This is a genomic window from Suttonella sp. R2A3 (assembly GCF_021513215.1).
GTDB lineage: Bacteria > Pseudomonadota > Gammaproteobacteria > Cardiobacteriales > Cardiobacteriaceae > JAHUUI01.
The window spans coordinates 1,036,983-1,152,325 of sequence record NZ_CP090975.1 but is presented as its reverse complement, the minus strand read 5'-3'; the positions used below and the strand labels follow the sequence as shown (position 1 = coordinate 1,152,325).

Genomic DNA, 115,343 nt, shown 5'->3' with positions numbered 1-115,343 from the left:
CCGCTTTCTTGGGCGGTGTGTGCGCTACTTGCCTCACTTAAGGGATAAGTTTCGGCAATATGCACATGCAACTGCTTGTTCGCGAGTAGCTGAACCAGCGCGTCAAGATCATCAGCGTTTGGTTTAACCATGAATCCTTCAACCTGCAAGCCACGCGCAGCGCCGGCTTCTTGGAGTAGGGGTACATGGATACTTGGCAGGCAGATTACCCGGGCATTGGCTTTTAGGGTATCTAACGCTTGAACCGCCGCGTCTCCACCAACGAGATCGAGCAATAGATCGGCTTCTAAGGCTGGAAAGGTGTCTTGTGCGTGGTAATCGATCCAGTCAACGTCGCTGGGATCACCCAATAATGCCCGTTTTTCAGCTGAGGCAATCAAGGTGAGGCGAATGTTTTTGTCGCGCAATAATTGCAAGGCAAGATGACCAACGCCACCAGCGGGCGCGCTCATCACTACATGCTCACCACCTTGTAAATTGGCTTGTTTAATCAGTTGGTAGGCGGTTGTGCCAGCACAAGGCAATGCGCCTGCTTCACGCAAGTCAACAGACTCTGGTACGCGCGCTAACAAATCGCCATCAACAGCGACATGTTGGGCGTATGTGCCACCGGCAAAACTGAGCGCGCATACGCGATCGCCTGTTTGAAAACGGTCATCACGGCTTTCAACAACCACACCTGCGCAGTCAAAACCAATCACGGCAGGCAATAGCGGCTCAAAATACTTTGCGCCCCAACCCAATCCTGCGCGGGTTTTGCAATCTACAGGGTTAACACCGGCAAAATGATTTTCGATCAACACTTGCCCATCGCTAATCTCCAGCACACTGGCAGAAGTATTAAACGTTAATACAGAAGGTGCGCCAAATTCGGCAATCGTTACATTTTGTGTGGTTGTGATACGCATCAGTCGCTCCGATTTCATTTTGGCCCATTATGACATGAGCTATGACGATTGACGATGACGAAGCCGATAGACGATAACAACGCCGATGAGGACAATAATCACCGGCAATAACCAATAGTGCTGTTCGATAATCCACGGCACAATTCGTTCATGCGCGTTGATGCCATGGGCGAGTAACCAGCCGATGAGGATAAATTGCGTGCTCGCACACATAACCCCTGCGCCGCTGGCGCATAAAAAAGGTCGCCAGCGCATATTCAGCGCACCGGCAAGAAAAGGGGTGATTTTCGAGATAGGACCAAGCAGGCGGGCAAAAAACACCGTTCTCGCGCCCTTATTGCGCAACATTCGGATAGCGCGTTGCACATTTAAGCGCCACTTTGCGCGGCGGTGGGTAATGCGGCGAATCCCGCGCACCCCAACATGACGGCCAAACGCAAAACTGCTGACATCCCCCATAAATGCACCTAACCAGACGATGCCAAGAAGCCAATAATTGTGTGTTTGTGCGCTAACATAGCCAGAAGCGATAAAAAACAGTTCACCAAAAACCAACACGCTGGTGAATAAAAATGCGTCGCCAAAAGCGCCAGCAAACAACAACAAGGGTAGCCATGGTGTGTTTAACCAACTGGCGAGCCAATCAGGCATTAAGGGGTCTGCCGCGATTTTTGTTCGTTTGATTTATCGTCTTGCTGGTAGTGGGCAAAAGGATAGTGGATTTCGTTTTCGGTGAGTTCGCCGCGAAAAAAGCGCATCACATTGGCTTTGAAGTACGTCCAGCCTAAGCGAAAAATCCCATCTTGATCGAGACGTCGCGGGTGGAATTCAAAAAACACCGGCAGCATGCGAAAACGAAACGTTTGGCTTGCGCGCTTCACATAATCGCAATCCTCACATAGGGTAATGCGTTCATCAAAACCACCGATAAACTCATGCACCGTTTTGCTGCTAACGATACACGCGCCAGTGCAGGTCGGGAAATGCCATTGGGTAAGCCACATGCCTAAGTCAAATAAACGAATACCCAGACGATTCAGCCAACGGGTGTCGCTTGAGGTCATCCGTCCAGCGCCAACCAATAGCCGACGTTTATTTAACACTGCGTGTAATTGCGCGATAAAATCTGCGCGCAGACGCACATCAGCATCTAAAAACAGTAGGCGTTCGTGGCGTGCGTGTGCAGCGCCAGTATTGCGCCCAAGGCTGGTGCCGCGTTGTTGCATGACTACCGTGCGTAAGTCCAGGCGATCAGCATACGCTTCAGCAATCGCGACCGTATCATCGTCGCTATTGCTATCACAAACAACCACTTCGAAATTCGTAAGACTTTGTGCGCATAAATCATCCAAGATATGGCCAATATTGCTGGATTCGTTTAGGGTGATGATCACGATGCTAAGCGGTATAGTGTCCATAAACAGCCTGTAAAGCGCAAAATAACCCCTGTAGTATAGCAATAGTTTTTAAGGAATATGCCATGAATATAACGATCTACGGAATCTCTAGCTGTGATTCGGTGCGTAAAACACGACAATGGCTCGATAAAGCGCACATCAGCTACACCTTTAGCGATGTGCGCGAGGATCTGCCCACTCAAACGCAATATACGCGCTGGTATCAAAGCTTTGGTGATGCGTTAATCAATAAACGCTCGACGACCTATCGCAACCATAAAGCGCAGATTAATGACGCTTTATCAGAAGGTGAGGACGGGGTGGTGCGGGTATTGGCTGAGTACCCAACGCTGATGAAACGGCCACTCATTGAGATCGACGGTGAGCCGACCATATTGGGTTGGCAACAAGCAGCGCTGGCTCAATACATCGGTTAATGAGCCAGCGCTGCATAGGGTAGATTACAGGTTGCGTGCGAGTAGGGTGCAGTCATCGATTTCGCCGATTTCGGCTTCAACAACCCAGCCGCTCCCTTTGGCGGCGTTTACTGCCTCGCCATTTTTTGCTAACCACAGTCCATCAAGGGTGATCTCACGGTTGCCTTTAGGGCTGATCACTTCCAAACGGTCACCGACCGCAAAATGGTTTTTCGCTTCAATCGTCGCGCGACCGGTTGCGGCGTCATAAGCGGTGATTTCGCCAACGAATTGCTGGGTAGCCGCATTTGATGAACCGGTTTCGTAGTTTTGTTGCGCTTTGATTTGTCGACGAACAAAAAAGCCATCGGTATAGCCACGGTTGGCCAATCCTTCCAATTTGCTATTTAGCTGCGGGTTAAAGTCGCGTCCGGCTAGCGCATCATCAATCGCCTGGCGGTAGAGCTGTGCAGTACGCGCTGCGTAATAATGCGATTTCGTCCGGCCTTCGATCTTCAAGCAATCCACGCCAATTTTGACCAGTTCGCCGACGTGTTCAATCGCGCGCAGATCGCGTGAGTTCATGATGTAGGTGCCATGATCGTCTTCAGTGATTTCCATGTATTCACCCGGACGCTCTTTTTCTTCGAGGAAGTACACGCCGTCAGCGGCAGGGTGGCGCTCGCGGCTATCGGTAATTCCTTGCAGCGCGTCGGGTGAGAAAATTTGATCGGCGGAGGGAATAAACGCACCTTCGCTGTTTTCTTCACTGCCGTGGGTATTGTATTGCCAGCGGCAGGCGTTGGTGCAAGTACCTTGGTTGGGATCGCGGTTATTGAAATAGCCAGAGAGCAGACAACGACCAGAATAAGCAATACACAGCGCGCCATGCACGAATACTTCGAGCTCCATATCCGGGCAACGTTGGCGAATTTCTTCGATTTCTTTGAGTGAGAGTTCGCGCGATAAAATAACCCGCGAAATCCCGGCTGACTGCCAGAATTTGACGGTTGCCCAGTTGACGGTGTTCGCCTGGACAGACAAATGAATCGGCATGTCAGGGAACGCTTCTTTAACCAGCATAATCAAGCCGGGATCGGACATAATCACCGCATCAGGATTGGCCGAAAGGGCGGGCGTTAAATCACGAATCGCCGTTTGTAGTTTATAGTTATGCGGCATCGTGTTGACGGTTAAGAAAAATTGCTTACCCAGTGCGTGGGCTTCATCAATCCCGGTTTTTAAGTTTTCGTCGTTAAATTCGTTGCCACGCATACGCAGGCTATAGCGCGCGGCACCCGCGTATACCGCGTCTGCGCCATAGGCAAAGGCGTAGCGCATGGTTTTTAATGAGCCAGCAGGGGCCAAAAGTTCAATATTTGCTTTCATGATTAATTAATATAAAAAGTTTGTGCCATAAACGGCTGCGCATTGTAGCGTATTTGTCTGTAACTACCTATGATTTGACCGCGTAAAGGATTAAGGCTTATTAAAAAATAGGCTTATCTAAGGGATTCTTAGCGTAAAACGTAACCAATTTTAACGTTTTCTCACGCGTTAAGTTCGTACAATAGCGCTTATGAATATCATAAAAGGATCGCTTGTGTTTCAAGCTGGAATCAGTAAAAAAAGTATGCTTGTGGTGTTGTTTATTGTCGCAGTGCTGGGGTTGGGTTGGTGGTATTACAGCGAGCAGCGCGCAGCAAAAGAGGTCACGCCTTATCTGACCGAAAAAGTCACACGCGGCGATATCGCGGCGAAAGTTTCGGCCACCGGCTCTTTAGAAGCGCTCAAACAGGTTGATGTTGGCGCGCAGGTTTCTGGGGAAATCAGTGCACTGTATGTTGAAATCGGCGACGAGGTCAAGGCGGGGGATCGTATTGCTGAAATCGACGCCAGTACGCAAATCAACAGCCAAAATACTGCGCGAGCGCAGTTGCAAAGTCGTGAAGCAGAATTGCTCACCGCGCAGGCAAATTTGCGTCAGGCTCAGCAAAACTACGATCGACAAAAAGCGTTATTAGCCCGTGGTGCGGTGGCTAAAGAAGTACTCGAGCAGGCAAACACCGCGTTACAAAGCGCCACCTCAGCTGTAGAACAAGCAAAAGCCGGTATTCAACAAAGCCAGATTGATGTGAATACCGCCGGATTAAACCTTGGTTATACCAGTGTCAATGCGCCGATTGATGGCACAGTGATCGCGGTGGTGGTTGAAAAAGGGCAAACAGTGAATGCGGTGCAAAATGTGCCAACGCTGGTGAAAATCGCGCAGACCGATCATATGCGGGTTAAAGCGGAGATTTCAGAGGCCGATGTGAGTCGGGTGAGTACTGGCATGCCGGCGTACTTTACTTTGCTCGGCGATAGCAAACGTTTTAATGGCACGCTGGCAAGCATCGATCCTGCGCCGCTACATGTGAGCAATAACACGTCGGCGAGTGAAACAGCGGTGTATTACTACGGCAAAATGGATGTTGCTAATCCGGAGCAACTGCTGCGTATTGGCATGACAGCGAATGTGCACATCATCACCAATCAGGCTAAAAATGTGCTGCTGATTCCGCTAACTGCAGTGCGTGAGGGTGATGAAGGCGCATCATCAGTGCAAGTTATGGTTGATGGAAAGCCGCAAGCGCAGGCAATCACCACCGGGATTGACGATGGGATTCGGGTGCAAGTTATCGACGGTTTGCAGGAAGGCGATGAAGTGGTAGTCAGCGAAGGTGGTGGTGAAGCGTTCGATTTAGGTCGCGGTGGGCCTTTTTAATGGCTGATGCGATGATTGAGGTGCGTGGTCTGTATCGCCGTTTTGGTGAGGGCGAGCAGGCAGTCACGGTTCTGAACAATATTGACCTACAAATTGCTGCTGGGGAGATGGTGGCGATTATCGGTGCGTCAGGGTCGGGCAAATCGACGTTGATGAATATTCTCGGCTGCTTGGACCGACCCTCAGCCGGGGAATATTGGCTTGATGGCGATAATACTGCCAATTTAAGCTCAGAGGCGCGTGCACGCCTTCGCCGTGAACATATTGGCTTTATTTTTCAACGCTACCATTTACTCGCAGATTTAAGCGCGCGTGAAAATGTCGCGATCCCGTCGGTGTATGCCGGGGTGAGCAGCGAGCAAGGACTAAAACGCGCCGATGAATTATTATCGCGGCTCGGTCTTGCCTCGCACACACACCATAAACCGAGCCAGCTTTCCGGTGGTCAACAGCAGCGGGTCTCGATTGCGCGCGCGTTGATGAACGGCGGCAAGATTATTTTTGCTGATGAGCCGACCGGTGCGCTCGATAGTCAGAGTGGTGAGGAGGTTATGGCTATTTTGCGTGAGCTGCACCAAGCAGGGCATACCATCATCTTGGTCACCCATGATCCGCATATCGCAGCCAGCGCTGATCGCACGATTGAAATTAAAGACGGTGAAATTATCGCCGATAGTGCGGCAAAAGTTGGTGTTAAGGCGAGCGAGCCGGAAGCGCCACTGCGCGCAGCACGCCTAGGGCTGTCACGCTATTTTGCCGCTTTTTCTATGGCGTGGCGCGCGATTATTGGCCATAAACTGCGCGCATTTTTAACCATGCTTGGGATTGTAATCGGTATTGCCTCGGTGGTGAGTGTGGTCGCGTTAGGGCAAGGTGCGCAACAGCAAGTGCTCTCACAAATCAGCGATTTAGGGAGTAACACCATCCATATTTATCCGGGAAAATTTGGCGATCGTCGCGCCTGGCGTATCCGCACGTTAACCGCTGAAGACGCGGATGTGCTTGCTGAGCAAAGCTTTATCGACAGTGCGACGCCGAATGTGTCACGCAGCACCAATTCACGCTATAACAACCTCGATTTGAGTGCGCGCGTTGAAGGCGTTGGCGCGCAATATTTTCAAGTACAAAACCGAAAAATCGTTCGTGGGCGTTCGTTTAACTCTCGTGACATTGAGCGCTACGCAGCGGTAGCAGTGATTGATCAAACCGGCGCGAAGCGTTTGTTCAGAGAGAAAGATCCGCTAGGTGAAGTGATTTTGCTGAAAAATATGGCAGCCACAGTGGTCGGGGTGGTTGAAGACGATAAAAGCCAATTTTCGGCGAATTCGTTGAACGTTTATGCGCCTTATACCTCGGTGATGAACCGATTATTAGGACAAAATCATGTGAATACCATCACTTTGCGCATCGCTGATGGCGTGGCAAGTGGGATGGCAGAAGATGCGATTAAACGCATTTTGATTCGCCGCCATGGTGCAGAAGATTTCAGCCTGTTAAACGCCGATAGCTTGAGAGAGGCGATTACTAACACCACGCGTACGCTATCGCTGCTTATTTCTGCGATTGCGTTAATCTCGTTGATTGTTGGCGGGATTGGGGTGATGAATATTATGCTCGTTTCGGTAACCGAACGCACCCAAGAAATCGGTATTCGTATGGCGGTTGGTGCGCGCCAAAGCGATATTCTGCGCCAATTTTTGATTGAAGCGGTGTTGTTATGCCTGATCGGTGGCGTACTCGGTATTGCGCTCGCTTTTGGCTTAGGCCAGCTGCTGAGTGTGACCGGCGCTGACTTTGAGATGATTTATTCAACTGCTTCAATCGTTGCCGCATTTGTTTGCGCCACCGGTATTGGGATTTTATTTGGCTTCCTGCCTGCGCGTAATGCGGCGCGCCTTGATCCGGTTGATGCTTTGGCGCGAGAATAAGGATAGATTATGACACCACTATTTCTTCATCTACCGATCAAGATCACGGTCGCACTGTTGCTAGCCGGTTGTGCGTCGCTTGACATGCGTTCATCACAAGAGGATGTCGCAAGCATAGCGGTGCCACAAGATTGGCTATTTGCCGTTGCCGAACAGCAGGCCACCGCAGAGCAACAATGGTGGCAAGCTTATGAGAGTGCCGCGCTTGATCAACTCATTCAACGCGCTTTAGCGCACAATCAAGATCTGCGCAGCGCAGCCCTAAATTGGCAAAAGGCGCAGTTGGCGGTCACCCAAAGTACGCGCAGCCAAGAGCCGCAATTTAATGGCAGCTTGGGCGCTTCGGCCAATCGTAACTTTGACAATCGTTCAAATAATCAATCCTTTAGCAGTGGATTGAGCGCCAGTTACCAAGTCGATTTATGGCAAAAACTCAGTGTGAGCGAAGATATGGCGCAGTGGAGCGCTGAGGCGAGCAGTGAAGATTTGCTCGCTGCGCGCCTGAGTGTCACAGCGGATGTGGTGCGCGCTTATATAAATCTTGCCTGGATCGACGAACAGTTGTGCTTTTATGAACGTAATCTTGCCTATAGCCGCGATAGCCTTGAGCGGATGCGAGCGCGCTACGAACTCGGTAATGTCGCGCACATGGAAGTCACGCGCAGTGAGCAAAGCCTGGCGCAGTTAGCGATCAATAAAGAAGGGTTAGAGAAAGCGCGCAGCGAACAGCTGATGCAGCTTAGCCTGCTTTTAGGCGAAGCGCCGCAGCGTTTGGCGGTTAACCCTGCGTCGCTCGAAGATATTACGCTGCCCTCACGCTACCTACCACTACCAGCAACACTGTTGCGACAGCGTCCGGATTTACGCGCTGCGCAATACCGATTGCAACAGCAGCTTGGCGAAGTGGTGATTGCCGAGCGTGCGTTTTATCCAGAGATCAACCTCAATGGTGGACTTTCTGCTGGTGGGGTCAACCTTGGTGAAATACTCAGCAATCCGATCGGCAATCTTGGCCTAAATATCAGTTTGCCATTTTTAAACAGTCGGCAGCTCGTGCTTGCCAAAAAACAGCAGGAGTTAAGCTACCAGCAGGCGCTAACCAATTTTGAAAAAAGCCTCTACAGCGCGATGAAAGACGTTAATAGCGCGCTGCTCAATCAGCAGCACTACGTTAGTGAAGAAGCGCTGTTAAGCGAACAGCTTGCTCGCGCCAAACGCTTAACTTCGCAAGTACGCGCGCGTTATGAATTAGGCGCTGACAGCATGCAAACCTTACTCGATGCTGAACAAAGCGCACGAGATGCTGAATTAGCACTACTCGCTAATCGACATAACCAACTGAGCACCAGCGTTGATCTCGCGCTTGCCCTTGGTGGTAGTACACAGATAGAGTGAACAATAAACTGCGTTGATCATAAAAAAAGGGGCTATCGATGATAGCCCCTTATGTTTGTGTGGCTAGTTAAGACGAACTTATTCGCTGATCCACACTTGTTGTGCGTTAACGAACATCTTAATCCCATGCGGACCGAGTTCACGGCCATAGCCAGAACGCTTAATTCCACCTGATGGCAAGCGAGGATCGGTTTTAACAATCCCGTTAATCGAGACTTGCCCGGCTTCGATTTTCGCAGCCATCGCTTCAGCGGTATCTCGATCGCCCCACACGCTGGCAGCCAGACCGTAGGGTGTGTCGTTAGCAATACGCAGCGCCTCATCAGCGTCTGCAACTGGCATCACTACCATCACCGGACCAAAGGTTTCTTCGCAGGCTGCGGTCATCTCTGGGCTGACATCCGCGAGTAGGGTAGCAGGGTAGAAAAAGCCATCACCTTCCGGCAGTTCCCCACCAAGGATTAGCTTGGCGCCCGCTTCAACGCTTTTTTGTACCTGACGGTGCAAGTTGTCGCGTAAATCCGCGCGCGCAATCGGCCCAATGCGGGTATCTTCTTCACGTGGATCGCCCATTTTCAGCGCGGCTAAACGGGTTTTGAGTTTATCAAGCAGCTCAGGATAGACCGCTTTATCAACCAAGATCCGCTTAGCGGCAATGCACGATTGCCCTGCGTTGATGATGCGCGAGAGTGTAATTACATCGGCGGCTTTTTCTAAGTTGGCGTCTTTTAAGGCAATACAAGGATCCGAACCACCGAGCTCTAAGACGGCTGGTTTGATCGCTTCAGCGGCCATAGAGGCAACTTTACTACCGGCTGCTGAAGAGCCTGTAAACGAAACCGCTTGCACGCGATCATCAGCGATCACGCCGGCAACAGCCGCATTTTCTAAAGGCAGATCGAGCAGTAAATCGGCAGGTGCGCCACATTCACGGCTGGCTTGAACAAATAGCTCAGCAATCGCCACACTACAGGCGGGGGTGTGCGGGTCATGCTTCATCACGCAGGTGTTGCCTGCCATTAGCGCAGGTGCTGAAAAGCGGAGTGCCAACCAAAACGGCGCGTTCCACGGCAGGATGCCTAAAACCACGCCAATTGGCAGATACTGCACGTAGCTGAGCGCGGCATCAGAGGCGATGGTTTCGCGCGCTAAATAGTCTTCAGCGTGATCAGCGTAATGTTCGGCGCACCACGCGGCTTTATCGACTTCGCCACGCGCTTCGTTAATTGGTTTACCCATTTCATCGGTCATCAACAGCGCCAAACGCTCGCGGTCTTCGCGCATCAGCTTGGCGACGTGTTTGAGCAATGCGCCACGTTCGGCAAAGCTGGTTTGTTTCCATTGCTGATACGCGCTGTGCGCGCGACTGATGCGTTCTTCGATGGTGGCATCATCTAAAGTGGGGTATTCGTGGAGTAATTGCCCGTTGCTGGGGTTGATCACGCGTAAACTCATGATGCCTCCTTCGCGCTTGCAACTGGTTTGACATGGAAATCTTCTGAGAAATTAAAGAACGATTCGCAGCCAGTTTCTGTGATGTATACCGTATCTGATATGCCACAGGTTTTATCGCCATCAACGCCCCACATCCACGGGATTAGGTGGAAGGTCATGCCCGGTTTCAATACGCGGCTATCACCCTGTCCAAGACTGATGATATAGCCTTCATCCCAGCTGGGTGGGAAAGCGATGCCGATTGAGTAGCCAGAGCGGGTAATCAAGCGTGCGCCAACTTGGTTGTCAGTGATGATGTCGCGAGCAATTTTATCCGCTGCGGAAACGGTTAGCCCCGGACGCAGATTGTGGCGTAGTTCGCGCAACGCCAATTTCATCGTTTCCTGCGCCTGATACATACTGTCAGATAACTCACCGAGAATCACAGTACGCATCATCGCTGTGTGGTAACGACGCACACAGCCGCCGAGCTCTAAAAAGACATGCTCGCCGGCTTGCAATTCACGACCTTCCCAAGTGGCATGGCCAATCATGGTGCGTGGTCCGGAGGTGATATATGGCATCACAGCAGGAAACTCTCCACCAGCTTGAAACATCGCGCGCGAAACCTCGCCAGCAACATCATTTTCGGTAACCCCAGGCATACACGCTTCATAACCCGCACGCATACCGGCAATGGTTGCCGTCGCGGCACGGTGCATCAGCTCAATTTCCACCGCAGATTTACATGCTCGACCCTCTTCAACGATGCCGAAGCAATCGAGCAAATAGCCATCAGGGAGCGCGGTGTGCATGCGGTCTTGCTGGTAAGCGGGGAAAAAATAGCTGTTACGTTCATACCCCACACGCTTATCTGCGAGGCCAAATTCGCGTAGGCCATCAACTAAAGATTGAATGGCATCGCCGCTGTCTTGGAAGGGGCGTGAGATTTCCACCCAAGTGCGCGCCACTACATTACTGTCTTCGAGATAACGGGTGACCATAAACGGCTCTTTCTCTAAAGGTACAACAAGCGCCTGAAAGAAAGAATACCCGGTGGTTTGATAATCAGTGAGGTAAAAGAGGTTTTCCGGATCAGAAATGATCACCGCATCAAGTAGTCGATCCGCCATACGTTGGCGGAGTTCGCCGATTCGCCGCTCGTATTCGGCGAACGGAAACGTCATATCATCGCGTGCGCGCATATTCAGCTTCTCCTCTGTGATTAACTAGCGATAGCCGCATCAACGGCTTGACGGAATAGCGCGATCCCTTCATCAAGAACGCTATCTTCGATCGTCAGTGGTGGAATCAGCTTGACCACCCTGCCGCCTGTGCCACAAGGACAGATAATCAGGCGATGCTTAAAGCATTGGTCAGCAATTTTCTTCACCAATGCACCATCGCCAAAATCGATGCCGAGAATCATCCCACGACCACGTACCGCAGCGACTTGCTCTGGATAGGCTTTAGCGATGTCTTCTAAGGCAGCACGAAGTTTGTTGCCTTTACGCAGGGTTTCATTGTTAAACTCGTCGTTTTCGTAGAAGCTAAAGGACGCTTTGCCGGCGACAAACGATAAGTCCTGACCGCGGAATGTCCCGGTGTGCTCGCCGGGGAGCCAATGTTTGTCGTGTTCTGGTTTGTTAAGGTTCATTGCCAACGCTGTACCGTAGCCACCAATCCCTTTCGCTAAGGTGATGATGTCTGGATCAAGATCAAATGCTTCAAAGCTAAAGAAGCTGCCGGTGCGTCCGCAGCCAGCCTGGATGTCATCTAAGATAAACAACGCCTCGGTTTCCTTGGCCAAAGCTTGCACCGCGTGCAACCATTCTTTGCTTGCAACATTCACGCCACCCTCAGCCTGAATCGGCTCAACCAAGAACGCGGCTGGTTTTTCCAAGCCTGAAGAGGTGTCGTGTAATTGCTTGCCGTAGGCTTTGATTTGTTCGATACCACCGCCTGGTGCGGTTTCAAATGGTAAATGAACCACGTTTTCGAGTGGCACGCCAGCGGCTTGACGGAAATGGTTATTACCGGTGGCAGCGAGTGCGCCTAAGGACATGCCGTGGAAAGCGTTGGTAAAGGCAACTACTTGCCGACGACCAGTGACTTTACGCGCGAGTTTGAGCGCTGCTTCAATCGCATTCGTGCCGGTTGGGCTCATGAACTGGAGTTTGTAATCCATGTTGCGTGGTTTCAAGATTGTGTTAACAAACGTCTCGATAAATTCACGTTTGGCTTTGGTGAAGAGGTCTAAGCTGTGGGTAATGCCATTGCGCTGGATGTACTCAAGCATTGCGGCTTTGAGTTTTGGGTTGTTGTGTCCATAGTTGAGCACGCCTGCGCAGGCAAAGAAATCAATAAAGCGGTTGCCGTCTTCATCAAACATCTCTGCATTTTCTGCGCGATCGAATACGACAGGGTTGGCGCGACAGTAGCCACGAATTTCAGATTCATACCGGGTAAAGATATCCATCATTAACTCCTTATTTATCAATAAAGTATTGCAATAAAAGTTGGCGAATATAAATCTACGGTACCAGTTTAATCCACATGCGGCAAATCACTAAGATAAACAAAGGCGCTATTAAGCGCTTTATTTTGTGCTGATTGGCAGCCCTGCAAGGCGGCAATAAAGCTTTGTGACAACCGGGATAAGGTCATCATTAAAATCATAGATTGGACTATGGCACGCCGGATCATTATCGCCTATTCCAGCGCCAATCAAGGCAAAGGCAGCAGGGATTTCTCGGCCGTAATAGCTAAAGTCTTCTGAGGCCATAATCGGCAGTAGTTGTGGGCTTTGCCAGCTATCACCTAGTTCTAGTGCAATTGCCTCACGCATGTGTTTAGCGGTGTTAGCTTCATTAACGGTTGCTTGGTAGCGGTTGTGATGGATGACTTCTGCTTGCACACCATAACTTAAAGCGGTTTGCGCAACAATTTCGCTGATGAGCGCGTTAATCTGCGCGCGTTGTGTGGTGTCAGCTAGGCGAATACAACCATTGAGTTTGGCGGTTTCAGGGATTACGGTATCGGCGCTTGGTGCGTCAAATCCGGTGACGCTAACTACAACTTTATGCTGGGGCGCGATTCGTCGTGCAACAATCTGCTGTAAGTTAAGCACAATAGCAGAAGCGGCAAGCACTGGGTCGGCGCATTGCTCAGGCTGGCTGGCGTGACCGCCTTTGCCCTGAATTGTGATGTTAAACGTACCATTACCCGCCATCACCGCGCCATCTGGGCAGACCGCTTGGCCAAAAGGAATCGCTGGCCAATTATGCCAGCCATAAATCCGTGACACATCTTTGAGTGCGCCAGCTTCAATCATCGCTTTAGCGCCATGTCCGCCTTCTTCGGCCGGTTGGAACACCAAGCGAACTGGCTGTGGCAGCTGATCTTCGTGTTGTTTGAGCCAGATTGCGGTGGCGATTAAGGTGGCGCTGTGGCCATCATGGCCACAGGCATGCATAGTATCGGTAGTCTGTGAACGCCAAGGCAGGTTATTTTGTTCGCTAATCGGCAGGCCGTCGATATCAGCACGTAAGGCAATCATCTCTCCTGGCGCATTTGGTGCCAGGGTGGCAATGGTGCCGGTTTCGGCTAGCGCCTGCCATTCAATACCGTGTTCGCTGAGTACCTCGCGAATATAAGCGGCGGTGTTGTGTTCCTGCCAGCCCAGTTCAGGTTGCTGGTGCAGGCGGTGGCGTATGGCTTGGGTAAAGGTGATAAGCTCTTCAAATGATGGCACAAAACCTCCGAATCGTTGTGTTGCTTTATGGAGTGATGCCTATGCAGTGTAGCGCAATTGTCGAGACATTGGTGATGGTAATGTTTTTTCTTTGCTTTTTATTAATATATCGCTTTTTAGTTTATTATTGGTTGAAAATTAAGCGTAAAAAACCTAAATTATAGGTAATGTTTGCGATCAATAAGCCGCTTTTAGCTTAGGGTTCGGTTTATATTGCTAAGTGGCTATGTTAAGTTGTTTTAGTCTTAGTTAAAACACCTTAAAGGAGTGCTTATGAACAAGATTTTACTGACAACGGCTATTGCTGCATTAACCAGTGCCAGTGCTATGGGTGATACATGGAAATACGCGATTGAGGAGTCCATGGATGACGTGCAGGGCGTTTTCGCACAATCATTTAAAAATTATGTGGAAGAAAACTCTGATCACGACATCAAGATTTACCCATACGGTACACTCGGCGAGTCTGATGATGCGCTTGAGCAAGCACAAGCCGGTATTATCGAATTCGTTGATCAGTCTCCAGGCTTTACTGGTTCGTTGATCCCTGAAGCGCAAATCTTCTTTGTCCCTTATTTGCAGCCGACAGAGCACGATAAGTTGGTAAAATTCTTCCGTGAGTCGAAAGTGATTAACGACGAGTTCCCAGCCATTTATGCCGAGCAAGGCTTAACCTTGTTGAAGATGTTTCCAGAAGGTGAATTGGTGATTACCACGAAAGAACCGTTTACCTCACCGGAAGAATTTGAAGGGATGAAAATCCGCGTGATGACCAACCCATTAGTGGTTGAAACCTATAAAGCGTTTGGTGCGACACCAACCCCTTTGCCATGGGGTGAAGTGTATGGTGCGCTACAAACCAACATCGTCCAAGGCCAGGAAAACCCACTGTTCTGGGTAGATTCAGCGAAGCTGTATGAAGTGACTGACGTAATCACCTTTACTGGTCATAACAACTTCACCACCGCTGTGATGGCAAACCAGGATTTCTATCAAGGGCTTTCAGAAGAAGACCAGCAGTTGATTGCTGATGGGATGAGCGCTGCTTTTGACGAAATCGTTGACTATCAGAAAGGTCTCGGCGAGAAATCGTTGGCTAATATTCAAGAGAAAAAGCCTGAGATTGAAGTCGTAGAGCTGACAGACGAACAACGTCAAGCCTTTATCGATACCCGTGAAGACGTTGAAGCGATTTATATTGAACAAGCTGGTGAGCGTGGTAAAAAGTTACTCGAAGCATTTAAAGCTGATTTGGATGCCGTACAGTAATTATCGATTGCCCACTTAGGGTCTTAAAGCCCGGTGTGACAGGTTGTCGCATCGGGCTTTTGTGTTTTATAGAGCCAGCACGAAGGGAAGAGGTTGAAACGTGATGTGTATAGCCTATTCGGTTGCCCCATGCTCAAACCTTATTAAGGTTGGGCAAAGCCATAAGGAGAGAAAACTTGGCCAGTAAGAATAGAATTAAAAATATCATGTACGCCATTGACGATAAGATTGCCTTGCTTGAAGGCGTTGTCTTGGTGATTGGGATTTTCGCGATGGCGATTAACTCAGTAGCCAATGCCATAGGACGCTCACTTTTTGATCATGGTTTGTTCTTTGCTGAAGAAGTCAATGCGATGTTGATTGTCCTGGTCACATTCGCTGGCATTAGCTACGCCAAACGTGAGGGGCGACATATTCGTATGACGGCATTTTACGATATGGTGCCAGATGGGCCGCGAAACATATTGATGATTGTGATTTCCTTTACCACGGCAGCATTTTTATTTTTGCTGACCTGGTATGCAGGCGTTTATTTAATCGATCAAATGAATAGCCCAAGAAGACTGCCGGCGCTGGGGATACGAGAATTCTGGATGTATATCTGGATGCCGGTAGGGCTGTTTTTGTGTGCGGTACAGTATTTTCTCACAGGGTTGGTCAATATCATTAAAGATGATGATGTGTATCTGTCGATCAAACATAACGACAGCTACAGTGATACCGATGAATATACGGAAATGCTCGACGAAGATGTTGAGGCGGAAAACAGCGTCGTGGAAGAGCTAAATAACCAAGAGGAGCAACCATCATGATTACTTGGATGCTTATCGCTATGATCGTGTTGCTGCTACTCGGCTTCCCGATGATGATTCCACTGATTGTTGCGGCATTTATTGGTTTTATGGGGCTGTTTGATGGCGATTTTAGTCGTCTGACCTTTATGATTCAGCAGATGGTTGCAGGGATTAAACCAACCTCGTTAATCGCGGTACCGATGTTTATTCTCGCCGCCGATATCATGACGCGGGGGCAAAGCGCCGGTCGTTTGATTGATATGGTGATGACGTTTATCGGCCATATTCGCGGCGGCTTGGCGGTGAGTACTGCGGTAACCTGTACGTTGTTTGGCGCGGTTTCTGGTTCAACACAGGCCACGGTGGTCGCGGTAGGTTCACCACTGCGCCCACGGATGTTACAAGCCGGCTATAAAGATTCGTTTGTGCTCGCGCTGATTGTGAACGCCAGTGACATTGCCTTTTTGATCCCGCCTTCAATCGGGATGATTATTTACGGGGTGGTCGCAAAAACCTCGATCGCTGATTTGTTCTTAGCCGGTGTTGGCCCAGGGTTGGTAATCCTCGTCTTGTTCAGTATTTACTGTGTGATCTACGCCAAAATCAAAGACGTGCCCACGCAAGAAAAATACAGCTGGGCGCAACGTGGTGAGGCGGTTGTTCGTGCGCTATGGCCGTTAGGCTTCCCGGTGATTATCGTTGGCGGGATCTATACCGGCTTCTTTAGCCCGACCGAAGCGGCGTCGTTCTGTGTGCTCTATGCGATTTTCTTGGAATTCATCGTCTTTCGCTCGCTGACTTGGCGTGATCTTGGCGATATCGCACGCGCTACCGGCTTGATTACCTCAGTTGTCTTTATATTAGTCGCAGCGGGTAATGCGTTTTCGTGGGTCATTTCCTTTGCCGATATCCCGGCCACCTTAATTAGCGCGGTTGGTTTAGAAAGTGCCGGACCTACGGGTGTGTTAATTGCGATCTCTATCGCCTTCTTTATCGGCTGTATGTTTGTTGACCCAATCGTGGTGATCTTGGTGTTGGTGCCGATTTTTATGCCGCTAATTGAAGCGACTGACTTGAATAAAGTGTTGGTTGGTACCATTATTACCTTGCAGGTGGCTATTGGTTCAGCGACACCGCCATTTGGTTGTGATATCTTTACAGCGATTGCGGTATTTAAACGTCCGTATTGGGAAGTGGTTAAGGGAACACCGCCATTTATTTTAATATTATTGTCGGTTGCAGCGTTGCTGATTATGTTCCCAGAGATTGCTCTGTTCTTACCCGAATTGGCACTAGATAAATAAGGAATATTGATGAAAAAATTAGGTATCGTCGGCTGGCGAGGTATGGTTGGCTCAGTCTTAATTGGGCGAATGCATGAAGAGAACGATTTCGTCGGTGTTGACACAACATTATTTTCCACCTCACAAGCCGGACAGGCGGCACCAGAGTACGCGAGTAACGCCAAGCTGCAAAACGCGCATGACCTTGATGCGCTCGCGGCGATGGATATCATCATCACCTGCCAAGGTGGCGATTATACGAAAGCTATCCATCAGCCGTTGCGTGATAAGGGTTGGCAGGGCTATTGGATTGATGCGGCTTCAGCGTTGCGCATGGATCCAGAGAGTGTGGTGGTGTTAGATCCGGTTAATCGGGATGTTATTGATCAGGCGCTTGCCGCAGGCAAAAAAGATTTTGTCGGCGGGAACTGCACCGTTTCGTTGATGATGTTAGCCATCGGTGGTCTACTTGCCAAAGACTGGGTTGAATGGATTACGCCAATGACCTATCAAGCGGCTTCTGGCGGTGGCGCGAAACATATGCGCGAGTTGGTCACGCAGATGGGGGTGATTGAGCGCGGGGTGCATGACCTATTGGAAGATCCTGCCAGCGATATTTTGCAAATCGATCGCCAAGTGACAGAAACTTTGCGCAGCGGTCTTGATACTACACAGTTTGGCGCACCATTGGCGGGCAGTTTGATTCCGTGGATTGATAGTGAGCTCGAGTGTGGGCAAAGTCGTGAGGAATGGAAGGCACAGGCTGAGGCCAATAAGATTATGGGTCGACAAGACAATCCGGTATTGATTGATGGTTTGTGTGTGCGTATTGGTGCGATGCGTTCACATGCCCAGGCGCTTACCATTAAGCTCAAACGCGACATTCCACTCGATGAGATTAAAGTCGCGCTCGCTGAGCATAACGATTGGGTGCGTGTGGTTGAGAATAATAAGGCTGATAGCAGCAATGAACTCACGCCGGCGGCGGTCTCTGGAACGCTCAATGTGCCGATAGGGCGTCTGCGCAAACTGGTGATGGGTGGTGAGTATTTATCAGCGTTCACCGTTGGTGATCAGCTTCTGTGGGGTGCGGCTGAGCCGTTGCGGCGTATGTTAAATATCGTGCTGGGCAAAATTTAAAGCGATTTTTCACCATTCAGGGGTATGTGAGGGGCGCTACAAACCCTGCAGTGGTGCGGTTGCTGACCAATAATGGTAATGTTTTTTTATTGTTACGCAGAAAAGTGCTAAAAATGATTGACATTGGCGCTTTTACTGGTAAGATGCGTCCCTCTTACCGGAGGGGTACCCAAGCGGTCAACGGGAGCAGACTGTAAATCTGCCGGCTCAGCCTTCGTAGGTTCGAATCCTACCCCCTCCACCATTAACTTGCGGGTGTAGTTCAATGGTAGAACCTCAGCCTTCCAAGCTGATGGTGTGGGTTCGATTCCCATCACCCGCTCCAAAATCAAGTCCAGTCCATATAGCTCAGTCGGTAGAGCACTTCCTTGGTAAGGAAGAGGTCACCGGTTCAAATCCGGTTATGGGCTCCAGCTTCTTTATTTAATCACGACGGGGTGTCTACGATGTCTAAGGAAAAATTTGAACGCACCAAGCCGCACGTTAACGTCGGCACAATTGGTCACGTTGACCACGGTAAAACCACATTAACAGCAGCATTAACCAAGATTGGTGCGGATCGTTTTGGTGGCTCATTCTCAGCATACGACCAGATTGACGGTGCACCAGAAGAACGTGCTCGTGGGATTACCATTTCAACTGCCCACGTTGAATATGAATCAGAAGCTCGTCACTACGCACACGTAGACTGCCCAGGACACGCTGACTATGTTAAAAACATGATCACTGGTGCGGCGCAGATGGACGGCGCTATCCTGGTTTGTTCAGCCGCTGATGGCCCAATGCCACAGACTCGTGAACACATCCTGTTATCACGTCAGGTAGGCGTGCCTAACATCGTTGTTTACTTAAACAAAGCCGACATGGTAGACGACGCAGAACTCTTAGAACTCGTTGAAATGGAAGTTCGTGACCTGTTAAACGAATACGACTTCCCAGGTGATGACACACCAATCATCATTGGTTCAGCATTAAAAGCACTCGAAGGCGACACCTCAGACATTGGTGTTCCATCAATTGAGAAACTCGTTGATGCTTTAGACTCATACATCCCAGAGCCAGAGCGTGACATCGACAAGCCATTCTTGATGCCAATCGAAGACGTCTTCTCAATCTCAGGCCGTGGTACTGTTGTAACTGGTCGTATTGAGCGCGGTGTGGTTAAAGTCGGTGAAGAAATCGAAATCGTCGGTATCCGCCCAACCACCAAAACCACCTGTACCGGTGTTGAAATGTTCCGTAAATTGCTCGACCAAGGTCAAGCAGGGGACAACGTAGGCGTTCTGTTACGTGGTACCAAGCGTGAAGACGTTGAACGTGGTCAAGTCTTGGCTAAGCCAGGCACCATTACCCCACACACCAAGTTTGAAGCAGAAGTCTACATTCTGTCTAAAGACGAAGGTGGCCGTCACACCCCATTCTTCAAAGGCTACCGCCCACAGTTTTACTTCCGTACCACGGACGTAACTGGCGAATGTATCCTTCCAGAAGGCGTTGAAATGGTTATGCCAGGCGATAACATCAAAATGGAAGTTAACCTGATCAACCCAATCGCGATGGACGAAGGCTTACGCTTTGCGATTCGTGAAGGTGGTCGTACCGTTGGCGCCGGCGTTGTTGCCAGCATTATCGAGTAAGTTTATTTAGCACTTGCAAATACAGGCGGCGGTGGTATAATCCACCGCCCTTGTGACGTTGACGTCAAAATATTTTAATAGGCGAATAGCTCAATTGGTAGAGTTGCGGTTTCCAAAACCGTCGGTTGGGGGTTCGAGTCCCTCTTCGCCTGCCATTATTAGAGAGTCTCATGCAGCAATCACCTCTACAGGTTAAAAAGAAACCCTTAGATGGACTGTTCACGGCATTGGCTGTGCTGTTCTTTTTGGGCGGGTTTTATTTAATCGATTCTATGTTTTTAGCCGCTGAAGCGTGGTATGTGCGCTTTGGCGTTGTTTTGGTTGCGTTGCTGTTGGCTGCAGGTTGCTTGTGGTTGACTGGCTATCGCTCGAAGATCCTGTCTTTGTTTAAAGGGGCGCGAATCGAGTGGCGTAAGTTGCATTGGCCAACCAAAGATGAGGCTGTTAAAGCCACACTGATGGTGCTGGCGATTGTCGCAGTTTTTGCGATCTTCCTCAGTATTATTGATTGGTTCTTGGCGCTGATTATTCGTGGGATTATGTAATGGCTAAAGCATGGTATGTATTACAAACGTATTCGCAATTTGAGCAGCATGTTAAACGTGCACTAATCGAGCGAATCGAACGAGAAGGCTTGCAGGAAAGCTTTGGTGAGATTCTCATTCCATCAGAAGAAGTGGTGGAGATGAAGGAAGGCAAAAAACGCAGCTCACAGCGTAAGTTCTTTCCTGGCTATGTGTTGTTAGAAATGGACATGAACGAGACCACTTGGCATGTCGTACGTAGCATCAGCAAAGTTTCCGGGTTTGTGGGCGGTACGGCAGAAAAGCCGGCGCCGATTGCCCAGCATGAAGTCGACGCGATCATGCGTCGTATTGAAGAGGGTGTGGAGAAACCACGTCCGAAAACCTTATTTGAGGTTGGCGAAGAAGTACGCATTATTGATGGGCCGTTTGCTGAATTTATCGGCACGGTTGAAGAAGTGCACTACGAAAAAAGCCGCCTGAAAGTGTCGGTGCTCATCTTTGGGCGTCCGACACCTGTCGATTTGGAATTCCACCAAGTCGAGAAAGATGTGTAACAGGGGAGCCGAAAGGCGCTTGCACCCATTAAGGAGAAAACATGGCTAAGAAAATTACAGGCTATATCAAACTGCAGATCCCTGCAGGCAAAGCGAATCCATCACCACCGGTTGGTCCTGCTCTGGGTCAGCATGGTGTGAATATCATGGAATTTTGTAAAGCATTTAACGCGGAAACCCAGCAATTAGAAGCGGGTATGCCGATTCCGGTTGTGATCACCGTTTATAGTGATCGTAGCTTTACCTTCATCAGTAAAACCCCACCAGCTGCTTATTTGTTGAAAAAAGCTGCAGGCATCAAGTCGGGTAGTGGTCGTCCAAATACCGAAAAAGTCGGTACAGTGACCCGCGCACAACTCGAAGAAATTGTTGAACTGAAAAAACCTGACCTGACTGCAGCCGATATGGATGCAGCCGTTCGTACTATCGCTGGTAGTGCGCGCGCGATGGGCTTGAATGTAGAGGGTTAATCCATGGCAAAATTGAGCAAACGCGTAAAAAACTACCGCGAAAAAGTAGAAGCTGGCAAAGTTTATGGTGTGAATGAAGCGCTTAGCCTGCTTAAAGAAATCTCTAGCGTCAAATTTGTTGAATCTGTTGATGTAAGCATTAACTTAGGCATCGACCCACGTAAATCAGACCAAGTGGTTCGTGGTGCTGCCGTATTACCAAACGGCACGGGTAAAACCGTTCGTGTGGCTGTATTCGCGCAAAACGACAACGCTGAAGCGGCTAAAGCTGCTGGTGCGGACATCGTTGGTATGGACGAATTGGCCGATGAAATCAAAGGCGGTCGTAGCGACTTTGACGTAGTGATTGCTGAACCAGCAGCGATGCGTGTGGTTGGTCAGTTAGGGCAAATCTTAGGGCCTAAAGGCTTAATGCCTAACCCTAAAGTTGGCACCGTAACCCCTGATGTGGGCACTGCAGTGACCAATGCTAAAGCCGGTCAAGTACGTTTCCGTGCGGATAAAGGTGGGGTTGTACACGCCATTATCGGTAAAGCAGATTTTGATGAAGCCAAACTGGCTGAGAACCTCAGAGCGTTGGTAGCAGAGGTTAATAAACTGCGTCCAGCTGCTGCAAAAGGGGTTTATTTGAAGAAAGCGTCTCTGTCAACCACGATGGGCCCTGGGGTCAGCATCGATACTTCAGAGTTAGACGCTTAATGAATTTTGTGCTGAGACACCTCAGCACACAACCGATCTTTGGATGGCTGCAGCCGCAGCTATCGTCAAAGACTGCAGGTGCTTAACCGCTTAATTTCCTGCATAGATGGTAGGTCAGCTTCAGTTATCTGAAACATGGCTATACCAAGGGCTGTATAACTTAGGTTATGCAGATAAGGGTAACCCGATCTCACCTTAAGGAGTGTGGAATGGGATTAAATTTAACCAGCAAAAAAGCCGTTGTTAGCGAAGTTAATGACATTGCTTCTAACGCTCATGCTTTAGTTGCCACTGAATACCACGGTCTGTCCGTGCTTCAGATGACCGACTTACATGCGCGTGCTCGCGAAACCGGCGTTTATCTGCGTGTGGTTAAAAATACCCTGGCTAAGCGCGCTTTGGCCGACACTGAATTCAGCGTTGTTGCTGATCAGTTAGTTGGTCCTTTGGTGCTGGCGTTTTCGCAAGAAGACCCTGGCTCTGCTGCGCGTTTGTGGCGCGATTTCCTCAAGGAAAACGACAAGGTTGACAAGGCAATTGTTAAATTCTTGAGTGTTTCCGGGGAAGTGATGCCGGGTTCTGAACTTGATCGTTTGGCGAAGCTGCCGACCAAAGACGAAGCGATTGCTCTTCTTATGGCTTGTATGCGTGCGCCGCTTGATAAGTTCGCTCGCACCCTCAACGAGGTGCCAGGTAAATTGGTACGCACAGTTGAGGCGGTTCGCCAAAGTAAGGAAGCGGCGTAAGCGTCGTTGGGTATTTTTAACAGTTTAAACATTTTTATTTGGAGTAATTGATATGGCGATTGCAAAAGAAGACATCTTGAATGCCATTTCTGAGATGACTGTAATGGACGTTGTTGATTTGATTTCAGCAATGGAAGAGAAGTTTGGCGTTACTGCGGCTGCGGCTGTTGCAGCGGCTCCTGCTGCTGCTGGCGACGCTGGCGCAGCTGCTGCTGAGCAAACTGAGTTTGACGTAATCTTGGCTGATGCCGGCGCTAATAAAGTAGCCGTTATCAAAGCGGTTCGTGCAATCACTGGCTTGGGCTTGAAAGAAGCTAAAGCAGCAGTTGATGACGCACCTTCAACCCTGAAAGAAGGCGTTGAAAAAGAAGAAGCTGACAAGATTAAAGCACAACTTGAAGAAGCAGGTGCTAAAGCCGAACTTAAGTGATCGGCCGTCATCTGACGCACAAAGTGTTACGCGCTAAGCGTTAATACTTAACGGGTTCTCGCTCTTTCGCCCTCGTGGCTTTGAGCGAGCGCCCTTTTCGCGTCTTTGCGGTGCTTATGCCAATCCACATTAGCTTTATTTATGTTGATTGGCATGCGTATCAACGCTCACCTTCATTGTATTAACCCCGCGCCCACTGGCGCTCAGACGCTCGAGGTAATTGTCACATGACTTATTCGTTTACCGATAAGAAACGCATCCGTAAAAATTTTAGTAAGCGTCCTACCGTATTGGAAACACCGTATTTGCTTTCCATGCAGCTCGACTCTTATCACGGTTTTTTGCAGCAGAACAAAACCGCACAAACCCGTGATGAAATTGGTTTGGAAGAAGCCTTTCGCTCGATCTTCCCAATCATCAGCCACAATAGCATGGTTGAGCTCCGCTACAGTGGGTATGATCTCGGTAAACCAGAGTTTGAAGCGCGCGAATGTCAGTTGCGCGGCGTAACTTTTGCTTCGCCTTTGCGTGTGCGTATGCAGTTGGCGATCTACGATAAAAACTCCACCAAGAAAAAACTCAAGCAAGTGATCGAGTCGGATTCTGTCTATATGGGTGAAATCCCATTGATGACCGACAACGGTACCTTCATCATCAACGGTACTGAGCGCGTGATCGTGTCTCAGTTGCACCGCTCACCAGGGGTGTTCTTTGACCATGATAAAGGCACCAGCCACAGCTCAGGTAAATTACTATTCAACGCACGTGTAATTCCTTACCGTGGTTCATGGTTGGATTTTGAGTTTGACGCTAAAGACTTACTGCATTGTCGTATTGACCGCCGCCGTAAGTTGCCGGTGACTATTTTGCTGCGTGCATTAGGCTACAGCAGCGAAGAAATCCTCACCCAATTCTTTGACGCACAGCAATTCAAAATCAGCAAGACGGGTAAATTTGAAATGGCGTTTGAGCCAGAGCATTTCAAAGGCGAAGTGGCAGCGTTTGATATTGTAGCCGGTAAAGATGTGCTGGTTGAGGCTGGTAAACGCATAACCTCACGTCACGTACGCAAGCTTGAAGAAGCAGGCGTCACTAAGCAGATCGTGCCAACCTCGTTCTTAGAAGGCAAGGTGCTTGCGAGTGACTTGGTCGATAAAGAAACTGGTGAGCTGATTTTAGCGGCGAATACCGAGTTGACCGAAGAATTCCTTGAGCGCTTTATTGAATTGGGCGTGAAAAGCTTCAAAACCCTGTATGTCAATGATTTGGACCGTGGTGCGTATATTGCCGATACCCTGCGCAGCGATGAAACCAGCAGCGAGCTCGAAGCACGCGCGGAAATTTATCGCATGATGCGCCCAGGCGAGCCACCAACCAAAGATGCGGCCGATACCTTATTCGATAATCTCTTCTTTAACGAAGAACGCTACGATCTTTCACGTGTGGGTCGTATGAAGTTCAACCGTCGCTTAGACCTGCCTTCAGATGAAGGTAGCGGTACATTGAGCAAAGAAGACATCGTTAATGTGATCAAAACCTTGATCGCGATTAAAGACGGTGCAGGCTCAGTCGATGATATTGACCACTTAGGCAACCGCCGTATCCGTTGTGTCGGCGAGATGGCTGAAAACGCGTTCCGTATCGGTTTGGTTCGTCTTGAGCGCAGTGTTAAAGACCGCTTAACTCAGGCTGAAACTGAAGGTTGGACGCCGAAAGATCTGGTCAATGCTAAGCCGGTGGCCGCAGCGATTAAAGAATTCTTTGGTTCATCACAGCTCTCGCAGTTTATGGACCAAAACAACCCACTCTCAGAAGTCACTCATAAGCGCCGTATTTCAGCATTAGGCCCAGGTGGTTTGACGCGTGAGCGAGCAGGCTTTGAGGTGCGTGACGTGCACCCAACGCACTACGGTCGCCTGTGTCCGATTGAAACGCCAGAAGGGCCAAACATCGGTTTGATTAACTCACTCGCTGTTTATGCGAAAACCAACGATTATGGGTTCTTGGAAACCCCATATCGCAAAGTGGTTGATGGCAAGGTAACTAACGAGATTGAGTACCTCTCAGCGATTGATGAATCAAAATATGTGATCGCTCAGGCGAATGCGCATTTGGACGCCAAAGGCGCGTTTGTTGATGAGTTGATCTCAACCCGTGTGGAAAACGAATTTACCTTATCAACGCCAGATCGTATCCAGTATATGGACGTCTCACCGAAGCAGATCGTTTCGGTAGCGGCTTCATTGATTCCATTCTTGGAGCACGACGATGCGAACCGTGCTTTGATGGGCTCGAACATGCAGCGTCAGGCTGTGCCAACGTTACGTGCGGACAAACCTTTGGTTGGTACCGGTATGGAACGTGTGGTGGCGAGTGATTCGGGCGTATTGGTGCGCGCTGAACGTGGTGGGGTCATCGATTCTGTCGATTCTTCACGGATTGTGGTTAAAGCCAATGATGATGAAGTGCAAGCTGGTGGTTTAGGGGTTGATATTTATAACCTTACTAAGTACACCCGCTCGAACCAGAACACCTGTATTAACCAAAAACCATTGGTTAATCCGGGCGATGTGGTTGCGCGTGGCGATGTGCTCGCGGATGGTCCTTCGACCGATATCGGTGAGTTGGCGCTTGGGCAAAACATGCTGGTGGCATTCATGCCGTGGAATGGTTACAACTTCGAAGACTCAATTTTGATTTCCGAGCGTGTGGTGACTGAAGATCGCTTCACTACCATTCATATTGAAGAATTAACCTGTGTGGCGCGCGATACTAAGCTTGGGCCTGAAGAAATTTCTGCCGATATTCCAAACGTTAAAGAAAGCGCGTTAGCAAAACTGGATGGTACAGGGATCGTTCATATTGGTGCGGAAGTACGTGCTGGCGATATCCTGGTTGGTAAAGTGACCCCGAAAGGTGAGCGCTCACAATCACCAGAAGAAAAATTGCTGCGCGCGATTTTTGGTGAGAAAGCCTCTGATGTGAAAGATACCTCGCTACGTGTGTCTACCGGCATGGACGGTACCGTGGTTGATGTACGCGTCTACACCCGTGATGGGGTGGAAAAAGACCAGCGTGCGCAAGACATCGAAGATATGGAAATCGAGGCAATCGCTAAGGATATTAAAGACCGCCTGCGTGTATTTGAACAAGATATTCAAGACCGTGCGGCGCGTTTGTTGCTCGATCAGAAAGTCAAGAAAGCACCGAAGCGTAAATCTGGCGATGTGGTTGATCAGGCGTTGCTTGATGAAGTGGCTCCAGAGCAGTGGTTCGATATCCGTTTGCAAGACAACGAGATCAACGAACAGCTTGATGGCATGCATCAGTTGCTGGTCGAAAAACGGAAAGAGCTGCAAGACTACTACGAAGAGAAGAAAAACAAGTTTGCCCAAGGCGATGATTTGGCGCCAGGCGTGTTGAAGATGGTTAAAGTCTATCTCGCGGTTAAGCGTCGCTTACAACCAGGCGATAAAATGGCCGGTCGCCACGGGAACAAAGGTGTGGTCTCAATGATTGTACCGGTGGAAGATATGCCATATATGGATGATGGTACACCGGTAGATATTGTACTTAACCCATTGGGCGTTCCTTCGCGAATGAACATTGGTCAGGTGCTGGAAACCCACCTTGGCTGGGCAGCGCGCGGCATTGGTCAGCAGATTGGTAAGATGCTCGATGAAAAGGCGAGCAATAAAGACCTGCGCGGCTATTTAGATCAGGTGTATAACCACGATACCCAGCGCGAAAATTTAAAATCATTGAAAAACGATGAATTTAATGCGTTGTGTGAAAACTTACGCGCCGGTGTGCCGATGGCGACGCCGGTGTTTGACGGTGCGCAGGAAGCAGAAGTGCAGCGTATGCTTGAGTTGGCCGGGCTGCCGATTAGTGGGCAAACCAAGCTCTATGATGGTCGCACTGGTGAAGCGTTTGAGCGTGATGTCACTGTAGGCTATATGTATATGCTCAAGCTCAACCACTTGGTTGATGATAAGATGCACGCCCGTTCAACGGGACCTTATTCACTGGTCACCCAGCAGCCACTTGGTGGTCGTGCACAATTCGGTGGTCAGCGCTTCGGGGAAATGGAAGTGTGGGCGCTGGAAGCTTATGGCGCGTCGTACACCTTGCAGGAAATGCTCACAGTGAAATCTGATGATGTGGAAGGTCGTACCAAGATGTATAAGAACATTGTTGACGGCAACCTGAAAATTGAACCGGGTATGCCGGAATCGTTCAATGTATTAACCAAGGAAATCAAAGCCTTGGGGATCAACATTGAACTTGAACAAGAATAACCGATAGGTAGGTGAAATCATGATGAAAGATTTGGTTAGCTTTTTTAAACCGCAAGACGACGCTGATGATTTTGACCGTATCCGCATCGGTTTAGCCTCACCAGATATGATCCGTTCGTGGTCATATGGTGAAGTGAAGAAGCCGGAAACGATCAATTACCGCACGTTCAAACCAGAACGCGACGGTTTGTTCTGCGCGAAAATTTTTGGCCCGATGAAAGACTACGAGTGTTTGTGTGGTAAATACAAGCGCTTGAAGCATCGTGGTGTGGTGTGTGAGAAATGTGGCGTTGAAGTCACAAAATCGAGCGTACGTCGTGAGCGTATGGGTCATATCGACTTAGCTACTCCGGTTGCACACATTTGGTTCTTAAAATCATTGCCATCACGCATTGGTTTGTTGCTCGATTTGACCTTACGTGAAATCGAACGTGTGCTTTATTTCGAGTCGTTTATCGTGCTCGATCCGGGTATGACGCCATTAGAGAAAAATCAGTTACTCACTGAAGAGGCTTACATTCAGGCGCTCGAAGAGTACGGTCACGAATTTAAAGCGATGATGGGCGCCGAAGCGATCCAATATATTCTCAAGAATATGGAGTTGGAAACCGAAATCGCTGATTTGCGTGAAGCGCTCGCGGAAACCAATTCAGAAACCAAGAGCAAGCGTATTGTTAAGCGCTTGAAGTTGATGGAAGCGTTGCACGCTTCCGGCAATAAGCCAGAATGGCTGATTTTAGAAGTCCTGCCAGTATTGCCACCGGATCTGCGTCCGTTGGTGCCGTTGGATTCTGGACGTTTTGCAACTTCAGATTTGAACGATCTGTATCGTCGAGTCATCAACCGTAACAACCGTTTGAAGCGTTTGTTGGAGCTGTTTGCGCCGGATATCATCGTGCGCAATGAAAAACGCATGCTGCAAGAAGCCGTAGATTCATTGCTCGATAATGGTCGTCGTGGCCGTACTGTGACCGGCTCGAACAAGCGTCCGTTGAAATCTTTGGCGGATATGATCAAAGGTAAGCAAGGGCGTTTCCGTCAAAACTTGCTCGGTAAACGGGTGGATTATTCTGGCCGTTCGGTGATTGTGGTTGGTCCTACTCTGCGTTTGCACCAATGTGGTCTGCCAAAACGCATGGCATTGGAGCTCTTTAAGCCGTTTATCTTCCAGCAGTTGATCGAAAAAGATCAGGCGCCAACAATCAAAGCAGCGAAGCTGATGGTTGAACGTGATGAGCCGGAAGTCTGGGATGCGTTGGAATATGTGATCCGTGAGCACCCAGTGATGCTCAACCGTGCACCAACCTTGCACCGTTTGGGTATCCAGGCATTTGAACCGATTTTGATCGAAGGTAAAGCGATCCAGTTGCATCCATTAGTGTGTGCGGCGTTTAACGCTGACTTCGATGGTGACCAGATGGCGGTACACGTACCACTCTCACTCGAAGCGCAGCTCGAAGCGCGCGCATTGATGATGAGTTCGAACAACATCTTGTCCCCTGCGAACGGTGAGCCAATTATCGTGCCATCACAAGACGTGGTGCTTGGTTTGTATTACATGACTCGAGAGCGTATCAATGCTAAAGGCGAAGGCATGCGCTTTGCCGATATTGATGAAGTTGAGCGCGCTTACCAAGCGGGTCATGTTGCTTTGCAGGCCAAAATACAAGTGCGTTTGCAGTTCTTCGACGCTGAAGAGCCGTATGTGAAGCGTGTAGAAACCACGGTTGGTCGTGCGCTTCTCTCACAAATTCTGCCGAAAGGTTTGCCGTATGCGCTCATCGATAAGCCAATGGTGAAAAAAGCCATTTCTGCGCTGATTAACGCCTGTTATCGTCAAGTCGGCTTGAAAGAAACGGTTATCTTGGCTGACCAGTTGATGTATACCGGTTTCCGTTACGCCACCCGTTCAGGTACCTCAATCGGGGTGACCGATATGGTGGTGCCAAATGAAAAAGCGGGTATTTTGCAGAAAGCCGAAGACGAAGTTAAAGACATCGAGCACCAGTATAATTCTGGTTTGCTGACCCAGGGTGAGAAATACAACAAGGTAATCGATATCTGGTCAGGCACCAACGACAAAGTCGCGAAAGCGATGATGAGTCAATTGGGCAAGATCGAAGTCACCAATAAAGACGGCGAGACAGTTGAGCAGCCTTCGTTTAACTCGGTGTTTATGATGGCTGATTCTGGGGCGCGTGGTAGCGCGGCGCAGATTCGTCAGCTCGCTGGGATGCGTGGTTTGATGGCTAAGCCGGATGGTTCAATCATCGAAACGCCGATCACTGCGAACTTCCGTGAAGGTTTGAACGTTCTGCAGTACTTTATTTCTACCCACGGTGCGCGTAAAGGTTTGGCCGATACCGCGTTGAAAACCGCAAACTCAGGGTATTTGACCCGTCGTTTGGTCGATGTCGCGCAAGATGTGGTGGTTAACGAACAAGATTGTGGTACTCGCGCTGGTTTGGAAATCCAGGCGGTTGTTGAAGGCGGCGACGTGGTCGAGAAGCTTTCGGACCGTGTGTTGGGCCGTGTGTTAGCCGAGCCGGTGATGGATCACAACAGCGGTGAAGTCGCGCTTGAGGCTGATACGCTGCTCGGCGAACAAGAAATTGAAGTGTTGGAAAATGCCGGTGTTGACCGTGTTGTGGTACGCAGCGTCATTACGTGTGAATCGCGCAAGGGTGTGTGTGCACAGTGTTACGGACGTGACTTGGCCCGAGGCCATAAAGCGAACGTTGGTGAGTCGGTTGGGGTTATCGCCGCGCAATCGATCGGTGAGCCAGGTACTCAGTTGACGATGCGTACGTTCCACATCGGTGGGGCAGCACAAAGCTCGGCTTCGATTGGTAGTATCGAGGTGAAGACTAACGGTACAGCGCGTTTGACGAACATCAAAACCGTGATTAATAAAGACGGTAAGCTGGTTGCGATCTCACGTAGTGGTGAATTGTCGATTATCGATAAAAATGGTCACGAGCGTGAGCGTTATAAGATCTCCTATGGGGCAACGTTAAACATCAATGATGGTGATAGCGTCACTCAAGGGCAGACGTTAGCGACTTGGGATCCGCATACTCATCCGATCGTGGCTGAGGTTGAAGGTTTTGCCACGTTTTCTGATTTCGAAGATGGCGTGACTGTACAAAGCTCAACCGATCCGGAAACGGGCTTGACCGTACAAACGGTCATGGATAATACGCAGCGCTCAAGTGCGGCAAAAGACAAGCGCCCGATGATCCATTTTGTCGATAAAAAAGGCAAACTGGTCACTCAGGCGGGTTCGGATGTACCGGTAACCTACTTCTTGCCAGCAGGCGCGATCATCAATATTAATGATGGTGCAGAAATTCGTGTGGGTGACGTATTAGCACGTATGCCACAAGAATCGGGCAAAACCGGCGATATCACCGGTGGTTTGCCACGTGTGGCTGATCTCTTTGAGGCGCGTAAGCCGAAAGAGCCAGCGATTTTGGCAGAAATTACCGGGGTGGTGTCGTTTGGTAAAGAAACCAAAGGCAAACAACGTTTGGTGATTACTGGTGAAGACGGTGAGTCGTTTGAGATTTTGATTCCGAAATGGCGTCGTTTGAATGTCTTTGAGGGTGAGCAGGTCAAACAAGGCGAGCTGCTCGCTGATGGTGAACCAACACCTCATGACATCCTGCGTTTGCGCGGTGTACACGAGTTGGCGGCCCATATCGTCAAAGAAGTACAAAACGTTTATCGCCTGCAAGGGGTTAAGATCAACGACAAGCATATCGAAGTCATCGTGCGCCAAATGCTGCGTAAAGTATTAGTTAGCGATGCAGGCGAATCAACCTTGATTAAGGGTGAGCAGCTTGATATCCAGCGTGTGCTCGAAGTCAATGATCAGTTGCAAGCCAGCGGTAAATTACCGGTGCGTTATGAACCTGTATTGATGGGGATTACTAAGGCGTCGTTGGCAACCGAGTCGTTTGTTTCTGCTGCATCATTCCAGGAAACCACGCGTGTACTCACCGAAGCAGCCGTTCATGGCAGCATCGATGACCTGCATGGTTTGAAAGAGAACGTGATTGTTGGGCGTTTGATCCCATCAGGTACGGGGCTTGCTTATCATCAAGAGCGTCGAAGCTTGCGCCAGGAAGAGCAGAATTTGCTCACCATGGGTGTAGCAAGCGCTGAGGATGGCGAAGCGGATGACGTTGAGGTGAGTTCTTCGACAGAAGACGACGCTTGACAAGTCGCTTTAGAGCGCCTATGATGCCCTGCCTCTGGCTAGGGCATCACTTATTGACGTATTGATTTTTATCATCTTTATGTCTTTGGGTTGTGCATTTTTGTGTCAATGTGCGTGAGATTTATCTCACTGCCCAGTCATTTTGATACAACAGGACACAACAATAGAGGAATACGGTTAGCGTATTTCCTCGCTATTTGACTGTATAAAAAAGTTTGGAGAAAAGCTTTCATGGCAACAATTAATCAGTTGATGCGCAAGCCGCGTATTCAACAGAAAGATAAAAACAACGTTCCTGCTCTGCAGGGATGTCCACAAAAGCGTGGCGTATGCACCCGTGTATACACCACGACGCCTAAAAAGCCTAACTCGGCCATGCGCAAGGTTGCACGTACGCGTTTAACAAACAAGTATGAAGTAACCGCCTATATCGGCGGTGAAGGGCACAACCTGCAAGAGCACAGCTTGGTGCTTATCCGAGGCGGGCGTGTGAAAGATTTGCCAGGTGTGCGTTATCACATCGTTCGTGGCGCGTTGGACACAGCAGGCGTTAAGGACCGTAAACAGGGTCGTTCTAAATACGGCACTAAGCGTCCTAAATCGTAAATAGTAAAGGAAAAGTTCATGTCTAGAAGAGTTCGTGCGCCAATCCGCCATATTTTACCGGATCCAAAATTCGGCAATGTGGTCGTGGCGAAGTTCATCAATATGGTCATGGTTTCTGGTAAGAAATCTGTGGCTGAAAAAGTGGTTTATCAAGCGCTGGATCAAGCGGCTGATAAAAAACAAATGCAAGCAGTCGATGTGCTTGAAGAAGCATTGGAAAAAATCCGTCCAGCGGTTGAGGTTAAATCTCGTCGCGTCGGCGGGGCGACTTACCAAGTGCCGGTCGAAGTGCGTCCAGTGCGTCAAAATGCGTTGGCAATGCGTTGGTTAATTGACGCAGCGCGTAAGCGTAATGAGAAATCAATGGCTGCGCGCCTGGCGGGCGAGTTCATTGACGCGATGGAAGAGCGCGGTAATGCCGTGAAGAAACGCGATGAAACCCACCGTATGGCGGAAGCGAACAAAGCGTTTGCCCACTTCCGCTGGTAACGGCGATCAATTCGAACGTATTGGAGTACCTTTATGGCACGTAAGACCAAAATCGACAAATACCGAAACCTTGGCATCATGGCGCACATCGATGCCGGGAAAACAACCACCACAGAACGTATTCTGTTCTACACCGGTTTGTCACACAAAATCGGTGAGGTGCATGATGGTGCAGCCACCATGGACTGGATGGAGCAAGAACAGGAGCGTGGGATCACCATTACCTCTGCAGCAACCACCTGTTTCTGGAGTGGTATGGCACAGCAGTTCCCAGAGCACCGCGTTAACATCATCGATACCCCAGGGCACGTTGACTTCACCATTGAAGTGGAACGTTCACTGCGTGTATTAGATGGTGCTTGCCTCGTATTATGTGCGGTTGGTGGCGTTCAGCCACAAACTGAAACTGTTTGGCGCCAAGCTAATAAATATAAAGTACCACGTATCGCTTATGTGAATAAGATGGACCGTGTCGGCGCGAATTTCTTGCGTGTGGTTGAACAGATGAAAGAGCGCTTGAATACTCAAGCAGTTCCTCTGCAATTACCGGTTGGCGCAGAAGATGATTTCAGAGGTGTGGTTGACTTAATCAAGATGAAAGAAATCATCTGGAATGAAGATGACAACGGCTTGACCTTTGAATACGGCGATGTTCCACAAGATATGTTGGACGATTGTGAAGAATGGCGTGAATATTTAGTTGAAGCTGTTGCTGAGGCTGATGAAGCGTTGATGGATAAATACTTAAATGGCGAAGCGTTAAGCGAAGAAGAGCTGGTTCAGGGCTTGCGTCAGCGCACCATTAACAACGAAATCGTACCAGTTCTGTGTGGTTCGTCGTTTAAGAACAAGGGTGTGCAAGCGATGCTCGATAAAGTCATCGAGTTGTTGCCTTCACCGGTGGAAGTGCCTGCTATTCAGGGGATTAACCCGAATACTGAAGAAGCAGATACACGTATCGCTGATGATGAAGCGCCGTTCTCTGCGTTGGCGTTTAAGGTTGCTACCGACCCATTCATGGGTACGCTAACCTTCGTACGCTGCTACTCAGGGGTACTCGAAGCGGGTGCGACTGTGCTTAACTCTGTGAAAGACAAGCGCGAGCGTGTCGGTCGTATCGTACAGATGCACTCAAACTCTCGTGAAGAGATCAAAGAAGTGTATGCGGGTGATATCGCAGCGTGTATCGGTTTGAAAGATGTCATCACTGGGGAAACGCTGTGTGACATGAACAAGCCAATCATCCTTGAGCGTATGGAGTTCCCTGAGCCGGTAATTTCAGTGGCGGTTGAGCCAAAAACCAAATCTGACCAAGAAAAAATGGGCATGGCTTTGGGTAAATTGGCGCAGGAAGATCCGTCTTTCCGTGTCCATACCGATGAAGAAACCGGGCAAACCATTATCTCTGGTATGGGTGAGTTACACTTGGAGATCTTGGTTGACCGTATGAAGCGCGAGTTTAAGGTTGAGGCCAATGTTGGTGCGCCACAAGTTGCTTACCGTGAAACGATTCGTGAAGCGGTTGAGCAAGAAGGTAAATTCGTACGTCAGTCTGGTGGTCGTGGTCAGTTCGGTCACGTTTGGCTGCGTATTGAGCCACAAGAGCCAGGCTTTGGTTATGAATTCGTCAACCAGATTGTTGGTGGTGTTGTACCAAAAGAATACATCCCAGCGGTTGATAAGGGTGTACAAGAGCAAATGCAAAACGGTGTTTTGGCTGGCTACCCATTGGTTGATGTCAAAGTGACCCTTTATGATGGTTCATACCACGAAGTGGATTCATCTGAAATGGCGTTTAAACTCGCTGGTTCAGAAGGCTTCAAGCAGGGCGCACGTAAAGCAAAACCTGTGTTGCTCGAACCAATGATGAAGGTTGAAGTGACCACCCCTGAAGATTATATGGGTGATGTGATTGGCGATTTGAATAGCCGTCGTGGTTTGGTGCAAGGGATGGAAGATCAAGGTATTGATAAGATCGTCCGTGCGCAAGTACCACTGGCGAATATGTTTGGCTATGCCACCTCACTTCGTTCACTTTCGCAAGGCCGCGCGAACTACGCGATGGAATTTGATTGCTACAATGAAGCCCCTAATAACATTGTAGACGAAGTTGTTAAAAATAAATCTTAAATAGGACTCGGAGTATTTATGTCTAAGGAAAAATTTGAACGCACCAAGCCGCACGTTAACGTCGGCACAATTGGTCACGTTGACCACGGTAAAACCACATTAACAGCAGCATTAACCAAGATTGGTGCGGATCGTTTTGGTGGCTCATTCTCAGCATACGACCAGATTGACGGTGCACCAGAAGAACGTGCTCGTGGGATTACCATTTCAACTGCCCACGTTGAATATGAATCAGAAGCTCGTCACTACGCACACGTAGACTGCCCAGGACACGCTGACTATGTTAAAAACATGATCACTGGTGCGGCGCAGATGGACGGCGCTATCCTGGTTTGTTCAGCCGCTGATGGCCCAATGCCACAGACTCGTGAACACATCCTGTTATCACGTCAGGTAGGCGTGCCTAACATCGTTGTTTACTTAAACAAAGCCGACATGGTAGACGACGCAGAACTCTTAGAACTCGTTGAAATGGAAGTTCGTGACCTGTTAAACGAATACGACTTCCCAGGTGATGACACACCAATCATCATTGGTTCAGCATTAAAAGCACTCGAAGGCGACACCTCAGACATTGGTGTTCCATCAATTGAGAAACTCGTTGATGCTTTAGACTCATACATCCCAGAGCCAGAGCGTGACATCGACAAGCCATTCTTGATGCCAATCGAAGACGTCTTCTCAATCTCAGGCCGTGGTACTGTTGTAACTGGTCGTATTGAGCGCGGTGTGGTTAAAGTCGGTGAAGAAATCGAAATCGTCGGTATCCGCCCAACCACCAAAACCACCTGTACCGGTGTTGAAATGTTCCGTAAATTGCTCGACCAAGGTCAAGCAGGGGACAACGTAGGCGTTCTGTTACGTGGTACCAAGCGTGAAGACGTTGAACGTGGTCAAGTCTTGGCTAAGCCAGGCACCATTACCCCACACACCAAGTTTGAAGCAGAAGTCTACATTCTGTCTAAAGACGAAGGTGGCCGTCACACCCCATTCTTCAAAGGCTACCGCCCACAGTTTTACTTCCGTACCACGGACGTAACTGGCGAATGTATCCTTCCAGAAGGCGTTGAAATGGTTATGCCAGGCGATAACATCAAAATGGAAGTTAACCTGATCAACCCAATCGCGATGGACGAAGGCTTACGCTTTGCGATTCGTGAAGGTGGTCGTACCGTTGGCGCCGGCGTTGTTGCCAGCATTATTGAATAACGGATAACACTATGGCTAGTACACAGAAAATCCGCATTCGTTTGAAATCTTACGATCACCGCTTGATTGATGCGTCAGCCAAGCAGATCGTTGAAACGGCGAAACGTGCTGGTGCCCAAGTTAAGGGCCCGGTACCTTTGCCAGTAAAAATCGAAAAGTACACGGTTTTGATCTCCCCGCACGTTAATAAAGACGCGCGTGATCAATATGAAATGCGCACACACAAGCGCATTATGGACATCGTTGATCCAACCGACAAAACCGTCGATGCGTTGATGAAACTGGATTTGGCGGCAGGGGTTGACGTCAAGATTGAATTGCAGTAAAATCGCGCACCTTTCGTGTATCTCGGAAGCGGAAAGTGAAAACTTTCCGCTTTTTTGGATGCTCGTGAAGCCGAAGAGGGCACCCACCCTCCTCTCGTCTTTTTTGTAAAAATGAGGATAACAATATGACAATGGGCCTTGTGGGTCAGAAAGTCGGTATGACCCGAATTTTTGACGAAGATGGCAACGCCAGCGCCGTAACGGTGATCGAGGTGAAGCCAAATGTAATTTCACAAATTAAAACCCAGGAAACCGATGGCTATGATGCTGTACAGGTTTCTGTTGGGGAACGTAAAGCAAATCGTACAACCAAGCCTCAAGCAGGGCATTTTGCTAAAGCAAATGTCGCCGCAGGTTTGTTGGTCAAAGAATTCCGTCTCACCAGTGAAGAGCTTGCCGATTATGAAGTGGGTAAAGCAGTGGCGTTAGATGTGTTTGCTGAAGGTCAAAAAAGTGGACGTGCGTGCGCGCAGTATTGGTAAAGGTTTTGCCGGTACAATCAAGCGTCACAACTTCCGTGGTCAGCGTAAAACACACGGTAACTCACTCTCTCACCGCGTTCCTGGTTCAATTGGTCAAAACCAGACACCAGGTCGTGTATTCAAGGGCAAAAAAATGTCCGGGCAGATGGGTAACAAAATGTGCAGCGTACAAAATCTCGAAGTTGCCCGCGTTGATAGCGAGCGTAACTTGATTTTGATCAAAGGCGCAGTACCCGGCGCGAAGGGCGGATTTGTGATGATTCGTCCGTCGGTAAAGGCATAAGGAGGCATGATGGATATTCAAATGAGTAATGCGTCCGGTTCGGTAACCGTTGCCGATGAAGTATTCGGTGTGGCGTTTAACGAGGCGTTGATTCACCAAGTGGTTACCGCTTATTTGGCCGGTGGTCGCTCAGGTACTAAAGCACAGAAAACCCGTAGTGAAGTTTCTGGTGGTGGTGCAAAACCTTGGCGCCAGAAAGGCACAGGGCGTGCACGCGCAGGGACCATTCGTTCGCCAATCTGGCGTAGCGGTGGGGTGACCTTTGCAGCTAAACCACGTGATTACAGCCAAAAAGTTAATAAGAAAATGTATCGCGCGGCTATGCGTAGTATCTTCTCTGAGTTGGCGCGCCAAGAGCGTTTGCTGGTGCTCGAGTCTTTTGAGCTTGATTCTCACAAGACCAAAGAATTTGCCGCTTATGCAGAGAAAAATAATTTAGGTCAGGATGTGTTAGTGGTTACTGAAAGCGCTAATGATAACGCCTACCTGGCGACGCGTAACCTGCCACGCATCAGTGTGGTTGATGTACAAGCAGTGAATCCTGCTTTGTTACTGCGTCATGAGAAAGTTGCCGTCGACAAAGCGGCCATTGAAAAAATCAACGAGTGGTTATCATGAAACAAGAACGTTTGTTACAAGTGATTAAAGGTCCGCACGTTACTGAGAAATCTTCATTGGCAGCTGAAGACAAACAGCTCGTCTTCAAGGTCGATCGTCGTGCAACCAAGCAAGAAATCAAAGAAGCTGTTGAGCAGCTTATGGAAGTCGATGTGATCGCCGTACGTACGGTGAATGTGAAAGGCAAAACCAAGCGTTTTGGCGCCCGCGTCGGCCGTCGTAGTGATTATAAAAAGGCCTATGTGAGCCTGGATAAGAGCGTGGATATGGAAGCGCTGTTGTCTGAGCAGGCCTAAGGAGAAGGAATAATGGCGATTAAAACCAATAAACCGACTTCCCCTGGCCGTCGTTTCGTGGTGGACGTAACCCGTCCTGAACTACACAAAGGTCAGCCGTTTGCGGCGCTGGTTGAAAAACAAAAGCGTGGCAGTGGTCGTAACAACATGGGCCGTATTACTACCCGTCATCGTGGCGGTGGTCATGCGCATAAATACCGCATCATCGACTTCAAACGTCAAAAAGACGGTATGGACGCTGTGGTTGAGCGTTTGGAATATGATCCAAACCGCACTGCCTTCATTGCGTTAGTACGTTATGCTGACGGCGAGCGTCGTTACATTATCGCAGCACGCGGTATGGAAGCTGGCGATGTGATCCGTAATGGTGATGACGCGTCGATCAAGCGTGGTAATACCCTGCCGATCCGCAATATCCCAGTGGGTTCAACCATTCACTGTGTGGAATTGAAGCCAGGTAAAGGCGCGCAGTTAGTGCGTAGCGCTGGTGGTTCAGCACAACTCGTTGCTCGTGAAGGCAAATATGCGACCATCCGCTTAAAGTCTGGTGAGCGTCGTAAAGTGCTTGCTGATTGTCGTGCAACGTTGGGTGAAGTCTCTAACCATGAGCACAGCCTGCGTTCACTCGGTAAAGCGGGTGCGACACGTTGGCGCGGGATTCGTCCGACCGTTCGCGGTGTGGTGATGAACCCAGTCGATCACCCACATGGTGGTGGTGAAGGTCGTACTTCAGGTGGCCGTCATCCGGTCAGTCCGTGGGGTCAGCCGACTAAAGGCAAGAAGACCCGTTCGAATAAACGCACGGATAAATTGATCGTTTCACGCCGTCACGCTAAGAGAGGTTAAGCATGGCACGTTCACTGAAAAAAGGATTCTTTATTGATCTTCATCTAGCCAAAAAGGTTGATGAAGCCGTTGCAAATAAGAGCAAAAAACCGATTAAAACCTGGTCTCGTCGTTCGATGATTACTCCAGACATGATTGGTTTAACCATTGCCGTACATAACGGTAAGCAGCATGTGCCAATTCTTGTCAACGAAGACATGATTGGTCATAAGTTGGGTGAATTTGCGCCAACCCGTAATTATCGCGGTCACGCCGCCGATAAGAAAGGTCGATAGGAGTTTATGATGCAAGCTACAGCAAAATTACGCGCTGCGCGCATCTCGGCGCAAAAAGCGCGACTGGTTGCCGATCAAATTCGCGGCAAGCATGTTGATGAAGCCATTGAGATTTTGACATTCTCACCGAAGAAAGCCTCGAGCATGATTCTGAAGTTGTTAAATTCTGCAGTGTCTAATGCCGAAGAAAATGAAGGTGCTGATGTGGATGCGCTGTTCGTTGCCGAAATCCAAGTGGGTGAAGGTATGACGATGAAGCGATTCGCAGCACGCGCTAAAGGTCGCGGTACACGCATTTTGAAGCGTACCAGCAACATCATGATTCGCGTGCAAGAGCGCTAAGGGAGTAAACAATGGGTCAAAAAGTACATCCAATTGGTTTTCGTTTAGGGATTTCCAAAGACTGGACATCTAAGTGGTATGCAGAAGGCACAGAATATGCCGATTATCTGGAAAATGACCACCAAGTCCGTGAGTTCATCCGTAAAAAACTCGCGCACGCCTCAGTCAGCAAAATCCATATCGAGCGTCCACGCAATGGCGCACAAATCACCATCTTTACCGCTCGTCCGGGTGTGGTGATTGGTAAGAAAGGCGAAGATATTGAAGTATTGAAGAAAGAAGTCAGCAAGCTGATGGGCGTGCCTGCTTCGATCAATATCGAAGAAATCCGTCGTCCTGAGCTTGATGCGTATCTGGTTGCTGAAAATATTGCGCAGCAGTTGGAGCGTCGTGTGATGTTCCGTCGCGCGATGAAGCGTGCGGTTGCCGGCACTATGCGTTTAGGCGCTGCTGGGATCAAGGTCAGCATTGCAGGTCGTTTAAACGGCGCTGAAATTGCCCGTACTGAATGGTATCGCGAAGGCCGTGTGCCACTGCATACCCTGCGTGCGGATATCGACTATGGTTTGGCAGAAGCGCACACCACATATGGCGTTATCGGCATTAAAGTGTGGATTTTCAAAGGCGAGAAACTTGAAGGCATCGAGGCCGATCAAGCGATTAACGAAGCGCCAGAAGACAAGCGTGGCCGTCGTAAGCCTCGTGCGCGTCGCAAGGATTAAGGTGGAATTATGTTACAACCAAAACGAACAAAATTCAGAAAGCAGATGAAAGGCCGCAACCGCGGTCTGGCACAAGCTGGTAATAAGGTCAGCTTTGGCGAGTACGGCTTAAAAGCCACCACTCGCGGTCGTATCACAGCGCGTCAAATTGAAGCGGCGCGTCGTGCGATCAACCGTCACGTTAAGCGTGGTGGTAAAGTGTGGATCCGCATCTTCCCTGATGTACCAGTTACGAACAAACCTTTAGAAGTCCGTCAAGGTAAAGGTAAAGGTAATGTGGAGTATTGGGTCGCTAAGGTACAACCTGGCACCGTGCTTTATGAAATGGAAGGGGTTAGCGAAGAGTTGGCGCGTGAAGCGTTCCGCTTGGCTGCTGCGAAACTTCCGGTACAAACCGTGTTTGAAGAGCGGAAGGTGATGTGATGAGTCTGAAAGATTTACGTGAAAAAGACGTTGACGGCTTGCGCGAAGAATTACTCTCTCTGCGTCAGGCACAAATGAAATTAACCATGCAAAAAGCCAGTGGTCAATTAGAGCAAACCCACCACATCCGTGAGGTGCGTCGTGAGATTGCTCGAGTGAAAACCTTGCTGGCACAACACAATGTGAAGGTGTGACCATGAGTGAACAAAAATCCATTCAACGCGTATTGCAGGGTGTTGTAGCGAGCAATAAGGGTGATAAATCAATCACTGTGCATGTTGTACGTTATGAAAAGCACCCACTCTACGGTAAATATATTCGACGTACGTTGAAATGCCATGCGCACGATGAAAACAACGAGTGCAATATTGGTGATACCGTACGTATCAATCAAAGCCGTCCGATTTCTAAAACCAAGACCTGGCGTCTGGTGGAAATCGTTGAACGTGCAGAAGGTTAAACAGGGGGCCAATAATGATTCAAATGCAATCACGCCTCTCAGTGGCGGACAACAGCGGCGCTCGTGAGCTGCAGTGTATTAAGGTATTAGGCGGTTCGCACCGTCGTTACGCCGGCATCGGTGATGTGGTTAAAGTTTCGGTTAAAGAAGCGATGCCACGTGGCCGTGTGAAAAAAGGTGACGTGTATAATGCGCTTATCGTGCGTACCAAAAAAGGCGTACGTCGTCGCGATGGTTCTGTGTTGCGTTTTGACAGCAATGCAGCGGTACTCTTAAACCAGAAGCTTGAGCCAATTGGTACCCGTGTGTTTGGGCCAATCGCGCGTGAGCTGCGTGGTGAGAAGTTCATGAAGATCATCTCGCTAGCGCCAGAAGTGCTGTAAGGAGCGGAGTATGAAACGTATTAAAAAAGGCGATGAGGTTATCGTAATCGCTGGTAAGAAAGAGGATAAAGGTCAGCGCGGCGTCGTTAAGTCGGTTCGTGGTGATCGTGTGGTGGTTGAAGGTATTAACCAAGTATCAAAACACGTTAAACCAAATCCTCAATTGGGTATTGAAGGCGGCATCATGAAAAAAGAAGCGGCCATTCATATTTCTAACGTCATGTTGTTCAACGCTGCCACCGGTAAAGGTGATCGCGTCGGCTTCAAAATTGAAGACGGCAAGAAAGTGCGTGTGTTCAAGTCTAATGGCGAACAGGTAGATTGAGGTCTGACATGGCAAGATTACAAGAACAGTATCGCAATGAGTTAGCGGCTGAGCTGCAAAAGAAGCTTGGTCTCGCTAATGTTATGGAAGTGCCTAAGCTCGAAAAAATCACCATTAACATGGGTGTGGGCGAGGCTGTTAACGATAAGAAAATCATGGATAACGCTGTGCGTGATCTGAGTCTCATCTCAGGTCAAAAGCCATTGATTACCAAATCGAAGAAGTCGATTGCGGGCTTTAAAATTCGTGATGGTTGGCCAATTGGTTGTAAAGTCACACTGCGTCGTGAGCAAATGTATGAATTCCTTGATCGTTTGATCAATATTTCATTGCCACGTACTCGTGATTTCCGTGGCTTGAGTCCGAAATCTTTCGACGGTCGCGGCAACTATACATTCGGCGTTAAAGAGCACATCATTTTCCCGGAAATTGATTTCGAGAAAACTGATGCAATGCGTGGTATGGATATTACCTTTACCACCACAGCGAAAGACGACGCCGCGGCAAAAGCGCTGCTTGAAGCGTTTGGTTTCCCATTTAGAGGTTAATTATGGCGAAAAGAAGCATGGTCAATCGTGAAGCAAAGCGCCTCAAAACCGTACAAAAGTACGCCGCTAAGCGACACGAACTTAAAGAAATCATCCGCAAGGTTGATACCTATTCTGAAGAAGAACGTCAGGTAGCGCAGGAAAAACTGCAAAAGTTGCCTCGTGATGCCTCTCCAGCACGCTTACAGCGTCGCTGCCGCATCACTGGACGTCCACACGCGGTTTACCGCCGGTTTGGTCTGTCACGGATTAAACTACGCGAACTTGCGATGCGTGGTGAAGTCCCGGGCGTTAAAAAGTCCAGCTGGTAATCCAGTAGAACGTAAAAAGGCAGCCTTTGGGCTGCTTTTTTATTATCTGAATATTTTTATCTTCTTCAGCGCTATCGCTGACAGATTTACAGGCTGAGTGGTAATCATGTATCCCGGTGAACGTTTTAATAGCTGGTCACATTTAATTGGCTCGCTACTGGCCATCATTGCGACGGTAGTGCTGATTGTTCGTGGCGCTCGCTACGGTGATGCCTATCATGTGGTCGCAGCCGCGATCTATGGCTCAAGCCTTATTTTGCTCTACAGTGCCTCAACGTTCTATCACAGCTTGCGCTCACCGCGTGCGAAGCGTTTTTTCAAAAAAATCGATCACTGCGCGATTTATTTATTGATTGCCGGCAGTTATACGCCCTATACGTTGATTACCCTGCGTGGTGCTTGGGGCTGGTCGATCTTTGGCGTGAGTTGGGCGCTGGCATTAATCGGTATCGCCCAGGAATTTATCTTTGCTAAAGGCAATCGTGTGCTGTCTTTGGTGCTCTATTTAACGATGGGTTGGTTGGTGCTTGTCGCCATTATGCCGATTGTTGAAGCGTTAGCGGCACCAGGACTGATTTGGCTGGCAGTGGGTGGCGTGTTTTATACGCTAGGGGTTTATTGGTACGTCAATGATGAAAAGATTCGCCACGGACACGGCATCTGGCATGTGTTTGTGCTTGCAGGCTCAGTTGCGCAATTTATCAGTATTTATGGTTGGGTTATAGGGTACTCAGGGCGTGGCTGATTAAATAAATCGTCACCAATTAATACCCATAGCTGTTGTAAAAATGTATACATACATACATCAATGTATGTATAATTCCACCTTTTTGAGTCGCCTTAATGTCATTTGTGTCCTGTATGATGCGGGGCAAAAGCAAAATTATTCTTTGCATAAGCGTGTCCTCTCGCTACTATAAAGAATTTGCCCATTGTGCACGTCGCGTAAGGTCTGAAAGTTAAACTGATGTGGATTAACGTTATGAATCAAAATCTGTATAAAGCTGGATTGTTGGCGGTTGCGCTCGCTGTCTTGGCTGGTTGTCAACAAGAAAAAGAAGCCGGAGCTGCGGCCGAGGATAGTGCGCAACAACAAGCGCCATCACCAACGGTTGGCGTATTAACCGCTCAGAGCGAGGCGATAACGTTATACGAGAATTTACCGGCGCGTTTAGAGCCTTCGCGTGAAGCAGTGGTTCAAGCGCAAGCCAATGGTGTGGTACAAAAACGCTTATTTAGAGAAGGCAGCAAAGTCAGTGCTGACCAAGCGCTGTATCAAATCGATGACGCAGTGTATCGTGCGGATTTACAAACCGCAAAAGCCAAACGTGAGCAAGCGATCACCGCGCGAGATTTGGCGCGCGCCAATGTGCGCCGTTACGCGCCATTGGTTAAAGCTAAAGCTATTTCTTCGCAGCAGTACGAACAAGCACAAGCTGAAGAACGCACCGCGCAGGCCAATATCAATGCCGCAGAAGCAGCGATTAATCAGGCTGAGATTATGTTGGGTTATACCAAGGTTAAAGCACCGATTAGTGGACAAATTGGCAAAGCGCTGGTCAGCGAAGGCGCCTTGGTTTCAGCGACACAAGCCACACCGCTCGCGGTGATTCAACAAAATGATCCTTTAGAACTCAGCATCTCTCAATCAGCGAATAAGATTTTAGCGCTCAAGAAAGCGTTTGCCAGTGGTGCTTTAGCGCAAACCTCTGGCGAACTTAAAGTCGATATTCTGCTCGAAGACGGCAGTGTGTACGACCATCAAGGCAAGATGCTGTTTGCTGAGCAAACGGTCGACCCAGCCACAGGAGAAGTCATCTTACGCGCTGAAGTACCGAATCCTGATCAGTTATTACTGCCTGGGCTCTATGTGCGAGTAAAAATCCCAACCGCACAGCTCGAAAACGCCTATTTGATTCCGCAACGTGCGGTAACACGTGGCGATAAAGGGGATTCTGTGCTAGTGGTTAATGAGGATAACACCTTTGCCCCGAAGTCTATCGAGATCAATCAAGCCCAAGGGGGTAACTGGATTGTCTCAAACGGTCTAGAGCCAGGTGATAAAGTGATTGTTGATGGGCAAATGGGGTTGCGTGGGGCGAAAACGGTACAAACCACCCCGTGGTCAGCAGAGCAGTTAAGCGAATCGACCGGGCAATAAACAGGAAAGATTATGGCTAAGTTTTTTATTAATCGTCCTATTTTTGCTTGGGTGGTGGCGATTTTCATTATTCTCGCTGGTGCGATCTCGCTTACCCAATTGCCGGTCGAACAATACCCAAGCGTTGGCGCCCCGAAAATCACCGTTAGTACCGTCTATCCTGGGGCGACCGCTGAAGTGCACCAAAATGCGGTACTCACCCTGATTGAACGGGAAATGAATGGTATGGAAGGCCTGGATTATATGGAATCTCAGGTCAATGCCAATGGGACGGGCTCATTGACGCTCACCTTTAAAAGTGGGACTGATTCGGATATGGTGCAGGTCGAGGTGCAAAACCGTATTTCACGAGCGGAACCTCGATTGCCGGAAATCGTGCGTCGCAATGGGGTGGAGGTGAATAAATCACAATCGAATTTCTTACTCTTTGCGATGCTCTATGCCAGCGAAAACTCGCAGCTCAGTATTGATGAGGTTAGCGATTACGCGGTACGCAATATTGAGCCTGAATTGCAACGGGTTGAAGGCGTCGGTAAGGTGCAGGTGTTTGGTTCTGAACGTGCGATGCGTATTTGGCTTGACCCGGATAAGATGCGTAACTATGGCTTGAGCACCGCTGAGATTGCGCAGGCCATCAGTGCACAAAATACGCAAATCCCAGCCGGTAGTATTGGCGACTTACCCGCGCTTGATGGGCAAGGCCTTACTGCTTCATTGATTGTTACCGGACAGCTTACTGACGCCGAGGCGTTTGGTAATATCGTTTTACGCAGTAACGTCAGCGGCGCGACGGTGCGCTTGCATGATGTGGCGCGGGTTGAGTTGGGCAGTCAGCAATATGCCACTTCTGCGCGTTTAAATGGTCAGCCGGCGGTCGGTCTGGGTGTGCAGCTTTCAGGCGATGGGAACGCGGTTTCGGCAGCCGAGGGAATACGCGAAAAAATGCAGGAGCTCGCGCAATATTTCCCTGAAGGGATTAATTGGAAAATCCCTTACGATAGCTCGAAATTCGTCGATATCTCGATTGAGAAAGTTTTTCATACCTTAATCGAGGCGGTGGGTTTGGTGTTCCTCGTGATGTTTTTGTTCTTACAAAATATTCGTTACACCATCATCCCAACCATTGTGGTGCCGATTTCATTGCTTGGTGCGATAGCGCTGATGGTGCCTTTAGGTATGTCTATAAACGTCTTGACGATGTTTGCGATGGTGCTGGTGATCGGGATTGTTGTTGACGATGCGATTGTGGTGGTGGAAAACGTTGAGCGCTTGATGGAAGATGAGAAGCTTAAGCCCCGTGAGGCGGCGCTTAAAGGGATGAGACAGATTTCCAGCGCGGTCATTGGGATTACCGTAGTGCTGATCTCAGTATTCATCCCGATGGCGTTTTTCCCAGGTGCGACTGGTAATATTTATCGCCAATTTGCGCTGGTGATGGCCTCAGCGATTGGTTTTTCAGCCTTTATGGCGCTCTCGCTGACTCCTGCTTTGTGTGCGACGTTCCTGAAGCCGCCTAAAGAGGGCGAGAAAAAAGGCTTTTTTGGCTGGTTTAACCGCAGCGTTAAGCGTACGACCAAATCTTATGAAGGGTTACTCGCGAAACTCATTCGTCGCAGTTATTTTATGATGGCGATTTTCCTCGCTATTGCGGCTGGGGCATTCTTTTTATTCAAACAACTGCCAACCTCGTTTTTACCTTCAGAAGATCAAGGGGCGTTAGTGGTTAGTGTGCAGTTGCCATCAGGGTCAACCCAACAGCAGACCACTGATGTGATGCGTCAAGTCGAAGAAAACATTCTCGCGAATGAAGAAGTCGAAGATATGGTGAGTATTTTGGGCTTTAGCTTCTCCGGTCAGGGGCAAAATATGGGGCTGGCATTTATCAGCTTGACCGATTGGGGGCAACGTAGCGCTGCTGGTCAAAAAGCTGACGCCTTGGTTGGACGGTTAAATGCTCAGGTGGGCAGTATTCGTGAGGCGATGGTCTTTGTGGTTAACCTGCCAGCGCTGCCAGAACTGGGTGGCTCTGGTGGTTTTAATATGCGCCTAGAAGCACGCAACAGCCAAAATCACCAGGCGCTCATCGATGCGCGTAATCAGATGTTGGGTATGGCCGCGCAAAATCCGTTATTGGTGGGGGTTCGACCGAATGGTTTGGAGGATGCACCGCAGCTGGTCATTGATATAGACCGCGATGAAGCAGCAATCCAAGGGGTTTCTTTGGGCGCAATCGCGCAAACGCTATCGACCCATTTGGGCTCGTCGTATGTTAATGATTTTCCGAATAAAGGCCGGATGCAGCGCGTGGTGATGCAGGCTGAAGCCGCTGCACGTATGCAACCAGAAGATGTGCTCGCGCTCAATGTGTCGACCAATAGTGGTGAGCAAGTGGCGCTATCAACTGTGGCGAGTATGCATTGGGAGAACAGCCCGATGCAGCTTACGCGCTATAACGGCTATCCGGCGATGGCAATTACGGGTAGTGCAGCACCAGGTAAGAGTAGCGGTGATGCGATGAAGGCGATAGAAGAGATCGCCGCGCAATTGCCGCCAGGTTTTGCAGTGGAATGGACTGGGCAATCTCTGGAAGAACAACGCGCAGGTGCTCAATCAACGGTTCTTTATGCCTTTTCGATGCTCGCAGTATTCTTGTGTTTAGCGGCGCTCTATGAAAGTTGGTCGGTGCCTTTTGCGGTGCTGCTCGTGATTCCGCTCGGCTTCTTAGGTGTGGCACTGGGGACTTTATTGCGTGGCATGGATAACGATATTTTCTTCCAAGTCGGCTTGATTACCGTGATGGGGCTTTCGGCAAAGAATGCGATTTTGATTATCGAATTTGCTAAAGAAACCCAGGAAGCAGGGCGAAGCCGGGTGGCAGCCGCGCTAACCGCAGCGCATTTGCGTTTCCGTCCGATCATCATGACCTCTATCGCCTTTATTGCCGGGGTTATTCCACTGTTCTTTGCTACTGGGGCAAGTGCGGCAAGCCAACGCGCGATCGGCACAAGCGTGCTTTCAGGCATGGCAATTGGTACACTGTTATCGATCTTTTTAGTGCCGATCTTTTTTGTTGTGGTGCGCCATTTCTTTAAAGGTAAACAACCACCGGCTTCACAGGAGAGCGCCGTATGAAAACCAAACCGCTAATCATCCGCAGTCGTTGGGCAAGTTTGCCTTTAGCGGTCTTTTTAGGCGCGTGTTCGTTTGTCCCACAATATGAGCAACCTCAAGTGCCGCTTGCCCAGCAATGGATCGATGTGGCGCTTGATGAGCAAGCAGCCGATGACCAAGAGATCAGTGAGCTGGGTTGGCGCGATTATTTCCGTGATCCGCGCCTGCAGCGCTTTATCGCCACAGCACTTGAGCATAATCACGACTTGCGTAAAGCCGCGCTCAACACCCAAATCGCCCAAGCACAATACGGCATTACTCATGCCGATGTGTTGCCGAGTTTAGGCGCGCAAGGTGATTACACACGCAGCCGTACAGCGCGTGATTTTAGCCCAGTACGACAGGCGACGATCAGCGAACAGTATCAAGTTGGTTTGGGGATGAGCGCTTTTGAGTTGGATTTCTTTGGGCGCGTTCAGGCGCTGAGCGATGTCGCGTTGAATAAATACCTTGCAACCCATGAAGCGCGCGACGCGGCGCAATTATCTTTGATTGCCGCAGTGGCGAAAACCTATTACCAAGCCCGTATTGCCCAAGCCTCGATGGCGTTATCAGAAAAAGTGATGCAATCGCGCGCTGAAAGCTACCGGCTAGCCAAGCTGCAATTTGACGCAGGGCTGATTTCTGCAATAGCCTTGCACGGGGTGGAAAGCCAGATTGAGGGCGCAAAAGCTGATTATGCGGCGCAAAAACGCAATTTACGCCAAGCGATGAATGGCTTGAGTATGCTGGTAGGCTATCCGGTTTCTGCATTAGAGCTTCCCGAAGCAGCTGGATTAGATGAACAATTCGCTGAGATGGCGATTGCCTCGAACGTTTCTTCGGCTGTGCTCGCTAATCGCCCCGATATCCGTGAAGTGGAATATCAGCTCAAAGCAGCTAATGCCAATATTGGTGCAGCGAAAGCGGCGTTTTTCCCGAGCATTAAACTCACGGGCAATCTGGGTTATGGCAGCACCGAATTAAACCATCTCTTTGATGGTGGCAATCTGCTATGGTCGTTTGCCCCGAGTATCAGCTTGCCGATTTTTGATGGTGGACGACGTGATGCGAACCTAAAAATCAGCGAATTACAGCAACAGGTGTTGATTGAAGATTACCAGCAGACGGTGCAACAGGCGTTCACGGATGTTGCTGATGCGCTGGTTGCGCGCGAAACCTTAGCTGATCAATACGCCGCTCAACAGCGTGGCAGTAAGGCAGTAAGTGAACGGATGCGTTTAGAAAACCTGCGCTTTGAAAACGGGGTGTCGAGCGCGCTCGATATGCTTGATGCACAGCGTGAAAGCTATGCCAGTCGACAAGGACTGCTTGTGACCAAACAGCAAATACTCAATAACCAGGTTGATCTTTATACTGCACTCGGTGGTGGGCTGAAAGAAACCGCTAGCGCACCCGTAGAGGCTTCAAGCACGCCGGGCGCTATGGACGGATTGCTTAAGTAGTTGCCTGACGCAAGCGATTAAGCGGTAGTACGACGCTGAACGTACTGCCAACCCCAGGGGTTGATTGAATCTCCAGTGTGCCGCCGTGTGACTCAGCGCCATGGCGGGCAATCGCAAGCCCTAATCCTGACCCTTTGCTGTGCTCGCGTTGATCATCAACGCGGTAAAACCGCTCGGTGACGCGTGGTAAATGTTCTGGCGCAATCCCGGTGCCGTCATCACGCACCATCAGCACAATATCCACCTCGCTCACTGCCGCAGATAACTCCACAGCGTGACGGCTCTTTGCGTGTAAAAGGGCGTTGATGAGTAGATTGCTCAGCACGGAATAAAGAATATATTGATCAGCGTAAAGCTCAATAGGCTCGACATAAGCGAGTTTAACCCCCACCTCATTGGGAAAGCGTTGCGCCATCGTCTCGACCAAATCGCTGAATAACGCTTCAATATCAACAATTTCTTCATGCAGCAAACCTTGTGCGTTTTCCAGGCGAGCAAGACGCAACATATCATCAATCAGCGTTTTCATGCGACTCGCCTGGCTTTGCATTTCATCGACTGGTTGGCGTAAGTGCTCTGGTAATTCGCCCGAGGCCATCACTTCAAGATAACCATAAATCACCGTCAGTGGCGTTTTAAGCTCATGCGAGGCGTTATCGATAAAGGCTTTACGTTTTTGATTGAGCAGGACAACGTTGGTCACATCGTGGGCGATCAGCAAAATATTGCCTTGTGAGAGCGGTACTCGGCTCATCTCAACGTACACCGCAATGTCGCCAGGTAGGCGTAGGGTGGTGGAGGCGTGTCCGGTTTGATTATGCCAGAAGGCCTCGAACGATTCGCCACGCAATAAGTGATCGATGCGTGTGCCATGGTCCATACGCGGATGCAGGCCTAAAAGCGTTTGTGCGGCGCGGTTGAAATTGAGCAGTCGGCCATTGCTATCGACCACCATGGCCGCATCTGGCACAGCTTCAGCGAGTTCACGAAAGGTTTTGAGCAATTCTTGAAGGCGGCGTTTACGTTTACGCGATTGTTTGCGACGTTTAAGCAGTAAACTCACCGCTTCATCAAGCGGTGAGGTAATATCCGGTGGGTTATTTTTACCGCCTTGACGGACCCAACTAACCAAGAGATTTTGTTGGCGATGTTGCCAAAGAATCACCAGCACTAAGCCGAGCATCATCGTCGGCCATGCAAGGTTAAATAGCCCACCAATCAGTGACGTTAAGCCGACTAAGGTGAGCGGAAACCAAGGCATGAACGAACTAGCGCAACATGGCGAGAGCTACGCCCACGGCAGCGAGCACAGCGATAATTAACAGCACAACCATCAGTGTTTTGGAACGGTTGTTGATTTCGAGCAGGGTTTTGCTCAAATAGTTAATATCATTGCTCTGTCGTTGCGCCACGGTTTCTAAATTAGCGATCTGGCTGCGTTGCTCGAGCATGGCAAGGTTGTTATGATCAACACTGCTACGCAGTTCAGCATAATCTTTAATGCCACTGCGTGGTGTTGCGCCCATGCTGCGGTTTGCCTGCACCAGTTGTTCGGCTTCTTCGGTATCAACGATCGGTGAGGTAACGACCATGGTTTCTGGAAGTGGTGCTTTATACAGACTTTCCTCAGGGATCGCGATATTCTCAGGAACCGGTTGCTCGCTTTTGCGTTGTATTTTACCCAGGCGATCGAGCAATATCTGCAAGTGCGCGGTATCGACAGGTTTGCGCAGGTAGCCGGTTGCGCCTTCATCTTTCGCGCGCTGTTTGGCTTCTTGGCTATGATCGCCGGAATACATAATCACCGGTAAATGGCGCAGGTCTGAGTTTTGGCGAATCTCAGCCAGAGCTTCAAAGCCATCAATATCGGGCATCGAAATATCCATAAACACGACATCAGGCAATTCGTCACGCCACAACCAGTAGCGTGCATCAACCATACACTCAGCCTCTAAAACTTCAATATTGAATTTTTGTAAATGGCGTTTCAGCGTTAAGCGCGCCAACGCCGAATCATCCACAATCAATGCGCTTCTTATCGTCACATTGAGACTCCTCTCATTGAGTGGTTAACATCACAGGGCGCTATCATATCACCAACCACCTTGTTCTCGCATAGAAACTAGTGTATTTCCGGCAACGATAAAATGATCGAGTAAACGCACATCGATCATCGTCAGGCTTTCTTCGATTCTGCGCGTTACTGCTTGATCGCTTGCTGAGGGCTCGAGGCTCTGCGCCGGGTGGTTGTGCACCATAATCACCGCTGCAGCGTGGCTTTGTAGTACGCGACGTAAAATCTCACGTATCGGCACATCAACAGCAGCAACTGAGCCATTGGCTAAATGCGCAAAGCTGAGCAGGCGGTGACCCTGATTAAGCAACAGTATCCCTAAACGTTCTTCCTGTAAGCCTTTGTATTGCAACATCAGAAAGTCGCGCACATCTTGTGGCGAGGTGAAGGTCCACTGTGAATGACTCACTTCAGCATTGGCGTAACGCCGCGCAATTTCCATCACCGCAAGCAGTTCAGCAATTTTTGCCTGACCAAGCCCTTTAATGACGGCTAAATCGTCCTGATCGCTGTTGAGTAAACCAACCAAGCCATTGCGTTCGTTTAAGATGGTGCGCGCGAAGCTCAGCACATCGTGCTCGCGTGTACCGGTGCGAAGTAATAAGGCGAGTAACTCATAATCGGCAAGCGCGGCTGCGCCTAAACGCAGTAAGCGCTCGCGCGGCATATCAGTGTGTATTTGTGCTTTGGTCATTGGCTTAACTTCCCTGTCACGGTACACTATTGATTTTAATTGCCACTTTACCATGAAAAACATCCTCATCGGCATCTGCGGCGGCATTGCCGCGTATAAGAGCATCGAAACCGCGCGTTTGTTGCAAAAACAAGGTTATAAAGTGCGTTTTGTGCTCACTGATGCCGCGCAGGCGTTTGTTAGCCCGATGACTTTGCAAGCAATTTCTGGTGAACCGGTGCGTAGTGCGTTATTTGATCAAGATGCGGAAGCCGCAATGGGCCATATTGAATTGGCGCGCTGGGCGGATGTGTTATTGATCGCGCCAGCAACCGCCAACACACTGGCGAAACTCGCCCATGGGATCGCTGATGATTTGTTAAGTACGCTATATTTGGCCACAGATGCAGAAGTGGTGATAGCGCCGGCGATGAACCGCTTGATGTGGGCACATCCAGCCACACAAGCCAATATCGATGTCTTGAGTGCGCGCGATAATCATCGCTTATTGCCGGTTGGTGAAGGGGAGCAGGCCTGTGGTGAATTTGGCGCAGGGCGTATGCTCGAGCCACAGGAAATCGTTGCGGCCTTCACCTCACCCCAAGATTGGCAGGGACAAAAAGTGGTGATTACCGCTGGCCCAACGCGTGAAGCGATCGATCCAGTGCGTTATCTGACTAACCACAGCTCGGGCAAAATGGGCTATGCACTCGCAGCTGCTGCCGCGCGCCGAGGTGCGGCTGTGACGCTGATCACTGGGCCAACTACGCTAGCCACACCTGCAGGGGTTGAGCGCATCGATGTGGTGAGCGCACAAGACATGCACACAGCCGCGATGAGCGCTGCCGTCAGCGCTGATGTGTTTATCGCCGCTGCGGCAGTCAGCGATTACCGGATTAACGAGCCACACGCACAAAAACATAAAAAAACCGTGCATGGCGCGCTAAGCCTTGAGCTGGTTGAAAACCCAGATATCGTCGCGGATGTGGCGTCCCTGGCGCGTGATAAACGCCCATTTACGATTGGTTTTGCCGCAGAAACCGAACAGCTTCTTGAACACGCACGAGCCAAATTGCGCGCTAAAGGCCTCGATATGATTATCGCCAATGACGTTAGCGAGGGTGTGTTTGGCAGCGATGACAATCGGGTGACGTTATTGAGCGAATCCCAAGAAATTGCCCTGCCACGGCAGAATAAAACCGCGCTGGCAAAATGCTTACTCACTGAAATCCTTAAACAAAAGATCTAATATGCAACAACTCAATTATCGTATCCTCGATCCGCGTGTCGGACAGTCCATCGAATTACCGACTTACGCGACCGATGGTAGCGCAGCGATGGATTTGCGCGCCGTTTTTGACGATAAAACCTGTGTGATTGGCCCTGGTGAAACCGTGTTAATCGGTACAGGGATCGCGATTCATATCGCTGATCCTGGCTACTGCGCGCTGATATTACCGCGCTCTGGCTTAGGGCATAAACACGGCTTGGTTCTCGGTAATCTGGTCGGGTTGATTGATAGCGATTATCAAGGAGAGCTGAAAGTATCACTTTGGAACCGCAGCGATACGCCTTATACCGTAAGCCTTGGTGAGCGGATTGCGCAATTGATGATTACACCAGTATTACGGCCTGCGCTCAACCAGGTCGAGACTTTTTCAGATAGTGAGCGCGGCGAAGGCGGCTTCGGTCATACTGGAGCGCATTAATGAGCGCTACGGTGGTGGTTAAATATGGTGGTAACGCCATGGGTAACGAACAAGCATTAGACAAATTTGCAAGCGCGATTGCCGCGGTACGTGCGGCAGGTTATCGCGTGGTGGTTGTCCATGGTGGTGGTCCGCAGATTTCGTATTGGTTGGAGAAAACCAACCAGCAGAGCCATTTTATCGATGGACAACGCTATACCGACGCCGACGCGCTGGCCGTGGTCGAAATGGCGCTTTGCGGGCAGGTGAACAAAGCGTTGGTGCGTGCACTCGATAAAGCTGGTATCGTAGCAGTCGGGGTGAGCGGCGAAGATGGCGGCTTGCTCAAGGCCACCCAGAACCCTAAACTCGGCGCGGTCGGTGAAATTAATTCAGTAAACCCTAAACTACTCGATGATTTACTGGACTGTGGTTGGACGCCGATTATTGCGCCATTGGCCTGTGATAGCACGCAACAAGCGCTCAATATTAACGCCGATTATAGCGCCGCCCATATTGCAGCAGCCCTTTCTGCCGATGATTTTATTTTGATGACCAATGTCAGCGGTGTGCTCGATAAGCAGGGCGAACGGCTTGCCAGCCTTGATGGCAAAGCGGTGCGTGCACTGATCGATGAAGGCGTGATTTATGGTGGGATGCTGCCAAAGGTTGATTGCGCGTTAACTGCGCTACGTGGTGGTGCGCAACATAGTGCCATTATTGACGGTACCCATCCGGAACTTTTGCTTGATGCCTTGCGCGAACGTGGCAGCGTAGGCACGGTATTTACTCATTAAGGAGACTTGCATGGCTGCTAAACGCTCATTTGTGCATTACCAGGATATCCGCCATCGCTTGCCGCCCTCGCCGTTGTGTCACCATCAGCCTGAGGTGTGCGATGATGTACTCGCCCTCAGTGAGTGCTTTGATACCTTTTTATTTGATGCGTTTGGGGTGCTTAATGTCGGCCAACACGCGATTATTAACGCACCTGCGCAGGTGGCAGAACTTCGTGCGCAGGGAAAGAACCTGTTTATTGTCTCGAATGCGGCCAGTTACGCCAAACAGCATGTGGTGACGAAATTCCGTCGCTTGGGCTTTGATTTTGGCGAACAAGAAATTATTACTAGCCGCGATGCGCTGCTTAACGGCTTACATAATTACCCCGATAATATGCGCTGGGGACTCATAGCTCCACACGACGGGCAAGAAGATTTACACGAGCGCGGCGTAGTCACCATCACTCAAGACGACCCTGATTTTCTAGATTGTGATGGCTTCTTATTCTTATCCAGTCTGTCTTGGGATGACGCGCAACAACAGCATTTTGTCGCTGCGTTGCACGATCGTCCACGCCCCATTTTACTCGGCAACCCCGATTTGATTGCGCCGATGGGTGATCATAGCTCGACAGAGCCCGGGAGTTATGTATTGTGTCTGGAAGATCATTTATTTGACCATGCCAAAGTGTTCGGTAAGCCATTCGCCGAGATTTTTAATATCGTCGCTAAACGCTTAGAGGACCAAGGCAAGCACTTCGATCACGCGCGTACCTTAATGCTTGGTGATACCTTACACACCGACATCCTTGGCGGTAATGCTTATGGGATTGCCACCGCCTTAGTCAGTGGCGAAGGGTTTTTCCGCGGTTTAGATCCGCTGCCTTATATTGAAGAAAGCGGGATTGTGCCGGATTATTTGTTGCCCCGTTTATGAGGAAAATCGCTTTGGCATTTGTTAGTGTATTACTGCTGGTGATACTCACACCGCTGATGGCGTATTGGTGGGTTGGTGCGAGCAGCAGTGCCTACCTTTATGACCGTGTAGAGGATGTGCCAGAGCACGAGGTCGCTGTCATTTTAGGGACCGCCAAAACGCTAGCCGGTGGGCAAATCAATCCCTTTTATAGCGCACGTATTCGTGCGGCCGTCGCGCTTTATCAGGCCGGGAAAAGCGATTATTTTATCGTCAGTGGTGCAAATCACACCGCGTATTACAACGAACCGGCGCAAATGCGTGCTGATTTGATCGCCGCAGGGATTCCGGCTGAGCATATTCAGCCAGACTACGCCGGTTTGCGTACCTTAGATAGCATCCTGCGCGCAGAGCATATTTTTGGCAATACTCGCTATATTATCGTCTCACAAGCATTTCACAACGCGCGAGCGGTATATATTGCGCGGCAAAACGGCCATGATGTGGTCGCTTTTAATGCCGATGATGTTTCTTGGCGATTTGGTTTAAAAACCTATATCCGCGAATTTGGCGCGCGCCTTAAAGCGCTGATTGATTTGCACGTCACGAAGACAAAAGCCAAATATTATGGCGATCCTATTCCTTTTCCACCCACTAAAACATCTGTTGACACGCCAAATGCGTAGCAGCATTGTGAGAGCCCATGAATTTAATTGACCAATATCACACTGTTCTAAAAGAAAAAGGTTACCAGATTGACCCGGCACAATTCGCTGTGATTGATGAAATGCAGCGTATTTACAATGCCATTGAAGCGCTTGATGGGCGTAAAGCCCCGAAACCCGCCGAAAAAAAAGGGCTTTTAGCGCGCTTGTTTTCTAGTGATCAACCAGAAGATACTTGGATTCCTGGCCTGTATTGCTGGGGTGGTGTTGGACGTGGGAAAACGTTTTTAATGGACTTGTTTTACGCGCACCTGCCCACAAACCGTAAACTACGTCGCCATTTTCACCGCTTTATGCTTGAGCTACATGATCAACTAAGCAATGTCGGGCATATTGAAAACCCGATTGAGCGTATTGTCGGGATGATGGGCGAAGATATCGATATTATTTGTTTGGATGAGTTTTTTGTCTCCGATATCACGGATGCGATGTTGTTGAGCAAGGTCTTTAGCGCGATGCGGCAAAATGGCATCACTTTGGTCACCACATCCAATATCCCACCCGATGAACTATATAAAAATGGCTTGCAGCGTGAGCAATTTCTCCCAGCGATAGCCTGGATTCATGACCATCTTCATATACACCATATTGACGATGGCGAGGATCACCGCGATCATTTTATTAAAAAAGCGCATATTTTCCGCACCCCGGATACGCCAGAGCAGCGCGAAGCTTTAGAGGATAATTTGCGGCAAATTTCCGGTGCGATTAGTGAAGAAAAAATGGACAAGTCCGTACGGCATTATTTTCGCGCCGGCAGTCGTGAGATTCCAATTCATTATCGTGATGAGCATGCGATTATCTTTGAGTTTTCGGTGCTTTGTGAGGGCAACTATTCACAAAAAGATTATATCGAGATTGCGCGCCGCTTTCCTTATGTCGGGCTGATTGGGGTGCCGGTAATGGATGAGCTGGCCGAAAATGCCGCACGGCGATTTTTGCTGTTAATCGATGAGTTTTATGATCGTCGCGTGAAGCTGACGCTGACCGCAGAAGCGCCGATGGAAGCCATTTATCAAGGTAAGCGCCTGAGCTTTGAATACCAACGCGTACAAAGTCGTTTGGCCGAAATGCGCAGTCAGGAATATTGGCGTGAAGGGCACCTTCCTTAAACGCCAACTTAAACTGGCAACAGATGCGGCGCGAGGGTGCGTAAATGTTGCCGGTGGTTGCGCCAATCTGGCATCGCTTGATCCATCAGCCCGTAGAACGCTGCGCTGTGGTTGAAGTGTTTTAAATGACATAGCTCATGGATGATCACCTGATCAATACATTCTGGTGGCGCTTTGATCAGATGCTGATTGAGTGTGATATGACCCTTCGCGGCACAATTTCCCCATTGTCTTTTCATACGTCGCACGCGTAATTCTGGTGCTTTATTCACCCAGGGCGTCAGTGGCATGACTGCGTGTAAACGCTCGGCAAAATAGCGTTGCGCCTCATCGCGGTAAAACGCGTTGAGTTGCGCTGCCACCCGTTCGTTATTCGGATTTGGCAGGCGCAGGATGATTACCCGCTCTGAAAACTGGTGTGAGCGGTGAGGTTGTTTGTCAATCACCAGCGGATAAGGAGAGCCTAACAACCAATGTTCGCTGCCGTGATGGTATTGCGGCTTTGCAGCTGCGTGTTTAGCCAATTCACGTTGTTTTGTGACCAGCCAAGCCAGGCGCTCGCCAACAAAACGTTCACGTACGCGCTTGCTCACCTGTGGCGGTGTACTTAAGAGAATCTCACCACAGGGTTTAATAATCAGGCGAAGATTTTTTTGCCGCCGATTACCAATCCGGGTGCGAATGTGGAGCGTTTCACCCTCGTGAATGTAAGTATTTATCGTGCCTTGGCTCATCAAGGATTAGTGCAGTGCTGCCAAAGGATCAAAATACTGCGCGAGAAATGCCTCAAATGAAGGCTCCTCACTTGCTGCTGCCTCGCGCGCTAAAAAGGCCTCACGCGCCTCGGCTGCGGCTTGATCAAGCCGTGTTTGCGCTGCTGGTGAGCAAGGCTCGCTGAGTACTTTATCGTGGGTTTGTGTGAGCGCTTGTGCCCAGTTAATAAACGGCTGGTCTTTTAAATCATGTTGTACCCGTTGCGGTAGGCGCTCGCCTTGCTCTAGTTCGCGCTGTAAGGTGGTAAGCGTTTGTTCGTAGGCATCATCTTTACGCTGCTGATCAAGACGCCTGGCAATCGGGGTCATCGCCTCAAGCAGCTCACGCGTCCAGGCTTTGGCGCAGCGCTCCTGTCCGTGATCGAATAGACGAATGTCGTTAACCCCACAGCAGGCTATGCGCAGACGATTGCTGTTGAGCTCGTTCCAATCAGCATGGGTAAATTCTGCTGCGTCTTCGAGTAGTGCATAAAGCATAAAGATTTCTAAAAAGCGCAATTGCTCGAGCGATACCCCGCAAGGGTCATACGGATTAATATCCAACAAGCGTAGCTCAACATAGCCAATTCCTCGTTCATTGAGTGCATTAGCCGGTAGCTCACCAGTTTTGAGCGGCTCTTTAGGACGCGCTGCGGTGTAATATTCGTTGGCAATTTGCAAGATATGGGTGGAAATTTGCTGATAATTACCGGCGTCGTCTTTGAGACCTAGATATTCAAAATTTGGCGCAGGCGTCATCACGGCGGTGACTAAATCGCGAATATAGTCGTGTAAATCATTAAAGCTCACGGTGAAATTGGCTTTATTTTGATAGCCAAGTTCGCTCATGCGCAGGCTGGTCGCGTTTGCCCAGCCCAGGGTGTGCTCATTAAAGCGGTTTAAGATGCCATGAGCGGGCTGAAAGCTATTGTGCACCGCAGGAGAGGCGCCAAATAAATAACATATCATCCAGCCGTAGCGCTGCAAGTTGCGCAGCATCATCATATAACGTGCATCACGCGCTTTTCGATCGGTAATGCCTAAGGCTTCCCATAATGCCTGCGGTGGCGAATAATTAAAATGCACCCCGGCGATCATCTGCATCGCCATTCCATAGCGGTGGTACAGGCCGATGCGATAGAGGCGTTTTAAGCGTCCGGCGTTGCTTTGCCCAAATTGACCAATTTCAACCGTGCTTAAATCATCCGGCAGAATGCACGGCATGCTCGCCGCCCATAAGCGCTCATTGCCAGTATGTGCGCGGGTGTAGCGGTGTAACTCGAGCAGCTCTTGATAGGCGGCTTCGGCGCTATCGTGAGGGTCGGTGACGAGTTCGAGCAGCGCTTCGGCAAAATCAATCGTAATTTGCGGGTGGGTAAAGCTGTGGCCTAAAGATGGTGGGTGTGGGGTGGTGGCTAAATGAGCCTCGGAATCCACGCGTAGCATTTCACGCTCAATGCCGATAGTGCCGCCATGTAGCGGTAGGTGTTCGATATGAGTCATGGATTGTCCTAATGATAAATGCCGCCATCATAACGCATTTTGCTGTTATGATGCGTTTTTGCCTTGAGGAGGAATGATCATGGCTGATATTGCCATTCTGATGGATGATATCGACGACATTAAAACGTATAAAGACACCACCTTTGCTTTGATGCTTGCCGCACAAGAATTGGGCCATCAAGTGATGATTTTTGGTCAGCGCGATTGGCAGGTGCGTGATGGCGAAGTACAGGCGTATGTACAAAGCGTGGTATTAACCGATGATGTTGATGATTATTACCGCGTACGCAACGAAGAAATGATCGTGCTCAACGAGGTCGATGTGGTGCTGCAGCGCAAAGATCCGCCGTTTAATATGGATTATATCTACGACAGCTATATGCTCGATATCCTCGTGCGCGATGGGGTGCGGGTGGTGAATCCGCCGCAGGCGCTGCGTAACATCAACGAAAAGTTCGTTATCACCCGTCTGCCGCAAGCTACTCCGCCAACGTTGGTGACTAAATCGCGTCGTGAAATTCGCGAATTTGTGCGCGAATTTACCACTGCGGTGGTCAAGCCAATGGACGGTATGGGTGGCGCAGGAATATTCCGTCTTGCCGAGGAAGATACCAACCTCAGTGCAATCCTCGATGCAATCAACCCAGATGGCGAAACCACGCTGATGGTGCAGCAATATTTATCGGAAGTCAGCGCTGGTGATAAGCGTATTTTGATTATCAATGGTGAGGCAGTGGACCATGGTTTGGCGCGACTGCCGGCTAAGGGTGAGTTCCGCGCCAATCTCGCGGCCGGTGGACGCGGTGTGGTACAGGCGCTCAGCGATCGGGATTATTGGTTGGTTGAACAAGTGCGCCCGATTATCAAAGAGCAAGGGTTGTACCTTGTTGGCCTCGATGTGATCGGTGGGTTTATCACGGAAATGAATGTGACCAGCCCAACGTGTCTGCGCGAGATCGAAAACCACACTGGTCAAGAGATCGCTAAGCGCTTTTGGCAAGGATTGGATTTGGGCGAGACTCATTGAGGATTTAGAGAGTCGGGTTTCAAAGGGGGACGTAAATCCAGCTGATAAAAAACGCCAAGAAAATCATAATCAGCCCTGAGTGATTTTCTGGCGCTAAACCCCGAAAGGTTTAAGGTAGACGAGCGCATCCTTGCGCACGGAACCCTTCATATCTTGCTCAATCCATTGTGCAAATGACGTTCGTCCATAAACGATACAAAGAACTCGGGAGTATAGTAAGCAATGAGCATGCCAAACTACCTATCAATTTAATTAAATAAAGTTCATAAAACACACTTTACTGATATCAATTAACTTATTTGGGGATGGATAGGGAAAACTTATTCAAATGAAATAATTGATATATTTATATAATTTTATATATGAGTAGTCAATGGGTTAAATTTTGTGCGCTGTGTACTCATTATGGGCAGTTATCGAGCAATATTAAGCATCATCTCGCCTAACATCATTAAATCTTGTTGCCACATATCACCTGTTTAGCGAGCTTTCGTAGGAGTCTAGGCGCAAGGTGAATCACGCTTGAGTATGCTTTACCCGGGGTTGCCAAAAATTGTCACTTTTTCAATACGTTCAATTCATAAAGAATATGGCTGAGTGATCAGGGGGAAAATCCTTTATGATGTAAGATGTTGCTCGAATAATAAAAAGCATCTTAGCTATAAAATTTGCCTGTCGTGCATCGATTGAACTAACCTGACCATTTTTGTCACTCATCTTTCGTACAGTTCTTTAGCGAGGCTATCAAGACCATTCTCTAGAATGGCCGAACGACAGCCTGAGCAGCGCTAAGGTTAGTTGGCTTACATGCCAGGAAGATCAGGATTAGATAAGCGTTTGGCGAGCGGGCCGATGGTGAGGCCTTGCACGATGATCGAAAAGAGCACAATTGCGTAGGTCATGGTGAGTAAGAGTTCGCGTTCGCCGCCTGCTGGTAGCGAGAGCACGAGAGCGACAGAAATACCGCCGCGCAGACCGGCCCATACTAAAACCTGCCACGAGCGCTCGGGTAAGACCATATCGCGCCGCAAAATGGTCATCACGCTGCTCACGGCGATAAAGCGCGCGAATAGTGCAATTCCAATGCCGAGGGTGGCAGCGAGTAACATATTGCCGTTGACGCTCAAAATCACGATTTCTAAACCGAGCAATACGAACAGTAAAGCGTTTAAGATTTCATCGATCAATTCCCAGAATAGGTCGACGTATTGCTGGGTTTGCGTGCTCATCGCATATTCGCGCCCGTGGTTGCCGAGCATCAACCCTGAGATGACCATGGCCAGTGGGCCTGAGAGATGCCAGTAAGACGCTAAAGAATAGCCGCCGAGTACAAGGGCGAGGGTGATCAACACTTCCTCTTGATAGCTATCGATGCTGCGCATTAGGCGAAATCCTAGCCAGCCAAGCGCAAAACCAAACAGCATACCGCCGCCAGCTTCGACCGTGAATAATTCCAGCGCCTGCCACACACTCGGTAGTTCGCCTAAGCGTAGAATTTCTAATAGCAAGACGAAAAGCACCACGCCGATCCCGTCGTTAAATAACGACTCGCCGGAGATCACGGTTGAGACCGATTGTGGTGCACCAGCGGATTTTAAAATCCCCATCACGGCGATCGGGTCAGTGGGTGAGATGAGCGCACCGAATAAAACGCACCAAATAAAGGCAATCTCAAAGCCTAACCATTGCAGCAGGGCATAGGTGAGGCCAGCGACGATCGCGGTGGAGAGTAACGTGCCGAACACGGCGAGTATGCCAACCCGCCATTTGTGCGCGCGTAGGTCGGTGACTTTTACATGCAGCGCTGCAGCAAAAAGCAACATCGAGAGCATGATATCCATTAGCACATCGGCAAAATCAATATTCGCCAGCAGACGACGCTCATAAACAAGCAGCTCAGCAAAGCCAAGTGAGTTCAAGCCAATCAACAGCAGCGAGATGAGCAAGGCGACGAACATCACCCCGATCGTGGTCGGCAAGCCGATAAAGCGTTTATTGATGTAGGCGAAGCAGGCGGTGATGCATAAGCAAATCACCCCAGTGTAAAAAGCGGTCATAACAATCCATGTGGTGCAGTAAAGGCTAAATTATAGAGAAAATGAGGTGTTGAAGCAGCTAAAGTGTGACAGAATATGTGGCTAATGCGTGTTTGTGACAAATAAAAAATCTTAAGTTGCTGAAAATTAACGACAAAGAAAATGTGGCACATGCAAAGCATTACTCATCTCCGACAGCACAAGCTGTTTTTAAATACGATGTTACTCTCTTAAGGAGAATTTAAATGAAAAAACAAATGCAAAAGGGTTTTACCCTAATCGAACTCATGATTGTGATCGCGATCATTGGTATTTTAGCAGCCATCGCGCTTCCAGCGTATCAAGACTACATTGCTCGCGCACAAGCATCTGAAGCGATGAAAGCAACCACCGGTTTGCAATCTGATATTGGTGTATTTTTAGCGGATCAAGGTAACTTCCCAACAGCATCAGATCTTGTTTCAGGTCAACCTATTTTTGATGCTGCTGCTGAATTAGAGGGTAAATATTTCGGTGCTAGCGGTGTAACAGTAGCAGCGACTACTGGGATGATTACAGTTACCTTTGATGATGGTGCAAATAGTGGTAATACTGTGACATTGACACCAAATCAGAACGCTGCTGGTGGACAAATTGCTAGTTGGACGTGTGCTCCTGGCACGACAAATGGTATCGATGCAAAACGCTTACCATCAAGCTGCCAATAATCCATAAACTCTAGACGGATTAACAAAAAGCCCAGCAACTGCTGGGCTTTTTTACTCAGAGACAAGGATGTTACGATGTCATGCATGAAAGAACAAGGCTTCACCTTGATTGAACTGATGATTGTGATTGCAATTATCGGTATCTTGGCGGCGATTGCCTTACCGGCGTATCAAGATTATGTCGCGCGAGCACAAGCTAGCGAAGCGTTGATCGTTACCAGTGGTTTGCGCAATGATATTGCCGTGTATTGGGGGGAGAACCGTGTATTCCCACCAGCTGGACATGCGCTCGCCAGTAGTGCAACAGCCCTCGATGGTAAATATTTTGATCCAGGTAATATTAGTGTGGGCACCAGTGGTGTGGTGACTGTAGCATTTAATTCAGGTGCGAATGCTGGGAAAACGGTAGTGATGACGCCGGAAGCTAATGCAGGTAATGGACAATTAATTACCTGGCGTTGTAATGGTGGTAGCATTGAAGCGCAGCGTTTACCACAAACTTGCCAATAATCTGCCATAATTTACCATTATCGGTTGTGATCTCGATTATTTCCCTCTATGCTCAGCCCTTAATTGATTATTAAAGGACGATATTTTTGCATCGGATCAAAACAGGGCTGGGCTGCTTTGCGCTACTCTGCGTATTGGTATTCCCGTTTACTTTCACGCATCATGTGGCAATCGTGCCACACTACCTATTATCAGCGTTTTCACTTACCGGAATAACGCTTTTATTGGTGTTAGTGCTTGCCAAAACCAGAGCAGCTTTTCTGCCACCCCGACTTTTTATATTTCTAGCAGCTTCTTTTGCGCTGTTACTGGCCTTAAGCGTCTTTAATGGCACGTTTGCACAATACCGCTATCAGCTGTTGATCTACGCCTTGGCGGTTTTGTGCGCAATATTACTTGGTGCACAAAAAGATACGCTGCAGTTTTCTCACCAGCGTTTGCTTTTTGTGATTGTTGCCGGTGGCGTTTTGGTCAGCCTGCTCAGCTTAGTGATTTTTTATTTTCCAGATTGGGTGGTGGTGCAACGCTTGGCTGGCGTGGTGAGAACACGGATTAGTGGACCGATCGCGCAAGCAAACTTGCTAGCAGTCACCATGTTTGTGGCGATTGGTGCGTTGTTTGAGCTAAGCAGTCAGCGACACATGCGACGAATGTCCGCACTCGTGATTGCCTGGCTATTTGGTTATGTGATGCTCGGTACTCTGTCACGAGGCTTGCTGGTGGGTTTTGTGGGGTATCTGCTGTTAATGGCGCTGTTGAGCACTAAAGCAGAGCGTCGCAATGTGCGCGCTGTGTTTATCGCACTGCTTTTAGGTGCTGCCAGTTTTTGGCTGTTTAATGAGGCGATTATTGAGCTGCTGTCGCGCTTTAATATGGTGCAAACAGTCGATAATCATTATTTGGATCGTGGCAGTGGTGGTATAACTTGGCGGTTTTCTGAATGGCATAAGGCGTGGCTGCTCTTTATGGATCACCCTTGGACAGGTGTCGGCTTTGAGCGTTATGGCGCGTACAGTGTTCTGATGTATGACTATCCATGGGCAGTTACAAACAATACATTCCCAGCGCACAGTCATAATATCTTTTTTCAGCTATTGGCTGAATTTGGCTTGCTCGGTGGGGTGTTTGCGATTATGCTCGCTGGGGTGTTAATGTGGCAGTTGTTGCAGGTTAAAAAATATCGTTGGTTCGTTTACGCACTGTTTATTGCATTTTTGATGAACTCATTGATTGAGTATGTGCTGTGGTATCTGTCGTTCGCGGTCTTTTTCGCTTTTTTATGGGCAGCGTTTGTGCCGCAAAGAGCCGCGGCATTTCGCCTGTCGCATAAACTGCTTTGGCTGGTACCAGTCGTATTCGCATTGCTCGGAGTGATTACTGCACCATTGTATGTTGTGAGTAATCAACATGCCTATTCGCAAACCAACGCCGATAAGTTCTATGAATACACCGCGAACCCAATTTATGGCTATGATTTTTCCTCTGCCTTTTTGGTGTTGTTTAACCTTGATAATCCGTACGTGAGTGAAGAGTTTCTTGAGCTATACCGGAAAGATTTACAGCGTATGTTATTAATACGGCCAACGCCGGATATTCGCTTTAAAGCGATGCAGCTTGCCGTTTTAGAAGGTGATGACGCGGCACTTGCCGAACACTACCAGTTAATGCGTGTGATGGTCAGAAGTAATGATTTTCTGGGTGAACGATATAGCAGTTTTTGTGAGCCAGGCTTTATTGTGTGTGAAGGGGCGTATCGCTATATCGAAAAACACGCTGCTGATCAATAGTTGTAACTAATCAGTACAAGCTTGGCTTTGACGCCACGCGTTTTTTTATCCATAATCACTTTTTGCCTGTAAGGAGTGCGTGATGGGGTATTGGACGGGGAAATCGCTGGTTGCGCTGATTGAGCATCCGCCGGCGGAAGTGTTGGCGCTAGTGGATTTGGCAGCGGCGCTTAAAGCCGATAAGCGCGCAGGTGTCGAACAGCCGCGATTAACTGGTAAAAACGTTGCGCTAATCTTTGAAAAAACCTCAACCCGTACACGTTGTGCCTTTGAAGTGGCGTGTTTTGATCAAGGCGCAAATTGCAGCTATATCGGCCCTGGACGCTCACAGCTTGGTACTAAGGAAAGCGTTGCTGATACCGCACGTGTGCTTGGGCGGTTTTATGACGCGATTGAATACCGTGGCTCATTACAGAGCGTGGTCGATGGCTTAGTGCGCTATGCCGGTGTGCCGGTGTATAACGGTTTGACCGATGATTATCATCCCACCCAAATGCTCGCTGATGTGTTGACCATGCGCGAGCATAGTGATAAACCGCTGGCAGAAGTATCTTTTGCCTATCTTGGTGATGCACGCAACAATATGGGGCATTCTTTGCTACTTACCGGCGCACTGCTGGGGATGGATGTGCGGATTGCCGCACCCAATGCGTTACAACCCGATCAAGCGATTATCGAGCGCGCACAGGCTTTGGCTAAAGAAACTGGCGCACAAGTGATGGTCACTGATGATGCCGAACAAGCCGTTGCGGGCTGTGATTTTATCCATACTGATGTTTGGGTGTCGATGGGTGAGGATAGCAGCGTGTGGCAGGAGCGCACAGAGCTGCTTTTGCCGTATCGCATTGATGCCAGGCTGATGCAGGCCGCGGGTAAACAGGCGAAGTTTATGCATTGCTTGCCAGCCTATCATGACCGCAGTACCTCGTTTGGTGAGCAGTTTTATGAAGACCATGGTCTGGTTGGGATTGAAGTCGCGCATGAGATATTTGAAAGCGAGGCGGCGGTGGTGTTTGATCAGGCAGAAAACCGCATGCATACGATCAAAGCGTTGCTGGTAGCTACCCTTAGCCACACTAATTAGGGCAACACATTACATCAACAAAAATGGCCGGTGAATCATATAGGTTCACCGGCCATTTTTATGCGAATAATGCGAGATACGCTGCTTAGTTTGCGCTGCGTGATAACACGTCTTGGTTGACGCTGATCTTCGCGTTGTCGCGCAGCCACTCAGTAAGCCCAACAGCGAATAAATCTTGACTGGTGCGTTGCCATAGCGAAGTCCACTGATCGAGGTTGTTAATCTCGCCATCAACCGCTGGGGTGTGAACCGCATCAAGATGGCTGATCAGATAATCACCATTCGGGGCGAAAAACGCGTGATCGCGTGCGTTTTGCTGGAAAATCTGCTGCAAGACCGCCTCATCAAGCGCGCTATTTTCATCCGTAAAGCTGAGCCCTTGATAGCTCAGACGTTCGCCTTGATGGGCGCTAATCAGCTCATCAAGCGCTTGCGGATCATCTTTCCACGCTTGTAATACCGCGTTACCGTTATCTTCTAACGCTTCGCGTGCTGCAGCTTGGCGAGCGTCATCGCTCACTTGCGCGTGGATGGTATCGAGCTCAGGGACAGCAGCGGCTTCACGCGCTGTAACAGTGAAAAAGACACTGCGCTGATCGTCAATGGCCACGGGTTGCGCCATTTCTTCAGCTTCTAAAGCGCGTTCGCCAAAGAGTTGCTCGCTCACTTCCGGTTGGCTCATCCAGTCTTGAGGCGGTCGTTCTGCGCTAAACCAATCGCTGTTTTGCACGTTTTGATTGAGCAAGGTGGCGATTTGCGCAAGCGCGGTGCCGTTTTGTGCCGCATCAAAAGCCTGGTTGGTTTGGCTGAGGTAGGTTTCCTCGGCGCGTTTGTTGGCGATCTGCGCGCGTAAAGCGCCGTCACCGAGTGCCTCAGGGGCGTCAATCTTGCTCAGTCCGATAATCATATAGCCATAATCGGTTTCAACCACCGGTGAATAATCACCAATAGCGTCGAGCGCAAATAATGCTTTATCGGCAGCAGGGCTGATGCCTTCGCCGGCTTTGTGTAGGTTTAATTCGCCATATTCACCGCTGATCTCGCCCGCATCAATCGCTTGGGTGAGGCTATCTCGCAGTGTGCCATCGCTGAGTTGTGCGCGTGCATTGTCGGCCTGTTCTTGCTGGTCGAATAACAGGTAGCTTCCGGCGCGACGACTGTCGGTTTTTTGCATCTCGTCTCGCGCTTGGGCGAGTTCTTCGTCGCTGATTGACTGCGGGTCAGCAAAATCATCGACGCTGGTGATGAAGTAATCGATGTTAACCCGGTCTGGGGTGAGATAACTTTGCTGATGATCGTTGTAATAATCGCTGATTTGTTCTTCGCTGAGGGAGGTTTCGCTAACCGCGGCAGCAAGCGGTAAGCGAATCAGCGTCACATCGCGGGTTTGCGCGAAATTGGCTGCAAATTGACGCGCGATTTGCGGGTTATCGATATGGGTTATCGCCATCAACTCACCGTAGCGCCGCGCGGTAAGGTCGTTGCGTAAGCTGTTTTCATACGCGCCCGCGCTGATGCCGCTGCGTTCTAAAAAGGTTTTGTAGCTTGCGTCGTCTGGGAACTGTGCTTTGAGGTCGTTATATAGCGCCTGATCTGGGTAACGATAGCCACTGTTGGCTGCGGTTTGGTTAAACAGCTGTTTATTGATCAACTGGTTGAGTGCGGCGCGTTCAACTGTGGCGAGTTCAGCATCGGGGAATTGAGCGCGCAGATTTTGTGCCGCATTGTTAAATGCGCTGATGCTGATATTCTCACCATTGACCTCGGCAATGCTGGTGCTGCCCTGACCGCCGCTAAAAAGTGGTACACCAAGAAACAGCATGCCTAGGCCGGCAAGCCCCACAAGGATATAAGTGGTGACGCTGGTCTTTTTTTCGCGGATATTATCAAGCATAGCTATCTCATTTACTTAAAAAAGCAATTTTAAGCGAGCGAGCGAGGCAGGGCAAGTGAGGGCTCGGAAATATCCGGGTATCGGCGCGTGGATTTGTTAAGATAGTAGCGTTTTATTATAAAGAGTATCGACATGAGCGAACAAAATGATTTGATGCTGCGCGTGTTGCGTGGCGAAAAAGTCTCGCGCACACCGGTGTGGATGATGCGTCAGGCTGGGCGTTATTTGCCAGAATATCGCGCGACCCGTGAGCAGGCTGGCAGTTTCATGGATTTATGCCGTAATGCGGATTTGGCCTGTGAAGTGACTCTGCAGCCGTTGCGCCGTTACGCGCTCGATGCGGCGATTTTATTCTCAGACATTCTCACCATCCCTGATGCGATGGGTTTGGGTTTGGAATTTATTCCCGGTCGCGGGCCGGTATTTGCGAAAACCGTACGCAGCGAGGCCGATGTTGACGGGCTGCCGTTTCCGCAGATGGACGACGAGTTGGCTTATGTGATGAATGCGGTGCGTACGATTCGCAGCGAGCTGAATGGCAAAGTACCGCTGATTGGTTTTAGTGGCAGTCCGTGGACGCTGGCGACTTATATGGTTGAAGGACAATCGAGCCGTGAGTTTGCGCAGGCGAAAACGCTTGCTTATCAGCAACCGGAAGTGATGCATGCCTTACTCGCTAAACTCACCCAATCGGTTACTGATTATTTGAATGCGCAAATTGCCGCTGGTGCGCAGATTGTGATGATCTTTGATACTTGGGGTGGGGCGCTGCCGCACTGGGCGTATCCGCTATTCTCACTCGATTACATGAAAAATATTGTTGCAGGGCTGAACAAAGACAGCGAGGGCAATCGTGTGCCGGCGATGTTGTTCACCAAAGGCGGCGGGCAATGGCTGCACTTAATGAAAGACAGTGGCGCACAAGGTCTGGGCCTGGATTGGACCACCTCACTCGCGAGCGCCAGAAAAATGGTAGGTGAGGATATCGTGCTACAAGGGAATTTAGATCCAGGGATGCTACGCGCCAATCCGGCGACCATTCATAGCGAAGTGCAGCGCGTATTGAGTGATTATGGTATGGGTCACCGCCATATTTTTAATCTCGGCCATGGGATTACCCCTGATATTCCACCAGATCATGTCAGCGCGTTTATCGACGCGGTGCATGAGATAAGTCCGGCTTATCACGAATAAAACGTTAAAACGCGGCCTTTCAGTCGCGTTTTTTATGCTGCAGGATTAGTCGTTAGGAAATGTTTCCTCAATCAGCTGACGGATTGGTTTGGGCAGTCCTTTAGCGAGTGCATACTCAACTGGCAGCCAGTTTTGCTCTGTGTTGGGTGCATTAATACGTACGACCAGCGGCTGAATATGCAGCTGGTAATGGGTAAAGCGGTGGGTGAAGGGGGTAAGCGTTTTTTGTTGATCAGTTTTGCCGAGTGAGCGAGCAAAGGTGTGTGCCGTGTCTAGATCAGCAAATTCTGGAAAGCTCCAGAGATTGCGCCAAATGCCGTGATCAGGGCGGCGATTGAGATGGATGCCGCGCTTGCTATGCGCAAGCAGCATCACGGTATGTTTTTTTGGCAGTGCTTTGCGTGGTTTTTTGCTCGGCAGCGTCTCGGTACAATCATTAAGATAAGCATAGCAATCGCTACGCACCGGACACACAGCACAATCAGGGCGTGAGCGCGTACAGACCAAGCTGCCTAAGTCCATTAGCCCCTGCGTGTAAGGTTTGAGTAAAGCGTCATCAGCCGGTAGTCGTGCTTCAGCGCTAGCCCATAGCTGCTTTAAGGTTGCCGCATTTGAAGAAACACCTTCGATCCCCTCATGGCGCGTAAGAATCCGTTTCACATTGCCATCAAGAATGGCTTCACGCGCACCAAAAGCAAAAACAGCAATCGCTGCTGCGGTTGAGCGACCTACGCCTTTGAGCGATTCAAGCGCTACGCGTTCGCGCGGGAAAGTACCTGCATAGTCGTTAACGACTTGCTGCGCGCTATGGTGTAGGTTGCGTGCGCGACTGTAATAGCCCAAGCCACTCCAGAGCGCAAGCACATCATCAAGCGGTGCTGCAGCAAGGCTGGCGACATCGGGAAAACGCGCGATAAAGCGCGGGAAATAGTCAAGCACGGTGCTGACTTGGGTTTGTTGGAGCATCACTTCCGATAGCCAGATCCGGTAAGGATCGCTGACTTGCCAAGGTAAATGATGGCGACCATGATCGCGCTGCCAGTGGCTTATGCGTTCAGCAAAGGTCGCTTGGGTCATCGTTTAATGATCGCGTTTGGCAATCAGCGCAATTAGCGCCGCAAGATGTGCGCCTTGGTTGGGTAATTGCTTGCAGCGCTCTAGTGCTAGATCAAACTGTTTTGCCGCTTCATCACGACTAGCTTCCAAGCCGAGTAAAGCAGGATAGGTGTTCTTGCCTTGTGCACTATCTTTACCCGCTGTTTTGCCTAATTGTGCGCTATCGACCGTCGCATCGAGGACATCATCGGCGATTTGATAGGCGATGCCGATCGCTTTGCCTATTGCTTCAAGCGCTTGCTTATGCGCGTCATAATCTGGGCTTGGCAGTGCACCAAGGTGTAAACACGCATTCAGTAGATCACCCGTTTTGTGAGTGTGTATGTGTTGGATGGCTGCGAGATCGGGCTTTTGGCCGGTGTGCGCCATATCGAGCATTTGTCCGTAAATCATGCCGCCAGAGGCCTCGCCAAGGCGCCGAATTTGTCGTAGTGCGATAGCGCTCGGGAGCGGCGCGTGCGTAAGCAGGGTAAAAGCAAGCGTGTTTAGCGCATCACCAGCGAGAATGGCAGTCGCTTCATCAAAAGCTTTGTGCAGGCTGGGTTTGCCGCGACGAAGGTCATCATCGTCCATCGCCGGCAGATCGTCATGAGCTAAAGAATAGGCGTGGATAAACTCAACAGCCGCTGCTGCTGGGTCACTGTCACTGTCTGATACTGAAAAATCTGCCGCGCAGGCATAAACCAATGCGGCGCGCAATCGTTTACCGCCACCAAGGGTCGCGTAGCGCATAGCTTCGCTTAGTTGACCGCAATCGTTGGGTACAGCGTGCTCAAGCGCAGCTTCAGCGCGCTGTTGGTAAGCGTTGAGGGCGTTCATTCCTGATCGGCATCAAACGGGCTGAGGGTTTCTTCACCTTGTGCGTTGCGGCTCAAGACGTTGATTTTTTGCTCGGCATGGTTGAGCGCCTGCTGGCACTGACGAACCAGTTTAATGCCTTCTTCGTAGCGTTTTAAGGCTTCTTCTAACGGCAAATCACCAGATTCCATCGCGTTGACGATTTTTTCTAAAGCGCTGAGGTGCGCTTCGTAATTGAGCACAGGGTTGGTGTCGCTCATGATGGGTGTTCCTCTAAAATTTGCATCATACTGTGATAGCGCGCAGCGCTGATCTGCTCTTTATTAACCGCCTCAAGTACCGCACAATCCGGCTCGTGCTGGTGGCTGCAGTTGCTAAAACGGCATTGTCCCACAAATGGCGCAATATCGCGAAAACCACAGATGATATCCTCGCGCGTCAAATGGGTGACCGCGAAACCGCGCACGCCTGGGGTGTCGATGACTGCACCACCTCCAGGTAGGGGATAACGACGTGAATTGGTGGTGGTGTGGCGACCTAGATTGGTAACTTCCGATAGGCTTTGTACCCAGATATCACTGTCTGGAACTAAGGTGCGGATCAGGCTTGATTTACCAACACCTGATTGTCCACAAATCACCGTTTCTTTGTTATCAAGCCATGTTTTGAGCGCGTCAATACCCTCACTCTGATGAACACTCAGTGGGAAAAGGGTGTAATTGAGCTGGTGATAAGCCGCGAGTTCTTGTTGCCAGTCGTTTTGCGCGGCTTCATCAAGTAAATCCAGTTTATTGCACGCAATCGCCACCGAGATTCCAGCTTCGTAGGCGGCGATTAAATAGCGGTCAATTAGTCCAGACTGCCACTGAGGTTTAGCAGCAATGACAACCAATAATTGGGCAACATGGCTCGCGACCGCGCGCGGTTTGCGGCCTTGCCATTTATAAAGCGTTTGCTGGCGTGGGTGAATCGCTTCAATTACCGCATGCGTTGCATCCGTTTTACTGATTCTAACCCGATCATTAACTGCAATATCGCCGAGTGATTTACGCCAATCGGCGGCGAGCAGCGTACCTTGGTCGTCAACAATGGTTTGATAACCCATATGCGCGACGACAATCGCGGCGTGATCATGGTGTTGGTCGCCAAGCTTGCTGTCGTGCTGCTCGGCAATCCGGCGTTGTTGTTGTTTGCTGAGTTTTTTGCTCAAGCAGCGCTACTCCGACTCGAATACGTCGTCAATCGCCTGCTGTTGGGATGCGTTACGTTTGCCATCGTTAAGCCTGCTCCAACGGTGCTGGATCCAGCTATCACGAATCAAGGTGTATTTATCACCAACATCATCGCCCATCGATTGTTCAAGATCTAATAATCTTGCGCGGGTGTTAATGCCGTCCAGGGCAAACGCTGTCCAATTGATTTCATCGCTGTTCACATAATCAAAGGGATCGATCGCTGTTTTATCGACCAAACGACCAAAGGCATCGCGAGGCGTGCTCGGTCCGAGCACAGGAAGCACTAAATACGGCCCGGATTCTACACCGTAGTGGGCGAGCGTACTGGAGAAATCGGCGTGTATTTTATTGTTGCCAAGTGGGGTGGCGACATCAAAAATCCCACCCAAGCCAAAGAAGGTATTATTAATCACCCGCGCGGTTCCCCAAGCGGCTTGGTCAAATTTAAACTGCAACACACTGTTCACCACAGCGCCCATATCGGCGATGTTGCCAAAAAAGTTGCTGACCCCGGTTTGTACCGGGTCGGGCACAACCGCATCATAGCCGGTGGCAATCGGTTTTAAAAGCGCTGTATCGAGCGTTTCATTGAAGCTAAAAATCCCACGATTCATCGGCTCCCATGGGTCATTTGTATAGCCGTCGGGGCCAATCGCGCTCGAACAAGCGGTGAGGACAATCAAGCTACTGCATAGCAGGGTGTGTTTAAGATTAAGCTTCGTCATGATGGGTATCAGGCTGATCTGAGGTATTAATAGTCGAATCGTCCATAATAGCGGATTCTTCGTCGTTGTACAGCTCGCTTTGCAAATAATGCTCCTTGAAATAGCCAAGGAATACATTAATCATCGCCGCAATCGGTAGCGCCAACAAAATCCCCAAAAAGCCAAATAATTGACCGCCAGCGAGCACAGAAAACAAAACCGCGACTGGATGCAGGCCGGTGCGCTCACCGACAAATTTTGGCGTAAGGATAGTTCCTTCAATCATCTGCGCCAGGGTGAAAATAATCACCACGCCCAGCGGATGAACCCAATCCTGGAATTGGATGATCGCCATAAGGCCGGCGATAAGAATCCCGACGATCAAGCCTAAATACGGCACAAAGCTCACTAAACCCGCGAATAGGCCGATAATAATCGCCAAATCGAGTCCGAGTACCGATAAGCCTACGGCATAAAGGACGCCAAGTGCTAACATAACCAGAACTTGTCCGCGTAAAAAACCACCTAAAACGTAATCACAACGGCTTGCTAATTCTTTAACCATGTCTTGCTTTGAGCGTGGGATTAAATCGTTAATTTTAGCGAGCAAAATATCCCAGTCACGCAGTAAGTAAAAAGCCACTACCGGGATCAAGAATAAATAAGTGCCCCAGGTGACGATAAAGTTTGCTGGTTTGGCAAGACCGGCGATTAGTTTTTTGAGAAATGAAGAGGTATCGCCAAGGTTTTCCTTTAGCGCTTTTTGCACACCTTCGAGATTAAACGTTGCTGGATCAATACTTAAGTATTTTTCCATCATCGGGCCAATTTGCTCGCGTGCCCAAGAAAAATAATCAGGAACGTTCTGCGCGAGGCGGCTGACTTGGCTATCGAGTGTCGGGATTAAGACCAGGATAATCAGCGCAATACCAATAAAGAAACTGGCAAAAACGATCGTAACCGCCATCGCTCGGGGTATTTTTCTCGCTTCTAAGCGATCAGCAAGCGGGTCGCCTAAATACGCGATCAATGCCGCCATGAGAAATGGGGTGAGAATCGGGCTGAGTTTAAACAGTAGCCAGCCAATAGCGAATACGACGACCAGCCATAAAAATAGGCGCGAATCTTTCATGAATGAGTCTCTAATACTGAGTTGTTGCTTAAATTAGCGGCGCTACAACATATCGTCTTACCTCAGGCATATTGTGCTATTCGTGCCTGTCATGCGTATCCGCCGTATTATGACTGCTATTGTAACGCGTTTATCGAGCGGTATAACGATTAACCATAATATTTAGGATAAAAATCACTAGACTAATGCTCGCATAACCCAAGGTTAGTGGGTAGAGCGTGCCGTTAAATTGCCCAGAAATAGCATGTGCGAGCGCCACGCCAACAATGGTCATGACCATGCCTACCAATGCTGAAGCCGTCCCGGCAATCTTAAAATGTGGCTCGAGGATTAAGCTGTTTAAGTTAGGCATGGCGATGCCATAGAAGAACATATGCCCCATGAGCAAAGCAACAAATAAAGGCAGTGGCATGATGCCGCCACCTGAAAAAGCACATAACAGCAAGACGACATCGTTGAGCAACATGCCTGTTAGCGCAAAAACCACCATTTTATGCATGCCAACGCGCATCACTAAACGCGAGTTAGTCCATGAGGCAAGAATCATCCCGCTGGCAGTTACCCCAAAGACCACGGGGAACCATTTTCCTAAGCCATACACATCACGTTGGAAAATTTGTTCAGATTGGCTGATATAGACCATCAACATGGTGAAGAGCAGCCCAAGCATCGCAAGATAAATCAGCGTTGGTACATGGGTTAAACACGCGCGAATAGAGGCAAGAATATGCTTTGCGTCAAATCGGCTGCGCTGTTCTGGGGTGATGGTTTCTGGGAGCTCTAGTAGCGTCCAGGTGATCATAATGCTACCCATGATGATGAATAACCAAAATACCGAATGCCACGAGCCTTGTAGCATCACTAGCTGGCCAATTGATGGCGCAAGGATCGGCACAAAGATAAACACCATCATCACAAACGACATAATCCGCGACATTTCGCGCCCGGAGCTCACATCACGCACAATCGTCAGGCTTAAAACGCGCGCTGAAGCCAACCCTGCGCCTTGAGCAAACCGTGCGATCAATAACCCGCTAAAACTGTCGATAAACAGCACAGAAAACGAAGCGAGGATGTAGATACCAACGCCAATACACAGCATGATTTTTCGCCCGTAAATATCGGCGAATATGCCAAATGGTAGTTGGAATAATGCCAAGCCAAGCATGAATGAAAAAATGACTTGCTGGATACGGTTTTCTTCGGCAGCGGATAGACCAAAAGCGTCGGTCATCTGCTCAAAGGCCGGGAGGACAGCGTCGATGCCGAGTGCGGCAAGGCTGATCATTAACGCGATAAAAAGGATAAAGCGTCGGGAGGTAAAGAACGGGTTCATGTTATTTTTCTACGATTAGACTAAGCGAGAACGTTAGCATATTTAAACCGTTTTTTGCTTAAACTATAAGCAATCATTCTCATTAAATCTTTAAAAATAAAGCGCTAGGGTTTTTATCACGGAGTCATTAAGTGCGTATTTGTCTTGAAGTGTTGAGGGTATATGTGGCTGATAAAGAAGGATATTGTGAGTCATTAAGAGTAATGATAATATTCAATACGAATTATTATCAATAATATGTGAGGCAAATAATGTCACAAAATCATGAGGTTAATAAGGGTGCTTCTCGTCAATCGATGAAGGAAGATTCGAGTTATAGTCGAATTTGGCGATGGCATTTTTATGCTGGGGTGTTTGTTGCACCTTTTTTGACTATTTTGGCAGTGACGGGTTTGTGCATGATGATGCTTGCTTATACTAATGGCCGGGATGGCGAGCAAATTAAGGTAGCGGTGCAAGCCAATCCACAGCCAATATCTGCACAAGCTGATGCTGCAGTTGCTTCAATACCAAATGGCACGATCAAACAATATATTGCCCCACGCGCCGATGATAGGGTCGCGGTGTTTCGGGTGGATGGTGCTGAGCGTGCGATGATGGTTGCGGTCGACCCCTACACCGCCGAAGTGGTTAAGGTCTATCCACGCCGCGATGGGCTATATCAGAAAATGGAAGCCTTTCACGGGACGCTGTTCTTAGGGAAATTTGGCGATTATTTGATTGAAACAGCGGCGTCTTTGGCGATTTTAATGATCGCAACCGGCTGGTATTTATGGTGGAAGCGACAGCGGCGTTTGCGTCAGGTGTTTATGCCGAAATTGGGTAAAAAAAGCGGCTGGTGGCGCAGGCTGCATGGTGCAACCGGATCTTGGATTTCGCTAATCTTGCTGTTCTTTTTGATTTCTGGTTTGTCATGGGCTGGTATTTGGGGTGAGAGAATGGTGCAAGCGTGGAGCCAGTTTCCTGCGGGCAAATTTGGTAATCCGCCGATGCCGGTTTCTGCACCAACCCATGGCGATGTGCTCAATGATGGGTTGACGAAAGAAGTTCCTTGGGTGCTTGAGCTGACCCCGATGCCAACATCCGACACCAGCAATACATCGGCTAAAGCTGCGGTGAGCAAAAACCTTGACACATTAGATCAATTTGCGCGCGAGCAAGGCTTTGAGGGGCGTTATCAAATCAATTTCCCTCACGGTGAGATAGGCGTTTGGACGCTAAGTCAGGATTCGATGAGTTATGACAGTAACAACCCGATGGCTGATCGCACCATGCACCTTGATCAATACAGTGGAGAAATCCTCGCCGATATTCGCTTCCAGGATTACAACCTGTTTGGGAAGTTTATGGCAGCCGGTGTTGCGCTACATATGGGGAACTTAGGTTGGTGGAGTGTGCTTGCGAATGCGCTATTTTGCTTAGCTGTGGTGTTTATGTGTGTCAGCGGATTTGTGATGTGGTGGAAGCGTCGACCAAGTAAAGCGGTTGGTTTGGCGCCACCACCTGCGAGAAACTCAACCGTGAGCTGGGGATTGGCTGCTCCGTTACTCGCATTAGCGGTTATTTTTCCAACCGCGATGCTGGTGATTGTCGCGGTGTTTTGCCTCGACTATGTGCTGTTTTCACGCATTAAGCCAGTAGGTGCTTTGGTTAAGTAAATGTATTAACTCACCGCTAGGACGCTGCATCACGATGATGCAGCGTCCGTATTCTCGATACCGTGACTAGATTTGCCAATCAATCGGCACTTTGCCGGCTTGCTCTAACAGATGGTTGGTTGCTCGGAAATGATCACAGCCGATAAAGGCGTTGCCATTTAGTGGTGATGGATGAACGGCGGTGAGAATATGGTGTTTATCTTGATCAATCAGTGCGGCTTTTTGTTTGGCAAAGTTACCCCACAATAAAAAGATAATTCCTTCGCGTTCGCGCGATATTGTCTCAATAACGCGGTCGGTAAAGCGTTGCCAACCGATTTTACTATGACTACCCGCGCGACCTTCGAGCACCGTCAGCGATGCGTTAAGCAGGAGCGCGCCTTGATCAGCCCACGCGCTAAGATCGCCATGTTTTGGTGTGTTAAACCCTTCAATACTGCGCGCGAGCTCTTTGTAAATATTGCGTAGTGAGGGTGGGATGGTCACACCTTCTGGGACAGAAAAAGACAACCCCATCGCTTGCCCGGCGCGATGGTATGGGTCTTGTCCTAAAATAACCACCTTAACCTCTGATAGTGGGGTGCGATCAAAGGCATTAAATATCCATTTACCCGGTGGAAACACGTGCTCACCGCGCGCTTTGGCATCAAGCAGGGCTTGTTTGATGTGGGCAAAATAATCCTGGCTGAATTCGTCATAAAGCGCTTTTTTCCAACTCGCTTCAAGGGTAATTTGCGTGGGGTCAATATGGGCCATAATCGATTGCTCGCGTTTCACTAAATCGCTAGGTTATCATAGGATGAATATCTGGATAGGTGGAGATCATGTATCGATTCTGGTTATGGCTGCGTCAGCCTGAAAACACCCTTTGGGCGATGCCAACCTTGGGCGCGCTATTTGCCACGTTGATTGTGGTGGCCTCTGCGTTGTTGCCGGATTATTTATGGCCGCAAGACATCTCATTGCCCGATATTGAATTGAGCACGATTGAATCGTTGCTTGATGTGCTGGCGAGCTCGATGTTGGCGGTGACCACGTTTTCACTGTCAATCATGGTCTCTGCTTTTGCTTCAGCTGCTGGTGGCGCTACCCCTCGTGCGACACAGTTAGTGATGGCTGATGATAATACGCGTTTGGCTATCGCCAGTTTTATTTCAGCGTTTATTTATTCGGTGATTGCGAAAACGGCGCTCGGTATGGGGTATTACCAGCAAAATGGGCGCTTTTTGTTGTTTATCGCCACGATTCTGGTGCTTTTGTATCTGATCGCTATTTTGATTCGCTGGGTGCATACCTTATCGCAACTCGGGCGCATGAATAACACCATCCATAAGATTGAGCTGCAGTCTGAGAGCACCTTGCGTGCTTATCGCAGTAATCCTTATTTGGGCGCTGGTGCGCGTGAACCAGATGGTGAGCCGGTGTTGTGGCTAACCAATAAAGCAATGGGCTATCTTACCCATATCAATATGTCGTCAATTAACAACTTGGCGGAGAAGGGCGATTTCCGCCTGCATATTGTTGTGCGACCGGGAAAGCTGCTTTATCCCGGTGATTATTTAGCTAAGGTCTATGGGTATTTACCTGAAGATAAAGATGTGCAGGCGTTGCGCGATGGATTTGTGGTGCAGGCGAACCGTAGCTACGATCAAGATCCGCGTTATGGGATGATTGTGCTTGGTGAGGTTGCAGAACGTGCGCTGTCACCTGCGGTTAATGATCCGGGGACGGCGATCAAAGTGATGAATGTATTTGCGCGTTTGTTGATTGCGGTGAAAGGCGATGAGGGAAGCCGGATTGATCCGCCTTATTATCGTTTGAGTATCGTCGAATTTAGCGAAGAAGACTTGTTGATCCAGGCGTTTGATCCATTGCTGCGCGATGGCGCGAGTAATGTCGATATCGCGCAGCGCGCGCAGAAAATTCTCGCTGGCCTGTGGCGTAAAGCGTTGGAATCTCGGGTTCGTGAGGCCGCGCACTGGCAGGCTAAACGGGCGCTGCGTATTCATCACGACTCAGATATGCTTGATGAAGATAAGGCCTATATCGAGGCGCTTTACCATAAATTATTTGTCCTCGAAGAGCATGAAGATTTGCCGCAAATCTGGGATTGAAGAAACCGTCATCGTCAAAAGCTCTGCTTACCGCTATAATCTACACCAACTATGAAATAAAGTGGGGGCTTGGTGAGCGAATTAGAAACTTTTGTCGCCGAAGTGGATTTTAGTGATGCGGCAGCCGATAAAGTGGCTGAATTATTGGTCGAGGAAGAAAACGATCAGCTCAAACTGCGGGTGTTTGTCACCGGCGGCGGTTGCTCGGGCTTTCAGTACGGCTTTACCTTTGATGAGGCGATTCAAGAAGGTGATTCTTTGGCGGAAAAAAATGGCGTAACGCTGCTTATCGACAGCATCAGCTATGCGTATCTGGCGGGTGCGGAGATTGATTACAAAGAAGACCTACAAGGGGCGCAGTTTATTATCCGCAATCCGAACGCGCAGACCACTTGTGGCTGTGGGTCGTCATTCTCACCTTAAGATTTAATCAGCTGTTGCAGCGCTTGCGTGGTGTTGCGGGTGTGTTGGCGAGGATTATGCTGGCTAAGAATCAAGCGATGTAAGGCTTTACTTTGGTGGTGAGCGAGGATGTCACTCACGCGATGTTCGCTCAAAGCCAGCACTAAAGAACGTTCAAAGCCTTGTTCGGCAGCATGAAGCTGCGCTGTGCCGTGATAAAAACTTAATAGATAATGCGTGCTATCCCCATGAACCTCAGGGATTAAACCCAAATGATCGATCAGGCGATACTCAAATAAACGAAAAGCGGCTGCATCAGGCTTGGCAAGGCTCGCAAAATACGCTTCATAAAGCTCAGGTGCTGGGTCTTCATAAGGTAAGTTGGTTAGCAATAATTCATTGAGATAATGGGCGTGTAAGCGGTTTTTTGGCGTAAGGTTCATTCGCCGCGCGATATCGGCTTGCCAGATGTTTGCGAGCTCGCTTTTGCGTCGTCCGTCAATCAGTATTTCGTTGAATAAGGCGAGGTTGTCGGTAAAGCGGTATTGTTTTTGCTTTGGAATGCGTGCGCTGGCGCGAAAGCGGCCTAGGGCGTGGTGGAATAACTCTACTAAATAATGGTTTTCGCGGTAAGGTTGGCGCTTGAGCACCACGACGCGATCTTGATTAAAAGTGATCATCGGCCGAGCTGGTGCGAGAGGAAACTAATGTGTTGTTGATGATTGATAATCATGATTCGTTTACCTATAACTTAGTACGCTATTTTAGCGAATTAGGGCAGACGGTTCGAGTATGCTCTCGTGAGGCGATTAGTGTGGCGGATGTTGTCGCGCTTAACCCAGATTATATCGTGATTTCGCCCGGCCCGTGTAGCCCTAATGAGGCGGGGATGAGTAATACGATTATCCGCCATTTTGCCGGTATCGTGCCAATTTTGGGCGTGTGTTTAGGGCATCAGTGCATTGCTCAAGTCTTTGGCGCAACGATTGAGCGCGTGCCACCAATGCACGGTAAAATCAGCCGTATCCGCCATAACGATCATGGTGTATTTCATGGATTGCCTAATCCACTACACGTAACCCGCTATCATTCTCTAGCGGTTTCTCGGCAAAATTTTCCTGCAGAATTTGACATTACCGCCTGTAGCGATGATGAAAATCAGACGATTATGGGGATTCGCCATAAAAAAATGGCGCTAGAAGGTGTACAATTCCATCCAGAGTCTTTTTTAAGCGAATATGGGCAGCCGATGCTCAAGCAATTTTTGGCGAATAAGGGAAGGTAGGCGACGTGAGTCAGTACGATCAAATAGTTTCTTATATGGTGCAGCATAAAATCTGTACGCCTGAGCAAATTCGCGAATCGCAAGTCAGTGCACAAAAGAAAAAAGCGAACTTTTTGCAACAGCTGATCAGCGATGGTTTGCTCGATGCAAATCGCCTGTCGGAAATTAACCGCGATGTGTATAACTTGCCGCAGGTGATGTTGCGTGAAATGGATATTCGCCGGGAACTGACTGCGCAATTTAAAGAAACTGCGGTGCGTAAACACATGGCGCTGCCGGTCTATCTTAATAGTGGACGGCTGTTTTTAGCCACGTTTGATCCGGCAAACCGCATGATGCTCGATGAGTTTAAGTATCAGGGTAATTTTACGTCTGTCGAGCCAGTGGTGGCGAATATGGACGTGATTGAGGCGCTGATTGAAGAGCATTATGCCGGTGTCGGTGGTATGGATCGGATGTTCGATGATGAAGAACAGGACGTCGATATCGAGGCAATCAGCGATGCTTTGGGCGCGCTTGATGGCGAAGAAGAAGCACCAGTGGTGCGTTTTGTGACCGGTATGCTGCTTGATGCCATCCGCACTGGGGCGTCAGATTTACACTTTGAGCCGTATGAACAAACCTACCGAGTGCGCTTTCGTCGCGATGGGGTGCTGCAAGAAGTTGCTGCGCCGCCGCCGAGTATTGCCAACCGGATTACTGCACGTTTGAAGGTCATGGCGGATTTGGATATCGCCGAAAAACGCGTGCCGCAAGACGGGCGCATTAAGCTGCAAGTTTCTGAAACCAAAGCGATTGATTTTCGTGTCAGCTCGCTGCCAACGCTCTATGGCGAAAAAATCGTTCTGCGTATTCTCGATAGCTCGGCAGCGAAGCTCGATATCGATGTGCTCGGCTTTGAACCGGAGCAAAAACAACACTATCTTGACGCGATCAATAAACCGCAAGGGTTGGTGTTGGTTACCGGGCCTACCGGGTCGGGTAAAACGGTGTCACTCTATACGGGCTTAAATTTACTCAACAAACCCACGGTCAATATTTCAACTGCTGAAGATCCGGTGGAAATCAACTTGCCCGGGATTAATCAGGTCAACGTCAACACCAAAACCGGGTTGGATTTTGCGGCTGCGCTGAAAGCATTTTTGCGTCAGGATCCCGATATCATCATGGTTGGGGAGATTCGTGATATCACCACCGGCGAGATCGCGGTCAAAGCGGCGCAAACCGGGCACTTGGTGCTATCCACGCTGCATACCAATGACGTGCCGCAGACGATTGCGCGCTTGGTTAATATTGGCATTCCTTCGTATAATATTGCCGCCAGCGTCAATTTGATTATGGCGCAGCGTTTGGCGCGGCGTTTATGTTCCTATTGTAAAGTACGCGACCGTAAGCACCATCATGACGAGCTGATTGCGCTCGGTTTCGAGGAAGAAGAGGTCGATGATTTGCGCATCTATACCGCTAAAGGATGTGAGCGGTGCAGTTATCAGGGTTATCGTGGGCGCGCCGGTATTTATCAGGTCGTGCCGATTTCTGATGAATTGGCGGAGCTGATCTTGCATAACGCCTCAGCGAGTGATATTGAAGAGCAGTGTCAGAAAGAAGGCCATTGGGATTTGCGTCAGTCGGCGCTCAATAAAGTTAAGCAGGGGATCACCAGTATTGAAGAAATACTGCGGGTCACCAGCGACTAATAGGAGCCAGCATGGCAAGACAAAAAAAGTGCTTAAAACCTACCTTTGGAGTGGGAAAACCAAGCAAGGCAAGGTGATGAACGGCACAATGGATGCGCAAAATGATGCGATCCTCAAGGCCACACTCAGTAAACAGGGGTTGACGCATGTCAGCGTAAAAGAAAAGCCTAAGCCGATTTATGAAAGTAAGGGGCGGATTAAATCTAAAGACGTGCTCTTCTTTACCCGGCAAATGGCGACGATGTTGCGTGCGGGGATGCCCGCACTGCGCGCGCTTGATTTGGTCGGGCAAAGTATTGAAAAACCGAAAAAAATGCGCGACATGGTGTTTGATATCCATGACCGTATTCAAAACGGCGCCACCTTTGCTGAAGCACTTGCCGCCCACCCAATACAATTTGATAGCCTATACACCAGTTTGGTTGCGGCCGGTGAAGATGCGGGTATGCTAGAAAGTACCATGGACAACATTGCGCTGAACATGGAAAAAGGTGAAGCGACCAAGAAGAAAGTTAAAAAGGCGCTCACTTACCCAGCAATCGTGATGATTTTCGCAGTGGTGGTTACCGCCATCTTGTTGATTAAAGTGGTGCCGGTTTTTGCAGATTTTTTTGAATCTAATGGTGGCGAGTTACCCGCTGTCACACAAATGGTGGTCAGTATTTCTGATTTCATGGTCAATTATGGGGTATATATTTTAGTGGTTTTAGTGGCTTTGGTGGCTGCCTTTATATATGCAAAGAAACGCAATAAACGCCTTCAAGAAGGCGCCAATAAATTTGCGTTTAAAATCCCGATTATTGGTGGGATCTTAAAATGTGGGGCGAATGCGCGCTTTGCACGAACTTTGGCTACGCTGTTTAACGCCGGTGTGCCGATGTTGCGCGGCCTGTCTTCTACAGCCCCCGCCACCGGCAGCCCTATTTATGAGGCAGCAGTTTATGATATTCGTGAAAATGTGCAGAACGGTCAGCAGCTCAGTTTTGCGATGAAAAATACCAACCTGTTTCCAACGATTGCGGTGCAAATGACCGCTATTGGTGAAGAGTCGGGTAATCTCGGGGAAATGCTCGGACGGGTGGCGAATTTTTACGAAGAAGAACTCGACTGGCGTATCGATAACCTGACCTCGATGATTGAGCCGTTTATCATGGCGTTTCTTGCGGTTGTCGTTGGTGGCCTCTTGATCGCGATGTATATGCCAATCTTTAACTTAGGTTCAATGTTTTAATGTTATCCATCGAATTTTTACAAAGCGCACCAGGAATCATCTTAGTCGGTCTGCTCGGCTTGGTGGTTGGAAGCTTCCTAAACGTGGTGATTTATCGTCTGCCGCATATGATGGAACGAGATGAACAAGCTTATGCGCGCGCCGTCGTTGAAGGGGTGGATCCCTCTGAAGTTAAAGAAGGGCGTTTTAATTTGTTTTACCCGCCTTCAGCGTGTCCACATTGTGGGCATGGCATCCGTGCCTGGCAAAATATTCCCATCTTGAGCTATTTGGTGCAACGTGGTCGCTGCACCAGCTGTGGTGAGTCGATTTCATTACGCTATCTAGTGGTTGAGTTGCTGACTATGGTGCTGAGTATATTGGTGGTTTTGCAGTATCCAGAGCCGATGCAGCTCGGTTTCGCTTTGATATTTACATGGACATTGATCGCGTTAGTGTTTATCGACGCTGAAAGCCAATTATTGCCCGATATTCTCACTTTGCCACTGATGTGGCTAGGCATCATCGCCGGGCTTTTAGGGCTATTTGTTTCCTTGGAGGAGAGTGTCATTGGTGCAATGGTCGGCTATATGAGTTTGTGGGTAGTCTATTGGGCGTTTAAGCTCGTGACTGGCCGTGAAGGTATGGGATATGGCGATTTTAAGCTACTGGCTGCGCTGTGTGCGTTTCAAGGCGCGTATATGTTGCCGATTATTCTCTTTATGGCCGCGATTTGTGGGCTGATTTTTGCGCTGATTAGTCGCTTAGGTCGCGGGATACCGATGGCCTTTGGCCCTTATCTTGCCGCAGCCGGCTGGTTGGTGTTTATGTATGGCAACAGCGTTGAAGCGTTGCTTTATGGTTCGTATTAAGCGCGGCCTGCGATGATTGTTGGCTTGACTGGCGGTATTGCGAGCGGCAAAACCTTTTGCAGTGATTATCTGCATAATCAGTATGACGCGGCCGTGGTTGACGCTGATGTGATTGCGCGCGAAGTCGTGCAGCCAGGCTCAGAAGGATTGTCAGCGATTGTTACAGCCTTTGGTGCGCAAGTGTTGAACACCCAAGGTGCGCTTGATCGCGCTAAGCTACGCGCGATGATGCTTGCTGATGATGCGGTTCGTGAAGCGCTGAATACGATCACCCACCCACGCATTCGCACGCTGATGCTTGAGCGTATTGAGCAAAGTGCTGGTGCGCAGCCTTATCAAATATTGAGTGTGCCGCTACTGTTTGAAAACCACTTACACTTGCACTGCCAAGCTGTAGTGGTAATTGATGTCGATGAAGCCACGCAGCTAACGCGTGCGATGGCACGCGATGGCGCAGAAGAATCGGCAATTAGACGGATGCTCGCTGCGCAGCTTTCCCGCTTTGACCGGCTACGCCAGACAAATTTTGTGATTGATAATGGCGGTAGCCGGCAAGCAAGCGAGCAGCAATTAGATCGTTTGCACGATCAATTGCTGCTTTTGGCCAGTTAGTTAGGCTTCTTTCTTACCACCCGCGTTAGGGTTTTCAAGCAAGAATGCGCCAGCGGTTGCGCCCGCCCCACAAATACTGATCAACCCATAACGTTTACCGCTGCGTTTGAGCTCGTGAGACAGGGTGGTCATGATGCGCGCACCGGTGGCCGCAAATGGATGACCTAGGGCAATAGAACCGCCGTAGATATTGAGCTTTTCACGATCCACTTTGCCGATCGCTGGCTCTTTCCAGCCTTCTTCCCAAGCCTTGATGTTGCACAGAACTTGCCCAGCAAAGGCTTCATGGATTTCGAAAATATCGATGTCTTCTAAGGTCAAGTTTTGGCGCTTGAGCAAGCGTGGTACAGTGAGCGCTGGCGCCATCAATAATCCTTCTTCAGGTAGGATGCCTGCAAATTCCATATCTTTAATCACTGCAAGCGGGGTAAATCCATCACGCTCAGCCGCTTCACGCGTCGCGATTAAAGTGCTCGCTGCGCCATCAGTGAGTGGGCTAGACGATCCGGCAGTGATGGTGCCAGAGCCAGACTTGTCAAAAGCCGGGCGTAGTTTGGCTAGTTTTGCTAAGGTGGTGTCAGCACGGATCGTATCGTCGTGATCCAAGCCATCTAAGGCGGCAATTTCATCTTTCAGCGGGCCACGTTGTGTTGCATAAGCGGCATTTTGGTGGCTGTTAAAGGCGATTTCGTCCTGCGCTTCACGGCCAATATGCCATTCTTTGACCATGTCCTCACAGTGCTCACCCATCGACTTGCCGGTTGACGGCTCTTTCACCCCAGGGGCTTTAGGCGCAAAATGGCGCGGGCGTAATTTTAAGAACGTTTTAATCCGCTCACCAGTTGAGCGTGCAAAATTGGCGTTTAGGAAAATGCGTCGCGCGCTGTCAGAAAACATCAGCGCCGGGTTTGACATCGATTCAACCCCACCAATAATCGCGTACTCACGGTCGGTATTTTGTAGCATCCACACGCCATACTCGGCAGCAGAAAGCGCACTGATACAGTTATCATTGAGTGAAACCGCCCGAATAGAGGCCGGTAGTCCGCTTTGTAAAACGACTTCACGCGCTAAATGCGGCACTCGCGGATCAAGCACCACGTGCCCGTAGATTAATGCGCCGAGTTTTTCTGGGTCAATGCCGCTGTCCTTGACCAGCGCTTTAACGCTGTGGGTGGCGAGTTCTAGATTACTGAATTTTTTAAACCGGCCATGCGCACGAACAAATGGCGTGCGACGACCTTCGAGAATGACAATCTCAGTCATATAAAAGATCCCTTTGCGTGAAAAAACAGAATAACTCTATCATATTAAGCCCGATTGCGGTAAGTTTAACCCTTTGCATCTTCATGAGGATCAAACATGCATCAAACCGACGACGTGCGAATTAAGGATATTAAGCAATTGTTACCGCCAGTGGCGTTAATGGAAAAGTTTCCGTTGACCGCGGAGGCTGTTGAAACGACGTATCGAACGCGGCGGAGTATCCATAATATGCTGCGTGATGATGATTCACGGTTGTTGGTGATTGTTGGGCCATGTTCGATTCATGATATTCGTGCAGCACTTGAATACGCTGAGCGCTTGTTACCTTTACGCGAGCAATACCAGGATCAATTAGAGATCGTTATGCGGGTGTATTTTGAAAAGCCACGCACCACGGTTGGCTGGAAAGGGTTGCTCAACGATCCGCATTTAAATGATACCTACGCGATCAACGATGGGCTGCGTATGGCGCGCAAACTGTTGCTCGATTTAAACGAACAAGGTATGCCAGTGGCTGTCGAATACCTCGATATGATCACCCCACAATATATCGCCGATTTGGTGGCTTGGGGTGCGATTGGTGCGCGCACCACAGAAAGTCAGGTGCATCGTCAGTTGGCCTCGGGCTTGTCGTGTCCAGTAGGGTTTAAAAACGGCACCAATGGGAATGTGCAAATTGCGATTGACGCGATTGGTTCGGCGAACGCACCACATTCATTCTTATCGGTCACCAAATTTGGTCATTCGGCGATTGTTGAAACCACTGGCAACGAAGATGCGCACATTATCCTGCGCGGTGGGCGCGAACCTAATTATAGTGCGCAAGATGTTGCAGACGTTGAAGCGCAGCTCGCTAAATCTGGGTTAGCTGAAAAAATCATGATTGATTTCAGCCATGCCAACAGCCTTAAAGATCATCGCAAGCAGAAGAATGTCGCGGAGGATGTGTGTACGCAGATCGAAGCCGGCAACCAATCGATTTTTGGGGTGATGGTAGAAAGCCACTTGGTCGAAGGTAATCAAAAACTGGTTGATGGTAAGGCGGCGACCTATGGGCAAAGTATTACTGATGCCTGTATTGGTTGGGATGAAACTGTGATCATGCTTGAGCGCTTAGCAAAAGCTTCTAAAGCTCGCCAGGACGCCCAGAAATAGCGAGTGTTGCGTTAGTCAGGTTGCTGTTTAACGGGTTATAAACGCTTCCGGGGTGAACTGCGGCAAAATGCGGATCGCGGCGTCTTCACGGCCTGTTTGCCAATGCAGGCGAAATACGGCTGTGTTGTGCACTTGTGAGCCTTGGTGAAAATTCTGGAATAGCTTGAGGTGATGCGCGGTGTGCATTGGGTAGCCGAGTAAGCGCCACATCAGCAAACGAATAAACATCCCATGGGAGAATAAAACGCTGTTATCGCGGCGCTCAGCTAAGGTGTTCAAAAACTTGTTCACCCGCGTGGTAAATTCGTTAAACGTTTCGCCGTCTTCCCCACAACGTGCGTTCAAATCCGCTTTGCGCCAATAGCGCGAAGCGATCGGGCGACGCTGCTCACCAGTCATCCCTTCAACCATGCTATAACCCAGCATGTTGAATTCATTGATTAGGCCATCCTCACGTGCGTCTAAACCTAATTTATCGAGCCAGGGTTGTGCCGTTTGGCGGGTACGGATAAATTCAGAAACGATCACCTCGCTCGGCTCGATTGTTAGCCGTTCCGCGAGTTTGCGTGCTTGTTCGCGACCTTTGGTGGTTAATGGTACAACAGGGTTGGGACGCGATAGCTCGCCGATGTTAGTGGTGCTCTCTGCGTGACGGATGATATAAATCGCCGGCATTAACGGTGTCCTTGTTTGTGATGGATTTCGGTAATTTGTTCATTTAGGGTGAAAAAATACACCACGCCACTGAGGGTTTTGCCGTAATAAAAGCGGTGCGCACCAATAAAGCCAAAAATCCATAAGATATAACTTACAGCTGGGCTGTGTGAGTTTGCTGGGAGGCGGTATTGATAGCTCATCGCTACTCCAGAAAATGTGCATAGACGCATGATGCCATAAATCGCCGTATTGTATTGTGACAAAGCGGTTTGTCGATGGGTGGTCTTAGGTAAATAAAGGAGCAAAGGGAGTACCATTCTTATCATTAAATATAGTTAATCTTTCTTGAAAAAACACAGGCCGACCCGATCTAGGCTCATAGGTTTAACGCCCGGTGCGACCACCGGAATTTTTTTGATTTGAGGAGTATTTTTATGAATCTGCGTCCTTTACATGATCGTGTGATCGTTAAGCGCCAGGAAGAAGAGACTAAAACTGCTGGTGGGATTGTGCTACCAGGCAGTGCAGCAGAAAAACCATCACAAGGTGAGGTGATTGCTGTAGGTAATGGTAAAAAGCTGGATAACGGCGAAGTGCGTCCATTAGACGTTAAAGCTGGGGATAAAATCCTGTTCGGTAAATTCTCTGGCTCAGAAGTTAAGGTCAATGGTGAGGAATACATCATCATGCGCGAAGACGAAATTTTCGCAGTTATTGGTTAAGCGCAACCAACCTCATACAGAATTTTTATTTTAAGGAGTTTAGATTATGTCAGCTAAAGAAGTACGCTTCGGCGAAGAAGCGCGTAAAGAAATGCTCAAGGGCGTTAATGTGCTTGCTAATGCGGTTAAAGTCACTTTAGGTCCTAAAGGGCGTAATGTGGTGCTTGATAAAGCGTTTGGCGCACCAACCGTGACTAAAGACGGCGTTTCAGTGGCTAAAGAGATTGAACTGGAAGATAAGTACCAAAATATGGGCGCACAGATGGTTAAAGAGGTTGCCTCACAAACCAATGATGTCGCTGGTGATGGTACAACCACAGCCACCGTACTCGCGCAAGCGATCGTTACCGAAGGCTTGAAATCAGTGGCAGCGGGCATGAACCCAATGGATCTTAAGCGCGGTATTGATAAAGCGGTTGTTGAAGCGGTTAAAGCGCTGCATGACCTCTCTAAGCCTTGTGAAGATCACAAAGCGATTGCCCAAGTAGGCACCATTTCTGCGAACTCTGATCGCACCGTTGGCGACAAAATCGCTGAAGCGATGGAAAAAGTCGGTAAAGAAGGCGTGATTACCGTTGAAGAAGGTCAAGGCCTTGAAGACTCACTCGAAGTGGTTGAAGGGATGCAGTTTGACCGTGGTTACCTCTCGCCATATTTCATCAACAACCAGCAGAACCAAAACGTTGAGTTAGAGAACCCTTATATCCTTTTGCACGATAAGAAGATCTCTAACATCCGCGATTTATTACCAACCTTGGAAGCGGTTGCTAAATCAGGTCAGCCGTTGTTGATCGTTGCTGAAGACGTTGAAGGTGAAGCGTTGGCGACCCTGGTAATCAACAGCATGCGCGGTATTGTTAAAGTGGCTGCGGTTAAAGCGCCTGGCTTTGGCGACCGTCGTAAAGCGATGCTCGAAGATATCGCTATTTTGACCGGTGGTCAGGTGATTTCTGAAGAAGTTGGCATGAACTTGGAAGGCACCGAGCTCACTCAGTTAGGTAGCGCGAAGCGTGTGGTGATTGGTAAAGAAAACACTACGATCATCGATGGCGCTGGTGAAAAAGCGAACATCGAAGCACGCGTGAGTACCATTCGTGCACAAATCGAAGAATCAACTTCTGACTACGACAAAGAAAAACTGCAAGAACGCGTCGCGAAACTCGCTGGCGGTGTTGCGGTGATTAAAGTGGGTGCAGCCACGGAAGTTGAAATGAAAGAGAAAAAAGCGCGTGTAGAAGACGCGTTACACGCAACCCGTGCGGCGGTTGAAGAAGGGGTTGTTCCTGGTGGTGGTGTTGCCTTGATTCGTGCCGTAATGGCGATTGCTGATCTTGAAGGTGATAACTACGACCAGCAAGTTGGTATTGATATTGCACGCCGTGCGATGGAATATCCATTGCGTACCATCGTGCAGAATGCTGGTGGCGAAGCGGCAGTCGTTGTGGATAAAGTGAAAGCTGGTAGTGGAAACTATGGTTTTGACGCGTCAAAAGGCGAATACGTCGACATGGTTGAAGCCGGCATCATCGATCCAACCAAAGTGGCGCGTAGTGCCCTGCAAAATGCAGCATCTGTGGCTGGTTTGATGATCACCACCGAAGCGATGGTTGCAGAAGTTCCTAAGGAAGAGCATGCAGCGCCTGATATGGGTGGTATGGGTGGTATGGGTGGTATGGGTGGTATGGGTGGCATGGGCATGATGTAATCATGACCCCACCACGCTGACCCCTGTCAGTAAAGCCCCATAAACAGTTTGTTTGTGGGGCTTTTTTTTATATCCGTATTAAACGTTCTTACTGAGTGCTTGTAAACGCGCTATATCGCGCACGGCGCCTTTATCTGCGCTGGTAGCAAGTAAAGCATAGGTTTGTAAGGCAGTGCTGACTTTGCGTTCACGCGGTTCGGCCGGTTGCCAGCCTTTGGCGTCTTGTTCGCTGCGACGGCGGTTAAGCTCCGCGTCATCAACCATGAGATTAATGCTACGCTGTGGGATGTTAATCTCAATACGGTCGCCATTTTCAACCAAACCAATCGCACCACCGGCTGCTGCTTCAGGTGATGCGTGGCCAATCGATAGGCCGGATGTGCCACCAGAAAATCGTCCATCGGTGAGCAGTGCACAAGCTTGACCAAGCCCCATCGATTTAAGATAGCTGGTGGGGTAGAGCATTTCCTGCATGCCTGGTCCGCCACGCGGGCCTTCGTAACGAATAATCACCACATCGCCCGCTTGGACTTCTTTTTTCAAAATACCATTAACCGCAGCGTCTTGGCTTTCGTAAACCCGCGCGGTGCCGCTAAAGACATGGATTGACTCATCAACGCCGGCGGTTTTAACCACACAACCGTCGAGCGCAATGTTGCCAAAGAGCACCGCAAGCCCGCCTTCGCTACCATAAGCATGCGCTATATTGCGGATACAGCCGCGCTCGCGATCTTCGTCCAAGCTCGGGTAGCGACAATCTTGACTGAAAGCCTGTTGGCTCGGGATGCCGGCAGGACCGGCAAGATAAAAATGGCGTATGGCTTCCCCACCGCTCCCATCAATCAAATCATGATGGGTAATCGCTTCTTTGAGTGTACTCGCATGCACTGTTGGCAGGTCACTGAAGAGAATACCTGCGCGGTCTAGCTCGGCTAAGATATTCATAATCCCACCGGCACGGTGCACATCTTCAATATGATACGTTTCGATATTCGGTGCAACCTTACACAGCTGCGGGACTTTGCGCGACAGCGCATCGATATCAGCGAGGGTGTAGTTCACCTTAGCTTCTTGCGCGGCGGCAAGTAAGTGCAAAATGGTATTGGTTGAGCCGCCCATCGCGATATCTAGCGTCATCGCATTTTGAAACGCTTCAAATGAGGCAATGCTGCGTGGTAGCACGCTGTCATCTCCTTCATCATAATAGCGCCGGCAGTTGGCAACGATCTGTCTTGCGGCCTCGAGGAAGAGTTCGCGACGGTCAGCGTGGGTGGCAAGCAGTGTGCCATTACCGGGTAAGGATAGCCCCATTACTTCGGTTAAGCAGTTCATTGAGTTAGCGGTGAACATCCCTGAGCAAGAACCGCAGGTTGGGCAAGCGCTACGCTCGATTTCATCAACGGTTTCATCGCTCACTGTTGGGTCAACAGCCATCACAATCGCATCAACGAGATCAAGTCCATGCTCAGCGAGTTTGGTTTTGCCCGCTTCCATCGGGCCGCCGGAGACAAAAATCGTAGGGATATTCAGGCGCATCGCCGCCATCAACATCCCCGGGGTAATCTTGTCGCAGTTGGAGATACAAATCATCGCATCTGCGCAATGTGCGTTAACCATATATTCCACGCTATCGGCGATGATGTCGCGTGAAGGCAGTGAATACAGCATGCCGTCATGACCCATCGCGATCCCATCATCGACGGCGATGGTGTTAAATTCTTTAGCTACAGCGCCGGCTTTCTCGATTTCGCGCGCAACCATTTGCCCGAGGTCTTTGAGGTGAACGTGACCAGGAACAAACTGGGTAAACGAGTTAACCACCGCCACAATCGGTTTAGCAAAGTCGCTGTCTGTCATCCCGGTTGCGCGCCATAGCGCACGCGCACCAGCCATATTGCGTCCTGATGTGGACGTCTTAGAGCGATAACGATTTTTTTTCATAATAGCCTGATGATGAAAGTTAGACGATTCATTCTAGTAGAACTTGCCTGACATTAACACCACAGACTGTGATTAATAAAACAACGATTTGATGAACAATGATTTGAGAAATCGTTTTGTGTCGCTATGGCTGATTAATGCCTAGCTGCGTTAATCAACAAATAGTACCTTACGCCAGCCTTGATCAATACGGCAGTTGTTGGGTTGACCGGCACAGAAGGCGCGAAGGTTTTTCTGGGTGGTGAGTAGATCAGGATGAATGTTGAGCTTATCAGCAAGCGTTTGGCAACGATCAACCAATTCGTTGTAGCGTTGGCGTTGCTGCGCATTAAGCCGTGGGCTGCGTGGGATGATCGGATACGGTTGCTGATCAATGTTAGCGAGCCCGGCGATTAGTTCATTTTGTCGAGTAAACAACAGGTGTTTGGGTTTGAGGTGTTCGGCGAGGTCTTCGATGTGTTGCGGTGCGCTTTTGGCAATATCAACAATAATGCCATCGTCTAAAATACGCCGCCGCGGTTGGTCGTGTTCACGTGCGAGGTCTTCACGGATTTGGTGCAGCAGCGCGGCAACCGCTGTTTCTCTGCCTTTGAGCTGTGGTGCGCGACGGAGCTTATACCAAGGTTGGCTTAGTTGATGTTGCACAGCGGCGCGTTTTAACGCAGCACATTCTTCTGCCCACCAAGACAATCGCCCGAGTTGGTTGAGTTCAGCGCATAATAAGGGGTAAACACGTGCCAATAACCCAACGTCGTTGGCAGCATAATCGAGCTGTTTATTGTTCAATGGCCGTTTGATCCAGTCGCTGCGCGTGGCGCTTTTATCGACATCGATATCAAGATAATGTTTAACCAGCTCGGCGAAGCTGACGCTTAGATTGGGGTGACACAAGGCAAAACCAATTTGTGTGTCGCGAATTTGCTGCGGTAATGTGCCAGATTCCTGACGGATTAATTCCAGATCTTGGCTGCCACTGTGCATCACAATCGGCGCATTGTGCTGGTTTAAAGCCTGCCAAGGCGGGGTCTGTTCTAAGGGATCACACAAGACAGCGGTCGTTTGGCCGCTCACTTGCCATTGTACTAAGGCAAGCTGCGGATAGTAACTGCGCTCACGAACAAATTCGCTGTCGTAGAACAGCGTGCGCCGATCGGCAAAAGCGTCTTTATTTTCCGACCAACGCCACGCAGTATGCATATTTAACCTTTTTCCTGATACAGCTTCACGCTGTTTTCGATTTCGGTTATCGCTTCAGCTTTATCGCCCCAGCCGTCAATTTTCGCCCATTTGCCTTTTTCTAACGCTTTGTATTGTTCGAAAAAGTGACGAATTTGCTCAAGAGTCAGCGGGGGTAAGTCGTCTAATGATTGGTAGTGCGCGTACATTGGGCAACTTTTTTCCGTAGGCACAGCGAGGAGTTTTGCATCGCCACCTTTTTCATCGGTCATACGCAACACGCCAAGTGCGCGTGCTTCTAAAGAACAGCCTGGCATAACTGCGTGTGGGGTAAGCACCAAAACATCTAATGGATCACCATCGTCACAGAGTGTGTGCGGGATATAGCCATAATTGGCGGGGTAGAACATCGCTGTAGGTAAGAATCGATCAACAGCCAGGGTGCCACTGTCTTTATCAATTTCGTATTTGACCGGCCCAGCATTAGCAGCAATTTCAATGATGGCGTTAAATGTTTCGGGCAGATTATCCCCGGCAGGAATGTCGTTTAGGCTCATGTGTTCTCCTGTGTCCTATAAATAAGCGCGGTTATTCTATACCAATCTGGTGGGGTTATGCAGATAAACGTTTTAAAATCCTAGAAAAACCCCCTTCGTACTTGCTGATGGAAGGTATTTTTTTGATAATGCGCTAATTAGTTAGTGGCAAAAGACGCGATGGACAAGTGTGCTATGTTTTGGAGGGTGCGATGAGCGAACGAGAACCGAGCGATTTACGCCAACCTTTTACCGAGGTGCAGGCGGATTTTATTAACACTTTGCGTGAGCAGTGTCAGAGTTTGATCTTGGTGTGTGGCGAGGGAACGTTGAGCTACGCGCCGTTTATTTTTGTAGCAGGCAGCTACATCATTTTTGTCTCCGAGCTTGCTGCGCATACGCGAGGGTTGCTAGACCATGGTGGTGGGCAAATCATGCTGATTAAAGATGAAAGCACAACCGGCAATATTTATGCACGGCGGCGCTTGATTCAACGGGTGCGCGCTCAAGAAGTTGAGTGTGATAGTGAACAAGGTGCGATGCTGCTTGATGCTTTACAAGCCCGGCATGGCAAAACACTGACGCTGTTACGTAGCTTGCCTGATTTTCATCTTATTCGTCTAACGCCCACCGATGGGCAATTAGTGACTGGGTTTGGCAAAGCGTTTAGCGTACCGATTGGTTAATATTTTGTCTTAAGTTTCAGCGTGTTTCTGGCTATGCCATTTGAGCACTGCCTGACGAAAACGCTGCGCCTGTGGGGTAAGAAATTTACCGCGGCGCTCAATTAAGCTATACGCCCGATGCGGGAAAAAATGCTCAAATGGACGCGCGACAATCGTATCATCATCCATCGCGCACGCCTCACTAAGGATTGCAACCCCTAGACCTTCAGCGACACACCGTTTGGCGACTTCGCTGCTCGAAGCTTCAAGGGCGATGTGATAGCTGATTTCATTTTGCGCAAAGATCACTTGCAGCATCTGCCAGGTATAAGAATGGCGTGGCGGGACAATCAACGGATAGCGCGCTACATCGCGCAAGCTGACATTAACCTTACGGGTTAAGCGGTGATCAATAGGCAGCACCAACATAGTTGGAAAATCATAGATTTCTGTTTGTCGCAGACGGGTGTCTTCTTCCATCAAACTGCCGATGGCAAAATCAACTTCATCGTTGAGTAATAGGTCGGGGATATTGCTGGCAATCGTTGCGCTTAAGGACAATAAAATGCCGGGGTGGCGTTTTTTAAAAAAAGCCGCAATTTCCGGCATAAAGTTGAGCAAAACCGCCTCACTCGCAGCCACACGCACCTCGCCATCGTCGATATTACCAATCGCATCAGCAAATGAATCGGGGATGTTTTGCAGGCCATCAAGCAGCGGCACAACCAAATCATAAAATATTTTGCCGGCCGGAGTGAGGATCACTTGGGGGCGTTTACGCTCAAATAACACGCAATCGTATTCTTTTTCTAAGCGTGAAATCGCCATAGATATGGCAGGTTGAGACAGGCCCAACAGATTGGCTGCGCGAGAGAAACTGTGTTCTTCGGCGGCAATGCGGAAGATACATAACGGTTTGAATAAATCTCTTTTAAGTTCCATGCTAATAGATTATCTACACTGTATCAGCTCAGCTTATACATAAATGCGGATGGAAACAATCTTTTGCTATGTAGCGGGCTGGCGACGGCGTTTTTGTCTGTAGTATTGCTTTGATGTCTTTAGGATAAAATGGCATGATGTTTAATAGATAACGAATCTATTTATTCAGGGAAAAAATATGAAGAGCATTAATAAAGTGGTGGTGTTTTTATTGCTGCTGTGTTTTACGGGCGCGGCATTAGCAGATGATACATTTAATACGACTAAAATCAGCGCTGAAGCTGGAAATGCTGAGGCACAGTTTAATCTTGGTGAGATGTATTTTTATGGACAAGGCGTCGCGCAAGATAATGAAGCAGCGGTGAATTGGTATCGAAAAGCGGCAACGCAGGGGTATGCTGAAGCACAAACTAAGCTTGGCGAAATGTATAAATTCGGATTCGGCATCGCGCAAGATGATGAAGCGGCAGTGAATTGGTATCGCAAAGCGGCAGAACAGGGGAATGCTGAGGCACAAACTCTTCTTGGTGTTATGTATGCTCTGGGAAGAAGTGTTGTGCAAGATGATGAAGCGGCGGTGGTTTGGTTTAGAAAAGCGGCGGAGCAGGGATATGCTGAAGCGCAAACAAAACTTGGTGAAATGTATGAACTTGGATTCGGAGTTGTGCAAAATCATGAAGAAGCGGTGTATTGGTATCGCAAAGCGGCGGAGCAGGGGGATATCAATACACAATTAGGGCTCGGTTCGAAGTATGAACTTGGATTCGGCGTTACGCAAGATTATGGAGAAGCGGTGTATTGGTATCGTCAAGGGGCTGAGCAGGGAAATGCTTTGGCACAAATCTATCTTGGTGTCATGTATGAGGAGGGAAAAGGTGTTGCGCAAGATGACGTAGCAGCGGTGGGATGGTTTAGAAAAGCGGCTGAACAGGGGTTTCCTTTGGCGCAAACCAAACTTGGTGTCATGTATGCGGAGGGAAGAGGTGTTGCGCAAGATGATGAAGCAGCGGTGTATTGGTATCGAAAAGCGGCTGCTCAAGGGTATGCTGAAGCTCGTCGTATGCTTGACTCGCTAGGCGAAAAGTAATCCACCTATAGTGTACACAGAGCATAGAAAACCGCCACCTTTGAACAGAACTCCATAAGTTGGATGTAACTGATGGGGTTTTTATACGATTTTTCTTCGCTATGTCGCTGGTTAGTGACTATGTTTGATTTGAACACAGCAGTTCGGCGACGCGTTTGCTATAGGCATTATCGTACCAGTTCAGCGATTCAAGTGAAGTGCCTTCTGGTGGGGTGTTGGCTTGGCGCTCACTTTGGCAGTCAAAGATAATCGACAAACTGTGTGCGCTCATACGGCGTTCAAAAAAATACAAACGTGCCTGCACCAGATTTGGGTGATCGGTAACCGGTGTTTGGCTCGTGGTATCTAAGGTGACGAATTTGAGCACTGGTGGGCGCCAAGTCGACCATGGTTTGTACCATGAAGGCTGGGCGACTTTTGCCACCACTTTACTTTCTTCTGGTAGTAGTGATTGGGTGTGCGAAAACCAGGTATATTCGCTATAAATTTGAAAAGTGAGCATCCCTATGCCGGCAGCGGCAGGAATAAATGCTTTCGATAGTCCTTTGAATAAAAAGCGTAAGCCAATCACAATGCCGGCGCCGCCAACACCGGCGATCAATGTCGCAATCAGTTCCCAAATCATGCGTTCGGGCCGCCTTGATTAAAATCGTCTTCGGCAGTTTGCTCAGGTGATTGCTCGGGTTCAGCGGTCTTTTTTGCGCCGGTGATAAAGGATGAACATGATGATTAACACCACCAAGCCGATCTTGCCACCAATACGATCCATCAAAGGGATTTTTGCTTGGTCGTTATCCCAGGAAGTATCTAGGTCAAGTTCTTTAGCAATCCCTAATAAATCCGTTTTACTAATATCTAAGTATTCTTCATCTGTTCCAAGATAGCCACAATAGCGCTCATTATAATTCCACAAAGGGATGAAAAAAATATGCGCTTGTCGGTAGCAATACCCAACATCGACATATTCGCCAGATGCCAGCTGGAGCTCGAATGTATCGGGCCAATCAGCCACTTGAACGATTTTATCCGCTGTACCGTAAATCGCGTGTGCAGAAAGGCTATACGTACTCAAGAAAATAATCAGTAGGGTGGCAAGGCGCTTCATAACATTCCTTTAATGATCGCTGAAGGTCTTAGTGTATCAGCATCGTGGATTTGATGGCGAACTTATGTTTGTAGCCAAAATGTGACGGGTCCGTCGTTGACCAGACTGACTTGCATATTCGCGCCGAATTCACCGGTGGATACGTGTTCATAGAGCGATTGGGTATGCGCACAAAAGCGGGCAAAAAATGCTTCGGCTTCCTGAGGTGGCATCGCAGGATCAAAGCCAGGACGGTTGCCTTTTTGGGTGTTCGCTGCGAGGGTGAACTGCGAGACCAGCAGCAATTCGCCACCACTTTGCACAATATTGAGGTTCATTTTGTCCTCATGATCGGCAAACAGACGATAGCTGAGTAGTTTGTTGGCTAATTTTTCGGCGTTGGCCCAAGTGTCGGTTTTTTCGATACCGATGAGGGCGAGCATACCGTGTTCTATCTCGCTGACGGTGCGGTTTTCCACATGAATAGCCGCTTGGTTGACGCGTTGGATCAGGGCAATCATAGAATCCTCTTGCTAATTGTTGCGCCTCATTATGGCATAATGCGCATAATATTCTGGATAAGGAATTCTGTTATGTCGTTCGTTGGTCGTCATGTGTTATCGATTGACCCTTTTAGTCGTGCGGATTTAGAAGCGCTACGCGCCTTAGCTACTCGTCTTGAACCAGTAGCGCAACGCAAAGTGCGTTGCCATGCGCTTGAAGGGGCGGTACTTGCGAATTTGTTTTTTGAGGCGAGTACGCGTACGCGTATGAGTTTTCACACCGCTTTTTCGCGCTTAGGTGGTAGCGTGTGTGACACGACCGGCTTTACCTTTTCCTCAATTTCTAAAGGGGAGTCGCTCGCCGATACTGCGCGGGTGATTGCCGGGTATGCTGACGCGATTGTTATGCGTCATCCCGAGCAGGGTTCAGTGGCGCAATTTGCCGAGCATATTCAAGTACCGGTGATTAATGCTGGTGATGGCGCGGGCGAACATCCGAGCCAAGCGTTGCTTGATTACTACACCATCAGCGCTGAATTTGATCGTTTGGGCAAAACCATCGATGGTATGACGATTGCCATGGTTGGCGATTTAAAACACGGACGCACGATCCACTCTTTGAGCAAATTGCTCGCGTTGTTTGAGCGCATAACCTTTCATTTTATCGCCCCGCATGCCCTGCGCGCCCCCGATGCATTGGTGGAAATGTTACGCGAGAAGGGCCATACCGTGACTATCTTTGATAGCGTAGGTGCGGGAATTGCTGATGCTGATGTGCTTTATGCCACCCGTATTCAGAAAGAACGCTTTGGCACAGAAGAAGCGCCAGAAGGGTATAGTGAGCAATTTCGCATTAATCGTCAAACCATTGATCGCTACGCACCTAGCGATGTGGTGATCATGCATCCATTACCACGCGATAGTCGTGAAGGGGCGTTTGATTTAGCGACCGATCTTGATAGCGCACCACAGCTGGCTATTTTCCGCCAAACCGATCACGGCGTGACCATGCGGATGGCTATTTTTGCTGCGGTACTCGGTGTGGCGGATAATATCGAGCAGTATTTCAGCGAACAACGCGGCTTCCGTCCGACGCGCTATAGCGAGCTGGACGCGCCTTTTTACACATTGAATAAGGATTAAACCATGAAAATGATAACCGCGATTATTAAGCCATTTAAACTCGATGACGTGCGCGAAGCGCTTGCCGATGTTGGTGTACAAGGGGTGACGGTGAGTGAAGTTAAAGGTTTTGGCCGACAAAAAGGGCATACCGAGCTTTATCGTGGCGCGGAATATGTGGTGGATTTTTTGCCGAAGCTTAAATTGGAGATCGCAGTTGGCGATGGGCAGGCCGATGAGGTGGTGCGTGCGATTCAACAGGCGGCACATTCCGGGAAAATCGGCGATGGAAAAATTTTCGTCAGTCCGCTTGAGCAAGTCGTGCGCATTCGTACCGGTGAATTGGACGATGAAGCCATTTAACGCGTGACACCGGCGATTGATTTATGTCGCGCGCAAGGCGTGACGATAACCATTCATGAATTTACCCATGACCCGAGTAACCGCCATTTTGGCGAAGAAGCGGCTAGTGCGCTCGGTGTTGATGCCGCGCAAGTATTCAAAACGTTGATGGTTAGCGCTGGAGCACAGCAGTTTGCGCTCGCCATTGTGCCGGTGAGTGGTTCGTTGGATTTGAAAAAAATGGCCAGCGCGATGGGTGTTAAAAAAATCAGCCTGGCTGAGGCAAAAACAGCGCAATCTCGCAGCGGCTACTTATTAGGCGGTATGAGTCCACTCGCGCATAAACGCCCTTGTGCACTCTATCTTGATCAGCAGGCCAAGAATTACCACACCATCTTTGTCAGCGGCGGTCGGCGTGGTCTGGATATTGAACTCACCCCACAAGATTTACTCACTTTGAGCGAAGGTGTGTGGGCTGATATTGCTCAATAGGGTATCTTGTTAGTTTTATCCTCTAGTCTTCCAAGGGGATTTTTGCCATAAATACAGCATATAAATATTGCTAATTGTTTAATTTTTTGCCATAATTTCGCACTTTTTGGCGGTTTTAAGTGCTGGTCGTTAGGCGCGTTTGTGCGCAACGATTGGTTAAGAAGGGAGATAATCGATGACAATGAATCATAAACATAGCCACTCACAGTGGAGTAGTCGCCTAGGCTTTGTCTTAGCAGCGGTTGGCTCTGCTGTTGGCCTGGGCAATATTTGGAAATTCCCTATATGATTGGTGAAGGCGGTGGCTCAGCGTTTGTCTTCACCTATTTACTGTGTTTGGCGTTGGTCGGCTTTCCGATCTTGGTTGCCGAATGGTTGATCGGCCGTCGCGGACAAACCAACCCGATTGCGGCGATGAAAAAAGCGGCCGAAGAGAATTTACAACCAAAGATATGGTTTTTGGTCGGCGCGAGTGGTGTGATAGCTGCGTTCCTGATCTTATCCTTTTATAGTGTGATCGGTGGTTGGGCACTCAACTATATTCTTCAGTCAGGTACAGGTACTTTTAATGGCATCAGTGGGGAAACTGCTGGTGATCTGTTTGCTAACTTGCTGGCTAACCCTGCCGAAATGCTGATTTGGCATACGGTTTTTATGATTATGACCGTAGCCATTGTTGCTTTAGGGGTGGCCAGTGGCTTGGAGCGTGCTGCCAAATTACTGATGCCGTTGCTGGGTATTTGCCTGTTTGTGTTGGTGGGCTATGGCTTTACCAACGGCGGGATGAGCCAAACCATCGACTACCTCTTCTCGCCTGACTGGAGCAAAATCAATCAGAAAGTGGTGCTTGATGCGATGGGACAGGCGTTTTTCACGCTTTCTTTGGGGATGGGGGTTATGCTGAGCTATGGCTCATATTTAGGCAAAGAAGTGAACCTGTTACGCACCGCTGGCGTTGTGATTGTGATGGATACTGTAATTGCCATCGCTGCCGGGTTGGCGATTTTCCCAATTGTTTTTGCTAATGGTCTAGAGACTAATCAAGGACCCAGTCTAATCTTCATCACTTTGCCAATTGCCTTTGGCCAAATCAGTGGCGGGGTCATTTTAGGCGCGCTCTTTTTCTTATTACTGACCTTTGCGGCGATCACTTCAGCGATGTCACTGATGGAACCAGTGGTTGAATTTTTAGAGGAAAAAACGATCCTTAATCGTGCGATGAGTACGTTAACCTCTGGGGTGGCGATCTGGGCACTGGGTGTGGCGGCGTTGTTGTCACAGAACCGTTGGGCCGATATTAAACTATTCGATTTGGATATCTTTGATTTCTTGGAAAAATTCACCTCGAATATCATGCTGCCACTCACCGGCCTCGCAACGATTATTTTCTTAGGCTGGTTTATGCGTCAGCAAAGCATCAAACAGGAGTTGAATTTAAACGGCTTTTGGTGGGCGCTTTGGCAGCTAGTGGTGAAAGTGATTGCGCCATTGTCTGTGGTGTTAGTTTTCGCCGGTCAAATTGGCATACTCGATCAAGTTTGGCAATGGCTCGCTGGACCCGTTCAATAATCTGTTCATTATCTGTAAAAAGGGGTGATGTTGATCACCCTTTTTTATTTATTTAGCACACCTAGGTCGTATAAAGCGTTGGCGATGCCGTGTTCTTCGACTGTACCAGTGATGTAGTTCGCAGCTGCTTTCACAGGATCACGCGCATCGCCCATTGCCACTCCAAAGCCCACCGTTTGCATCATTTCAATATCATTAAAACCATCACCAAAAGCCATCGTGCGTTCTAAAGGGATATTCATCGCGGCGCAGACATCGCGTATGCCGCGCGCTTTAGCGCCATTGGTATTGAGTACATCGGTACAGTACTGATGCCAGCGTATCAGGTCGAGGTTTGGCGCAATCGCTTCATCATCTACCAACGCTTGAGTCTCTGCTTCGTCGGTAAACAACAACATTTGATAAATCGGGTTGTTTAGCGCGTAATCTGGGTCAATATGCTGACCGCTAATGCCGTCTAACACCGCGTCGATACGTGAATGATCTGTAGATAGCGCTACTGCATCAGGCGCAATCGCGGCATAAGCAAAATCGCGCTTACGCAGTAGTGTGATCAATCGCTCAACCATGGCAGGATCAAGCGGATGATGCGATAGGGTGACGCGCTCGCCGTCGTCAAAACGACAGTTATATTGGCCGTTAATGCTAATCAACGTATCCATAATCCCGCTGGTAAACAGGTGATTAATGTGCGGTGGTAAAATAACTTGTGCACGACCAGTGGCGATCGCAGTATGAATCCCGCGCTCATGTAAGGCTTTAATCGCATCAACGGCAGATTCGGGCATATACTGCGTTTTTTTACGGTGCAGGGTTTCGTCGATATCGAAAAAAACAATTTCAGGCGTCAGTGGTTTCATAATGCCCTAGGCTCAAAAACCTCAGTATATCGCAGGTAATGACCTATGAAAGCGGGATGACAGCCTGTTCATGGTTAAAGGTTCAGTGAGATTAACGCGCTGCACGAATTATGCTATAAATCCGGCAGCGCAGGGTTTACTAATAATACGAATGGCGTTTTATACGGCTTCTATCGCCATAGCAATCCCTTGTCCAACGCCAACACACATCGTAATCAAGGCCTTTTGGCCTGGTTTACCACTGATGTCGTGTAGGGCACTCCCTGCAAGGCGTGCTCCAGAAGCACCAAGTGGGTGGCCAAGCGCGATTGCGCCACCATTAGAAGTGGAGATCCCCAAATTTTTGCTGTGATTAACGCCACTGCCCTTGAACCATAGTACCTCCAATAGGATTTAGTCCTATCTGATAGGCAAGATCGGCAGGGCGGGTGATATCCCATAATGCCAAATCAGCATCGCAGCCTATTTCTATTTTCCCTTTTTTGTCCAGACCTAAGGCTTGTGCTGCATAAACCGTTGCACCTGCCAACACTTCCTCAGGCGTAAGATAAAATAGTGTACAGCCCATATTCATTGCTAGTAATAAAGAGGTGAGTGGTGAGGTGCCTGGGTTGCAATCTGTTGAAATTGCTATCGGAACTTTATGCTTACGTAGCGCACCAATTGGTGGCAGCTTGGTATCACGCAGGGTATAAAAAGCACCTGGTAAGAGCACGGCAACTGTGCCGCTATTTGCCATTTTTTTGATGTCATTTTCAGTTAAGTGCTCAAGGTGGTCGCTTGATAGTCCTTGATATTCTGCGACTAAAGCACTAGCACCTATGTTCGATAGTTGTTCGGAATGTAGTTTTATTGGTAGAGAAAGTGATTGTGCTACATCGAAGACTCGCTTAATTTGCTTACTACTGAAAGCGATATTTTCACAAAAACCATCGACCGCATCAACCAAGCCTTCATTATGCAAAATAGGCAACCACTGGCAGACTTGTTCAATATAGTCGTTGGCACGTTCTTTGTATTCAAGAGGTATGGCATGGGCCGCTAAATATGTTGTACTGACATGGATGTTGTGCTTACGGCCAAGTGCACGGGCAACTTTTAGCATTTTTCTTTCAGTATCAATATCTAATCCGTAACCAGATTTAATTTCGATACTGGTTACGCCTTCTTGAATGAGTGCAAGTAGGCGTTTCTCACTTTGATGAAATAGTGCTTCAAAGTCAGCTTCTCGAGTGGCACTGACCGTTGCAATAATGCCACCGCCTTGTGCGGCAATATGTTGATAGCTGGCGCCATGCAGTCTCGCTTCAAATTCATTGCTGCGGTTGCCCCCATAAACAATATGGGTATGACAATCTATGAGCCCGGGTGTTACCCAGTTGCCATCAGCGTCTGTGATTTGATTATTATTATAATGAGAGAGGTACGGTGCGATGTGCTGGTGTGTGCCAATCCATGCAATTTTACCGTCTTTGATGCCCACAGCAGCATTTTCCATCTGACCGTAAGGTGTAACGGGTACTGCTGTGTTACCTGCTATGGATGAGTTATTATTTTCACTATCTGCATGGGTGCTCGCATGAATGTTAAAGCCATAATGTGCTGAAAATGTTGCGAGGTGTGCGTTGATGATGATGTGATCAAAAGATGTAATATGGGAGTCGTCAAGTACCTGGGTACCAGAGTTTTTCATCGTAAGCTCCTGCTTAATATCAGTAGTCAGATAAGCATGTAAATTTATTATACAGTCAATAAGTGCTGCTCAATAACAGTTGCTAGTAGGCGGGCGGCCACTTTACAACTGCGTCCATCAATATCAAAGGTTGGGTTGATTTCTGCAATATCAACTACCTTTACTTTATTTGATGCCATAATAAGTTTGATAGCGCGTTCAACGAAACTAAGCTCAATGCCGTACGCTGCTGGTGCACTGACGCCAGGAACGACACTGGCAGGTAAACAGTCCATATCAATGGTTAAGTAGAGCGCATCAACTTTGTTAATAAAGGTTTCTATTTGAGTTGCAATATTTTCCCAGGTTTTATTTGTGCAATCTTCGTCACTGATCATTTCTATGCCTAACTGGCTAGCTCGATCAAAGAGAGCCACAGTGTTGGAAAATCGGCTGACACCGATGCAACAATAATTAAATGACTGATTCTCGCCTTTGAGATGTTCGGCAATTTGGCGAAATGGGGTACCAGAGGTTGCAACATCAGATTGGCGAATATCTAGGTGAGCATCAAAATTAATGATCCCGATAGTGGGCATTGTATTGATATTATTATCGGTATTGCAGGTGCTATTGGTAGGATTGGTTTTTGCTGCTAACAGCGCTTGCCATAACCCCAGAAAACTACCATAAGCAATGGCATGCCCACCGCCAAGTCCAATAGGTAGACTGCCTTGCTGAATAGTATGGCTCACTTTATCAGCATATAGTTTTTGCGCCTGTTCGAGAGCATGTTCAGCAAAACCATTATTATCTTCACAGTGAATGTCACCGATATCGCCTAGTAGGGTTTGCAATGTATCATCAAAGCGTTGCTGTAGATTCGCAGTAACGGGCAGCGTTGCAAATGCCTGACGAATCAGAGGAGGTGCGGCTTTGGCGCCCACACGCCCTTGATTACGTTTAACGCCCTGATCACAAGCAAAGCCAATCAGCCCAATATGTTGCTGTTGATAAGGTTGTGCCAGCTGATACCAGTAACAGGCGCGAGCTGTCTCAAAATGCTCTGTGCGGCCTGTCCATCGACCCATATCAGCAGCGCTGTGGTGAACAGTCATTGTGGTCATCATTGAATCCTTTTCGTTATTATGGTTTTAATCAATAATTGCTTATTTAGATAGATACCAATCACTACGCAATGACTGCCAGTGTTTGGTAAGAGCCCCATTTAATACCAATTGTTTGGCTGTTTCAATATCAGAAGCGAGGTAGCGATCTTTGTCATAAAAAGCCACTTGTTCGCGCAATTTCTGATGTGCTGTTGCTAATGCTTCTGAGGTTTTTAAGCCACGATGAAAATCAATACCTTGCCCCGCCGCTAATAGCTCAATCCCGATAATGGTAGCAGTGTTGTGCGCCATTTCATATAACCGGCGCGCGCTGTAGGTTGCCATCGATACATGATCTTCTTGGTTAGCAGAGGTTGGAATACTATCAACGCTGCCTGGATGTGCGATAGATTTATTTTCTGAGGCCAGTGCTGCTGCAGTCACATGTGCAATCATAAATCCAGAGTTGACGCCTGCATTGTCAACAAGGAAGGGCGGTAATCCGCCTGACAAGGTTGCATCAATCAGTAATGACACACGGCGTTCAGACATCGAGCCAATCTCAGCAATCGCTAAAGCAAGCATATCAGCAGCAAAGGCCACCGGCTCCGCATGGAAGTTTCCACCAGAGATAGCAACCGGGCCATCATCGTTGTTAAAAATCAGTGGGTTGTCGGTTACGGCATTGGATTCAATTAATAACGTATTGCCTGCTTGATTGATGATGTCAAGACAAGCACCCATAACCTGTGGTTGGCAACGTAAGCAATAAGGATCTTGCACTCTATCATCTTGCTCGTTATTGTGAGAATCTCGAATAGCACTGCCACCTATTAGTTGGCGATGAGCTTTGGCAATTTCAATTTGCCCATGATGACCGCGCACTTCATGAATTCGCGCATCAAATGGTGCGTCCGAACCTTTGGCGGCATCAATTGACATAGAACCAACGATAGTAGCTGTTTCAAGTAAATCGCGTGATAAGAAATAGCCACGTAATGCCAATGCCGTAGAAACTTGAGTGCCATTGATCAACGCTAAACCTTCTTTGGCTGCTAGGGTAATGGGCTCAAGACCACATTGTGCTAGCGCCTCAGAAGCAGGGACTTTTTGACCAGCAACAAAAACATGGCCTTCGCCCATCATTGCCAGTGTCATATGCGATAAAGGAGCAAGATCTCCTGAAGCGCCCACTGAGCCTTTGGCAGGGATATGGGGCGTAATTTGATTGTTAATTAGACCGAGTAAACTATCGACCACCACACGGCGCACACCAGATACACCTTGAGCGAGGCTGGCTACTTTCATGGCCATGATTAAGCGTACGACATTCTCTGGTAACGCCTCACCTGTGCCGACAGCGTGAGAAATGATAAGGTTACGCTGAAGTAACTCAAGCTGGTCATCGCTAATACGGGTCTTTGCTAATAAACCAAAACCGGTGTTAATGCCATAAGCGCTCTTATCGTGCCCAATAATGGTGCGGACGTTCTCATGAGAAGCATCTATCGCCTCATAAGCGCTGGAAGACAAGGTCAGATTAACTGGATGATTGTAAATATCGCGCAACATCTCAAAGCTTAGTTGGCGAGGTTGCAGGGTAAGTTTTTTGATAGAAGTAATGTTATTGTTAGTCATCGTGGTATTTGTTAATTATTCATTCCTGGAAACAATGTATCGATATTTTAATTGGTTTAGGTTCTAGCTAATCCAATTAAAGTACATGGCCAAATGACCAAAAGCGGCTGCGAGAATGATACTGAATACTACTCGTTCAAACCATACGATGACCATTTTTCCAACAGAAACAGGAATTTGTGTTGCTAACACACAAGGGATCATGGCAGAAAAGAATAACACACTACTAATAGAAATGACTCCCGCAACAAAGCGCGTTAATACATCTGCTTCGTTTAGTAATAAGGCAGGCAAGAACATTTCAGCTAGACCTGCTGACATGCCTTTGGCAGCAACAAGAGGTTCTGATAACCCACTTAACCATGTAAACGGATAAAGTAACAAACCCAAAGCGTCAAATACAGGTGTATATTTAGCTAATAAAAGACCAGTCAATCCGACTGCAATAATTGAAGGTATAATTGCAGCTGTCATGATCAGCCCATCTTGGAAGTTAGACCATAAAATTTTTTTAAAGTTACTAGCTTGGCGTGAAGTAGATAAACCCGCCTCAAAAGCTGCCGCTAATCTTCTGCCACGTAAATTATTAAGAGCCACACGTTCAGCGTTATCATCAAAAAGGCTGATAGGAGGAATACGGGCAGTGATGGCAGTGACAATGAAAGTGATTACTAGCGTGGACCAGAAGAAGATATTCCAAAACTCCATCAAGTTTAAAGTCTTAGCCACAATAATCATAAATGCTGCCGATACTGTGGAAAATCCAGTCGCAATGATAATCGCTTCGCGTGCCGAATACTGTTTTTGTAGGTAGACTCGATTGGTGATAAGGAGCCCGATAGAGTAGCTACCAACAAAGGAAGCTACCGCATCAATTGCTGATGAACCAGGCGTTTTCCAAATTGGTCTCATGATTGGTTGCATTAGCACACCAACCATCTCAAGTAAGCCAAATCCTACCAAAAATGCCAAAATTAATGCGCCAATCGGTACAATCATCCCGACAGGTAATGCCAATTTCTCAAATAAAAATGGCATCATATCCTTTTCCATTATAAAGCCTGGCGCAATACCGGTTATGTACATGACAGCTAAAATTAAACCGATCACTTTAAAAATAGTCAAAATCTTTTGAGTGAGGTTTTTTTGCCAAGAACCATCCATAAATGGTTTGATTGCACCAAATATCATTAATAAGAACAATAAAGTGACAGAAAGATTATGTTGCTGTTTAACTAAATAGCTTGCAGCGTGATCAAAAAAAATTGTTCGTTTTCCGCCAATAGTGAATGGTACAAAAAACATCACTAACCCAAACGTACTAAACGCAATAAGCTGAATGAATGCTATTGGTTTAGACAGTAGTTTTTTTGATGAGGCCTCTATTGTTCTATCATTAGGATTTGTTGTTTTTTGTTCAATCATTGTGTTTCTCTTAATCAAATGTTATTGGTGCATGGGATAAGTTATTTAATCATTGGTAGGTTGAGACCATATTCTTTGGCAGTTTTAATGGCTAGTTCATAGCCCGCATCAGCATGACGCATCACACCTGAGCCACAGTCGTTGACTAATACTCTTGCTAGACGTTTAGCTGCTGCATCAGTTCCATCGGCAACGATAACCATGCCAGAGTGTTGTGAATAGCCCATTCCTACACCACCACCGTGATGCAATGAGACCCAAGTCGCGCCACCTGCTACGTTGAGCATGCCATTGAGTAATGCCCAATCGGATACAGCATCAGTACCATCTTTCATGCTTTCTGTTTCGCGGTTCGGGCTGGCGACAGAGCCTGTATCTAAGTGATCGCGACCAATAACAATAGGGCCTTTTAATTCGCCGTTTTTAACCATTTCATTAAATGCGAGACCAGCTTTGTCGCGTTCACCCAGACCCAACCAGCAAATGCGTGCTGGAAGCCCTTGGAAATGAATTCGCTCTTTTGCCATATCAAGCCATCGATGAACGTGGTTATTTTCAGGGAACAGTTCTTTGATTTTTTGATCTGTTCTATAAATATCTTCAGGATCACCAGATAATGCAACCCAACGAAACGGCCCTTTACCTTGGCAAAATAGTGGACGGACGTAAGCAGGAACAAACCCCGGGAAGTTAAAAGCCTCTTTTACTCCTTCATCAAAAGCCACCTGACGGATGTTATTACCATAATCTGTTGCTGGAATGCCCATATTTTGTAGGTCCAACATGGCGCGCACGTGAATAGCGCAAGAGGCTGCAGCTGCTTTGGTTAGGGTATTATGCTGTGTGGGGTCTTCTTGTGCTGCTTTCCATTCGTCTACAGTCCAGTTTTTTGGCAAATACCCATTTATTAAATCGTGAGCAGAGGTTTGGTCTGTGACTAGATCAGGCTTTATTTCACCAGCTTTCGCACGCTTTACTATCTCAGGTAGAATCTCAGCAGCATTACCTAATAGAGCGATAGAAATAGCCTCGCCCGCAGCGGTATGCTGCTTAATCAGTTCATAAGCATGATCAAGATTATCTGCTTGTTTGTCTACATAACCAGTACGTAGGCGAAAATCGATACTTGACTGTTGACATTCAATATTTAAGGAGGTTGCGCCAGCGAAGGTTGCAGCTAATGGTTGTGCACCACCCATGCCACCGAGTCCTGCGGTTAAAATCCATCGCCCACTCCAATCGCCATTATAATGTTGGCGACCAGCTTCGGCGAAGGTCTCATAAGTGCCTTGAACAATGCCTTGGGTGCCAATGTAAATCCAGCTACCTGCGGTCATTTGTCCATACATAAATAAATCTTTACGATCTAAGTCGTTAAAATGTTCCCAAGTGGCCCAGCGTGGTACGAGGTTGGAGTTAGCAATCAATACACGAGGTGCATCTTCGTGGGTTTGGAAAATACCAACAGGTTTGCCTGATTGTATAAGTAGTGTTTCATCTTTTTCTAGATCTTTGAGTGAGGCTAGGATTTGATCGTAGCTTTCCCAATTGCGTGCGGCACGGCCGATACCACCATAAACAACCAGGCTTTTAGGATTTTCAGCAACATCGGGATGTAGGTTGTTTTGAATCATACGATAAGGTGCTTCTGTCAGCCAAGTTTTGCAGTTTAATTTGCTACCAGTTGGTGCCGCAATGTTGCGATTTTCATCACGACGAGTAAACGTATTATTCTTGCTGATGCACCCAGTGTTTATTTCATTAGTAGTATTCATGACCAGTTCCTGATAAAGATAAATATAGTTTTTCTAAATAATTGTATTAGCCAGGCTAATAAGTTGCGCATACAAATTATCATGATTATTTTTTTATGCAAGTGTTTTTTTGATACTTGTTAGGGCGTTATTAATTTGGGGATAAATAGCGGTAAAGAAGAGTTTTGCTAGCGAGGTTGCTATATTTAAGAAAAACACTAGGTGTAATAATAAGATGGCTAGCGGAGATTAAAAAAGCGGTGTTCACTTAACGCGAACACCGCTTTTCTCTTGTTAGCTGACGACTAAATTAACCAATTTACCCGGAACGACAATCCCTTTGCGCAAGGTGGTGTTTTCTGTGTGTTTGGCTACCCCTGGGGCTGCTTGTGCGGCAGCAATAATCGATGCTTGGTCGGCATCAGCGGCAACACTTACTTCGCCACGACGCTTGCCATTGACTTGCACGACTAAGGTAATCTGGTCCTGCTGAAGTGCTGCTTCGTCAACTTCGGGTAGGCGGGCATCAAGGATGCTCGTGCCGTAACCGAGGTCTTGCCAGAGCTGCTGAGTGATATGCGGCACAATCGGCGCGAGAATCAGTAATAAGATACGTACACCTTCATTGCGTAAGCCGTTTTGTGCCTCACCTGGCTCGATATCGCCTAACAGGTTGAGTAGCTTCATCGCCGCAGAAACCACGGTATTGAACTGGCTGCGTTGGTAGTCAAAACGCGCCGAGCGCAGCTGTTCATGAATGTCGTGGCGGATTTTCTGGTGCGTGTCATCAAGGGCTGCAGGATCATAAGCATCGCTGTTGCCAAGGTGTTCACGGAACGTATGACAGAAGCTCCACAGGCGGCGCAAGAAGCGATGTGCGCCTTCTACCCCATGGTCTGACCACTCTAAAGAAGAATCTGGTGGAGAGGCGAACATGGTGTAGAGTCGTGCGGTGTCGGCGCCATAACGTTCGACTAAATGGGCGGGATCAATGCCGTTATTCTTTGATTTGGACATTTTTTCCATGCCACCGTAGACCACTGGCTCACCATCAGCGAGTAGTGTACCGCCAATAATTCGGCCTTTATCGTCGGTTTCAGGGTTGATCTCGTCAGGGTTGAACCATTGCTTGCGTCCGTTATCATCGCGATACCACGTTTGCGCGAGCACCATCCCTTGGGTAAGTAGGCGCTTAAACGGTTCGTCGATCTCTAGTAAACCTTCATCACGCAGCAATTTGGTGAAAAAGCGTGCATAAAGTAAGTGCAAGATAGCGTGTTCGATACCGCCGATGTATTGATCGACCGGCAACCAATAATTGGCTTCAGCGTCGAGCATTTGTTTGCTGTTGCCTGCGCAGCAATAGCGCGCAAAATACCAGCTGGATTCAACGAAGGTATCCATGGTGTCGGTTTCACGTCGAGCGGGTGTGCCATCAATAGGGCAATTCGCTTGGGTGAAACTGTCTAATTTAGACAGCGGGTTGCCGCTGCCATCAGGAATCAGGTTTTCTGGCAAACGCACCGGCAGGTCTTTATCGGCCACCGGGATATCGCCATGGGCGTCGCTGTGGATAATCGGAATCGGACAACCCCAATAGCGCTGGCGCGAAATACCCCAATCGCGTAGGCGGTATTGGATAGTGGTTTTACCAAGATCACGTTCGCCTAAATACACGCCAATTGCATCAAAGGCGGCATCGAAATCCATGCCATCAAATACCCCTGAATCGATCAGCGTGCCGTGGTCTGTGCTTGGTAATGCTTCATCACTGGCAATAACTTGCTTGATGGGTAAGTGGTACTGCTTGGCAAAGTCATAATCGCGCTCATCGTGCGCAGGGACCGCCATCACCGCACCTTCACCATAATCCATCAACACATAGTTCGCGACCCACACAGGAATCTCTTGATCACTGATTGGGTGGCGAACGTAGGCACCACTAAACATGCCTTTTTTAGCTTGTTTGGCTCGCTCAGCCTCCGAAACGCCACCTTCACGACGACATTCATCGATAAAGGTTTGCAGCTCAGGGTTGTTTTTTGCCATCTGTGTGGCAAGCGGGTGTTCGGCGGCAACCGCGCAATATGTTGCGCCCATTAAGGTATCCGGACGGGTGGTGAACACGGTGAGCTTCCCTTCGCCCTGTGCGTATGGGAAGATGATTTCCATACCGCGCGATTTACCAATCCAGTTGCGCTGCATTGTTTTGACTTGTTCAGGCCAACCGTCGAGCTGGTCTAAATCGTCTAATAATTCATCAGCGTAGGCGGTAATGTTGAAGTAATACATCGGGATTTCACGACGCTCGACCGGTGCGCCACTGCGCCAGCCTTTACCATCGACCACCTGCTCGTTAGCGAGTACGGTATGCTCGATTGGGTCCCAGTTTACGGTACCGTTTTTACGATAAATGATCCCTTTTTCGTACAGGCGGGTGAATAACCACTGTTCCCAACGGTAGTATTCAGGGTCACATGTCGCTAATTCACGTGACCAATCAAAGGCAAAGCCGAGGCGGTTAAGCTGGCCACGCATATCAGCGATGTTGCTGTAGGTCCACTCGGCAGGGGCTACCTGACGGTCGATCGCAGCATTTTCTGCCGGCAGACCAAAAGCGTCCCAGCCCATCGGTTGTAAGACATTTTTACCGAGCATGCGTTGATAACGGCTGATGACATCGCCGATGGTGTAGTTACGGACATGCCCCATATGCAGCTTGCCCGATGGATAAGGGAACATCGACAAGCAATAGAATTTTTCCCGATTATCGTCCGGTTGCGCTTTAAATGCGTCTTTTTTAACCCAGTGCTGCTGGATTTCAGGTTCAATCAAATGAGCTTGATAGTGCTCTTGCATCGTTTTTGCCATAGCGGAAATGAGTGATATAAAAGAAACCGAGCATCATAGCATAGAGCGCCAGTACTGCGAACACGATCTGATTGCCAAATTGCGCATAAGGCGTTAGCCCGGTATAAGGTTGAACGGCTTCAGAAAGTACGGCGGGCTGAAAACGTGGTAGGCGTGCGCGAATAGCGCCTTGGGTATTGATGACTGCGGTAATCCCATCGTTGGTGGCGCGAGCGATTTCACGTCCCATTTCTTGGGCGCGCATTTGGTTCATCTGCAGGTGCTGATCAGCAGCGATCGAATCCTTGAACCAACTGTCATTACTCACATTGATTAGATATTGTGCTTGTGGCAACGCTTGGCGTATATCACGCCCAAACGCCGCTTCAAAACAAATCGACACCCCAGCAGGAATACCGTTAGTGGTGATTGGGGTTTGTTTGGCATCGCCACGGGTGAAATCGCTATAAGGGATGTCGACAAAGTCGTCAAAAAACGCAAAAACGGGGCGTAGCGG

109 protein-coding genes, 4 tRNA genes and 3 pseudogenes (2 of these 116 cut by a window edge) are annotated in these 115,343 nt (G+C 48.9%); 73 read left to right on the top strand and 43 right to left on the bottom strand.

Annotation, left to right across the window (positions count from 1 at the left end; all coding sequences use genetic code 11):
* The 3 genes in view from L0B52_RS05400 to L0B52_RS05390 are tightly spaced (at most 39 nt apart) and all read right to left on the bottom strand, a layout consistent with a single transcriptional unit that may run on beyond the window.
* Window positions 1-908, bottom strand: the 5' portion of a protein-coding gene (locus L0B52_RS05400; protein ID WP_235063718.1) for an NADP-dependent oxidoreductase. It extends 40 nt beyond the left edge of the window; only the first 908 of its 948 coding nucleotides appear in the window; it begins with the start codon at window positions 906-908; its stop codon lies off the left edge, out of view.
* A 39-nt stretch (window positions 909-947) separates the two neighbouring features.
* The gene (locus L0B52_RS05395) at window positions 948-1,559 is read right to left on the bottom strand and encodes a DedA family protein (protein WP_235063717.1); all 612 of its coding nucleotides are present in this window, start codon (window positions 1,557-1,559) and stop codon (window positions 948-950) included.
* Entirely contained in the window at window positions 1,559-2,326 is a 768-nt protein-coding gene (locus tag L0B52_RS05390) for a glycosyltransferase (protein WP_235063716.1), read from the bottom strand. The genes L0B52_RS05395 and L0B52_RS05390 overlap by 1 nt, the downstream gene beginning before the upstream one ends.
* 62 nt (window positions 2,327-2,388) lie before the next feature.
* On the opposite strand from L0B52_RS05390, the gene L0B52_RS05385 reads away from it, so the two are divergent.
* Window positions 2,389-2,742 carry an ArsC/Spx/MgsR family protein gene (locus L0B52_RS05385; RefSeq protein ID WP_235063715.1) on the top strand — a complete coding sequence of 118 codons (354 nt, stop codon included), beginning with the start codon at window positions 2,389-2,391 and terminating at the stop codon, window positions 2,740-2,742.
* A 24-nt stretch (window positions 2,743-2,766) separates the two neighbouring features.
* Here the strand turns inward: L0B52_RS05385 and yegQ are convergent, their stop codons facing one another.
* Window positions 2,767-4,110 carry a tRNA 5-hydroxyuridine modification protein YegQ gene (yegQ, locus tag L0B52_RS05380; RefSeq protein ID WP_235063714.1) on the bottom strand — a complete coding sequence of 448 codons (1,344 nt, stop codon included), beginning with the start codon at window positions 4,108-4,110 and terminating at the stop codon, window positions 2,767-2,769.
* Between the two features lie 214 nt (window positions 4,111-4,324).
* Between yegQ and L0B52_RS05375 the strand changes: the two genes are divergently transcribed.
* The 3 genes from L0B52_RS05375 to L0B52_RS05365 are packed head-to-tail and all read left to right on the top strand — an operon-like array spanning window position 4,325 to window position 8,811.
* Window positions 4,325-5,488, top strand: a complete 1,164-nt coding sequence (locus L0B52_RS05375) for an efflux RND transporter periplasmic adaptor subunit (RefSeq protein ID WP_235063713.1) — start codon at window positions 4,325-4,327, stop codon at window positions 5,486-5,488.
* On the top strand, window positions 5,488-7,416 hold the full coding sequence (locus tag L0B52_RS05370) for a MacB family efflux pump subunit (RefSeq protein WP_235063712.1): 1,929 nt from the start codon (window positions 5,488-5,490) through the stop codon (window positions 7,414-7,416). The genes L0B52_RS05375 and L0B52_RS05370 overlap by 1 nt, the downstream gene beginning before the upstream one ends.
* Window positions 7,417-7,425: 9 nt before the next feature.
* Window positions 7,426-8,811, top strand: coding sequence for an efflux transporter outer membrane subunit (locus L0B52_RS05365; RefSeq protein ID WP_235063711.1), 1,386 nt, complete (start codon window positions 7,426-7,428; stop codon window positions 8,809-8,811).
* A gap of 78 nt (window positions 8,812-8,889) precedes the next feature.
* On the opposite strand, the gene L0B52_RS05360 is transcribed toward L0B52_RS05365, so the two are convergent.
* From L0B52_RS05360 to doeB2, 4 genes are all read right to left on the bottom strand, one after another.
* Window positions 8,890-10,266, bottom strand: a complete 1,377-nt coding sequence (locus L0B52_RS05360; protein WP_235063710.1) for an NAD-dependent succinate-semialdehyde dehydrogenase — start codon at window positions 10,264-10,266, stop codon at window positions 8,890-8,892.
* Window positions 10,263-11,450 carry an ectoine hydrolase gene (gene doeA, locus L0B52_RS05355; protein ID WP_235063709.1) on the bottom strand — a complete coding sequence of 396 codons (1,188 nt, stop codon included), beginning with the start codon at window positions 11,448-11,450 and terminating at the stop codon, window positions 10,263-10,265. Before doeA ends, L0B52_RS05360 begins: the two co-directional genes overlap by 4 nt.
* 20 nt (window positions 11,451-11,470) lie before the next feature.
* Window positions 11,471-12,724, bottom strand: a complete 1,254-nt coding sequence (ectB, locus tag L0B52_RS05350) for a diaminobutyrate--2-oxoglutarate transaminase (RefSeq protein ID WP_409202324.1) — start codon at window positions 12,722-12,724, stop codon at window positions 11,471-11,473.
* A gap of 120 nt (window positions 12,725-12,844) precedes the next feature.
* On the bottom strand, window positions 12,845-13,999 hold the full coding sequence (gene doeB2, locus L0B52_RS05345; protein ID WP_235063707.1) for a N(2)-acetyl-L-2,4-diaminobutanoate deacetylase DoeB2: 1,155 nt from the start codon (window positions 13,997-13,999) through the stop codon (window positions 12,845-12,847).
* Window positions 14,000-14,272: 273 nt separating this feature from the next.
* Here doeB2 and dctP point away from each other — a divergent pair, with 273 nt between their 5' ends.
* From dctP to L0B52_RS05145, 40 genes and pseudogenes are all read left to right on the top strand, one after another.
* Window positions 14,273-15,268, top strand: coding sequence for a TRAP transporter substrate-binding protein DctP (dctP, locus tag L0B52_RS05340; RefSeq protein ID WP_235063706.1), 996 nt, complete (start codon window positions 14,273-14,275; stop codon window positions 15,266-15,268).
* A 176-nt stretch (window positions 15,269-15,444) separates the two neighbouring features.
* A complete protein-coding gene (locus L0B52_RS05335) occupies window positions 15,445-16,080 on the top strand; it encodes a TRAP transporter small permease (RefSeq protein ID WP_235063705.1) in 636 nt (211 codons plus the stop codon).
* On the top strand, window positions 16,077-17,366 hold the full coding sequence (locus L0B52_RS05330; protein WP_235063704.1) for a TRAP transporter large permease: 1,290 nt from the start codon (window positions 16,077-16,079) through the stop codon (window positions 17,364-17,366). The genes L0B52_RS05335 and L0B52_RS05330 overlap by 4 nt, the downstream gene beginning before the upstream one ends.
* Before the next feature lie 9 nt (window positions 17,367-17,375).
* Window positions 17,376-18,485 carry an aspartate-semialdehyde dehydrogenase gene (gene asd, locus L0B52_RS05325; RefSeq protein WP_235063703.1) on the top strand — a complete coding sequence of 370 codons (1,110 nt, stop codon included), beginning with the start codon at window positions 17,376-17,378 and terminating at the stop codon, window positions 18,483-18,485.
* A 159-nt stretch (window positions 18,486-18,644) separates the two neighbouring features.
* Window positions 18,645-18,729 (top strand) — tRNA-Tyr (locus tag L0B52_RS05320).
* A gap of 7 nt (window positions 18,730-18,736) precedes the next feature.
* Window positions 18,737-18,810 (top strand) — tRNA-Gly (locus L0B52_RS05315).
* A gap of 12 nt (window positions 18,811-18,822) precedes the next feature.
* A tRNA-Thr gene (locus L0B52_RS05310) sits at window positions 18,823-18,898 on the top strand.
* A gap of 33 nt (window positions 18,899-18,931) precedes the next feature.
* Entirely contained in the window at window positions 18,932-20,122 is a 1,191-nt protein-coding gene (tuf, locus tag L0B52_RS05305) for an elongation factor Tu (RefSeq protein WP_235063691.1), read from the top strand.
* Window positions 20,123-20,201: 79 nt separating this feature from the next.
* A tRNA-Trp gene (locus tag L0B52_RS05300) sits at window positions 20,202-20,277 on the top strand.
* Window positions 20,278-20,292: 15 nt separating this feature from the next.
* A complete protein-coding gene (secE, locus tag L0B52_RS05295; RefSeq protein ID WP_235063702.1) occupies window positions 20,293-20,667 on the top strand; it encodes a preprotein translocase subunit SecE in 375 nt (124 codons plus the stop codon).
* Window positions 20,667-21,203: a transcription termination/antitermination protein NusG gene (gene nusG / locus L0B52_RS05290; RefSeq protein WP_235063701.1), complete on the top strand. Its 537-nt coding sequence runs from the start codon at window positions 20,667-20,669 to the stop codon at window positions 21,201-21,203. The genes secE and nusG overlap by 1 nt, the downstream gene beginning before the upstream one ends.
* A 41-nt stretch (window positions 21,204-21,244) precedes the next feature.
* Window positions 21,245-21,673: a 50S ribosomal protein L11 gene (gene rplK / locus L0B52_RS05285; RefSeq protein WP_235063700.1), complete on the top strand. Its 429-nt coding sequence runs from the start codon at window positions 21,245-21,247 to the stop codon at window positions 21,671-21,673.
* A gap of 3 nt (window positions 21,674-21,676) precedes the next feature.
* On the top strand, window positions 21,677-22,372 hold the full coding sequence (rplA, locus tag L0B52_RS05280; protein ID WP_235063699.1) for a 50S ribosomal protein L1: 696 nt from the start codon (window positions 21,677-21,679) through the stop codon (window positions 22,370-22,372).
* 209 nt (window positions 22,373-22,581) lie between these two features.
* Window positions 22,582-23,118, top strand: a complete 537-nt coding sequence (gene rplJ, locus L0B52_RS05275; RefSeq protein ID WP_235063698.1) for a 50S ribosomal protein L10 — start codon at window positions 22,582-22,584, stop codon at window positions 23,116-23,118.
* 52 nt (window positions 23,119-23,170) lie between these two features.
* The gene (rplL, locus tag L0B52_RS05270) at window positions 23,171-23,548 is read left to right on the top strand and encodes a 50S ribosomal protein L7/L12 (protein ID WP_235063697.1); all 378 of its coding nucleotides are present in this window, start codon (window positions 23,171-23,173) and stop codon (window positions 23,546-23,548) included.
* A gap of 227 nt (window positions 23,549-23,775) precedes the next feature.
* Window positions 23,776-27,849: a DNA-directed RNA polymerase subunit beta gene (rpoB, locus tag L0B52_RS05265; protein WP_235063696.1), complete on the top strand. Its 4,074-nt coding sequence runs from the start codon at window positions 23,776-23,778 to the stop codon at window positions 27,847-27,849.
* 22 nt (window positions 27,850-27,871) lie between these two features.
* Entirely contained in the window at window positions 27,872-32,071 is a 4,200-nt protein-coding gene (gene rpoC, locus L0B52_RS05260; protein WP_311195351.1) for a DNA-directed RNA polymerase subunit beta', read from the top strand.
* Between the two features lie 231 nt (window positions 32,072-32,302).
* Window positions 32,303-32,677 (top strand): 30S ribosomal protein S12, encoded by a 375-nt coding sequence (gene rpsL / locus L0B52_RS05255; RefSeq protein WP_235063694.1) that lies wholly within the window; start codon window positions 32,303-32,305, stop codon window positions 32,675-32,677.
* Between the two features lie 18 nt (window positions 32,678-32,695).
* Window positions 32,696-33,166 (top strand): 30S ribosomal protein S7, encoded by a 471-nt coding sequence (rpsG, locus tag L0B52_RS05250; RefSeq protein WP_235063693.1) that lies wholly within the window; start codon window positions 32,696-32,698, stop codon window positions 33,164-33,166.
* A gap of 33 nt (window positions 33,167-33,199) precedes the next feature.
* Window positions 33,200-35,296: an elongation factor G gene (gene fusA, locus L0B52_RS05245; RefSeq protein ID WP_235063692.1), complete on the top strand. Its 2,097-nt coding sequence runs from the start codon at window positions 33,200-33,202 to the stop codon at window positions 35,294-35,296.
* Between the two features lie 18 nt (window positions 35,297-35,314).
* Window positions 35,315-36,505: an elongation factor Tu gene (gene tuf / locus L0B52_RS05240; RefSeq protein ID WP_235063691.1), complete on the top strand. Its 1,191-nt coding sequence runs from the start codon at window positions 35,315-35,317 to the stop codon at window positions 36,503-36,505.
* Window positions 36,506-36,516: 11 nt separating this feature from the next.
* Complete coding sequence (gene rpsJ / locus L0B52_RS05235; protein ID WP_235063690.1) at window positions 36,517-36,831, top strand: 30S ribosomal protein S10; 315 nt, start codon at window positions 36,517-36,519, stop codon at window positions 36,829-36,831.
* A gap of 125 nt (window positions 36,832-36,956) precedes the next feature.
* Window positions 36,957-37,596: pseudogene (rplC, locus tag L0B52_RS05230) on the top strand (50S ribosomal protein L3).
* A gap of 9 nt (window positions 37,597-37,605) precedes the next feature.
* Complete coding sequence (gene rplD, locus L0B52_RS05225) at window positions 37,606-38,214, top strand: 50S ribosomal protein L4 (protein WP_235065454.1); 609 nt, start codon at window positions 37,606-37,608, stop codon at window positions 38,212-38,214.
* Window positions 38,208-38,510, top strand: a complete 303-nt coding sequence (gene rplW / locus L0B52_RS05220; protein WP_235065452.1) for a 50S ribosomal protein L23 — start codon at window positions 38,208-38,210, stop codon at window positions 38,508-38,510. The genes rplD and rplW overlap by 7 nt, the downstream gene beginning before the upstream one ends.
* A gap of 12 nt (window positions 38,511-38,522) precedes the next feature.
* A complete protein-coding gene (rplB, locus tag L0B52_RS05215) occupies window positions 38,523-39,356 on the top strand; it encodes a 50S ribosomal protein L2 (RefSeq protein ID WP_235063689.1) in 834 nt (277 codons plus the stop codon).
* A gap of 2 nt (window positions 39,357-39,358) precedes the next feature.
* The gene (rpsS, locus tag L0B52_RS05210) at window positions 39,359-39,631 is read left to right on the top strand and encodes a 30S ribosomal protein S19 (RefSeq protein WP_235063688.1); all 273 of its coding nucleotides are present in this window, start codon (window positions 39,359-39,361) and stop codon (window positions 39,629-39,631) included.
* A gap of 9 nt (window positions 39,632-39,640) precedes the next feature.
* Window positions 39,641-39,973 carry a 50S ribosomal protein L22 gene (gene rplV, locus L0B52_RS05205; protein WP_235065450.1) on the top strand — a complete coding sequence of 111 codons (333 nt, stop codon included), beginning with the start codon at window positions 39,641-39,643 and terminating at the stop codon, window positions 39,971-39,973.
* Window positions 39,974-39,984: 11 nt separating this feature from the next.
* Complete coding sequence (gene rpsC / locus L0B52_RS05200) at window positions 39,985-40,695, top strand: 30S ribosomal protein S3 (RefSeq protein WP_235063687.1); 711 nt, start codon at window positions 39,985-39,987, stop codon at window positions 40,693-40,695.
* A gap of 9 nt (window positions 40,696-40,704) precedes the next feature.
* Window positions 40,705-41,118, top strand: a complete 414-nt coding sequence (gene rplP, locus L0B52_RS05195; RefSeq protein ID WP_235063686.1) for a 50S ribosomal protein L16 — start codon at window positions 40,705-40,707, stop codon at window positions 41,116-41,118.
* Entirely contained in the window at window positions 41,118-41,312 is a 195-nt protein-coding gene (rpmC, locus tag L0B52_RS05190) for a 50S ribosomal protein L29 (RefSeq protein ID WP_235063685.1), read from the top strand. Before rplP ends, rpmC begins: the two co-directional genes overlap by 1 nt.
* Before the next feature lie 2 nt (window positions 41,313-41,314).
* Window positions 41,315-41,578 (top strand): 30S ribosomal protein S17, encoded by a 264-nt coding sequence (rpsQ, locus tag L0B52_RS05185; RefSeq protein ID WP_235063684.1) that lies wholly within the window; start codon window positions 41,315-41,317, stop codon window positions 41,576-41,578.
* A gap of 14 nt (window positions 41,579-41,592) precedes the next feature.
* Window positions 41,593-41,961, top strand: a complete 369-nt coding sequence (gene rplN / locus L0B52_RS05180) for a 50S ribosomal protein L14 (RefSeq protein WP_235063683.1) — start codon at window positions 41,593-41,595, stop codon at window positions 41,959-41,961.
* Window positions 41,962-41,971: 10 nt separating this feature from the next.
* Window positions 41,972-42,286 (top strand): 50S ribosomal protein L24, encoded by a 315-nt coding sequence (gene rplX / locus L0B52_RS05175; RefSeq protein WP_235063682.1) that lies wholly within the window; start codon window positions 41,972-41,974, stop codon window positions 42,284-42,286.
* A gap of 8 nt (window positions 42,287-42,294) precedes the next feature.
* A complete protein-coding gene (rplE, locus tag L0B52_RS05170; RefSeq protein WP_235063681.1) occupies window positions 42,295-42,834 on the top strand; it encodes a 50S ribosomal protein L5 in 540 nt (179 codons plus the stop codon).
* Between the two features lie 2 nt (window positions 42,835-42,836).
* Window positions 42,837-43,145 carry a 30S ribosomal protein S14 gene (gene rpsN / locus L0B52_RS05165; protein WP_235063680.1) on the top strand — a complete coding sequence of 103 codons (309 nt, stop codon included), beginning with the start codon at window positions 42,837-42,839 and terminating at the stop codon, window positions 43,143-43,145.
* A 106-nt stretch (window positions 43,146-43,251) separates the two neighbouring features.
* Window positions 43,252-43,890 (top strand): PAQR family membrane homeostasis protein TrhA, encoded by a 639-nt coding sequence (gene trhA / locus L0B52_RS05160; RefSeq protein WP_235063679.1) that lies wholly within the window; start codon window positions 43,252-43,254, stop codon window positions 43,888-43,890.
* 237 nt (window positions 43,891-44,127) lie between these two features.
* The gene (locus L0B52_RS05155) at window positions 44,128-45,306 is read left to right on the top strand and encodes an efflux RND transporter periplasmic adaptor subunit (protein ID WP_235063678.1); all 1,179 of its coding nucleotides are present in this window, start codon (window positions 44,128-44,130) and stop codon (window positions 45,304-45,306) included.
* A 12-nt stretch (window positions 45,307-45,318) separates the two neighbouring features.
* Complete coding sequence (locus tag L0B52_RS05150) at window positions 45,319-48,438, top strand: efflux RND transporter permease subunit (protein ID WP_235063677.1); 3,120 nt, start codon at window positions 45,319-45,321, stop codon at window positions 48,436-48,438.
* A complete protein-coding gene (locus tag L0B52_RS05145; RefSeq protein WP_235063676.1) occupies window positions 48,435-49,922 on the top strand; it encodes an efflux transporter outer membrane subunit in 1,488 nt (495 codons plus the stop codon). Before L0B52_RS05150 ends, L0B52_RS05145 begins: the two co-directional genes overlap by 4 nt.
* Here L0B52_RS05145 and L0B52_RS05140 read toward each other — a convergent pair.
* From L0B52_RS05140 to radC, 3 genes are read right to left on the bottom strand one after another with little or no spacing between them, the layout of a single operon-like run.
* Window positions 49,915-51,183, bottom strand: a complete 1,269-nt coding sequence (locus L0B52_RS05140) for a phosphate regulon sensor histidine kinase PhoR (RefSeq protein WP_235063675.1) — start codon at window positions 51,181-51,183, stop codon at window positions 49,915-49,917. The two genes, L0B52_RS05145 and L0B52_RS05140, sit on opposite strands and share 8 nt — an antisense overlap.
* Window positions 51,184-51,190: 7 nt before the next feature.
* A complete protein-coding gene (locus tag L0B52_RS05135) occupies window positions 51,191-51,967 on the bottom strand; it encodes a response regulator (RefSeq protein WP_235063674.1) in 777 nt (258 codons plus the stop codon).
* A gap of 48 nt (window positions 51,968-52,015) precedes the next feature.
* A complete protein-coding gene (gene radC, locus L0B52_RS05130) occupies window positions 52,016-52,690 on the bottom strand; it encodes a RadC family protein (RefSeq protein ID WP_235063673.1) in 675 nt (224 codons plus the stop codon).
* A 52-nt stretch (window positions 52,691-52,742) separates the two neighbouring features.
* Here radC and coaBC point away from each other — a divergent pair, with 52 nt between their 5' ends.
* The 6 genes from coaBC to zapE are packed head-to-tail and all read left to right on the top strand — an operon-like array spanning window position 52,743 to window position 57,889.
* A complete protein-coding gene (gene coaBC, locus L0B52_RS05125; protein ID WP_235063672.1) occupies window positions 52,743-53,918 on the top strand; it encodes a bifunctional phosphopantothenoylcysteine decarboxylase/phosphopantothenate--cysteine ligase CoaBC in 1,176 nt (391 codons plus the stop codon).
* Between the two features lies 1 nt (window position 53,919).
* Window positions 53,920-54,378 (top strand): dUTP diphosphatase, encoded by a 459-nt coding sequence (dut, locus tag L0B52_RS05120; protein ID WP_235063671.1) that lies wholly within the window; start codon window positions 53,920-53,922, stop codon window positions 54,376-54,378.
* A complete protein-coding gene (gene argB / locus L0B52_RS05115) occupies window positions 54,378-55,154 on the top strand; it encodes an acetylglutamate kinase (RefSeq protein ID WP_235063670.1) in 777 nt (258 codons plus the stop codon). The genes dut and argB overlap by 1 nt, the downstream gene beginning before the upstream one ends.
* Before the next feature lie 10 nt (window positions 55,155-55,164).
* Window positions 55,165-56,073, top strand: a complete 909-nt coding sequence (locus L0B52_RS05110) for an HAD-IIA family hydrolase (RefSeq protein WP_235063669.1) — start codon at window positions 55,165-55,167, stop codon at window positions 56,071-56,073.
* 11 nt (window positions 56,074-56,084) lie between these two features.
* Window positions 56,085-56,738: a vancomycin high temperature exclusion protein gene (locus tag L0B52_RS05105; protein WP_235063668.1), complete on the top strand. Its 654-nt coding sequence runs from the start codon at window positions 56,085-56,087 to the stop codon at window positions 56,736-56,738.
* Between the two features lie 17 nt (window positions 56,739-56,755).
* Window positions 56,756-57,889 (top strand): cell division protein ZapE, encoded by a 1,134-nt coding sequence (gene zapE, locus L0B52_RS05100; RefSeq protein ID WP_235063667.1) that lies wholly within the window; start codon window positions 56,756-56,758, stop codon window positions 57,887-57,889.
* Between the two features lie 8 nt (window positions 57,890-57,897).
* Here the strand turns inward: zapE and L0B52_RS05095 are convergent, their stop codons facing one another.
* The gene (locus L0B52_RS05095; RefSeq protein WP_235063666.1) at window positions 57,898-58,623 is read right to left on the bottom strand and encodes a M48 family metallopeptidase; all 726 of its coding nucleotides are present in this window, start codon (window positions 58,621-58,623) and stop codon (window positions 57,898-57,900) included.
* A 6-nt stretch (window positions 58,624-58,629) separates the two neighbouring features.
* The gene (gshA, locus tag L0B52_RS05090; RefSeq protein WP_235063665.1) at window positions 58,630-60,144 is read right to left on the bottom strand and encodes a glutamate--cysteine ligase; all 1,515 of its coding nucleotides are present in this window, start codon (window positions 60,142-60,144) and stop codon (window positions 58,630-58,632) included.
* Between the two features lie 79 nt (window positions 60,145-60,223).
* On the opposite strand from gshA, the gene gshB reads away from it, so the two are divergent.
* Entirely contained in the window at window positions 60,224-61,171 is a 948-nt protein-coding gene (gene gshB / locus L0B52_RS05085; RefSeq protein WP_235063664.1) for a glutathione synthase, read from the top strand.
* An 803-nt stretch (window positions 61,172-61,974) separates the two neighbouring features.
* Here gshB and L0B52_RS05080 read toward each other — a convergent pair.
* Window positions 61,975-63,228 (bottom strand): sodium:proton antiporter, encoded by a 1,254-nt coding sequence (locus L0B52_RS05080; protein ID WP_235063663.1) that lies wholly within the window; start codon window positions 63,226-63,228, stop codon window positions 61,975-61,977.
* Window positions 63,229-63,452: 224 nt separating this feature from the next.
* Between L0B52_RS05080 and L0B52_RS05070 the strand changes: the two genes are divergently transcribed.
* The 4 genes from L0B52_RS05070 to argF all read left to right on the top strand — a co-directional run bounded on the left by L0B52_RS05070 (window position 63,453) and on the right by argF (window position 67,295).
* Window positions 63,453-63,914: a pilin gene (locus L0B52_RS05070; RefSeq protein WP_311195327.1), complete on the top strand. Its 462-nt coding sequence runs from the start codon at window positions 63,453-63,455 to the stop codon at window positions 63,912-63,914.
* 75 nt (window positions 63,915-63,989) lie between these two features.
* On the top strand, window positions 63,990-64,424 hold the full coding sequence (locus tag L0B52_RS05060) for a pilin (RefSeq protein WP_409202288.1): 435 nt from the start codon (window positions 63,990-63,992) through the stop codon (window positions 64,422-64,424).
* Window positions 64,425-64,597: 173 nt separating this feature from the next.
* Complete coding sequence (locus tag L0B52_RS05055) at window positions 64,598-66,211, top strand: PglL family O-oligosaccharyltransferase (protein ID WP_235063662.1); 1,614 nt, start codon at window positions 64,598-64,600, stop codon at window positions 66,209-66,211.
* Between the two features lie 82 nt (window positions 66,212-66,293).
* Window positions 66,294-67,295, top strand: a complete 1,002-nt coding sequence (gene argF / locus L0B52_RS05050) for an ornithine carbamoyltransferase (protein WP_235063661.1) — start codon at window positions 66,294-66,296, stop codon at window positions 67,293-67,295.
* A gap of 85 nt (window positions 67,296-67,380) precedes the next feature.
* On the opposite strand, the gene L0B52_RS05045 is transcribed toward argF, so the two are convergent.
* A complete protein-coding gene (locus L0B52_RS05045) occupies window positions 67,381-69,189 on the bottom strand; it encodes a SurA N-terminal domain-containing protein (RefSeq protein ID WP_235063660.1) in 1,809 nt (602 codons plus the stop codon).
* Window positions 69,190-69,321: 132 nt separating this feature from the next.
* Here L0B52_RS05045 and hemE point away from each other — a divergent pair, with 132 nt between their 5' ends.
* Window positions 69,322-70,383, top strand: a complete 1,062-nt coding sequence (hemE, locus tag L0B52_RS05040) for a uroporphyrinogen decarboxylase (protein ID WP_235063659.1) — start codon at window positions 69,322-69,324, stop codon at window positions 70,381-70,383.
* 45 nt (window positions 70,384-70,428) lie between these two features.
* Here the strand turns inward: hemE and mutY are convergent, their stop codons facing one another.
* From mutY to L0B52_RS05005, 7 genes are all read right to left on the bottom strand, one after another.
* Window positions 70,429-71,460, bottom strand: a complete 1,032-nt coding sequence (gene mutY / locus L0B52_RS05035; protein WP_235063658.1) for an A/G-specific adenine glycosylase — start codon at window positions 71,458-71,460, stop codon at window positions 70,429-70,431.
* Window positions 71,461-71,463: 3 nt separating this feature from the next.
* Complete coding sequence (locus L0B52_RS05030) at window positions 71,464-72,318, bottom strand: polyprenyl synthetase family protein (protein ID WP_235063657.1); 855 nt, start codon at window positions 72,316-72,318, stop codon at window positions 71,464-71,466.
* A complete protein-coding gene (locus L0B52_RS05025) occupies window positions 72,315-72,557 on the bottom strand; it encodes an exodeoxyribonuclease VII small subunit (RefSeq protein ID WP_235063656.1) in 243 nt (80 codons plus the stop codon). The genes L0B52_RS05030 and L0B52_RS05025 overlap by 4 nt, the downstream gene beginning before the upstream one ends.
* Entirely contained in the window at window positions 72,554-73,507 is a 954-nt protein-coding gene (gene rsgA, locus L0B52_RS05020) for a ribosome small subunit-dependent GTPase A (RefSeq protein WP_235063655.1), read from the bottom strand. Before rsgA ends, L0B52_RS05025 begins: the two co-directional genes overlap by 4 nt.
* A gap of 6 nt (window positions 73,508-73,513) precedes the next feature.
* Window positions 73,514-74,257 carry a VacJ family lipoprotein gene (locus L0B52_RS05015; protein WP_235063654.1) on the bottom strand — a complete coding sequence of 248 codons (744 nt, stop codon included), beginning with the start codon at window positions 74,255-74,257 and terminating at the stop codon, window positions 73,514-73,516.
* Window positions 74,244-75,368 carry an AI-2E family transporter gene (locus L0B52_RS05010; RefSeq protein ID WP_235063653.1) on the bottom strand — a complete coding sequence of 375 codons (1,125 nt, stop codon included), beginning with the start codon at window positions 75,366-75,368 and terminating at the stop codon, window positions 74,244-74,246. The genes L0B52_RS05015 and L0B52_RS05010 overlap by 14 nt, the downstream gene beginning before the upstream one ends.
* 130 nt (window positions 75,369-75,498) lie before the next feature.
* On the bottom strand, window positions 75,499-76,704 hold the full coding sequence (locus tag L0B52_RS05005; protein ID WP_235063652.1) for a multidrug effflux MFS transporter: 1,206 nt from the start codon (window positions 76,702-76,704) through the stop codon (window positions 75,499-75,501).
* Between the two features lie 296 nt (window positions 76,705-77,000).
* Here L0B52_RS05005 and L0B52_RS05000 point away from each other — a divergent pair, with 296 nt between their 5' ends.
* The gene (locus L0B52_RS05000) at window positions 77,001-78,362 is read left to right on the top strand and encodes a PepSY-associated TM helix domain-containing protein (RefSeq protein WP_409202323.1); all 1,362 of its coding nucleotides are present in this window, start codon (window positions 77,001-77,003) and stop codon (window positions 78,360-78,362) included.
* 66 nt (window positions 78,363-78,428) lie between these two features.
* Here the strand turns inward: L0B52_RS05000 and ung are convergent, their stop codons facing one another.
* Window positions 78,429-79,118 (bottom strand): uracil-DNA glycosylase, encoded by a 690-nt coding sequence (gene ung, locus L0B52_RS04995; protein ID WP_235063650.1) that lies wholly within the window; start codon window positions 79,116-79,118, stop codon window positions 78,429-78,431.
* A 68-nt stretch (window positions 79,119-79,186) separates the two neighbouring features.
* On the opposite strand from ung, the gene L0B52_RS04990 reads away from it, so the two are divergent.
* Entirely contained in the window at window positions 79,187-80,476 is a 1,290-nt protein-coding gene (locus tag L0B52_RS04990) for a DUF2254 domain-containing protein (RefSeq protein ID WP_235063649.1), read from the top strand.
* 72 nt (window positions 80,477-80,548) lie between these two features.
* Complete coding sequence (gene erpA, locus L0B52_RS04985; protein ID WP_235063648.1) at window positions 80,549-80,899, top strand: iron-sulfur cluster insertion protein ErpA; 351 nt, start codon at window positions 80,549-80,551, stop codon at window positions 80,897-80,899.
* Here the strand turns inward: erpA and recO are convergent.
* A complete protein-coding gene (gene recO / locus L0B52_RS04980) occupies window positions 80,896-81,558 on the bottom strand; it encodes a DNA repair protein RecO (RefSeq protein WP_235063647.1) in 663 nt (220 codons plus the stop codon). The two genes, erpA and recO, sit on opposite strands and share 4 nt — an antisense overlap.
* Before the next feature lie 29 nt (window positions 81,559-81,587).
* Here recO and L0B52_RS04975 point away from each other — a divergent pair, with 29 nt between their 5' ends.
* The 5 genes from L0B52_RS04975 to coaE all read left to right on the top strand — a co-directional run bounded on the left by L0B52_RS04975 (window position 81,588) and on the right by coaE (window position 86,554).
* Window positions 81,588-82,163: an aminodeoxychorismate/anthranilate synthase component II gene (locus L0B52_RS04975; RefSeq protein WP_235063646.1), complete on the top strand. Its 576-nt coding sequence runs from the start codon at window positions 81,588-81,590 to the stop codon at window positions 82,161-82,163.
* Between the two features lie 35 nt (window positions 82,164-82,198).
* On the top strand, window positions 82,199-83,860 hold the full coding sequence (pilB, locus tag L0B52_RS04970) for a type IV-A pilus assembly ATPase PilB (RefSeq protein WP_409202322.1): 1,662 nt from the start codon (window positions 82,199-82,201) through the stop codon (window positions 83,858-83,860).
* A gap of 76 nt (window positions 83,861-83,936) precedes the next feature.
* On the top strand, window positions 83,937-85,091 hold the full coding sequence (locus L0B52_RS04965; RefSeq protein ID WP_235063644.1) for a type II secretion system F family protein: 1,155 nt from the start codon (window positions 83,937-83,939) through the stop codon (window positions 85,089-85,091).
* Entirely contained in the window at window positions 85,091-85,942 is an 852-nt protein-coding gene (locus tag L0B52_RS04960; protein ID WP_235063643.1) for an A24 family peptidase, read from the top strand. The genes L0B52_RS04965 and L0B52_RS04960 overlap by 1 nt, the downstream gene beginning before the upstream one ends.
* A gap of 12 nt (window positions 85,943-85,954) precedes the next feature.
* A complete protein-coding gene (gene coaE, locus L0B52_RS04955) occupies window positions 85,955-86,554 on the top strand; it encodes a dephospho-CoA kinase (protein ID WP_235063642.1) in 600 nt (199 codons plus the stop codon).
* Here coaE and L0B52_RS04950 read toward each other — a convergent pair whose 3' ends face one another.
* A complete protein-coding gene (locus tag L0B52_RS04950) occupies window positions 86,555-87,820 on the bottom strand; it encodes an acetyl-CoA C-acyltransferase (RefSeq protein WP_235063641.1) in 1,266 nt (421 codons plus the stop codon).
* Between the two features lie 96 nt (window positions 87,821-87,916).
* Between L0B52_RS04950 and aroG the strand changes: the two genes are divergently transcribed.
* The gene (gene aroG, locus L0B52_RS04945) at window positions 87,917-88,975 is read left to right on the top strand and encodes a 3-deoxy-7-phosphoheptulonate synthase AroG (protein ID WP_235063640.1); all 1,059 of its coding nucleotides are present in this window, start codon (window positions 87,917-87,919) and stop codon (window positions 88,973-88,975) included.
* 27 nt (window positions 88,976-89,002) lie between these two features.
* Here aroG and L0B52_RS04940 read toward each other — a convergent pair whose 3' ends face one another.
* Both L0B52_RS04940 and L0B52_RS09690 read right to left on the bottom strand, forming a co-directional pair.
* Window positions 89,003-89,650 (bottom strand): histidine phosphatase family protein, encoded by a 648-nt coding sequence (locus L0B52_RS04940; protein ID WP_235063639.1) that lies wholly within the window; start codon window positions 89,648-89,650, stop codon window positions 89,003-89,005.
* 44 nt (window positions 89,651-89,694) lie between these two features.
* Window positions 89,695-89,832 (bottom strand): annotated as a pseudogene (locus L0B52_RS09690) (NINE protein); the annotation flags it as partial.
* 234 nt (window positions 89,833-90,066) lie between these two features.
* Between L0B52_RS09690 and groES the strand changes: the two are divergent.
* Window positions 90,067-90,354 (top strand): co-chaperone GroES, encoded by a 288-nt coding sequence (gene groES, locus L0B52_RS04930; RefSeq protein ID WP_235063637.1) that lies wholly within the window; start codon window positions 90,067-90,069, stop codon window positions 90,352-90,354.
* Window positions 90,355-90,400: 46 nt separating this feature from the next.
* Window positions 90,401-92,059 carry a chaperonin GroEL gene (gene groL / locus L0B52_RS04925; protein WP_235063636.1) on the top strand — a complete coding sequence of 553 codons (1,659 nt, stop codon included), beginning with the start codon at window positions 90,401-90,403 and terminating at the stop codon, window positions 92,057-92,059.
* Between the two features lie 78 nt (window positions 92,060-92,137).
* Here groL and ilvD read toward each other — a convergent pair whose 3' ends face one another.
* The 3 genes from ilvD to ppa all read right to left on the bottom strand — a co-directional run bounded on the left by ilvD (window position 92,138) and on the right by ppa (window position 95,733).
* A complete protein-coding gene (gene ilvD / locus L0B52_RS04920) occupies window positions 92,138-94,000 on the bottom strand; it encodes a dihydroxy-acid dehydratase (protein WP_235063635.1) in 1,863 nt (620 codons plus the stop codon).
* Window positions 94,001-94,150: 150 nt separating this feature from the next.
* Window positions 94,151-95,197 carry an HRDC domain-containing protein gene (locus L0B52_RS04915; RefSeq protein WP_235063634.1) on the bottom strand — a complete coding sequence of 349 codons (1,047 nt, stop codon included), beginning with the start codon at window positions 95,195-95,197 and terminating at the stop codon, window positions 94,151-94,153.
* Between the two features lie 2 nt (window positions 95,198-95,199).
* Complete coding sequence (ppa, locus tag L0B52_RS04910; protein WP_235063633.1) at window positions 95,200-95,733, bottom strand: inorganic diphosphatase; 534 nt, start codon at window positions 95,731-95,733, stop codon at window positions 95,200-95,202.
* 191 nt (window positions 95,734-95,924) lie between these two features.
* Here ppa and L0B52_RS04905 point away from each other — a divergent pair, with 191 nt between their 5' ends.
* Complete coding sequence (locus L0B52_RS04905; protein ID WP_235063632.1) at window positions 95,925-96,398, top strand: hypothetical protein; 474 nt, start codon at window positions 95,925-95,927, stop codon at window positions 96,396-96,398.
* Between the two features lie 9 nt (window positions 96,399-96,407).
* On the opposite strand, the gene L0B52_RS04900 is transcribed toward L0B52_RS04905, so the two are convergent.
* The gene (locus L0B52_RS04900; protein ID WP_235063631.1) at window positions 96,408-97,319 is read right to left on the bottom strand and encodes a LysR family transcriptional regulator; all 912 of its coding nucleotides are present in this window, start codon (window positions 97,317-97,319) and stop codon (window positions 96,408-96,410) included.
* 178 nt (window positions 97,320-97,497) lie between these two features.
* Between L0B52_RS04900 and L0B52_RS09640 the strand changes: the two genes are divergently transcribed.
* Window positions 97,498-98,406, top strand: coding sequence for a tetratricopeptide repeat protein (locus L0B52_RS09640; protein ID WP_311195326.1), 909 nt, complete (start codon window positions 97,498-97,500; stop codon window positions 98,404-98,406).
* A gap of 118 nt (window positions 98,407-98,524) precedes the next feature.
* Here the strand turns inward: L0B52_RS09640 and L0B52_RS04885 are convergent, their stop codons facing one another.
* From L0B52_RS04885 to dtd, 3 genes are all read right to left on the bottom strand, one after another.
* A complete protein-coding gene (locus tag L0B52_RS04885; protein ID WP_235063630.1) occupies window positions 98,525-99,031 on the bottom strand; it encodes a hypothetical protein in 507 nt (168 codons plus the stop codon).
* A gap of 60 nt (window positions 99,032-99,091) precedes the next feature.
* Window positions 99,092-99,511 (bottom strand): hypothetical protein, encoded by a 420-nt coding sequence (locus L0B52_RS04880; RefSeq protein ID WP_235063629.1) that lies wholly within the window; start codon window positions 99,509-99,511, stop codon window positions 99,092-99,094.
* Between the two features lie 62 nt (window positions 99,512-99,573).
* Window positions 99,574-100,011, bottom strand: a complete 438-nt coding sequence (dtd, locus tag L0B52_RS04875; RefSeq protein WP_235063628.1) for a D-aminoacyl-tRNA deacylase — start codon at window positions 100,009-100,011, stop codon at window positions 99,574-99,576.
* 72 nt (window positions 100,012-100,083) lie between these two features.
* Between dtd and pyrB the strand changes: the two genes are divergently transcribed.
* From pyrB to L0B52_RS04855, 4 genes and pseudogenes are all read left to right on the top strand, one after another.
* On the top strand, window positions 100,084-101,136 hold the full coding sequence (gene pyrB / locus L0B52_RS04870) for an aspartate carbamoyltransferase (RefSeq protein ID WP_235063627.1): 1,053 nt from the start codon (window positions 100,084-100,086) through the stop codon (window positions 101,134-101,136).
* Between the two features lie 3 nt (window positions 101,137-101,139).
* Window positions 101,140-101,478 (top strand): P-II family nitrogen regulator, encoded by a 339-nt coding sequence (gene glnK, locus L0B52_RS04865; protein ID WP_235063626.1) that lies wholly within the window; start codon window positions 101,140-101,142, stop codon window positions 101,476-101,478.
* Window positions 101,479-101,481: 3 nt separating this feature from the next.
* Window positions 101,482-101,949: a Cys-tRNA(Pro) deacylase gene (ybaK, locus tag L0B52_RS04860; protein WP_235063625.1), complete on the top strand. Its 468-nt coding sequence runs from the start codon at window positions 101,482-101,484 to the stop codon at window positions 101,947-101,949.
* Window positions 101,950-102,130: 181 nt separating this feature from the next.
* A pseudogene (locus L0B52_RS04855) lies at window positions 102,131-103,518 on the top strand (sodium-dependent transporter).
* A gap of 44 nt (window positions 103,519-103,562) precedes the next feature.
* Here L0B52_RS04855 and L0B52_RS04850 read toward each other — a convergent pair.
* The 9 genes from L0B52_RS04850 to lnt all read right to left on the bottom strand — a co-directional run.
* On the bottom strand, window positions 103,563-104,378 hold the full coding sequence (locus L0B52_RS04850; RefSeq protein ID WP_235063623.1) for a Cof-type HAD-IIB family hydrolase: 816 nt from the start codon (window positions 104,376-104,378) through the stop codon (window positions 103,563-103,565).
* Window positions 104,379-104,537: 159 nt separating this feature from the next.
* Window positions 104,538-104,717, bottom strand: coding sequence for a hypothetical protein (locus tag L0B52_RS04845; RefSeq protein WP_311195325.1), 180 nt, complete (start codon window positions 104,715-104,717; stop codon window positions 104,538-104,540).
* Between the two features lie 13 nt (window positions 104,718-104,730).
* On the bottom strand, window positions 104,731-106,071 hold the full coding sequence (hutI, locus tag L0B52_RS04840) for an imidazolonepropionase (protein WP_235063622.1): 1,341 nt from the start codon (window positions 106,069-106,071) through the stop codon (window positions 104,731-104,733).
* Between the two features lie 47 nt (window positions 106,072-106,118).
* Window positions 106,119-107,177 (bottom strand): formimidoylglutamase, encoded by a 1,059-nt coding sequence (gene hutG, locus L0B52_RS04835; RefSeq protein WP_409202321.1) that lies wholly within the window; start codon window positions 107,175-107,177, stop codon window positions 106,119-106,121.
* A gap of 42 nt (window positions 107,178-107,219) precedes the next feature.
* Window positions 107,220-108,782: a histidine ammonia-lyase gene (gene hutH, locus L0B52_RS04830; RefSeq protein ID WP_409202320.1), complete on the bottom strand. Its 1,563-nt coding sequence runs from the start codon at window positions 108,780-108,782 to the stop codon at window positions 107,220-107,222.
* A gap of 78 nt (window positions 108,783-108,860) precedes the next feature.
* Complete coding sequence (locus tag L0B52_RS04825) at window positions 108,861-110,222, bottom strand: YjiH family protein (protein ID WP_235063619.1); 1,362 nt, start codon at window positions 110,220-110,222, stop codon at window positions 108,861-108,863.
* A gap of 41 nt (window positions 110,223-110,263) precedes the next feature.
* Window positions 110,264-111,997 (bottom strand): urocanate hydratase, encoded by a 1,734-nt coding sequence (gene hutU, locus L0B52_RS04820; RefSeq protein ID WP_235063618.1) that lies wholly within the window; start codon window positions 111,995-111,997, stop codon window positions 110,264-110,266.
* A gap of 273 nt (window positions 111,998-112,270) precedes the next feature.
* Window positions 112,271-114,835, bottom strand: a complete 2,565-nt coding sequence (gene leuS / locus L0B52_RS04815) for a leucine--tRNA ligase (protein ID WP_409202319.1) — start codon at window positions 114,833-114,835, stop codon at window positions 112,271-112,273.
* Window positions 114,804-115,343, bottom strand: the final stretch of a protein-coding gene (gene lnt, locus L0B52_RS04810) for an apolipoprotein N-acyltransferase (protein ID WP_235063616.1). The gene runs 990 nt beyond the window's last position; the window shows 540 of its 1,530 coding nt (coding positions 991-1,530); the start codon falls outside the window, past its right edge; it ends in the stop codon at window positions 114,804-114,806. The genes leuS and lnt overlap by 32 nt, the downstream gene beginning before the upstream one ends.

Excerpts from the sequence above, each read along its gene's own strand:
- L0B52_RS05395 (WP_235063717.1), bottom strand. The coding sequence starts at position 1,559 with ATGCCTGATTGGCTCGCCAGTTGGTTAAACACACCATGGCTACCCTTG.
- L0B52_RS05390 (WP_235063716.1), bottom strand. The coding sequence starts at position 2,326 with ATGGACACTATACCGCTTAGCATCGTGATCATCACCCTAAACGAATCC.
- L0B52_RS05385 (WP_235063715.1), top strand. The coding sequence starts at position 2,389 with ATGAATATAACGATCTACGGAATCTCTAGCTGTGATTCGGTGCGTAAA.
- yegQ (WP_235063714.1), bottom strand. The coding sequence starts at position 4,110 with ATGAAAGCAAATATTGAACTTTTGGCCCCTGCTGGCTCATTAAAAACC.
- L0B52_RS05370 (WP_235063712.1), top strand. The coding sequence starts at position 5,488 with ATGGCTGATGCGATGATTGAGGTGCGTGGTCTGTATCGCCGTTTTGGT.
- L0B52_RS05365 (WP_235063711.1), top strand. The coding sequence starts at position 7,426 with ATGACACCACTATTTCTTCATCTACCGATCAAGATCACGGTCGCACTG.
- L0B52_RS05360 (WP_235063710.1), bottom strand. The coding sequence starts at position 10,266 with ATGAGTTTACGCGTGATCAACCCCAGCAACGGGCAATTACTCCACGAA.
- doeA (WP_235063709.1), bottom strand. The coding sequence starts at position 11,450 with ATGCGCGCACGCGATGATATGACGTTTCCGTTCGCCGAATACGAGCGG.
- ectB (WP_409202324.1), bottom strand. The coding sequence starts at position 12,724 with ATGGATATCTTTACCCGGTATGAATCTGAAATTCGTGGCTACTGTCGC.
- dctP (WP_235063706.1), top strand. The coding sequence starts at position 14,273 with ATGAACAAGATTTTACTGACAACGGCTATTGCTGCATTAACCAGTGCC.
- L0B52_RS05330 (WP_235063704.1), top strand. The coding sequence starts at position 16,077 with ATGATTACTTGGATGCTTATCGCTATGATCGTGTTGCTGCTACTCGGC.
- asd (WP_235063703.1), top strand. The coding sequence starts at position 17,376 with ATGAAAAAATTAGGTATCGTCGGCTGGCGAGGTATGGTTGGCTCAGTC.
- tuf (WP_235063691.1), top strand. The coding sequence starts at position 18,932 with ATGTCTAAGGAAAAATTTGAACGCACCAAGCCGCACGTTAACGTCGGC.
- secE (WP_235063702.1), top strand. The coding sequence starts at position 20,293 with ATGCAGCAATCACCTCTACAGGTTAAAAAGAAACCCTTAGATGGACTG.
- nusG (WP_235063701.1), top strand. The coding sequence starts at position 20,667 with ATGGCTAAAGCATGGTATGTATTACAAACGTATTCGCAATTTGAGCAG.
- rplK (WP_235063700.1), top strand. The coding sequence starts at position 21,245 with ATGGCTAAGAAAATTACAGGCTATATCAAACTGCAGATCCCTGCAGGC.
- rplA (WP_235063699.1), top strand. The coding sequence starts at position 21,677 with ATGGCAAAATTGAGCAAACGCGTAAAAAACTACCGCGAAAAAGTAGAA.
- rplJ (WP_235063698.1), top strand. The coding sequence starts at position 22,582 with ATGGGATTAAATTTAACCAGCAAAAAAGCCGTTGTTAGCGAAGTTAAT.
- rplL (WP_235063697.1), top strand. The coding sequence starts at position 23,171 with ATGGCGATTGCAAAAGAAGACATCTTGAATGCCATTTCTGAGATGACT.
- rpoB (WP_235063696.1), top strand. The coding sequence starts at position 23,776 with ATGACTTATTCGTTTACCGATAAGAAACGCATCCGTAAAAATTTTAGT.
- rpoC (WP_311195351.1), top strand. The coding sequence starts at position 27,872 with ATGAAAGATTTGGTTAGCTTTTTTAAACCGCAAGACGACGCTGATGAT.
- rpsL (WP_235063694.1), top strand. The coding sequence starts at position 32,303 with ATGGCAACAATTAATCAGTTGATGCGCAAGCCGCGTATTCAACAGAAA.
- rpsG (WP_235063693.1), top strand. The coding sequence starts at position 32,696 with ATGTCTAGAAGAGTTCGTGCGCCAATCCGCCATATTTTACCGGATCCA.
- fusA (WP_235063692.1), top strand. The coding sequence starts at position 33,200 with ATGGCACGTAAGACCAAAATCGACAAATACCGAAACCTTGGCATCATG.
- tuf (WP_235063691.1), top strand. The coding sequence starts at position 35,315 with ATGTCTAAGGAAAAATTTGAACGCACCAAGCCGCACGTTAACGTCGGC.
- rpsJ (WP_235063690.1), top strand. The coding sequence starts at position 36,517 with ATGGCTAGTACACAGAAAATCCGCATTCGTTTGAAATCTTACGATCAC.
- rplD (WP_235065454.1), top strand. The coding sequence starts at position 37,606 with ATGGATATTCAAATGAGTAATGCGTCCGGTTCGGTAACCGTTGCCGAT.
- rplB (WP_235063689.1), top strand. The coding sequence starts at position 38,523 with ATGGCGATTAAAACCAATAAACCGACTTCCCCTGGCCGTCGTTTCGTG.
- rpsS (WP_235063688.1), top strand. The coding sequence starts at position 39,359 with ATGGCACGTTCACTGAAAAAAGGATTCTTTATTGATCTTCATCTAGCC.
- rplV (WP_235065450.1), top strand. The coding sequence starts at position 39,641 with ATGCAAGCTACAGCAAAATTACGCGCTGCGCGCATCTCGGCGCAAAAA.
- rpsC (WP_235063687.1), top strand. The coding sequence starts at position 39,985 with ATGGGTCAAAAAGTACATCCAATTGGTTTTCGTTTAGGGATTTCCAAA.
- rplP (WP_235063686.1), top strand. The coding sequence starts at position 40,705 with ATGTTACAACCAAAACGAACAAAATTCAGAAAGCAGATGAAAGGCCGC.
- rpmC (WP_235063685.1), top strand. The coding sequence starts at position 41,118 with ATGAGTCTGAAAGATTTACGTGAAAAAGACGTTGACGGCTTGCGCGAA.
- rpsQ (WP_235063684.1), top strand. The coding sequence starts at position 41,315 with ATGAGTGAACAAAAATCCATTCAACGCGTATTGCAGGGTGTTGTAGCG.
- rplN (WP_235063683.1), top strand. The coding sequence starts at position 41,593 with ATGATTCAAATGCAATCACGCCTCTCAGTGGCGGACAACAGCGGCGCT.
- rplX (WP_235063682.1), top strand. The coding sequence starts at position 41,972 with ATGAAACGTATTAAAAAAGGCGATGAGGTTATCGTAATCGCTGGTAAG.
- rplE (WP_235063681.1), top strand. The coding sequence starts at position 42,295 with ATGGCAAGATTACAAGAACAGTATCGCAATGAGTTAGCGGCTGAGCTG.
- rpsN (WP_235063680.1), top strand. The coding sequence starts at position 42,837 with ATGGCGAAAAGAAGCATGGTCAATCGTGAAGCAAAGCGCCTCAAAACC.
- trhA (WP_235063679.1), top strand. The coding sequence starts at position 43,252 with ATGTATCCCGGTGAACGTTTTAATAGCTGGTCACATTTAATTGGCTCG.
- L0B52_RS05155 (WP_235063678.1), top strand. The coding sequence starts at position 44,128 with ATGAATCAAAATCTGTATAAAGCTGGATTGTTGGCGGTTGCGCTCGCT.
- L0B52_RS05150 (WP_235063677.1), top strand. The coding sequence starts at position 45,319 with ATGGCTAAGTTTTTTATTAATCGTCCTATTTTTGCTTGGGTGGTGGCG.
- L0B52_RS05145 (WP_235063676.1), top strand. The coding sequence starts at position 48,435 with ATGAAAACCAAACCGCTAATCATCCGCAGTCGTTGGGCAAGTTTGCCT.
- L0B52_RS05140 (WP_235063675.1), bottom strand. The coding sequence starts at position 51,183 with ATGCCTTGGTTTCCGCTCACCTTAGTCGGCTTAACGTCACTGATTGGT.
- radC (WP_235063673.1), bottom strand. The coding sequence starts at position 52,690 with ATGACCAAAGCACAAATACACACTGATATGCCGCGCGAGCGCTTACTG.
- coaBC (WP_235063672.1), top strand. The coding sequence starts at position 52,743 with ATGAAAAACATCCTCATCGGCATCTGCGGCGGCATTGCCGCGTATAAG.
- dut (WP_235063671.1), top strand. The coding sequence starts at position 53,920 with ATGCAACAACTCAATTATCGTATCCTCGATCCGCGTGTCGGACAGTCC.
- argB (WP_235063670.1), top strand. The coding sequence starts at position 54,378 with ATGAGCGCTACGGTGGTGGTTAAATATGGTGGTAACGCCATGGGTAAC.
- L0B52_RS05110 (WP_235063669.1), top strand. The coding sequence starts at position 55,165 with ATGGCTGCTAAACGCTCATTTGTGCATTACCAGGATATCCGCCATCGC.
- zapE (WP_235063667.1), top strand. The coding sequence starts at position 56,756 with ATGAATTTAATTGACCAATATCACACTGTTCTAAAAGAAAAAGGTTAC.
- L0B52_RS05095 (WP_235063666.1), bottom strand. The coding sequence starts at position 58,623 with ATGAGCCAAGGCACGATAAATACTTACATTCACGAGGGTGAAACGCTC.
- gshA (WP_235063665.1), bottom strand. The coding sequence starts at position 60,144 with ATGACTCATATCGAACACCTACCGCTACATGGCGGCACTATCGGCATT.
- gshB (WP_235063664.1), top strand. The coding sequence starts at position 60,224 with ATGGCTGATATTGCCATTCTGATGGATGATATCGACGACATTAAAACG.
- L0B52_RS05080 (WP_235063663.1), bottom strand. The coding sequence starts at position 63,228 with ATGACCGCTTTTTACACTGGGGTGATTTGCTTATGCATCACCGCCTGC.
- L0B52_RS05070 (WP_311195327.1), top strand. The coding sequence starts at position 63,453 with ATGAAAAAACAAATGCAAAAGGGTTTTACCCTAATCGAACTCATGATT.
- L0B52_RS05060 (WP_409202288.1), top strand. The coding sequence starts at position 63,990 with ATGTCATGCATGAAAGAACAAGGCTTCACCTTGATTGAACTGATGATT.
- argF (WP_235063661.1), top strand. The coding sequence starts at position 66,294 with ATGGGGTATTGGACGGGGAAATCGCTGGTTGCGCTGATTGAGCATCCG.
- L0B52_RS05045 (WP_235063660.1), bottom strand. The coding sequence starts at position 69,189 with ATGCTTGATAATATCCGCGAAAAAAAGACCAGCGTCACCACTTATATC.
- hemE (WP_235063659.1), top strand. The coding sequence starts at position 69,322 with ATGAGCGAACAAAATGATTTGATGCTGCGCGTGTTGCGTGGCGAAAAA.
- mutY (WP_235063658.1), bottom strand. The coding sequence starts at position 71,460 with ATGACCCAAGCGACCTTTGCTGAACGCATAAGCCACTGGCAGCGCGAT.
- L0B52_RS05030 (WP_235063657.1), bottom strand. The coding sequence starts at position 72,318 with ATGAACGCCCTCAACGCTTACCAACAGCGCGCTGAAGCTGCGCTTGAG.
- L0B52_RS05025 (WP_235063656.1), bottom strand. The coding sequence starts at position 72,557 with ATGAGCGACACCAACCCTGTGCTCAATTACGAAGCGCACCTCAGCGCT.
- L0B52_RS05015 (WP_235063654.1), bottom strand. The coding sequence starts at position 74,257 with ATGACGAAGCTTAATCTTAAACACACCCTGCTATGCAGTAGCTTGATT.
- L0B52_RS05010 (WP_235063653.1), bottom strand. The coding sequence starts at position 75,368 with ATGAAAGATTCGCGCCTATTTTTATGGCTGGTCGTCGTATTCGCTATT.
- L0B52_RS05005 (WP_235063652.1), bottom strand. The coding sequence starts at position 76,704 with ATGAACCCGTTCTTTACCTCCCGACGCTTTATCCTTTTTATCGCGTTA.
- L0B52_RS05000 (WP_409202323.1), top strand. The coding sequence starts at position 77,001 with ATGAAGGAAGATTCGAGTTATAGTCGAATTTGGCGATGGCATTTTTAT.
- ung (WP_235063650.1), bottom strand. The coding sequence starts at position 79,118 with ATGGCCCATATTGACCCCACGCAAATTACCCTTGAAGCGAGTTGGAAA.
- L0B52_RS04990 (WP_235063649.1), top strand. The coding sequence starts at position 79,187 with ATGTATCGATTCTGGTTATGGCTGCGTCAGCCTGAAAACACCCTTTGG.
- recO (WP_235063647.1), bottom strand. The coding sequence starts at position 81,558 with ATGATCACTTTTAATCAAGATCGCGTCGTGGTGCTCAAGCGCCAACCT.
- pilB (WP_409202322.1), top strand. The coding sequence starts at position 82,199 with ATGGTGCAGCATAAAATCTGTACGCCTGAGCAAATTCGCGAATCGCAA.
- L0B52_RS04965 (WP_235063644.1), top strand. The coding sequence starts at position 83,937 with ATGAACGGCACAATGGATGCGCAAAATGATGCGATCCTCAAGGCCACA.
- L0B52_RS04960 (WP_235063643.1), top strand. The coding sequence starts at position 85,091 with ATGTTATCCATCGAATTTTTACAAAGCGCACCAGGAATCATCTTAGTC.
- coaE (WP_235063642.1), top strand. The coding sequence starts at position 85,955 with ATGATTGTTGGCTTGACTGGCGGTATTGCGAGCGGCAAAACCTTTTGC.
- L0B52_RS04950 (WP_235063641.1), bottom strand. The coding sequence starts at position 87,820 with ATGACTGAGATTGTCATTCTCGAAGGTCGTCGCACGCCATTTGTTCGT.
- aroG (WP_235063640.1), top strand. The coding sequence starts at position 87,917 with ATGCATCAAACCGACGACGTGCGAATTAAGGATATTAAGCAATTGTTA.
- L0B52_RS04940 (WP_235063639.1), bottom strand. The coding sequence starts at position 89,650 with ATGCCGGCGATTTATATCATCCGTCACGCAGAGAGCACCACTAACATC.
- groES (WP_235063637.1), top strand. The coding sequence starts at position 90,067 with ATGAATCTGCGTCCTTTACATGATCGTGTGATCGTTAAGCGCCAGGAA.
- groL (WP_235063636.1), top strand. The coding sequence starts at position 90,401 with ATGTCAGCTAAAGAAGTACGCTTCGGCGAAGAAGCGCGTAAAGAAATG.
- ilvD (WP_235063635.1), bottom strand. The coding sequence starts at position 94,000 with ATGAAAAAAAATCGTTATCGCTCTAAGACGTCCACATCAGGACGCAAT.
- L0B52_RS04915 (WP_235063634.1), bottom strand. The coding sequence starts at position 95,197 with ATGCATACTGCGTGGCGTTGGTCGGAAAATAAAGACGCTTTTGCCGAT.
- ppa (WP_235063633.1), bottom strand. The coding sequence starts at position 95,733 with ATGAGCCTAAACGACATTCCTGCCGGGGATAATCTGCCCGAAACATTT.
- L0B52_RS04905 (WP_235063632.1), top strand. The coding sequence starts at position 95,925 with ATGAGCGAACGAGAACCGAGCGATTTACGCCAACCTTTTACCGAGGTG.
- L0B52_RS04900 (WP_235063631.1), bottom strand. The coding sequence starts at position 97,319 with ATGGAACTTAAAAGAGATTTATTCAAACCGTTATGTATCTTCCGCATT.
- L0B52_RS09640 (WP_311195326.1), top strand. The coding sequence starts at position 97,498 with ATGAAGAGCATTAATAAAGTGGTGGTGTTTTTATTGCTGCTGTGTTTT.
- L0B52_RS04885 (WP_235063630.1), bottom strand. The coding sequence starts at position 99,031 with ATGATTTGGGAACTGATTGCGACATTGATCGCCGGTGTTGGCGGCGCC.
- L0B52_RS04880 (WP_235063629.1), bottom strand. The coding sequence starts at position 99,511 with ATGAAGCGCCTTGCCACCCTACTGATTATTTTCTTGAGTACGTATAGC.
- dtd (WP_235063628.1), bottom strand. The coding sequence starts at position 100,011 with ATGATTGCCCTGATCCAACGCGTCAACCAAGCGGCTATTCATGTGGAA.
- pyrB (WP_235063627.1), top strand. The coding sequence starts at position 100,084 with ATGTCGTTCGTTGGTCGTCATGTGTTATCGATTGACCCTTTTAGTCGT.
- glnK (WP_235063626.1), top strand. The coding sequence starts at position 101,140 with ATGAAAATGATAACCGCGATTATTAAGCCATTTAAACTCGATGACGTG.
- L0B52_RS04850 (WP_235063623.1), bottom strand. The coding sequence starts at position 104,378 with ATGAAACCACTGACGCCTGAAATTGTTTTTTTCGATATCGACGAAACC.
- hutI (WP_235063622.1), bottom strand. The coding sequence starts at position 106,071 with ATGAAAAACTCTGGTACCCAGGTACTTGACGACTCCCATATTACATCT.
- hutG (WP_409202321.1), bottom strand. The coding sequence starts at position 107,177 with ATGACCACAATGACTGTTCACCACAGCGCTGCTGATATGGGTCGATGG.
- L0B52_RS04825 (WP_235063619.1), bottom strand. The coding sequence starts at position 110,222 with ATGATTGAACAAAAAACAACAAATCCTAATGATAGAACAATAGAGGCC.
- hutU (WP_235063618.1), bottom strand. The coding sequence starts at position 111,997 with ATGAATACTACTAATGAAATAAACACTGGGTGCATCAGCAAGAATAAT.
- leuS (WP_409202319.1), bottom strand. The coding sequence starts at position 114,835 with ATGCAAGAGCACTATCAAGCTCATTTGATTGAACCTGAAATCCAGCAG.